A 97,078-nucleotide genomic window follows, 5' to 3' on the forward strand; every position below is an offset into this window, starting at 1 on the left:
GGCGAATGGAGCGTATGCGATCCGGGTTGCCTCCGGCATCGGAGCCTTCACCTGCGCGGAATGGGATGGCCTCGGCGGTACCGCACGCGGCGACACAGAAAACGGCTACAACCCTCTCGTTTCATTCGCTTTTCTGAGCGCACTTGAGGATTCGGGCTGCGCCGTGCGGCGAACCGGCTGGCAGGGCCATCATCTCAGGCTGGAGACAGCGCAGGGAAAGCTGCTCGGTGCCGTTCCCTGCTACCTGAAATCGCATAGCCAGGGCGAGTATGTTTTCGATCACGGCTGGTCGGACGCGTTCGAGCGCGCCGGCGGGCGTTACTACCCAAAACTGCAATGCGCCGTGCCGTTCACGCCGGTCACCGGTCCTCGCCTGCTGGTCAATAAGGGCGGGGACAGTCGCGCCGTGAAAGCCGGCTTGGCAGCGGGCCTGAAGGCGGTGACGGACAAGCTCGGCGTGTCTTCCGCGCACGTAACCTTCGCGCAGCAGAAGGATGTCGGGGCGCTGGAAGCGGCGGGCTTCCTGCACCGCACCGACCAGCAGTTCCACTTCTTCAATGAAGGTTATTCGACCTACGACGATTTTCTCGCCACCCTGGCATCGCGCAAGCGCAAGGCAATGAAGAAGGAGCGGCGCGAGGCGCTCGCTCACGGCATCTCGATCGACTGGCTGACCGGCAGGGATCTCACCGAAAGGATCTGGGACGACTTCTTTGCCTTCTACATGGATACCGGCAGCAGAAAATGGGGGCGGCCCTACCTCAGCCGTGAGTTTTTCTCGATGATCGGCGAGCGCATGGCCGACGACATCCTGCTGGTGATGGCCAAGCGCAATGGACGCTACATTGCCGGCGCTATCAATTTCATCGGTTCCGATGCGCTCTACGGCCGCAACTGGGGCTGCATCGAAGACCATCCGTTCCTGCATTTCGAGGTCTGCTATCACCAGGCGATCGACTTCGCGATCGACCGTAAGCTGAAAGTGGTCGAAGCGGGCGCGCAAGGCGAGCACAAGCTGGCGCGCGGCTATAGGCCGGTGACCATGCATTCGGCGCATTACATCGCGCATTCGGGCTTGCGCAACGCAGTCGCCGACTATCTCAGGCGCGAGCGGCGCGAAGTGGAGCGGATGGGCGACTATCTTGAAGAGCACACACCGTTCCGCAAGGATATGGCGGACGATTAGGGCGACGTGCGTCCAATTGGACGCACAAAGTAGGCTCTAACACTTTGAATCTCCGCATCGTACTTTCCGAAAATCAATTCCGATTTTCGGGTCGGTACGGTAGAGCAAGGCACAATCCGGAGCGCACGCCATGGCCGAAGCCACCTACGACAGCAGCAATATCTTCGCGAAAATCCTACGCGGTGAAATCCCGTCGCATCGCGTCTATGAAGATGACGCAGTTGTCGCCTTCATGGATGTGATGCCGCAAGGGCCGGGTCATACGCTGGTTGTGCCGAAGGCGCCGTCGCGCAACCTGCTCGATGCCGATCCGGCAGTGTTCGGCCCGCTCTTCGCAAATGTCCAGAAAGTTGCGCGGGCAGTAAAAAACGCTTTCGATGCCGATGGTGTCACAGTCATGCAGTTCAACGAGCCTGCTTCGGGCCAGACCGTCTTTCACCTCCATGTTCACATCATTCCACGCTTCGAGGGCATCCCCTTGAAGCCGCATAGCGGCCAGATGGAGAATCCAGAAGTGTTGGCTGAGAACGCCGGCAAGATACGAACGGCGCTGGGAAGCTGAAGCCGGGCGTCGCGCACCACGCCTTCGGCCACTCTTTATCCAATAAAAAAGCCCCGTTGCCGGGGCTTTTTAGCTTTCAGGTCATCACCCCTTGCGGGGCAGTTGCGGCACCAGGCTGCGCTTGCCGCCATCCTTGCCCTTAGGCTCCGCCTTCTGCGCGATCGCCTTTTTCGGGACGGGCTTCTTGATGGCAGCTTTCTTGGGTTTCGGCGTGTCGTCCGGTTCTTCCTTCTTCGGCTTGACCGGCGCCTCGTCGGCGAGTGACTCGAGCTTCAGGCCGGTCTCGCCGGTCTCCTTCTGCTCGACGGTGACACGCACCGTGCCGCCCTTCTTGAGCTTACCGAACAGCACCTCGTCGGCCAGTGGCTTCTTGATGTGCTCCTGGATGACCCGGCCGAGCGGCCGCGCACCCATTCGTTCGTCGTAGCCCTTCTCGGCCAGCCAGGCGATCGCCTCCTGCGACAGGTCGAAGGTAACGCCTCGCTCGGAAAGCTGGGCCTCAAGCTGCATGACAAACTTCTGCACCACCTGGTGGATGACCGGAATCGGCAGCGAGCCGAACGGGATGATCGCATCGAGACGGTTGCGGAACTCCGGCGTGAACAGCCGGTTGATCGCCTCGACATCGTCGCCTTCGCGCTTGGTCGAGCCGAAACCGATCGCCGCGCGCTGCGCATCCGAGGCGCCCGCGTTGGTGGTCATGATCAGGATGACATTGCGGAAGTCGATCTGCTTGCCGTTGTGGTCGGTCAGCTTGCCGTGGTCCATGACCTGCAACAGGATGTTGAACAGGTCCGGATGCGCCTTCTCGACCTCGTCCAGCAACAGCACGCAATGCGGATGCTGGTCGACGCCGTCGGTCAGCAGGCCGCCCTGGTCGAAGCCGACATAGCCGGGAGGCGCGCCGATCAGCCGCGAGACGGTGTGGCGTTCCATATATTCGGACATGTCGAAGCGGATCAGCTCGACACCGAGCGAGGCGGCGAGCTGCTTTGCCACTTCGGTCTTGCCGACGCCGGTCGGTCCCGAGAATAGATAGGAGCCGATCGGCTTCTCCGGTTCGCGCAAGCCTGCCCGCGCCAGCTTGATCGCCGAGGTCAACGCCGTGATCGCGGTGTCCTGACCGTAGACGACACGCTTCAGCTCGACGTCGAGACCGGCCAGCACCTTCTCGTCGTCGGCGGAAACCGTCTTCGGCGGAATGCGGGCGATGGTGGCGATCGTCGCTTCGATCTCCTTGATGCCGATGGTCTTCTTGCGCTTGGCCTCCGGCACCAGCATCTGCGAGGCGCCGGTCTCGTCGATCACGTCGATCGCCTTGTCCGGCAGCTTGCGGTCGTTGATGTAGCGCGCCGACAATTCGACCGAAGCCTTGATCGCCTCAGCCGTGTAGCGGACCTTGTGGAACTCCTCGAAATACGGCTTCAGACCCTTCATGATCTCGATGGCGTCTTCGATGGTCGGCTCGTTGACGTCGATCTTCTGGAAGCGCCGCACCAAAGCGCGGTCCTTCTCGAAGAACTGGCGGAACTCCTTGTAGGTGGTCGAGCCGATGCAGCGGATCGTTCCGGACGACAGCGCCGGCTTCAACAGGTTCGACGCATCCATGGCGCCGCCCGACGTCGCCCCTGCCCCGATCACCGTGTGGATCTCGTCGATGAACAGAACCGCGCCCGGATAATCCTCGAGTTCCTTGACGACCTGCTTCAGCCGCTCCTCGAAATCGCCGCGATAGCGGGTGCCGGCCAGCAATGTTCCCATGTCGAGCGCGAAGATGGTGGCGTTGTGCAGAACTTCAGGCACGTCGCCCTCGACGATGCGCTTCGCAAGGCCTTCGGCGATCGCCGTCTTGCCGACGCCGGGGTCGCCGACATAGAGCGGATTGTTCTTGGAGCGGCGGCACAGCACCTGGATGGTGCGGTTGATCTCGGACTCGCGGCCGATCAGCGGATCGATCTTGCCGGCCTTGGCCTTGTTGTTCAGATTGACGCAATAGGCGGTCAGCGCGTCCTGCTGCTGCTTTTTCTTGCCGCCGTCCTCTTGCGGCTCGGCTCCGCTCTGGCCGCCCTGCTCGTCGTCGGCGCCGCGCGGCGACCGCGTCTCGGATGCGCCGGGACGCTTGGCGATGCCATGCGAGATGTAGTTGACCGCGTCGTAGCGGGTCATCTGCTGTTCCTGCAGGAAATAGGCGGCATGGCTCTCGCGCTCGGCGAAGATGGCAACGAGCACGTTGGCGCCGGAGACTTCCTCGCGGCCGGACGACTGCACATGGATCACCGCGCGCTGGATGACGCGCTGGAAACCGGCCGTCGGCTTGGAATCCTCGTCATAGCCGGTAACGAGATTGTCGAGCTCGGTGTCGATATAGGTGAGAACCGTATGCTTCAACTCGTCGAGATCGACGTTGCAGGCCCGCATGACCGCGGCCGCCTCGGTGTCGTCGATAAGGGCGAGCAGCAAATGTTCAAGGGTTGCGTATTCGTGGTGCCGCTCATTGGCGAGCGTCAGCGCCTGGTGAAGCGCCTTTTCCAGGCCTTGGGAGAAAGCCGGCATGTTACCTCACTTCTTCTCCATCACGCATTGCAGCGGATGCTGATTCTGTCGGGCGAAATCCATGACCTGAGACACTTTGGTCTCGGCCACCTCGAATGTATAGACCCCGCACTCGCCCACTCCATGATTGTGAACATGGAGCATGATGCGGGTGGCGGCTTCACGGTCCTTCTGGAAAAAACGCTCCAGCACGTGAACCACGAATTCCATGGGCGTGTAGTCGTCGTTGAGAATGAGGACCCGATAAAGGCTAGGCTTCTTGATCTTGGTCTTGGTGCGCGTGATGACGGCCGTGCCGCGACCGGCCTCATTGCCGTCGCCGCCGTTTTGCATCCGCACTACATCTCTCGTGGCAGTCAAACCAATCGTCACGTAGCCCTGCCTTTTCGAATCCCCATATGAGTTCGACATGTAGGTCTTCGATGGACGATTTTAAGCCCTTCTGTTTAGCTGACAATATGGCTAGGTGGCCAAACTTGACCGATTTTTCGAAATCGTGAAGGCAGCAGAGCCCTCTTTTCAAATTGCCATGAAAAAACCCGGCCGCGCGTTCGCGACCGGGTCTGTAAAAAACCCGGCCGCGCGTTCGCGACCGGGTCTGTCTTGCAGGCCCGAGGGCCATCTTCACATTATAGCGAGATTATTTCGCTTTTGCGACCATTGATTCGAACGGCTTGTAGGCCTCTTTGGCGAGTTCGGCATAGAGATCGCCGATCTTGGTCGCTTCGGTGACGAAGGCTTCGTACGATTGCTTGGCAAAATCGGACTGGATCTCGATCGCCTTCTCCAGCGACTTGGCCGACAAAAGTTTCTCGGCTGCTGCGCTGCCGGCCTCGAAGCTTTTCTTGGTGTACTCGCCCGCCTCGGTGGCGATGGCCTGCGCACCCTTGGAAAGGGATGCGAAGCTCTTCAAGCCGGTGTCGGCAAACTCCTTGCCGTATTTGCTGAAATCTTCATAGGTCTGAGTCATTTCACGCTCCCTTGACAGTTGACGTTGAACAGTAGACGCGCCCTGTCCGGGGCCGCGTTGTGCAATGCAAGTTATATATTGTGCACTGCACAAAAAGTCAATGTTTCACCGAGAGCGGTTCCAGCCGACCGGCGCGGCATACAGGCCCAGCCACCGGCAATGGCTAAGATTCGAATAAAGAGAAGCTCAAGCCCGAGGAAAATGGTGAACACGGTGGTTACCATAAACGGATTGGTAACGCTGACCGCGATAGCTTGCTTGAAGTGAGGCAGGACCTTTGCCGCCTCCAGCAACAAAAAATTCAAAGGAACCATCGGTGCGTCAGGCGTTGTCGGGCATTCTCTCCAAATCCTCGTCCTCTTTGAAAACGATCATGATCCTCGCTTTGGCGATGACATTCGTCGTTGCCGACGCTGCTTCGTCGATGGCGGCGAGGTCAGCGGCCATCGTCATCGATGCCAAGACCGGCAAGGTGCTTTATTCTTCGAATGCCGATGGTCGGCGCTACCCGGCCTCGCTCACCAAGATGATGACGCTTTACCTGGCCTTCGAGGCCATGGCGAACGGCAAGGTCAGCAAGAACTCCCGGGTCGTCTTCTCGGCCAATGCTGCTGCTGAACCGCCAACGAAACTCGGCGTCAGACGGGGCGGCGCGATCACGGTCGAGACCGCGATCCTATCGATGGTGACCAAGTCGGCAAACGACTCGGCAACGGCGCTCGGCGAGCTTCTTGGTGGCAATGAAGCCAATTTCGCCCACATGATGACAGCCAAGGCGCGGGCGCTGGGCATGAAGGGGACCGTTTTCCGCAACGCCCACGGCTTGCCAAATCCCGGTCAATTCACGACCGCGCGCGACATGGCGGTGCTCGGCATCGCGCTGCGGGAGCATTTTCCGCAGTATTACGGCTATTTCTCGCAGCGTTCCTTTCTCTACGGCCGCAAGCGCATCAACGGCCATAACCGCCTGCTTGGGCGCATCAAGGGCGTCGACGGTATCAAGACCGGTTACACCCGCGCCTCCGGCTACAATCTCGTTTCCTCGGTCGACGACGGCGATCGCCGCATCGTCGCAGTGATCATAGGCGGGAAATCCGGCGGCAGCCGCGACAACCAGATGGCCGCATTGATCAACACCTACATGCCGAAGGCATCCTCGCGCGGCAGCGGCATGCTGATCGCCAAGGCCAGCGGCGGCAATCCCATCACCGCGCTGGCAAAAGTGTTCCTGCCCAAGCGCGATGCGCCGACGCCGGACAGCAGGCCGGACGACGATGCCCCGGACGGCGATGCCATTGCCTCGCTAGTTGAGGAAACCGAGCCCGCCGTTGAAGAAACCAGCCCCGTCGCCCAGACCAGGCCCGTCTCTCAGACCAAGAAGGTCAACACAGTGGCCGCGGCCACGGCGGACGATGTGGCGACGGCACGGGTCGCAGCTGCCTACGCCGAACCGGCGGCGGTCGATCCCGTCAACACCGCATCGGTGCCGTCCGGTTGGGCAGTCCAGGTCGCCTCTTCGCCAAAACAATCCGAAGCCCAGGCTCTCCTGGACGAGACGAGCAAGCAGGCGCCTTCGATCCTCGCCGATGCCACAGGTTTCACCGTCGCCTTCGAAAAGGACGGCGTCACCTACTACCGCGCCCGGTTCGGCTTTGGTTCGAAGACTGCCGCCTGGAAAGCCTGCAACGCCCTGAAGAAAAAGAAAATCGAGTGCTACGCCGTCCAGCAATAGACGGCGTCGAAAACATCTCCCGGAAAAATTCTGCGTCGAAGGAGACTAGTTGTGATCGGAGAGCAAGACGTCCTTGGCTTCATTGATCCGCGCCGCCAGAAAAGAAGTGCCGCCGATATCGGGGTGCAAGCGCTGCATCAGGCGGCGGTGCGCCTTGCGGACATCCGCCGCGGCGGCCCCCGCTTCAAGACCAAGGATCTTGTAGGCCTCCTCCTTAGTCATGGCGCCCGAACCTGGCGAAACACCCAGCCCGTCGCCACCATTCGCCTCAGCGTCTTTGCGCCAGATGGGAAATCTGCCGTCAAGATACGTCTCTAGCAACTGGCGGCTCTCCGGGTCGCCGGGGAGTTCGCGATAAAGCTGCTGCAATTCCGCAAGGCTCATCGTGCCAAGCATCTTGCCTTCATGGCGGCCGGCGAGCACGAGCCCCTCCAGACTGCCGGTATCGTGATCAAGCTCCATTTCGAGTGCCGCGGTGCGCACCGTCGAATGCTTGCCCGGCTCCAGTTTCGCCGTCGGCCGCTTCATCCGCATCGAGCCATACCAGGCGAGCGCCGTCGACAGGATCAAGCCGCCGATGCCTTCGCGTCCGACCAGAAGCACGGCGACGCCGATCAGCGCCAGCAGGACGGGGCCAAGCGTCCTCATCCCGCTTGCGAGTTTCGCGGGGTCGGCGCGGAGAAATACCGTGGCCACGCCGAGCAGCACCAAAAGCAACGCCACGAATGCGATAATCGCGCCCATTATTTCCTGCCGCCCCGCAGATGCTCGATCATCAGCCGGTCTTCCGGCCTCCCCCTGGCCTCCAGTGCCTTCAGCCCGCCGGTTGCAAACACGGCGACCGCCGAAAGCAGGCTGGCCAAGGTTGCGGCCGCCCGCCGATCAAATCGAAACCAAGCCCCTTTGGACAGCCGCGCAATTTCCTTGAATGCCTTTTCCGCCTCGGCATCGTGGCCCTCCTGAAAGACGAAGACAGGAACGCCGTGCAGGCCGAGGCTGCCGGCCTTTTCGGCCAGGTCGTCTATATTTTCTTCCATCGCATCGCCGATATAGACCAGCGCGTTGACCTTGGCCGCCGCCGTCTGTTTCAGCGCATGGGCGAGCACCTTGCCGATCTGGGTATGGCCGCTGCGGCATTCGATCCGCGTCATCAGCTGCTTCAGCGCGTCCGTATCGGTGACGAAAGCGGATGAGCGGCACTCGCCAAGACCACGAAAATAAACCAGTTGGACCTTGAGCGCCCCGGCCTTGCCGACGGCGTCGAACATCTCGCCCTGCAGCGCACAGGCGAGATCCCAGGTCGGCTGGCGGCTCATCGTCGCGTCGAGGGAAAGGATCAGCCTGCCTGAACCGGTCGCGGACGCAGCGAGCGTCCTCGCCTGACGGATAAAGGCGTCGATCTCGCCGGTGCTCGATTGGAACTCGACCGGCGCAGGATTGGCCTTTGCGGGCACGGGCTGCTTCTTGTCGCTCATGACATTCAAGATGTGGCGTTGTCGCACAGCTTGCAAGCCCAGCATGAGGCGACTGGAGGGCCAGCGGTCACGGCAGCTTTGAATTTTGGGGGGCCTTCCTAGAGAAGGCCGAGATCGGCAAGCTCGCGCCTGAGTTTCGGCGGCATCTCGACCAGTCCCGCTTTACCCTTGCCGAGATCGGCCGGTGCGTCCGACGGTTTCAGGTAGCGCCAGCCTTGAAAGGCGCGGCGCGGCTGCCATTCGGTGCGCACGACCGCGGGATCGAGCATCAGATGACAGCGGCCGATGCCGTCGTCATCGGTGAAAGGACGGATCTCCGTGATCAACTGGCGGCATTGCACATTGCCCTTGATCACCCAGTAGAGGGAACCGCCATCGGTAACCTCGGCGCCGCGCGTCGGCATCATGCGGGTGGTGTGGTAGTGCTCGACCGGTTCACCGGCGCGCCGCCGTTCGTCGAGGCGGAAGGCGATCCACCCTTCGAGGTCCTCGACGCTGTCGCAGCCGACACAGAGCTTTATGAGATTGAGAGACATGGATTAAGGTTTAGTCCGGCGTGCGAAGGCGTCAACGGTCGGGTCGACTTTCTCCACAGTGCCAGTGTTCGCAGTGCCGAGTCTGGGTCAGCATTCCACGATATTGACGGCCAGTCCGCCGAGGCTGGTTTCCTTGTATTTCTCGTTCATGTCGAGCCCGGTCTGGCGCATGGTCTCGATTGCGGCATCGAGCGGCACGAAATGAACGCCGTCGCCCTTGATGGCCAGCGAAGCAGCGGTCACCGCCTTGACGGCGCCGAGCGCGTTGCGCTCAATGCAAGGCACCTGCACCAGCCCACCGACCGGATCGCAGGTCATGCCGAGATGATGTTCAAGTGCGATCTCGGCGGCGTTCTCGACCTGCTCGGGCGTGCCGCCCATGACGGCGCACAGCCCCGCTGCCGCCATCGCCGAGGCCGAACCGACCTCGCCCTGGCAGCCGACCTCGGCGCCTGAGATCGAAGCGTTGGTCTTGATGATGCCGCCGATCGCCGCCGCGGTCAGCAGGAAATCGCGGATGCTTGGCTGGTCGGCCTCGGGATGGAAATGCAGCCAGTAGCGCAGCACCGCGGGCAGCGTGCCTGCAGCACCATTGGTCGGCGCGGTGACGACGCGCCCGCCGGCGGCGTTCTCCTCGTTCACCGCCATGGCATAGATCGACAGCCAGTCGTTGGCGAGCAGCGGATTGGGCCGGTTCTGCTGCCACTGCTCCTGCAGCTTGTCATGCAATCGCCGCGCGCGTCGGCGCACCTTCAACCCACCCGGCATGATGCCGTCCTGCGACAGGCCACGCTCGATGCAGCTCTTCATGGCGCTCCAGATGCCGTCGAGGCCGGCGTCGAGTTCCTCGCGCGGCATCTGCGTCTCTTCGTTGACGCGCTTCATGTCGGCGATGGAAAGACCGCTTTTTGCCGCCATCGACAGCATCTCGACGGCGTTCTTGAAGGGGTATGGAACCTTCTTGCCTTCCGTCGTCACCGAGCCCTTCACCTTCATCCGCTGCAGTTCTTCCTCGGAAACCACGAAGCCGCCGCCGATCGAATAATAGATGCGCTTGAGCAGCAGGCGATCGTCGGCATCATAGGCGGAGAAGGCCATGCCGTTGGCGTGGCCGGAAAGCGGCGTCTTGCGGTCCAGCACCAGGTCCGTTGCCGGGTCGAAGCGATAGGAGGGATGGCCGGGCGGCGAAATCCGCTTGTCGGCGGCAATACGGTCGACGATGCTGTCCGCTTGATCGGGGTCCACCGTCTGCGGCATCTGGCCGGCAAGGCCGAGCACGACGGCACGGTCGGAACCATGGCCGATGCCGGTATAGGCAAGCGAGCCGTGCAGGCTGGCAGCGAGGCGGTCGACCTTGGCGCCGGCCGGGCGTGGCCAGTCATCTCCCGCGACCTCGTCGAGAAAACGCCGCGCAGCCGTCATCGGCCCCATCGTGTGCGAACTCGATGGTCCAATGCCGATCTTGAACAGGTCGAAAACCGAAAGGAACACGCGCCGCTCTCTCCTATTGGAATTTACATATAGGAATTCCTGTGATGTTTCCGCTCTTTCGAAGATCGCGGCGCTGCACCTGCCGACCTTGTTTGCTCCGGCAGCGACATCGTTGCGTTCCGCCATCGAAGCGGGGCCACCGCTTGTGGTAAAAGGGTCGCATGGGCGATTCCTTTCATTTGTCGACGGCCGACCTCGTGGCGCTGGCCTTCTTCCTTTTCGTATGGGTGCTGCATACGCTCGCCTCCGACGGGAAGCTGGTCAGCCGCATGTCGCTGACGACAGCGATGAACGTCCAGCGCGAAGCCTGGATGCGGACCATGGCCGAACGCGAGATCCGCATCGTCGACACCGCCATTATGGCAGGTCTTCAACAGGGAACCGCCTTCTTCGCCTCCAGTTCGCTGATTGCGATCGGCGGCTGTTTTGCCCTGCTCGGCGCCTCCGATCAGGTTGTTTCGATGCTGAGCGATCTGCCCCTCGGCGCGACATCATCCCGCTCCGCCTTTCAGATGAAGGTGTTCGGATTGGTGCTGATCCTTGCCTATTCCTTTTTCAAGTTCGGCTGGGCCTACCGGCTGTTCAACTATTGCTCGATCCTGATCGGTGCGGTGCCGATCCGGCACGGCAAGGCTTCACGCAACCCGGTCAGCGAAACCGCGGTATGGCGGGCGGCGCGCATGAACATGCTGGCCGGAAAACATTTCAATTCCGGCATGCGCGGCGTCTTCTTCTCGATCGGCTATCTCGGCTGGTTCGTCGACCCAACGGTGTTCGTACTGTCGACGCTGCTGTTGCTGGCGGTTCTGGTGCGTCGCCAGTTCTTCTCGGCGGCGCGGCAAGCCGTGATCGGTCAGCCGCCCGAACCAACACCCGGTCCGGGGAAAAGCCGATCGATGCGGCCCGACAGCCAGTAGGCGACGAGCCCGATCCATTCGCGGACCGCCGTGCTGGCGGTTTGCAGCGAACCGAAGGGATCGTCGCGGAACATGCCGATGCCTTCCTTGCCGGAGGTGCGGTAATCGACCGGCCAAGGAACGGTGGCAAAGCCGGCCTTGTCGAACAGCGCCTTGGCGCGCGGCATGTGGAAGGCCGAGGTCACCAGCAGCCAGGTCTCGCCCGGTTTCGGGGTGACAAGTTGCCGGGTGAAGACGGCGTTCTCGTAGGTGTTGCGGGATTTTTTCTCGAGGATCAGCCGATCGGCCGTCACGCCAAGCGCGGCGAACAGACGCGGCGCCGTCTCTGCATCGCCCTCGCCTTCGCCGATCATTGCGATGGTGCCGCCTGAGATGACGACTGTCGCTGTCGGAAAATGCCGTGCCAGCACGGCCGCCGCGAGCATCCGATCGCCGCTTGCACTCAGTTCATAGCCGCCACGCACGAAATTGATGGCGCCCTCCATGCCGCCGCCGAGCACGACGATGCCATCGACCTTTTCCGGCAGCGGCGGGCGCGGAAACCGCTCTTCGAGCGGGTTGAGCATCAGCGCGCCGAGCGAGGTCCAGGTCGAGAGGGCGAGGATGAGAAAGGCCAGCCAGCTGCCGGTGGCAAACAGCTTTTTACGCCCGACCAAGGCAGCAAGCAACGCAACCAGCAGCAGGATGATCGCCAGATTCAACGGCTGGACGAGGAGCCAAAATACCTTGGAAAGATAGTAGAACATCCCTCACCCTCAGCTGGGAGACGACACTACCACCACTTTTCCGGCTGGAACGTACCCGCCGCCTGCTCGATCACATGGGCGGTCTGGAACAAAGTTTCCTCGTCGAAGGGCCGGCCGATGAGCTGCAGGCCGAGCGGCAGGCCCTTGGCGTCTAGCCCTGCGGGCACGGCGATGCCCGGCAGTCCAGCCATGTTCACCGTCACCGTGAAGATGTCATTGAGGTACATCTTGACCGGGTCGGCGGCCATGTCTTCGTCGGCGATGCCGAAGGCCGCCGATGGCGTTGCCGGTGTCAGGATGACATCAACGCCCGCCGCGAATGCATTTTCGAAATCCCGCTTGATGAGATTCCGCACTTTCTGCGCCTGCAGATAGTAGGCATCGTAGTAGCCGGCGGAGAGGACATAGGTGCCGATCATGATGCGGCGCTTGACCTCGCGGCCGAAGCCAGCGGCGCGGGTCTTTTCATACATGTCAACGATGTCCTTGCCCGGCACGCGCAGCCCGTAGCGGACGCCGTCATAGCGGGCGAGGTTTGATGAGGCTTCGGCGGGCGCGACGATGTAATAGGCGGGTAGCGCATATTTGGTATGCGGAAGCGAAATGTCGACGATCTCAGCACCGGCATCTTTCAGCCAGGCAATGCCTTTCTGCCACAGCGCCTCAATCTCCTCAGGCATGCCGTCGACGCGGTATTCCCTGGGGATCCCGACCTTCATGCCCTTGATCGGCTTGCCGATCGCCGCCTCGTAATCCGGCACCGGCCGGTCGACCGAGGTGGTGTCCTTCGGATCGACCGAGGCCATGGATTTCAAGAGAATCGCGGCGTCACGCACATCGCGGGCGATCGGTCCGGCCTGGTCGAGCGACGAAGCAAAGGCGACAATACCCCAGCGCGAGCAGCGGCCGTAGGTCGGCTTGATGCCGACGGTGCCGGTGAAGGCGGCGGGCTGGCGGATCGACCCGCCGGTGTCGGTGGCGGTGGCGCCGGCACACAGGAGCGCCGAAACGGCGGAGGCCGAGCCACCCGACGAGCCGCCCGGCACAAGCTGGGCATTGTCGAGCGTACGCGCAGTCCGGGTGCCGCCGGCCGAGACAAAACCGCCATCGCCCTGATGCGTGGTCGGCATCACCACCGTGTCGAGGCGCGAACGCCTCCACGGATTGACGACAGGGCCGTAGTAGGAGGTCTCGTTGGAGGAGCCCATGGCGAACTCGTCCATGTTGAGCTTGCCGAGCATGACGGCGCCGTCGGCCCACAAATTGGCGGTGACGGTCGATTCGTAGTGCGGCTTGAACCCGTCCAGCACATGGCTGCAGGCCTGGGTGTGAATGCCTTCGGTGCCGAACAGGTCCTTTATCCCGAGCGGAATGCCTTCGAGCGACCCGCCCTCGCCCTTCGCCAGCTTCGCGTCCGAGTCCTTGGCCATGTCGCGCGCCTTGTCATCGGTAACGACGACATAGGCGTTGAGCGCCGGATTGGCCCGCTCGATCGCCTGGAGATAGGCTTCGGTGATCTCGGTTGCGGTGATTTCCTTGGTGCGCAGCATGGCGCGGGCCTGCGAAATCGTCAGGTGGGTCAGGTCGCTCATCAAGCAAGGCTCTTTTCGTAAAACACCGACCACTCGGCATCAGGGTAGTCCAGCACCGGGCCGCAGCGCGAAAATCCGGCGCGTTCATAGACGGTCCACGCAGCCGGATGGCGGTCGCCGGTTTCCAGCACCAAACGCTTCAGCCCTTCATTGCGCGCCAACGCTTCGATCCGCTCGACGATCCTGGCGCCGATCTTCCGTCCACGATGCGAAGGCCGCGCGTACATGCGCTTGACCTCGCCGACGGCGCCATCGTGGCGCTTCAGCGCGCCGCAGCCGATGGCAAGGCCGGTGTCGCGAGCGATGAAGACGGTTGTGTCATTGTCGGCCATCTGTTCGACGGTCATGTGGAAGCAGTGCTCCGGCGGCGTCAGTTCCAGCAGCGTGTCGTTGAGTTCCTTAACCAGCCCGCGCACGTCGTCCTGCAGCGGCGTCTCGATGGCGATCTCGATTGCCATCGGCCCGCTACTCCACGACCTTCGGAACGAGGAAGAAATTCTCTTCGGTGGCCGGTGCGTTGGCGACGATGTCGGCCGCCTTGCTGCCGTCGGTGACGACGTCCGGGCGCTTCTTCATCTCCATCGGGATAACTGAAGTCATCGGCTCGACGCCGGAAACGTCGACCTCGTTCAATTGCTCGACAAAGCCCAGAATGGCGTTCAACTCGCCGGTCATGCGCTCGGCATCCTCCTCGCTCACCGCAATACGGGCGAGATGCGCGACGCGCTTCACAGTCTTGACATCAACGGACATATTTGTTTGTGCCTCGGGAAAACCAGTCCGCGCTATAGCGGCGCGGCGCGTGCCGCGCAACATACATCGTGCCGAGAACCGGCCCAGAAGGTCCAAGGCAGGGCCACGCCGTCGCAGAGGAAATAGCTGCCGGCTTTGCATCCTCTACAAGGTGATCGTCCCGCCGATCTGCGGCAACGCCACCTTCACGCCGGATCCCTGCAACCCCGCGACGAACTTGTCGGCGGTCTGGTCGATGATCGGGAACGTGCCGAAGTGACTGGGGATGACGGTCTCGAACTGAAAGAAGCGCCGGCAGGCAAGGGCTGCCACTGCGCCACCCATGGTGAAGCGGTCGCCGACCGGCACGATGCCGATCTTCGGCTCATGTAATTCGTTGATCAGCGCCATGTCGGAAAAGATGTCGGTGTCGCCCATGTGATAGAGTGTCTTGTCCTCCGGAAAATGCAGGACGAGACCGCCTGGATTGCCGAGATAAGTGTTCTGGCCATTGTCACCTGGGAATGACGATGAATGCAGCGCCTGGACGAAGGTGGTGGTGAAACCGCCGCAATCGACGGTGCCGCCGATATTGCCGGGATTGATCTTCTTGTCGCTGGCGCCCTTGCCGACCAGGTACATGCAGACCTCGAAATTGGCGACCAGCATGGCGCCGCTTTTCCCAAGCACTTCAAGCGCACCGCTGATGTGATCGCTATGGCCGTGGGTCAAAAGGACATGCGTCACCCCTTCCGCCGGCTCTTCCCAGCCGCCCTTCCATGACGGATTGCCGATCAGATAGGGATCGATGAGGACTTTCGCGTCGGTGGTTTCGATGCGAAATGCGGAATGTCCGTACCAGGTCAGTTTCATGAATGCCTTCCTCGATTTTTGCTTTGCCAAAGGATAGAACGCCGGCAGTGAAATTAAAGTCCCGCAGCGTCCTTTGCGGGCAGCAGTCGAAGGAAAGCCGTTGAGCATCATCACCATCGAAGAGCTGCCGGCGCGGCTCAGCGGCGGCAAGACGCTGGCCGGGCTCGACCTCGGCGACAAGACCATTGGCGTCGCGGTTTCCGACCGGGGCTTTGCCTTCGCCCACCCGCGTCCCGTCATCATGCGCAGGAAATTCTCGCTGGATGCAGCTGTGCTGCTCGGCTTGCTGCAGAAAGAGAACGTCGGGGCCGTGGTGCTCGGTCTGCCGGTCAACATGGACGGGTCGGAAGGCCCGCGCGCCCAGAAATCCCGCGCCTTCGCCCGCAACATGGCTGCTGTGACCGACCTGCCCTTCGTTTTGTGGGACGAGCGACTGTCGACGGTGGCGGCTGAGCGGACGTTGATCGAGATGGATTTTTCGCGCCGCAAACGCGCCGGCAAGATCGATTCCGCCGCGGCGGCCTTTATTCTGCAGGGCGTTCTCGACCGGCTTCAGGCGCTCGGCGTCGGTGCCTGGTCGAAATAGCGGTCGAGCATTATCCTGATCCAGCCACCGATCACCCGGCGGCGGCGGAACGCCCAAAACGCCATGAGCAGCAGACTGTCGAGGATGCAGGCCTTTGCCACCATGCCGGGAATGAGCGCCGGATCGATGCCAAGCATTTCCCCATAGAGCTGGAAGACGAGGTCATGCAATTGGCGGCTCAGCATGACGTAGCCGAAATTGATATCGTTGAGCGACAGGAAGAACCAGCCCCAGAACAGGGCGAGCGGGGCCGCCCATAGCGCGAACAAGGTGCGCATCAGCGGCGATCCCTCAAGTTTGTGTCCGGCCCGAAGCTTGCGTCCGGCCGGCCGGAAATGCGCGAGAGCGCCGAGTTGTGCGCCGCCGCCTTCGCCATCATATGCGCGGCGGCACGGACTTCACCGGTGCCCGGAACCGTTGCGGCAAGGGCCGACCGCCGCTCTGCGAGCATGGCGACATAGGAAGCCAGCAGTGCCGCCAGTTGCACCGCGATAGCCATGAATAGCCCGTTGATGCCTTGCGCGGCGCCGCCGACGACAATCAGCGACAGTACGCCGGAGGCGGAGATGAAGGCGACCCGCACGACGCTGTCGGTGGCGTCCGGATTTGTCGGGTCGCTAAACAGAGTCTCGACAAAAGCCCAGCAGAACAGCACCGCGACGACCAGCAGCGCTACGGCAAGCGGTGCCACGACGACGGCCTTTTCGAGGTCGACGAAGCCGGTGTTCTGGAGGAGGACGCCGAGCACGCCAAGCGCTGCCGCAACACCGCGATTCCCGTCGATGCAGATGAACGCCAGCAGGGCGAAAACGACCGCCCAGTGCAAGGCCAGAAAGGAGCTTAATATGTGCCGCATGGCGTTCCTGCTTCCGTAAACAGGACAGTGGGCTTTGCGGCCCGCCATCGCAATGGAAACCATTTGTTAAGGTTAACGGTCATCCACAGCGGCGCGACAGACGACGAGAAACCCTCCCATGTCTCTTCTCAGGTGACCGGCGGATAAAGCGTATCGATGATCATCCGCGCGTCATGGCGTGAATCGAGCATGCCATAAGTGTTGCGCCACTGGCCGGCGAGGCGCGTCTCGACGAAGGCGTCGGCGATCCGCCCTGCCCCCAGCCTGCGAAGCTCCGCCGCTGCCGCCGACAGCGCCAGTTGCTCGGTGAGCAGGCGGGCCGAGCCCTCGTCGGTTGCCGCGACCTGCATTGCCGCCTTGAGCACACCGACGGTGCCGCGTCCGCCGGCGCCGAGATCGCGATCGATGCCGGCCAGCACCTCCTCGAACAGGCCGGGTGCACGCCCCAGCACGCGCAGCACGTCGAGCGCCATGACATTGCCGGATCCCTCCCAGATCGCGTTGACCGGAGCTTCGCGATAGTAGCGGGCGAGCGGCGCCTCCTCGACATAGCCATTGCCGCCGAGGCATTCCATCGCCTCGTAGAGCAGCGGTGGTGCGATCTTGCAGACCCAGTATTTGACGACCGGCGTCATGGCGCGCGCGAAGGCCGCCTCGCCGCGGTCGCTGGCTGCCTCGTCGAAGGAGCGCGCCAGCCGGAACGACAGCGCGGTGGCCGCAGCGACGTCGAGCGCCATGTCGGCCAGCACGCGCTGCATCAGCGGCTGCTCGATCAGATTGGTTCCAAACACCTGGCGGTGACGGGTGTGGTGGACGGCCTCGGCCAGCCCGGCACGCATGATCGCCGACGAGGCGATCGCGCAGTCGAGCCGGGTCAGCGTCACCATGTCCATGATCGTCTTGACGCCCGCCCCTGGCTCGCCGACCATCTCGCCGATGGCGTTGACGAACTCCACCTCGGACGACGCGTTGGAGCGGTTGCCGAGCTTGTCCTTCAGCCGCTGGAAGCGGAAGCCGTTGCCCGACCCGTCGCCGAGAATGCGGGGGACGAGAAAGCACGAAAGCCCTTCCGGCGCCTGTCCAAGCACCAGGAACGCATCCGACATCGGCGCCGACATGAACCATTTGTGGCCGGTCAGCCGATAGAAGCTGCTGCCGGCGCGCTCGGCCCTGGTGACGTTGGCGCGGACGTCGGTGCCGCCCTGCTTCTCGGTCATGCCCATGCCCAGCGTCAGCCCGGCCTTTTCGACCGGCGGCTTTTGGCCCTGGTCGTATTTGCGTGTCGTCACACGCGGCGCCCATTCGCGAAAAAGCTTCGGGCTTGCCATCAGCGCTGCCAGCGATGCGCTGGTCATGGTGATGGGGCAGAGATGCCCGGTTTCGAGCTCGGCCGTCAGGTAGAAACGGGCGGCGCGCACCTGATGACGGCGGCCGATCTCGGCATCGCCATTTTCCCAGACCGACGAATGCAGCCCGTTCGCCACCGACCGGCGCATCAACGCGTGATAGGCTGGATGGAACTCGACCAGATCGATGCGCCGGCCCTGCCGGTCATGGGTCCTGAGCTTCGGCGTCTCGACATTGGCAAGGCGGGCCAGCTCCTGCGCCTCGTGCGTCAGCACGAAACGGCCGAGCCCGTCGAGATCCTTGCGCACCGGATCGGAAAAACGCTCGGCAAGCTGGATCAGCAACGGATCGCCCCGCCAGGCGTTGCCGCCTGCCAGCGGCGGCGGCTGGTTCGTCACGTCGTCGGTCACGCATTGTCCTTATCATCATCATCACAAGGCCACGAATCCGAAGCCATCGGCGGTTTATAGCCCAAGCCGCGCAACCCGCGCGACGAAAATACCGGGGAGAAAGGCCGCAATCCAAAGCTGGTGCTTGCAGCCAAAGGTCCTCCACCCTATAGCAGCGCCTTGAGATGACCGACGCTTCGTCCCTGCCACTCTATCCCCACCGCCATCTTCTGGGCATCCGCGATCTTTCCCCCGCCGACATCGAGCTTTTGCTGGACAGGGCGGACCGGGCGGTCGCGATCTCGCGGCAGTCGGAGAAGAAGACCTCGACGCTGCGCGGCCGCACCCAGATCAACCTCTTCTACGAAGCCTCGACCCGCACGCAGTCGTCGTTCGAGCTGGCCGGAAAACGGCTCGGTGCCGACGTCATGAACATGTCGGTGGCCAGTTCTTCGGTGAAGAAGGGCGAGACGCTGATCGACACGGCGATGACGCTGAACGCCATGCGGCCGGACATATTGATCATCCGCCACCAGTCGGCGGGTGCCGCCGCACTGCTGGCGCAAAAGGTCGGCTGCTCGGTGATCAATGCCGGTGACGGCGCCCATGAGCACCCGACGCAGGCGCTGCTCGACGCGCTGACCATCCGCCGCGCCAGGGGCCCGCTGTCGAAGCTGATCGTGGCGGTCTGCGGCGACATCCTGCATTCGCGCGTGGCGCGTTCCAACATCATGCTTCTCAATGCGCTCGGCGCCCAGGTCCGCGTCGTGGCGCCGTCGACGCTTCTGCCTGCCGGCATCGAGAAAATGGGCGTGATCGTCACCCGTTCGATGGCCGAAGGGCTCAAGGACGCGGATGTGGTGATGATGCTGCGGCTGCAGCGCGAGCGCATGGAAGGCGCTTTCGTGCCTTCGGTGCGCGAATATTTCCACTATTTCGGCCTCGATGCCGAGAAGCTGAAGGCGGCCAAGGACGGCGCTCTGGTCATGCATCCCGGCCCGATGAACCGCGGCGTCGAGATCGCCTCGGAAATCGCCGACGGTCCGCAGAGCGTCATCCAGGAACAGGTGGAGATGGGAGTTGCCGTGCGCATGGCGGTGATGGAAGCCCTGCTCGACCCCCGCCGCAATCGTGAGGACCGCAACCTCGAGGGCCGCGGCGCATGAACACAACGGTCTTCAGCCGGGCGCGCATCGTCGATCCGTCGCGCGGCATCGACGAGGTCGGCACGGTCATTGTCGAGGGCCGCAGGATCGTCGCTGCCGGCAAGGCGGCATTGAACCAGGGCGCTCCGCAAGATGCCGTCGTCATCGACTGCGCCGGCAAGGCTGTTATCCCCGGTCTGATCGATGCGCGCGTCTTCATCGGCGAACCGGGCGGTGAGCACCGCGAAACCATCGCTTCGGCCAGCGTGGCGGCGGCCGCCGGCGGCGTCACTTCCATCGTCATGATGCCCGACACCGACCCGGTGATCGACAATGTCGCGCTCGTCGAATTCGTGCTGCGCACCGCCAAGGACACGGCCATCGTCAACATCTTTCCGGCGGCTGCGATCACCAAGGGCCTCGAAGGCCGCGAGATGACCGAATTCGGGCTGCTGCGCGAGGCCGGCGCGGTCGCCTTCACCGACGGGCGGCACACCATATCAAGCGCACTGGTAATGCGCCGCGCGCTGACCTATGCGCGCGATTTCGGCGGCGTGATCGCTCATGAAACCCAAGACCCCGACCTCGCCTCGTCAGGCGTCATGAATGAAGGCCTCTATGCCAGCTGGCTCGGCCTTGCCGGCATTCCGCGCGAGGCCGAGTCCATTCCGCTGGAGCGCGACCTTGCGCTGGCGCGGCTGACCGGCGGCGCCTATCACGCGGCCAAGATCTCGACGGCCATGGCGGCAAACGCGGTAACGCGGGCGAAAGCCGACAGCGCGAATGTCACAGCAGGCGTCTCGATCCACAATCTGTCGCTCAATGAGAACGATGTCGGCGAATACCGCACCTTCTTCCGGCTGACACCGCCGCTGCGCGCCGAGGAAGACCGGATGGCGATGATCGAGGCGGTCAAGGACGGCACGATCGACCTCATCGTATCCTCGCACGACCCGCAGGACGTCGACACCAAGCGCCTGCCCTTCGCCGACGCCGCGGCCGGTGCCATCGGACTGGAAACGCTGCTGGGTGCGGCGCTGCGGCTCTATCACAATGACGACGTGACGCTGCTTAGATTGGTTGAGACATTGTCCACGGCGCCGGCAAGACTGTTCGGCCTGCCCGGTGGCACGCTGAAGCCGGGTGCGGTCGCCGATCTTGCGTTGGTCGATCTCGACGAGCCATGGATCGTCAGCGAAAGCGGCATCCGTTCGCGCTCGAAAAACACCTGTTTCGAAGGCGCGCGGCTGCAGGGCAAGGTCTTGCAAACGATGGTGGCGGGCCGCACAGTGTTTTCAGCCTAGGGGCATATCTGGGGGAACAATGGCTTACGGCATCGTCTTGGCGCTGGTGTTCGGTTATCTGCTCGGCTCGATCCCGTTCGGGCTCCTGATCACCCGCGCCGCCGGCCTTGGCGACGTCCGCAATATCGGCTCCGGCAATATCGGCGCCACCAATGTACTGCGCACCGGCAACAAGGGCCTGGCCGCCGCCACGCTGCTGCTCGACGCGCTGAAAGGCACGGCGGCTGTGCTGATCGCTGGTCGCTTTGCACCGGAACTCGGGCCTTGGGCCGGCCTCGGCGCTTTTTTCGGCCATCTCTTTCCGGTCTGGCTCGGCTTCAAAGGCGGCAAGGGTGTCGCCACCTATCTCGGCGTGCTGACCGCCCTTGCCTGGCAGGTGGCGCTGATCTTCGCCGTCGTCTGGCTGGCCGCTGCTTTCCTGTTCCGCTATTCCTCGCTGGCGGCGCTGACGGCTGCAGTCGTCGTGCCGATTGCACTCTATGTCCTTAGCACGCCTGAGATTGCCGGGCTGTTCGTGCTGATGAGCCTGATCGTCTTCATAAAACACCGGGCCAACATTGCGCGGCTGCTGGCCGGCACCGAGAGCAAGATCGGGGCCAGGGAGTGAGCCAGCGCGCCGCCGGGCCGCGACTCAGCGACCGGCAGCGGTTGAGCTGGCTTCGTTTGATCCGCACGCCGAATGTCGGCCCGGCCACCTTTCGCGATCTGATCAACCGCTTCGGTTCGGCCGAGACGGCGCTCGAGATGCTGCCCGAGCTGATGATTTCGGGCGGCGCTAGAAAGAGCGTCCGCATCCCGTCGATTGCCGAGGCAGAGGCGGAACTGGAGATGGCCCGGCGGGCCGGCGCCCGCTTCGTCGGCATCGGCGAGGCCGACTATCCGTCGTTGATGAAAAGCATGGACCATCCGCCTCCGCTGCTCGCGGTCAAGGGCGAAGGCGCCGTGTTCCGCTTGCCGGCAGTCGCCATCGTCGGCGCCCGCAATGCCTCGCTGGCCGGGATCAAGATGGCGCGATCGCTCGCCGCCGAACTCGGCCGCAACGGCTACGGCATCGTCTCCGGCCTGGCGCGCGGCATCGACACGGCAGCACATCAGGGCAGCCTTGCGACTGGCACGATCGGTGTGCTGGCCGGCGGCCTCGACCTGCCCTACCCGCCCGAGAATGCCGGACTGTGCAACGAGATTGCCGAGCGCGGCGGCGCCATCATTTCGGAAATGCCGTTCGGTTGGCAGCCGCGCGCCCAGGATTTTCCGCGCCGCAACCGCCTTGTCGCCGGTGCGGCATTGGGGCTGGTCGTGGTCGAGGCCGCGCAACGCTCCGGCTCGCTGATCAGTGCCAGGCTTGCCGGGGAGATGGGCCGGCTGGTATTCGCCGTCCCCGGCTCGCCGCTCGATCCGCGCGCCGCCGGCGCCAACGCCTTGCTCAAGGACGGCGCCACCTTGGTCACCGAGGCATCGGATATTAGCAATGCGATCGCCCCCTTAGTCGGAGTGCAGACACGAGAGGCGCCGCCGCTCGAAGAGCCGCCCGACTTTTCGGCAACGCCGCCGCCCGGCGAACACGACCGCACCCGCGTCATCGAAGCGCTCGGCCCGACGCCGGTGGCGGTCGACGAAATCATCCGCCACACCGGCCTGCATCCCGCCCAGGTTTTCATGGTGCTGTTGGAACTCGACCTCGCCGGCCGGCTGGAGCGCCACGCCGGCGGGAAGGTCTCGCTGGTGTGATCAGAGTTTTCCGGATGTCTCAGCACACGATTCTTGGGAGAACCTGCCCCGATGCTCGCCTCATCCGCCTGTTGCTGGTCGCGTTTGTCGTGGCAGTAATCCGCGGATAAGCCTAAGTAACTGAATTTTAACGTGAAACAATGGTGAGCGCGCAGGGATTCGAACCCTGGACCTACTGATTAAAAGTCAGTTGCTCTACCGGCTGAGCTACGCGCTCCCGCGGGCTCAGAATGCCGCCCTCGAAATTGCGCGGAACATAGGGAGAGTGCCTCGACCGGTCAACCGGAAAAAGTGGGCACGTAAGCCGGGCTTTTCGCGGTCTCATGGCGCCTCGCAAAACGTCTCGACAAGGTCGGAGTTGCTGTCTCGCACAAAAACCGAGACGCGTTACAAATCAGCAGCTTGCTATTTTTCGCGGAACAATTGCGCAACCTGCCCGTTTTTGTCGCTACAAGGGACGACGCTTTCAAGGAGAAGATCAGGAACAGGATCATGTCGGGCTTGCTGGCGACCGCGCTGCCAGCGTCATTCGTTGTAGCGGAGATCGTGCCCGTCAATGCCCAGCCCATCTACGTGCCGCTGGGTCAGAACGTCTCGTCGGATGTCCAGACTGTCGAACACAGGCGGTGGAGGCGTGGTTTCAACCGCGATTTCTCCCGTCGCGATTTCTCCCATCGCGATTTTTACCGTCGCGATTTCGCCCGTGACGATTTCAAGTATTGGCGCGGCCATCGCGGCTATCGCTATTATCGTCGCGGCTATCGCCGTCACGGCGACTACTGGTTCCCGCTGGCTGCCTTCGCCACTGGCGCGCTGATCACCGGCGCGATCATCAACAACCAGTACCGCCCCGTCTATCGAGGCGGTTCACACGTGGGGTGGTGCTACAGCCCCTACAGATCCTACCGGGCCTATGACAACACGTACCAGCCTTACTACGGCCCCCGCCGGCAGTGCATCTCGCCCTATTGATCAAGCCCGGGCAGAGTTGAGTAAGGGTTGTTGAAGAGCCCGCGCCGGCAACGGCGCAGGCTTTTCGGTGCGCGAACTTACAGCATGCTCAGCGTCCGGCGCACAGCATCGCGCCAACCCGCCAGCTTGGCGGAACGGACCGAAGCTCCCATATCCGGCTTGAATCTCCGTTCGAGCGCCCAGCTCTTGGCGAATTCCCTTGTCTTAGGCCAGACGCCCGCCTTCGAGCCGGCCAGCCAAGCCGCGCCGAGTGCCGTCGTCTCCAAAATGGTTGGACGGTCGACCGGCGCATCGAGGATGTCGGCAAGCCGCTGCATCGTCCAGTCCGACGCCACCATGCCGCCATCGACCCTGAGAACGGTCTTCGCTGAAGCGCCCTTCCAGTCCTTGCGCATGGCATCGAGCAGGTCGCGGGTCTGGAAAGCCACGGATTCCAATGCGGCGCGGGCAAATTCGGCCGGGCCCGAATTGCGGGTCAGCCCGAAGATGGCGCCGCGTGCGTCGGCGTCCCAGTGCGGCGCGCCAAGCCCGACGAAAGCCGGCACCAGATAGACTTCTTGAGTCGGATCGGCGCTCGCCGCCAGCACGCCGCTCTGCTCGGCCTTGCCGATCACCTTGATGCCGTCGCGCAGCCACTGCACGGCAGCACCCGCGATGAAGATCGACCCTTCCAGCGCATAAGTGGTCTTGCCGTTCAGCCTGTATGCAATGGTGGTCAACAACCGGTTCTTCGAGCGCACCAGATCACTGCCGGTGTTGAGCAGCGCGAAGCAGCCGGTGCCATAGGTGGACTTCATCATGCCCGGCTCGAAACAGGCCTGGCCGATAGCCGCCGCGTGCTGATCGCCAGCCACACCGAGGATTTTTATCTCCGAGCCAAAGAGACTTTTCTCCGTGATTCCATAATCGTCGGCGCAATCCTTCACCTGCGGCAGCATTTTTCCCGGTATGTTCAGGATCGCCAAAAGCTCGTCGTCCCAGGTATTCTTTTCGATGTTGTAGACGAGTGTGCGCGAGGCGTTGGTGGCGTCTGTGGCGTGAACCTTGCCGCCGGTCAGCCGCCAGATCAAAAAGCTGTCGATTGTGCCGGCCAGCAATTCGCCCTTTTCGGCGCGCTTCCTGGCGCCTTTCACCTTGTCCAGCATCCAGGCGATCTTGGTGCCGGAGAAGTAGGGATCGAGCAGCAGGCCGGTCTTTCTGGTAAACTTCTTCTCCAGCCCCTGCTTCTTCAATTTCTGGCACAGCGGTGCAGTGCGGCGGTCCTGCCAGACAATCGCGTTGTGGATCGGTTTGCCGGTCGCCCGGTCCCAGATGACGACGGTCTCGCGCTGATTGGTGATGCCGATTGCCGAGATGTCGGCGGCCTTTCGCCTGGCAGCAGCCAAGGCTGCCTTGCAGGTCGAAACGACCGTGTCCCAGATTTCCTCTGGATCGTGCTCGACCCAGCCGGAGGCCGGATAGTGCTGGGCAAACTCCTTTTGTCCGCTGCCCACGAGTTTCATGGACCCGTCGAACACGATGGCGCGGCTGGACGTGGTGCCCTGGTCGATCGACAAGATGTATCCGGTCATGCTGTCTACCCTCAGTTACAACGAAGGGAGACGGCTCGCGCCGCCTCCCTGTGGTCTCTTTCCGCTTTGGCGGTTCGGCAAGCCTACTGGGTGGTCCAGCGCTTGATCAGTTCCTCATAGACGATGGTCTCGCCTTTCGGCTTCTCGTTCTCGAGTTTGGCCTTAGGACCGTTCGGCTTGCCCAACCATTCGGCCGGATCTTTCGGCTCGTTGAGTCGCGGACCACAGCCGCCATAGACCTTAGCGGACTCGTCGGCGGCCTGCATGCGGGCCATCGTGATGTCCATTTCCTCAGCGAGGCGATCCATCGCCTGTTGCGGAGTGAACGCCCCGGAGTTCACGTCGCCGATCTGCTGCCACCAGATCTGGGCGAGCTTCGGGTAGTCGGGCACGTTGATGCCGGTCGGCGACCAGGCGACCCGGTCTGGAGAGCGGTAGAACTCCACCCAGCCGCCGAGTTTGGGCGCACGGTCGGTAAACGACTGATGCCGAATGTCGGAATCGCGGATCAGAGTGAGCCCGACATGGGACTTCTTCAAAGACACGGTCTTCGACACGACGAACTGCGCATAAAGCCAGGCGGCCTTGGCACGATCGGCCGGGGTCGATTTCAGGATCGTCCAAGAGCCCACGTCCTGATAGCCGATCTTCTGCCCTTCCTTCCAGTACGGGCCGTGCGGCGACGGGGCCATGCGCCACAACAAATTGCCCTGATCATCGACCGTGTTGTTGCCTTCCGACTTGGGCTTCACCATGTCGGCGAGGAAAGCCGTGTACCAGAAGATCTGCTGGGCCACGTTGCCTTGGCTCAGCGCGGGCAGCGACTGGTAGAAATCGTAGCTCGCTGCTCCGGGAGGCGCAAAGTTGCGCAGCCACTCGTCCCACTTTGCGATGGCATAGACCGACGCCGGACCATTCGCCTCGCCACCGCGCGAAACGCTCGCGCCGACCGGATTGCAGGTGCCCGCCTCCATGCGAATGCCCCATTCGTCGATCGGGATGCCATTCGGCTCGCCGGGGCTGCCGGTGCCGGCCATGGACAGCCACGCGTCAGTCATGCGCCAACCGAGATCGGGTGCGCGCTTGCCGTAGTCCATGTGTCCGAAGACCTGCACGCCGTCGATTTCCTTCACGTCCTTGGAGAAGAATTCGGCGATATCTTCGTAGGCGGACCAGTTCACCGGGACGCCGAGATCGTAGCCATACTTGGCCTTGAACTTTTCCTTGAGTTCCGGCTTGTCGAACCAGTCCTTGCGGAACCAGTAGAGGTTGGCGAACTGCTGGTCCGGGAGCTGGTAGAGCTTGCCGTCCGGGCCGGTCGTGAACTTGATGCCAATGAAGTCTTCGAGATCGAGCGTCGGAAGGGTGACATCCTTGCCTTCGCCGGCCATGAAATCGGTGAGATTCACGGCAAGCTGCAGCCGCGAATGGGTGCCGATCAGGTCGCTGTCGTTGACATAAGCGTCATAGAGGTTGCGGTTGGTCTGCATCTGGGTCTGCACGGCCTGGACGACTTCGCCCTCGCCGAGGATCTGGTGGTTGACCTTGATGCCGGTGATCGCCTCGAACGCCTTGGTGAGCACGGTCGATTCATAAGTGTGTGTCGGGATACCTTCCGACAGCACGTTGACTTCCATGCCGGCGAAGGGTTTCGCAGCATCGACAAACCATTGCATTTCGGCTTCCTGAGCCGAGCGATCGAGGGTCGAAAGGCCATTGATTTCCGTGTCAAGGAATGTCTTGGCTTCGTCCATGCCTGCGTAGGCCTGACTGGCCCCGAGCAGCAGGACTAGTGCCGTTGTCGATGTTAGTAGGTGACGTCGCATGAGGTTCCTCCCATTTCGGTTTCAAGTGCGATCGGAGCGGTCGTTGTGCGGCCGCTCCAACAGTTTCTCCCCCTAGACGAATCGAAAAACGCCGATGGCGTAGACGATCGAGAGGGCGAGTGCCCACCACAGGTTGGGTCCGACAAGACCCAGCCAAGCGAGATGGATGTAGGCGCTGCCTAGCAGCGAAATGAACAGTCGGTCGCCACGCGTAGTATCGAGGCCGAGAATGCCATGGCGCGGCGCTCCGCCAGGACTGGCCCACTCCCACGCGGTCATCCCGACCAGAAGAAGCAGGATCACGCCGAAGAAGGTGGCGGTCTGCCAAGTCCAGGCCATCCATGACAGATCCATCGTCTTTACTCCTTCCCTGCGCCGCCGCTAGACGCGGCCGAGCGCAAACCCCTTGGCGATATAGTTCCGGACGAACCAGATGACGATCGCGCCCGGAACGATGGTGAGCACGCCGGCGGCCGCCAGCAATCCGAGTTCGTAGCCCGATGTGCTCGCCGTCCGGGTCATCACGGCGGCGATCGGCTTCGCGGCGACAGACGTCAGCGTCTTGGCGAGCAACAGCTCGACCCAAGAGAACATGAAGCAGAAGAACGCCGTGACACCGATGCCGGAAGCGATCAGCGGCATGAATATCTTCACGAAGAACCGCGACCAGGAATAGCCGTCTATGAAGGCCGTCTCGTCGATCTCTTTCGGCACGCCGGACATGAAGCCTTCGAGAATCCACACTGCGAGCGGTATGTTGAACAGGCAGTGCGCCAGCGCAACGGCCCATGGCGTGTCGAAGAGATTGATGGCCGAGTAGAGCTGGTAAAACGGCAGCGCGAAAACCGCCGGCGGCGCCATGCGGTTGGTCAGCAGCCAGAAGAACAGGTGCTTGTCCCCAAGGAAGCGGTAGCGCGAGAAGGCATAGGCAGCGGGCAGCGCCACGCTGACCGAAATCGCAGTGTTGATAAATACATAGCTGATGGAGCTGATGTAGCCATTGTACCAAACGGGGTTGGTGAGGATCTCGACATAGCTCGCCACCGTGAAACTGCGTGGCCACAATGAGAAGCCGCCGAGGATTTCGTTCGTAGTCTTGAACGACATGTTGAGCAGCCAGTAGATCGGCAGCATCAGGAAGATGATGTAGACCGTCGGCACGAGCCAAAGGAAGCGCGCCTCCCGGCCGCGTCCGCTCATTACGCTCGCCGACCGGAGACCCGCCGCATTCGACGCCGGTGGCGGCGTTGTCTGCTCTCGCATCAAAACGTCGCTCCTTTTATCCCCAAGGCCTTCCTTCACCGATGTCATCTCAGCCCTCCGCTTCGGATTGGGTCATCAGGGTGTAGAAGAGCCACGACACCAGCAGCGTCATCAGGAAGTAGATGATGCTCATGGCCGCCGCGATTCCGAGGTTGAATTCGCCGAGCGCTGCCTTGACAAGATCGATCGACAGGAAGGTCGTGGCATTGCCCGGTCCTCCGCCTGTCAGTACGAACGGTTCAGTGTAGACCATGAAGGAATCCATGAACCGCAGCAGCATGGCAATGGTCAGCACGCGCTTCATCTTGGGCAGTTGGATAAAGCGGAACACCGACCAGCGTGATGCACCGTCAATCTTTGCAGCCTGATAGTAGGCGTCGGGTATCGAGACGAGGCCTGCATAGGCAAGCAGCACCACTAGCGAGGTCCAATGCCATACGTCCATCAGGACGACGGTGAACCACGCCGACAGCGGCTGGCTGGTGAAATTGTAGCTGATGCCCATCGCGTTGATAACATAGCCGAGCAGCCCGATGTCCGGCAGCGCAAAGATGTTCCACATGGCGCCGACGACGTTCCATGGGATCAGCAACGGCAGCGACATCAACACCAGGCAGACCGCGACCCATGGGCCGGAACGCGGCATGGCAAGCGCCACCGCCACGCCTAGCGGCACCTCGATCAGCAGGATTAACCCGGTGAAGGCGAACTGGCGCAGGAGCGATGCGTGGAAGCGCGGCGAATTAAGGACTTCCTGGAACCACTTAACGCCTTCAAAGAAGAACAGGTTGTTTCCGAACGTCTCCTGAACTGAATAGTTGACCACCGTCATCAGCGGGATGATTGCGTTGAACGCCACCAGCACCAGCACCGGCAGCACCATGAACCAAGCCTTGTTGTTCCAGGTCTTATCCATGCTCAGCCTCCCATCTCGACGCGCCAGGAATCGGCATAGATATTGATTCCTGCCGGGTCGAAAGCGATCTTCGGATCGGCGGGAATGTCCTCGTCCTCGCCGACGATCGCCGCGATGTCGCGGCCTTCGAAACTGGCGCGCACCACCTTGTGGCGGCCGATATCCTCGACCTTCCGGATTGAAACCGGCATGCCGCTGGCGCCAAGCCTGACATATTCGGGGCGGATGCCGAGTTCGATCGCGCCTGTGATTCCAGCCTTGGGCGCGCCCGGCAATTCGATCGTCTGGCTGCCGAGCCGCGCGTTCCTGCCTTCGACCGCGACCGGCATGACGTTCATGCCCGGCGAGCCGATGAAATAGCCGACGAATGTATGCTTGGGCCGCTCGAACAGTTCGGCTGGAGAGCCGATCTGCACGATCTCGCCCTCATACATGACGACGACGTTTTCGGCGAAGGTGAGCGCTTCGGTCTGGTCGTGCGTGACATAGACCATGGTGAAACCGAAGCGCCTGTGCAGCTGTTTCAGTTGCGAGCGCAGCACCCACTTCATATGCGGGTCGATGACGGTCAGCGGCTCGTCGAACAGGATCGCGTTGACATCGGAGCGCACCAGCCCGCGCCCGAGCGAGATCTTCTGCTTCTGGTCGGCGGTCAGCCCCCTCGCCTTTCTCATAGCCATATCGGCCAACCCCGTCATTTCCAGCGTTTCGCGCACCTTGCGGTCGACGTCGGGTTCCGGAACGCCGCGGTTGCGCAGCGGGAAGGCCAGATTGTCGTAGACGGTCATGGTGTCGTAGATGACCGGGAACTGGAACACCTGCGCGATATTGCGCTCCTGCGTCGACAGATTGGTCACGTCCTTGCCGTCGAACAGAAGCTCGCCATGCGACGGATACAACAGGCCGGAAATAATGTTGAGCAGCGTGGTCTTGCCGCAGCCCGACGGCCCCAGCAGCGCATAGGCGCCGCCGTCCTCGAAGGCGTGATGCACCTCCTTCAGCGCATAGTCCTTGTCCGACTTCGGATGCGGCCCGTAGGCGTGGCGGATATGGTTGCAGTCGATGCGCGCCATGTGCCCTCCTCCCTCAAGCCGCCAGCATCTGTGGCGGCGCGGCCGAGCGGCCGTTCGCGTCGAAAACCATGATGTGCCGCGGATCGATGAACACCTCGATGGTCTGGTCCGGCTCGAACACCAGGATGCCGTGCTCCAGCATCACCCAGCGGACATCGGCGAAGTCGAGATGCACAAAGCTTTCAGAACCGGTGATCTCGGTCACCGAGACCTTGGCTTTCACCGGAACCGCCGACGGGCTCGGCCGGGCAAGAGAGAGATGGTGGGGCTGGAAGCCGATCGTGTAACTCGTATCGGCAATACCGGCGAGTTCAGCCGGCACCGGGAGGTTCACCCCACCATCAAGAAGGAAGCTCGAACCGCTCTTCTTCAGCACGATCGTGTTGAGCGGCGGATCGGCGAATGTCTTGGCCGTGACGAGGTCGTTCGGCCTGCGGAAGACGTCGATCGTCGGGCCGAACTGGGTGATGCGGCCTTCGGAAAGCGTCGCCGTGTTGCCGCCGAGCAGCAAGGCTTCATGCGGCTCCGTCGTGGCGTAGACAAAGATGGTGCCGGTCGCCGCGAAGATTTTCGGCAATTCCGCACGCAGCTCCTCGCGTAGCTTGTAGTCGAGATTGGCGAGCGGCTCGTCGAGCAGCACCAGGCTGGCGTTCTTGACGATGGCGCGCGCCAGCGCGGTGCGCTGCTGCTGGCCGCCGGAGAGGCTGAGCGGTGTGCGGTCGAGGAAGGGCGTCAGCTTGAGAAGGGCTGCGGCATCGCGCACCTCCTTGTCGATCTTTGCCCGCTCGGTCCCGGCCACCCTCAGCGGCGAGGCGATGTTCTCGTAAACGGTCATCGCCGGATAGTTGATGAACTGCTGGTAGACCATGGCGACGGTGCGCTTCTGCACCGGGATGCCGGTGACATCCTTGCCATCGAACCAGACCGAACCGGATGTCGGCACATCAAGGCCGGCCATCAGCCGCATCAGGCTGGTCTTGCCGGAAAGCGTCGGTCCGAGAAGGACGTTGAGCGAGCCGTGCTGGAGCGTCAGCGACACGTCGCGTATATGCTCCGTCGCGCCGATCGTCTTCGTCACGTTTCTCAGTTCCAGCATGATGCCTCCTCCCAGGCTTTCTGCATCACTATTCGGCAGCCGCGACATGGCGCCGGCTTATCCCGCGCATGAATTCGTCGAGCGCTGCCGCCTGCTCGCGGCTCAGATGCAGGCCGCGCTTGGTCCTGCGCCACAATACATCTTCGGCCGTCATCGCCCATTCATTTTGAACGAGGTAGCGCACCTCGGCCTCGTAGAGATCGGCGCCAAAGTTGCGGCCAAGGTCGGCATTCGACCTGGCGAGGCCCAGCAGCATCCTTGCGCGAGTCCCGTAAAGCCGGGTCAGGCGGCGCGCCAGACGCGCATCGAGGAACGGATAGGCCGTCTTCAGTTTCGCCACTTCGGCGTCGAAGCCGCTGGCCGGGAAATCGCCGCCCGGCAGCGACGCGTTTGCCGTCCACGGTTTGCCGCGCTTGCCGAGAAAACCCTCGATTTTCTCGAGCATCGATTCCGATAGCCGGCGATAGGTGGTGATCTTGCCGCCGAAGGTGTTGATGATCGGCGCCGTGCCATCGCCGCCGTCGGTCTTCAGAACATAATCTCGGGTCGCTTCCTGCGCCTTCGAGGCGCCGTCGTCATAAAGCGGGCGCACGGCGGAATAGGTCCAGACGATGTCCGAACGTTTGACCGGTTGCGCGAAATATTCGCTCGCCGCAGCACAGAGATAATCGATCTCGGCGTCGCTGATCTTCACGTCGTGCGGGTCGCCAGAATAGTCCTGGTCGGTGGTGCCGATCAGCGTGAACTCTTCCTCGTAGGGGATAGCAAAGATGATGCGGCCATCCTTGTTCTGGAAGAAATAGGCGCGCGGATCGTCGAACTTCTTGCCGATGACGATATGGCTGCCCTGTACCAGCCGGACATTGTGCACATCGTGCAAGCCGACCGTAGCGGACAGCACGTGGTCGACCCATGGACCGGCGGCGTTGACCAAAAGCCGCGCCTTGACCTCATCGGTGTCCCCGGTCTGCATGTTTTCCAGCCTGACCGCCCAAAGCTCGCCTTCACGGCGTGCGCTGATGACTTTCGTGCGGGTTCGGATCGTTGCGCCGCGATCGGCGGCGTCCCGGGCGTTCAACGCCACCAGCCGCGCATCGTTGACCCAGCCGTCGGAATATTCGAAGGCCTTTCGAAACAACGGCTTCAGCGGCTTGCCGGCCGGGTCCTTTGCCATGTCCAGCGTCTTGGTCGCCGGCAGCAATTTGCGCCCGCCGATGTGGTCGTAAAGGAAAAGGCCGAGCCTGATCAGCCAGGCCGGGCGCAGGCCCTTGGAGTAGGGCAGCACGAAGCGCATCGGCCAGATGATGTGCGGCGCGTTTTTCCAGAGAACCTCGCGTTCCATCAACGCTTCGCGCACCAGGCGGAACTCGTAGAACTCAAGATAGCGCAAGCCGCCATGGATCAGCTTGGTCGAGCCGGAGGAAGTGCCGCTGGCCAGATCGTTCATTTCGGCAAGGAAGACCGAGAAGCCGCGCCCAACCGCATCGCGGGCGATGCCGCAGCCGTTGATACCGCCACCGATGACGAAGATGTCATGGATCGGGGGTGCGCTCACAATAGTCCTCCCGGATTTCGCATTGCAGCATTTTTAGGTTTTTACGAAACCGTGATGGGATTATTTCGAAATGAGAACGAATGTCAAACGAAATATAAACGGCGACAATTGCCGCAACGGCACCCACTAGGAGAGCGAAGTTTCGATCAGTTGAACCTCTGCCTCCTGGCAGATCTTGCGCACCGACGGGATGTCGCAGCGGTCGGTGATGAAGGTGTTGACCTGCGACAGATGGCCGATGCGGACCGGCGCTGTCCGTTCGAACTTGGTCTGGTCGGAAACGAGGATGACATGCCGGGCATTGGCGATGATCGCCTGCGCCACCTTCACTTCACGAAAATCGAAATCGAGCAGCGCGCCGTCATGGTCGATCGCCGAGGCGCCGATCACCGCGTAGTCGACCTTGAACTGCCTGATGAAATCAACCGCCGCCTCGCCGACCACGCCACCGTCTGAGCCGCGCACGACGCCGCCGGCGATCACCACTTCGATCGAAGGATATATGCGCATCCTGTTGGCAACATTGATGTTATTGGTGATGACCATCAGGCCGCTGTGATCAAGGAGCGCCTTGCTGACCGACTCCGTCGTGGTGCCAATATTGATGAACAGCGAGGCATTGTCCGGGATCAGCCTGGCTGCTGCGCGGCCGATCGCCTCCTTCTCATCGGCGGCGATCTTGCGCCGTGCCTCATATTCCATGTTCTCGATGCCGGATGGGAACAGCGCCCCGCCATGAACGCGCGATAGCAGCCGCTGGTCGCACAAATCGTTAAGGTCCTTGCGAATGGTCTGCGGCGTCACGTTGAAATGCGTCGCCAGGTCGTCGACCAGCACGCGGCCATTGTCCTTGGCCATCTGGACGATTTCGGAATGACGCGGCGACAGATACATTGGGGACCTCCCGTTTTCGTTTTTCTTGTCTATAGCGGAAAACGAAAGTGATGAAAAGGTATGAGCCGGCTAACGAAATTACATGCGTCCAAAGACAAACCTCGACGCCACTTTGCCGACCAATTTCAGGCCAGCCCGCGGGCGATTTCGGTGATGACCTCGAAAGCGGTGTCGACATCCGCCGCCGTCGTCTCGAACTGACCGACCTGAAAGCGGATCGCGATCTGCCCGTCCGCCCGTGTCTGCGTCAGGTAGATGCGGCCATCGTCGTTGATCGCATTGACCAGTCGCAGATTGTGTTCGTCCGAATCGATGCCGGCCGCCGCCAGATGCCGGAACGAAAACAGCGACAGCATCGGTTCCGTGACGATCTCGAAATCCGGTTCCCTGGCCAGCCGGGCGGCAAGACCTTCGCTCCAGGCGACATGGCTGCGGATCATGGTCCGCAGATTTTCCAGCCCGTGTGCGCGCAGCAGGAACCACAGTTTCAGTGCGCGAAAGCGCCGCCCGAGCGGCACCGACCATTCGGAATAGTTGATGATGCCGTCGCGTCCATGCGTCTTCAGGTAATCCGGCTTGATGGCGAGCGTCCGCACCAGGTCTTCCGGTCGGCGGATGAACTGCATCGAGCAGTCGAACTGCGCGCCCAGCCATTTGTGTGGGTTGAAGACGATGGAATCCGCCTCCTCCACGCCCGCCCAGAAATGCCGGTATTCCGGACATATCATCGCCGATCCGGCCCAGGCGGCATCGACATGCAGATAGATCCCGTACCGCTTTGCCACTGCGGCGACGCCGGCGATGTCATCGGTGCCGCCGGTGCTGGTGCCGCCGACACAAGCGATGATGCCGGCCGGCAGCATGCCGGCATCCCGGTCGGCGACGATCGCCGCTTCGAGGGCTGTGACATCCATGGCGCGCAGGCGGCCGGCAACCGGAATGCGCACGAGATTGTCCTCGCCGATGCCCGATACCCAGATTGCCCGGTCGATGGAAGTATGGACCTGGTCGGAAGAATAGACGCGCAATATCGGCTGGCCTTGCAGGCCCTTCTTGTTGCCCTGCCAGTTCAGCGCGCGCTCGCGCATGGTCAGCACGGCGGCAAGCGTCGCCGACGATGCCGAATCCTGCATGACGCCGGAAAACCCTTCCGGCAGGCCAAGCGCCTGACGCATCCAGTCGACGACGCGCGTCTCGAGTTCGGTCGCTGCCGGCGAGGTCTGCCAGAGCATGCATTGCGCGGCCATCACCGAGACCAGATATTCGGCCACCACGGAAGCTGGTGCGGCATTGGCCGGGAAGTAGGCGAAGAAGCGCGGATGCTGCCAATGCGTCATGCCCGGCAGGATTTTTTGCTCGAAGTCGGCGAAGATTGCTGCATCGTTTCGCCTTTTTCCGGCGGCGAGACATCGATGCTTCTAGAGATTTCGCCCGGTTCGACAAGCGGCCGCACCGGCCTTTCGCGAAGTGTGCTTCTGTAGTCGGCACCCCATTCGGCCGCGTACAGCGACCATTCCCGGAATTCGTTGCTATTCATTTTCCTCTCCGTCGCATCGAGCCCAGCAATCAAAGAGCACGAAAAACGGAGGCTTTCATTCGGGAAAATCGGGCAGGCTCGCAAAAGCAGCCTTCAGTGCATTCGACCAGCCGTCCGAGATGGTGCGGTAGTATTGATCGTCCTGGGCTATCCGCTTCTTCAGGCTGACCTTGAAGGCGTCCTTTTCATAGAATAGCAGGTCGAGCGGCAGACCCACCGACAGGTTCGATTTCAGCGTCGAGTCGAACGACACCAGCAGCAGTTTCACCGTCTCGGCGAAACTCATCGTCTTTTCATAGGCGCGGATGATGATCGGCTTGCCGTATTTGGTCTCGCCGATCTGGAAAAACGGCGTGTCGTCGGTGGATTCGATGAAATTGCCTTCCGGATAGATCATGAACAGCCGCGGCGCGCTGCCCTTGATCTGGCCGCCGAGGATAAAGGAGGCATTGAAATAGGAATCGGCCTTCTCGCCCGCCGGCGACGAACTGGCGATGACTTCCTTGACGGTGTCGCCGACCATCCGTACCGTCTGGTACATGGAAGGCGTTTCGAGCAGCGTGGCGTGGCGATCGGCCACCGCCTTGGTGCGTTCGTCGAGCAAACTGACGACGGCCTGCGTCGTCGCCAGATTGCCGGCCGACATCAGCACGATGACGCGCTCGCCCGGCTCCTCCCAGACATGCATCTTCTTGAAGGTCGAGATTGAATCCATGCCGGCATTGGTACGCGTGTCAGACATGAACACGAGCCCACGATCGATCTTCAGGCCGACGCAATAGGTCATCGAATCTCTTTGGCGGCAATCTTGCCGTGGATTACTGCTCCACGGTGACGATGACCGCAAGCTGTTCTTCCGCTTGTCCCAGCCGAATTCCTGATACGGGCGTGGCGTCGCGGTAATCACGGCCGGTCGCCACCTTTACATAGCGTTCGTCGGGCGAAATGCCGTTGGCGACGTCGAACGCGACCCAGCCAAGGCCCGCAACATGCGCCTCGGCCCAGGCATGGCTAGCCGCCTGCTCGACCGCCGCATCCATCATCAAATAACCGCTGACGTAGCGGGCCGGAAAGCCAATGGCGCGTGCGGCGGCGGCAAAGATGTGGCTGTGGTCCTGGCAGACGCCGGTCTTGAGCGCCAGCGCGTCCTCGGCCGGCGTCGCCGCATTGGTGGTGCCCGGCGTATAGGCGACGCGCTCGCCGATCACCGCCATCAGCCGGTGCAATCTTTCGATATCGGTCCCCTCGCCGACCGAGGCCGCGAGTTCGCGAATGCCGCTGCCGACCGTGGTCAACGGGGTTTCATGGCCAAACAGCCAGAGCGGCGCGAAACCCTGATGTGGGCCGGAGACGCCAGCGGTGTCGCGCGTCACCACCTCGCCTGATGCCTCGACGGTGATGAAATCGCGCTCGCCTTCGACGCTCAACAGCCGCGTGTCGTTGCCGAAATGGTCGGTGAAGCGAACTTCCTCGCGCGCCCCTTCGATCGTCAGCGCCCAGGACAAAACGGTCTGCGTCGGCCCGCTGACCGGAAGCAGCCGCAACCGCTGCAACAGATAGTGCACCGGCGCATCGTAGCGGTATTCGGTCCGGTGGGTGATCCTCAGCCGCATTGCTCTCGTCCCCTGAGCATGATCTTTTCCGGAAACAGGCTTTTACTTTCCGGGATCATGCTCAATAGAACCTGTAGTCCTGGGCGATCTCGTCGCCGAGCCTGGTGTTGTCGCGAATGAAATTGGCCAGGAATTCATGCAGGCCTGCGTCGAATATGTCCTTGATCGAGCCGGCCGTCAGCATGGCCTGGGTCTTGCCCGCTGTCGCATGACAGGCATGGCGCTCGCCATAATCGTCGCCCAGGAATCTGAGGTGCTCCGTCAGGAAACGATAGCAGAATGTCAGCGAGCGCGGCATGCGAACGTTGAGGATTAGATAGTCGGCGATGTTGCTCGGCTTGTAGTCGGCCTCGTAGACCCAGCGATAGGAGCGGTGCGCCGACACCGAACGCAGGATCGATTCCCACTGGTAATTGTCGAGCGTCGAGCCGACCCACGAGATCGACGGCAACAGCACGTAATATTTCACGTCCAGGATGCGCGCCGTGTTGTCGGCGCGTTCGACATAGGTGCCGAGCTGCGAGAAATCGAAGATCTCGTTGCGCAGCATGGTGCCGTAGAACGAACCGCGGATCAGCGCCGTTTCGCGCTTGATCGCGTCGAGCACGCTGGGCAGGTCGCGTTCGTCGATCGGCTTGGCCAGCATGCGCTTCAGCGACATCCAGGCCTCGTTGATGCTTTCCCAGGTTTCGCGCGTCAGCGCGGTGCGCACCATGCGGGCGTTGTTGCGAGCCGTCTCGATCGACACCATCGTGCTCGACGGGTTCGATGTGTCGCGCAGCAGGAAATCCGCGACATTGGCGGCGGTATAGTCGGAATATTTCTGCGTGAAGGCAGCGTCCGAACCGGCACTGAGAAGCACCGAATTCCACTCTTCGGAGGCGTTCTGGGTACGAGTCAGCGCCATGCGCAGCCCGGCATCGACCAGCCGCGCCATGTTTTCCGCGCGCTCGATGTAGCGGTTCATCCAGTAGAGCCCGTTGGCGGTGCGGCCGAGAAGCATGGAAAGCGGCCCTTCGGGGCTAGTGAGTAGTGAGTGGTGAGTAGTGAATAGTGAATGTTTGGATTTCGACGGAATATGACATTGTGCTTTCCTCTGCTGCCGACTACTGAATACTTACTACTGACTACTGACTACTGACTACTGACTACTGACTACTCACTATTCACTATTCACTATTCACTATTCACTAATCATCCAGCACCCATGTATCCTTGGTGCCGCCGCCCTGGGACGAATTGACCACCAGCGAGCCCTCCTTCAGCGCCACGCGCGTCAGCCCGCCCGGCACGATCTGGATGCGGTCGGAAACCAGCACGTAGGGCCTGAGATCGACATGGCGCGGCGCCAGCCCCTTGTCGGTCAGGATCGGACAGGTCGACAGCGCCAGCGTCGGCTGGGCGATGTAGTTCGACGGTTTTGCCGCGAGTTTTTTGGAAAAGTCCTCGCATTCCTTCTTGGTCGCCGCCGGCCCGACCAGCATGCCGTAGCCGCCGGAGCCGTGCACCTCCTTCACCACCAACTCGTCGATATGTTCGAGCACGTATTTCAGGCTGTCCGGCTCCGAGCAGCGCCAAGTCGGGATGTTGCCGAGGATTGCCTTGCGGCCGGTGTAGAATTCGACGATCTCGGGCATGTAGGAATAGATCGCCTTGTCGTCGGCGATGCCGGTTCCCGGCGCATTGGCGATGGTGATGTTGCCGGCGCGGTAGACATCCATGATGCCCGGCACTCCAAGTGCTGAGTCCGGACGGAAGGTCAACGGATCGAGGAAAGAATCGTCCACCCTTCGATAAAGCACGTCGATCTGCTTGTAGCCTTCGGTCGTGCGCATCGCGACGTGGCCATCGACGACGCGCAGATCCTGCCCCTCGACAAGCTGCACACCCATCTGGTCGGCAAGGAAGGCATGTTCGAAATAGGCGGAGTTGAAGCTGCCCGGCGTCAGCACGGCAATGGTCGGCGCGCCCTTGGTGCTTTGCGGCCGCACCGCCGCCAGCGACTGGCGCAAGAGCTGCGGATAGTTTTCCACCGGCCGCACCTTGATCTGCTGGAACAGCTCTGGGAAGAGCTGCATCATCGTCTCGCGGTTCTCCAGCATGTAGGAGACGCCGGACGGCGTGCGCGCATTGTCCTCCAGCACATAGAACTCGTTCTCGCTGATGCGAACGATATCGACGCCGATGATATGGGTGTAGACGCCGGCCGGCGGCCGTACCCCGATCATCTCCGGCAGGAACGCCTCGTTCTTGGCGATCAATTCCTTGGGGACGCGCCCGGCGCGCAAGATCTCCTGGCGGTGGTAGATATCGTCGAGAAACGCGTTCAGCGCCTGGACGCGCTGCTCGATGCCCTGCGTCAGCCGTCGCCATTCATTGCCGGAAATGATGCGCGGGACGATATCGAAGGGAATAAGGCGTTCGGAGGCTTCCTGCTCGCCATAGACGGCAAAGGTGATACCGGTCTTGCGAAAGACGCGTTCGGCGTCCTGCATCTTCTCGCTAAGCCTGGCCGGATCCTGCTCCTTCAGCCAGCGGTCGTAAGCCGAATACGGTTTTCTCAATCCGGAGATTTCCGGAAGCATTTCGTCGAACGCTGCCAATCGCATACTCCCCTGTGAGGCCATTTCACTGGCGTCACGCGAGAAAATCAAGCGCAATCGGTGATTTGGAGGATGCTGGCGATCAGTATGTCGCGACCTGCCTAAAATTAGGGCATCGCCGATATGGCTGGGTCAGGCTTTGCCTCGTGCCCGGGCAGGCGGCCGGCGCCGCTCAGAGACTGTTTCGAAATTCGCTCTGGCGAGTCATATGGTGGTGGTTTCGAGAACCGGCGCGCAGCGGACATTAGAGCGCTGCGCGTCCAATTGGACGCGCAAGGACGCTCTAACACTTTGCATTTGCGCATGATCCCTTTCCGGAAACCGAAATCGGTTTCCGGGGTCATGCGCTGGTCCGTGAGCACCGGAAGCGCAGAAAACGCCATCAGATGGCCGCCAGAGTAGAGTTTCCAAACGGTCTCTCAGAACGCGCGGAAGGTGACGACTGTAAACGTGTCCTTGATACCTGGAAGAATCTGCACCTTCTCGTTGACGAAATGGCCGATGTCTTCCTCGTCGTCGACATAGAATTTGGCGAGCAGATCGTAGTCGCCGGCTGTCGAGTAGATTTCCGAGGCGATCTCGGCATCGGCCAACGCGCCGGCAACGTCATAGGACTTGCCCAGATCGCACTTTATCTGCACGAAAAATGCCTTCATTGCCCGGTCCTGCTCAAGCTTGCATGCATATCGGCCCTTGTGGCAGACTGCCGCCCGGCTTTCAAGCATCAGGACGGCGCTCAGGCGGAACCCGGCTTAAGTGCAGCCAATCGCCGAAATGTTCGCGCCCGCTGATCGTCGGGCCGGACGGCAAGGATTACCCGACGGCAGTTCCCGCATCACTGGCTGCAACCTGCGCGCGGCACTTCGCTGAGCACCTGAGCGCTCGATCACATCGCCGGGATATCGCCCCTAGCCCAGCCCTCGGAAATTTCCGCCGCCCGCGCCTCGAAGGCGCCGGCGTCGATGGCGGCACGAATGTCCTGCATCAGCCTCTGGTAGTAGGAAAGGTTGTTCCAGGTCAGAAGCATCGCCCCCAGCGCCTCTTGCGAGCGGACCAGATGATGCAGATAGGCGCGTGAATAATCTCTGGCGGCCGGGCAGTCGCTTTCCTCGTCGAGCGGACGCGGATCCTCGGCATGGCGGGCGTTGCGCAGATTGACCTTGCCGCGCCTTGTATAGGCGAGGCCATGGCGGCCGGCGCGCGTCGGCATCACGCAATCGAACATGTCGATGCCGCGCGCCACCGATTTCAATATGTCGTCGGGCGTGCCGACACCCATCAGATAACGCGGCCTGTCGGCGGGCAGTTCCGGGCAGGTGATGTCGAGCATTTCGAGCATCACCGCTTGCGGCTCGCCGACCGCCAGCCCGCCGATCGCATAGCCCTTGAGGTCCATCGCTTTCAGCGCCTGCGCCGAGCGCAGCCGCAGGGCCGGTATGTCGCCGCCCTGGACGATGCCAAACATCGCCTTGCCCGGCTGGTCGCCGAACGCCGTCTTGCAACGCTCGGCCCAGCGCAGCGACAGGTCCATGGCCCGCTCGATCTCCTTCTCCATGGCCGGCAGCGCGGTGCATTCGTCGAGCTGCATCTGGATGTCGGAATCGAGCAGCCCTTGGATCTCGATCGAGCGCTCGGGCGACATCTCATGGGCGGCGCCGTCGATATGCGAGCGGAAGGTGACGCCGTTTTCGGTCAGTTTCCTAAGCTTCGACAGCGACATCACCTGGAAGCCGCCGCTGTCGGTCAGGATCGGATGCGGCCAGCGGGCGAATTCATGCAGGCCGCCAAGCCGCGCCACACGTTCGGCGCCGGGCCGCAGCATCAGATGATAGGTGTTGCCCAGGATGATGTCCGAGCCGACACCGCGCACCTGGTCCATATACATGGTCTTGACCGTGCCGCCGGTGCCGACCGGCATGAAGGCCGGCGTGCGGACTTCTCCGCGCGGCATGGTGATGGAGCCGCGCCGCGCTTTGCCGTCGGTCGCCAGCACCTCGAAGGTGAACGCCTTAGTCATTGAATTCCTTGTTCTATACCGGGAGCGCGTCCATCGTTGTCCTCTTTGAACAGAAGGCTTGCGTCTCCGTAGGAGTAGAACCTGTAGCGGGTCTCGATGGCATGCGCATAGGCCGCACGCATCGTTTCCAGACCGCAAAACGCCGAAACCAGCATGAACAGCGTCGAACGCGGCAGATGGAAATTGGTCATCAGCATGTCGGCGGCCTTGAATCGGTAACCGGGTGTGATGAAGATGTCGGTCGGACCCGACCATCCGGCCAATGTGCCGTCCTCCCGCGTGGCGCTCTCCAGCAGGCGCAGCGGCGTCGTGCCGACGGCGATGATGCGCCCGTCGCGCGCCTTCGCCGCGTTGAGCGCCGCGGCGGTTTCCGGGCTGACAGAACCGATCTCGGCATGCATCTTGTGGTCGGCGGTGTCGTCGACTTTCACCGGCAGGAACGTGCCGGCGCCGACATGCAGGGTGACGAAGCGCCGCTCGACGCCCTTGGCATCGAGAGCGGCGAAAAGCTCGGGCGTGAAATGCAGGCCGGCAGTGGGTGCCGCCACAGCCCCCTCCTCCCTGGCATAGATGGTCTGGTAGTCCTTGCGGTCGCGTTCGTCGTCGTCGCGCTTCGAAGCGATGTAAGGCGGCAGCGGAATGTGGCCGACGGCGTGCAGCGCCTCATCGAGAAACGGACCTGAGAGGTCAAAACCGAGCAAAGCCTCGCCGGCCTCGCCCTTCGCGATCACCGTGGCATCAAGCTGGCCGAGAAAGCAGGAATTGGCGTCATGGCCGAAATGGATGCGGTCGCCGACGGCGATGCGCTTGCCCGGCCGCATGAAAGCCAGCCAGCGGTCGGGAGCCACCCGCATGTGCAGCGTGGCTTCGACCTGCGCCGCTGCTTCGCCGCGCCGCCTGATGCCTTTCAGCTGCGCCGGGATGACCTTGGTATCGTTGAAGACCAGCACGTCACCGGACTCGAGCAGGGACGGCAGCTCGCGCACCGTCCGGTCCTCAAGTCCCTCACCCGGTCTGACAACCAGCATTTTGGCGCTGTCGCGCGGTTCTGCCGGTCGAAGCGCGATGCGCTCCTCCGGCAGATCAAAGTCGAATAGATCGACGCGCAAGAAAACCCCGCCTCAAAATTCCGGGCAGGTCACCGCCCAGGCGCCAACACCGGCGATGCTCAGCGTGCCGCCCATTGCGGAATTGGACTGTTCCGTGGCCTTGACCAGTCGCAATTTGGCGACGATCGAGCTGATGCCCTCATCGGTGAGATCGATCGCCATCTGCTGGTCGTCCTCGAATGCCTGTCCGACGATGACTTTCGTCGAACCCGGCTGACCGTCGGTGGTCCAGTTCCTGCCGCCGGCATCAAGCCATACGCGCGCAACCGCGATGACGGCAGTGTGCCCCATCAGGACGTCGATCGATGCCGCGTCGCCCTCAGCGCTGCAAACAATCGATTCTGTCGCCAGCGCCGGAGTAGCCGCCGCGACAAGCATCAGAGTGATCGCCGCGACAGCTCGGTAGGTCATTTTACGTCGGCCGCCACCTTCAGCGACACGATCTTGTCAGGATCCGGCACCGGCTCGCCGCGCTTGATCTTGTCGACATTGTCCATGCCTTCGATGACCTGGCCCCAGACCGTGTATTGGCGGTTGAGGAAGGCGGCATCGTCGAAGCAGATGAAGAACTGCGAGTTGGCCGAGTTCGGGTTCTGCGAGCGTGCCATCGAGCAGGTGCCGCGGCCGTGATTGGCGTTGGAGAACTCCGCCTTCAGGTCGGGCTTGTCGGAGCCGCCCGTGCCGGCGCGCGACGGTGCGAAAGAGGGCTTGCTGGAATTTCCGAATTTTACGTCCCCGGTCTGCGCCATGAAGCCGTCGATAACGCGGTGGAACACCACGCCGTCATAAGCGCCTTCGCGCGCCAGTTCCTTGATACGGCCGACATGGCCAGGTGCCAGATCGGGAAACAGTTCGATGACGACCTTGCCCTTGGTCGTTTCCATGATGAGCGCGTTCTCGCGGTCCTTGATCTCGGCCATGTCAGAATATCCTTTGAAACAAAATGGGTTTACTTGCCGTCGGCGGCTATGCGCACCTTGATCATGCGATCGGGACCGGTGACGACCCCGTTCTGCGCCTCGTCGCCTTTCTTTATCTGGTCCACCAACTCCATGCCTTTCTCGACATTACCGACGATGGTGTACTGGCCATCGAGCGGCGGCGCCGGCGCGAACATGATGAAGAACTGCGAATTGGCGGAATCCGGGTCCTGCGAGCGGGCCATGCCGACCACGCCGCGCTCGTAGCGCTCGGACGTCGAGAATTCGGCCGGCAGGTCGGGAAGATCGGAACCGCCGGTACCGACAGCATCGGCGTTGAAGCCGTTCTTCATGTTGCCGAACTTCACGTCGCCGGTCTGCGCCATGAAGCCGTCGATGACGCGGTGGAAAGCGACGTTGTCGTAAGCGCCCTGACGCACCAGCTTCTTGATCTGCTCGACGTGCTTCGGCGCGAGATCGGGCCTGAGCGCGATGGTCACGTCGCCGCCCTTCAGAGTGATGATCATGGTGTTTTCCGGATCGGCGGCGAACGCCGAAACAGACGCAGCCAGAAGACCGAAAACAACGACAAAGCAGGTGGCGAGCCTTTTGAGCTGCATGGATATTTCTCCGAAAACCTTTGTTTCATGCATGTCGTTGTCCCAAAACCGGGTTCCACGTTGGGGCGACACGCATTATTTCGCAAATTTGGCGGTAAGTGCGCCGGCCACAGCCGTCGGAACGAAGGGGCGAATGTCGCCTCCCATCGAGGCTATCTGACGGACAAGTGTGGCGGTAATGGTTCGCACCGAAGGGCTGGCGGGCAGAAAAACCGTCTGCAGTTCCGGCGCCATGGTCTCGTTCATGCCGGCCATCTGCATCTCGTAGTCGAGATCGGTGCCGTCGCGCAGGCCGCGGATCATGATCGAGGCGCCCTGCTTCCTGGCTGCGTCGATGACCAGCCCGTCGAAAGCGACAACCTTGATGCGCGCGCCGTCGCGGCCGAATTCGGCCTTCGTCGCTGCTTCGATGAGGCCGACCCGTTCTTCGAAGGAAAACAGCGGCTTCTTGCCGGGATGAGTGCCTATCGCCGCATAGACGGTGTCCGCCACGGCCAGCGACGCCTTCAGCACGTCGAGATGGCCGTTGGTCGGCGGGTCGAAGGAGCCGGCATAAAGGGCGATGCGTTCTGTCATGGCAGGGTGCTTCTAGCGAGCCTCTCTCGCAAAGGCAATCCGATCAGCGAGCCGCCAATGCATGTCGCCGCAAAAGCATGCCCTCGGGCCTGACCCGGGGCCTGACCCGAGGGGGTGCGCGGCGGCTTTGGGACAACGACATGCACCCAGAAAGGGACTCGAAGCGCATCGGCTGAGCCACGTTAATCGCGATGCGCTTTGAGTGAACCTTTTGGCCGAGATGAACGACCAATGAATGGGCCGATCACGAAGGCTTCACGCAGCGTTCACTAGGTTGCAGCTTCAGAAGATGAAACCAAAACCCCATTTAATCGTTGCTAGGTGCAGGAGAACACGCACATGCTAATCTACATGCTCGCCGCCGCAATGACCGTCGCCATGCTGATAGCCACTGTATTCGGGCTGCATCAGGAAGCAGGGCGTGTCCGCGCCAAGGTCAATACCAAACGGTTCGAAGGCTTCGGTATCCGCAAGCCTTATCGCCACTTCTGAACCGGCCGCTTTTTGTTGACGGCGCCGGACCTTGTTGACGGCGCCGGACCCACGGGCCGGCACACCCCAATCAAGGCTTAGTCGGCGTTGTTCTCCGGGCCAGCGCCTTCAGTACCGATATCCAGAGTTGCGTCGCCGTCGACGCTCTCTTCGGCTTCCTCGTCTGATTGCGGTTCCGTTATCCGCTCCACCGAAACGACCTTCTCGCCGTCAGCCGTGTTGAAGATGGTCACGCCCTTGGTGGCGCGGCTGGCGAAACGAATGCCGTTGACCGGCACGCGGATGACGGTGCCGCCGTCCGAGACAAGCATGATCTGATCGTCGTTGCCTACCGGGAAAGTCGCCACCAGGCGGCCGATCTCAGCCACTTTCGACACATCGGTGGCGCGGATGCCCTTGCCGCCGCGCCCTGTGAGGCGGAAATCATAGGAAGACGAACGCTTGCCGTAGCCATATTCCGTCACCGTCAGCACGAACTGCTCGTGTTCCTTGAGGAATTCGTAGCGCTCGTCGGAAAGCTCCGTCTCCTCGCCGACCTCCTCATTGGTGAGCTGGATATCTTCGTCCTCGCCCGCCGCAATGCCGGCGGCGAGCCGCCTTTCGGCCGCCACCCGCTTGAGATAGGCGGCGCGCTCGGCCGGCGGCGCCTCGACATGTTCGATCACCGCCATCGAGATCACCCGGTCGGTGGCAGCCATGGCGATGCCGCGCACGCCGACCGAGTTGCGGCTCTGGAAGACGCGCACGTCGCTGACCGAGAAGCGGATGCACTGGCCGGAGCTTGCGGTCAGAAGCACGTCGTCATTATCGGTGCAGGTCTCGACGCCGAGAATCTCGTCGCCTTCCTCTTCCAGCTTCATGGCGATCTTGCCGTTGCGGTTGACCTGGACGAAGTCCGACAGCTTGTTGCGGCGCACCGTGCCGCGCGTCGTGGCGAACATCACGTCGAGCTCGCCCCAGCTGGTCTCGTCCTCGGGCAGCGGCATGATGGTGGTGATGCGTTCGCCCTGCTCCAGCGGCAGCATGTTGATCAGCGCCTTGCCGCGCGACTGCGGATTGCCGATCGGCAGGCGCCAGACCTTTTCCTTGTAGACGATGCCACGCGAGGAGAAGAACAGCACCGGCGTGTGGGTGTTGGCGACGAACAGCCGGGTGACGAAATCCTCTTCCTTGGTCGACATGCCGGAGCGGCCCTTGCCGCCGCGGCGCTGTGCCCGGTAGAGCGACAGCGGCACACGCTTGATGTAGCCGGAATGGCTGACCGTCACGACCATGTCCTCGCGCTGGATCAGGTCCTCGTCTTCCATATCAGCCCCGCCCTCTGAGAGTTCGGTGCGGCGCGGCGTGCCGAACTCGTCGCGCACGGCGGCAAGCTCGTCCTTGACGATCTGCTGAATGCGGGCTCGGGACGACAGGATGTCCAGGTAATCCTTGATCTCGTCGCCTATCGTGTTCAACTCGTCGGCGATTTCGTCGCGGCCGAGCGCGGTCAGCCGCTGCAGGCGCAGTTCGAGGATGGCGCGGGCCTGTTCCTCGGACAGATTGTAGGTGCCGTCCTCATTGATGCGGTGGCGCGGATCGTCGATCAGCAGGATCAGCGATTCGACGTCGCCCGAGGGCCAGCGCCGCTCCATCAACTGCTCGCGCGCCGTTTGCGGGTCCGGGGCGCTGCGGATCAGCTTGATGACCTCGTCGATATTGGCAACGGCAATGGCAAGGCCAACCAGCACATGGGCGCGGTCGCGCGCCTTGCGCAGCAGGAATTTCGTGCGCCGGCTGATCACGTCCTCGCGGAAGGCGACGAACGCCTTCAGCATGTCGGTCAGCGTCAGCAATTCCGGCTTGCCGCCGTTCAGCGCCACCATATTGGCGCCGAACGACGTCTGCAGCGGCGTAAACCGGTAGAGCTGGTTGAGGATGACGTCGGCGACCGCATCGCGCTTCAGTTCGATGACGACGCGGTAGCCCTGGCGGTCGCTCTCGTCGCGAATGTCGGAAATGCCCTCGATGCGCTTGTCGCGCACAAGCTCGGCCATCTTCTCGATCATCGACGACTTGTTCACCTGGTAGGGAACCTCGGTGATGACGATCGATTCACGGTCGTTGCCACGCGCCTCGACGTTGACGCGCCCGCGCATGACGATGGAACCGCGGCCGGTCGAATAGGCGCTGTAGATGCCGGAGCGGCCGAGCACGATGCCGCCGGTCGGGAAATCCGGCCCCGGAATGATCTCCATCAGCGCCGGCAGATCGATCGCCGGATTGTCGATGAGGGCGATGGCGCCGTTGCAGACCTCGCCCAGATTGTGCGGCGGGATGTTGGTGGCCATGCCGACGGCGATACCGCCGGAGCCGTTGACCAACAGATTTGGAAAGCGCGCCGGCAGGACTTTCGGTTCACTGCCGGACGCATCATAAGTGTCCTGGAAATCGACGGTGTCCTTGTCGATGTCTTCCAGCAACTCATGCGCGACCTTGGTCAGGCGCGATTCGGTGTAACGCATCGCCGCCGGCGGATCACCGTCGATCGAGCCGAAATTGCCCTGCCCGTCGATCAGCGGCACGCGCAGCGACCAATCCTGCGCCATGCGCACCAAGGCGTCGTAGATCGAGGCGTCGCCATGCGGATGGTATTTGCCCATCACGTCGGCGACCGGGCGCGCCGACTTCACATATTTGCGATTCCAGTGGTAGCCGCTCTCATGCGCGGCATAGAGGATGCGGCGATGCACCGGCTTCAGCCCGTCTCGCACGTCGGGCAGCGCACGGCTGACGATCACGCTCATGGCGTAATCGAGGTAGGAGCGCTGCATCTCCTCGATGATGGATATCGGCTCGATGCCGGTCGGGCCGCCGTCGGCCCCGCGCGGTGTCTTCTGGTCGGTCAAATCAGGTCACAATCTAATCGGGAATCACTCGGTGCTTATATAGGAAGCCGGGTCGAAACTCCAATGTCCGCGGCAGTTTTCCAGTGGCGATTTTTGTGGTGATTTCAAAAGGATATCACTGATTGCGACGATATGGCCGAGGCGCTTTTTCGTGGCTGTCGCGGCAAAGCTCATTGTCAGGCCAATTTTGCTTCACAAAGCCGTAACGGCAGATGCGTTCAGCGCTTTATCGCCTCGCCGCTGGAGCCGATAGGCGCCGGGCGCCACCCCCATCACGCGCCGGAAACGACGGTTGAAGGTCGACAAATCGTTGAACCCGGCCTCGAAGGCGATCGTCGAGATTGGCTCGTCCGACATGCGCAGCCGCACCGCTGCCCTGTGCAGCCGGGTTTTCAGCAGGAACTGGTAGGGCGCCATGCCCGCGACGTGTCGGAAGGTGCGCAGGAAATGGTAGGGGCTAGTCGCCGTCTCGCTTGCAAGCTCGGCAAGCGAGACCGGCCGGTCGGCATCCAGCTCAATGCGCCGCACCGCCTCCGCGACACGTTTCTGGTCACGGCGGCTCGGCACCCGGGCAGCAGGCGTGACGCCGGAGGCAACGGCTGCGCCGGCAATGCGCAAAGCGAGTTCCTCGAACGCCTCGATGTCGGCCATCTCGCGTGCGGCTTCCGCCTCGGCCAGCAGCGGTGCCAGCGCCGGTAACGGCGGCAGCCGCGGCGTCTCGAAGGCCAGCTTCTTCGTGCCCGGCGTGTCGGCGACGATCTGTTCCATATAGGCCGGGCTGAAATGATAGGAGAGGCAGCGGTCGCCGGCGCCATGCTCGTGCCCACACTCGTAGCAAGTGCCAGGGTTGCCGAGCAGAAGCGCGCCCGGCGTCAGCATCGCCGTGCCCTGGCGTGCGCGGTAGCGGAATGTGCCATTGGTCACCACGGCGACGCAGAAGTTGCGATGCTCTTCCTCGAACGGGCGATCAGCGACGCCGGCAGTGCAGACCACGTCCGACACCTGCCAGCCTTTTCCGGACGCCAGTGTATGCACGCTCGTCGTCATGGCCGAAACATAGCAATTTTTCCCAAGCGCAAGAAGCCTAGCGCGGCGTATTCATCCCATTCTCCTGACAAGATGGGGCTCCTGACAAGAAGAGACCACAACCATGTTCAATTCATCCTCCTTTGCCGAAGCCTTGCATAGCGACGGGCCAGCCGCGAACCTTGCCGAGAAACTGGATCTTTACGGCCGCTTCGTCGGCGCCTGGACATTCGACGCCACGCGTCATCTCGAAGACGGCCAGGTGCTGACCGGGCGCGGCGAGGTGCATTTCGGCTGGGTGCTCGAAGGCCGCGCGATCCAGGACGTATGGATCCTGCCCGCGCGGAACACTGGCGCACAGAGTTCCCTCGGCAAATGGACTTTCTATGGCACGACACTGCGCGTCTATGACCCCGGCGTCGACGCCTGGCACATCTTCTGGAGCGATCCGCGCACCCAGTATTACAGCCGCCAGCTCGGCCACGCCGAGGGCGACACCATCGTCCAGCAAGGCGCTGACGGCACCGGCGCCTCGGTACGCTGGAGCTTTTCCCGCATCACCGAAAATTCGTTCCGCTGGCTGGGCGAACGCTCGCAGGACGACGGCGCGACGTGGCGGCTCGAAGTCGAGTTCCTGGCGCGGCGCGTCGCCAGCACCTGACCTGCACGGTTTCCCCTGACGCCGCTTTGCTCTACCAATGCAGGGTCTCGGGCACGGCCCGGCGGGGAGGGTCAGAGATGCCGAGCTTCGACAGCCTGTTCAACGCCTTCGTCACCATTCTCGTGACCATCGACCCGCCTGGGCTGGCGCCGCTCTTCCTCGCTGTGACGCGCGGCATGAACCGCGAGGAGCGCAACCAGGTCTCCGTGCGCGCCTCGATCATCGCGTTCCTGGTGATGGCGCTGTTCGCAATCGCCGGCGCATCGATCCTGTCGGTGTTCGGCATCACGCTGCCGGCGTTCCGCGTCGCCGGCGGGTTCCTGCTGTTCTTCATCGCCTTCGAAATGGTGTTCGAGCGCCGGCAGGACCGCAAGGAGAAGATCGGCGATGTCGCCATCACCAAGGACATGATTCACAACATCGCCGCCTTTCCGCTGGCGATCCCGCTGATCGCCGGTCCGGGCGCGATCTCGGCGACCGTCCTGCTGTCCGGCGCTTTTCCAGGTTTTGGCGCGCAGGCAGCCCTTGTCGGCATCATCGCGATCTGCCTTGTGATCACTTACCTGGTATTCGTGCTGGCCGAGCGCATCGACCGTATCCTCGGCCAGACCGGCCGCTCGATCCTGACACGGCTGCTGGGCGTCATCCTGGCGGCACTCGCCGTGCAGTTCGTCGCCGACGGCGTCAAGGCGTTAATGGCGGCTCCCTGAACCGACGAACAACAACGCGTTTAGTTTAGGGTTGTATCAGTCGATGAACGATGACCGGCTAGCCCGTTTCATTGACTGCCCATGCCCTTTGCCCAATCGCCCCTTAGGATCAGAATGGCTCCGGCGAAGACCTTGGACGCTCCCGCGGAGGGCTGACGACCAAAATCCACGCCGTGGTCGACGCGAATGGCCTACCGCTCCACGTCTCAATCACCGGCGGTCAGCAGCACGATAGCCTGGTCGCACGCGCTCTGCTTGAAAGCTTACCGCGCGGCGGGATGGTTCTCGCCGACAAGGCTTACGACGCGACCGAGATACGAACATTTCGTGAGTTCACGTGGAGGCTGGGCGAACATCCCGCCCCGTCGGCACCGGCGTGGTCCAATCTGCTTCAGCCCGTACCTATCGCCACCGAAACCAGGGCGAACTGTTCTTCAACCGGATGAGAAACACGCCGCTAACTTCCTCGTCTTCGTTAAGCTCGCGGCCATCCGGCTCTGGCGTCGGGTTTATGAGTCCACGACCCGAAGCCGGGGCATAGGCCGGCCATTCTCGGATTCAACCGGCCCGCCCTGCAGGTCAAACCAATTGCCGCCAAGAGCCGGCCGTGCGGTTTCGGTCCAACCTGGAAAACCTTGTTTGCGTTCGAGATACCCCAATCGCGCGAGTAGCTGTGCAATGGCTGGTGCTTGTTTCACAAGGACGACAGGCAGTGACCGGGCGGTGCTGGATGAATTAGCTAGTACCTGTATATGCTCAAGGTCGACTCTGGCCTCCAGGGCGTCAATGATAGGTTCCATCTGAGAACGCCAATGTTCGCTTTCCCACACGAGGTCGAGATAGGTTCGTAGGACATAGTTCAATGACGAAAACGAATATTCCGAATAGGTTGCGGCGATGTTGGTGCTGCGCCGAATATCATGACGAAGCCTGAAGAATGCTGGAAAACTACGATCATCGTATCCAGAGTGCCATTGCCCCTTCACCAGCCTCACCGGTTCGGCGACTCCCAGCGTCCAGAGCAATCCGGACGCTTGCTCGTAAACCGATATGAGGCTGTGACTGAAAACACGTCCCGCGCGGTACAGTTCCTTCACTTCCGTACTCTTAGCTTCGACGTAATTCCCTTTTTCATCTTGCGGGCCATGCCGTATCGTCCGCAAAATTATTTCGGCGACCAACAGTCGATAGAGCGATTTTTTACTTTTTCTCTCCGCTGAACGTCCGAATACAAACTTCGCCAGACTGGTCAGCGACATTAAACATAAACTCCGGACTGCAAAAATGACGACGCCACGGGAAAGTCTAAATATTCAGCCCTTATTATTCGGTTACTTCGCCGCTGTATCCACAACCTCGAAATCATGCGTGACGGTGGCGGTCTTGGCCATCATCGCGGTCGCTGAGCAGTATTTTTCGATCGAAAGATCGATCGCCCGTTTCACCTTGTCGGGCGAGAGCGCGCGGCCCTTGATGATGAAATGCATATGGATGCGGGTGAACACCCTGGGTTCCTTCTCCGCCCGGTCGGCGTCGAGTTCGACCACGCAGTCTTCGACCGCCTCGCGCCCCTTTTCGAGGATGTGGACCACATCATAGGCCGAGCAGCCGCCAGTGCCGAGCAGCACCAGCTCCATCGGGCTCGGCCCCGGCGTCTTGCCTTCCGGTCCGAACGCAGTCCCCAGTACCACCTTGTGACCGCTGCCGGACTCGCCGACGAAAGTGCGCTCCTCGACCCATTTGACCCGTGCTTTCATCTGATACGTCCTTTCACCGCGCACTACTCAAACGCACAACGTCCCGAAAATCCAAGACAGATTTTCGGGACGCCAATGCGTGGCCTCAAATAGTGGCGTTGTCAGCTCGCGCAGAGCCGCTCGCTCCGAGCGATCAGAACGGAATTTCGTCGTCTAGTTCGCGCGACGAACCGCCGCCACCCTTGTTGCCGCCACCGACGCCACGATTGAAACTCTCGCCCGGGCCGGACTGGCCGAAATCGGAACCGCGGCTGCTGCCGCCACCGGCATAGCTGCCGACCTGACCGCCCTCGCCCTGCCCGCGTGCGTCGAGCATCTGCAGCTCGCCACGGAATTTCTGCAGCACGATTTCGGTCGTGTAGCGGTCATTGCCGGTCTGGTCCTGCCATTTGCGCGTCTGCAACTGGCCCTCGACATAAACCTTCGCACCCTTCTTCAGATACTGCTCGGCGACCTTGGCGAGCTGCTCGTTGAAGATGACGACATTGTGCCACTCGGTCTTCTCCTTGCGCTCGCCGGAAGTCTTGTCGCGCCAGCTTTCCGAAGTGGCGACGCGGATATTGACGACCGGCTCACCCGAATTCAAACGGCGGATTTCCGGATCCGCCCCGAGATTGCCCACCAGAATGACCTTGTTGACGCTACCCGCCATGATACTTCTCCGCGCTCATCCGAAACAAAATTTCTGTCGCTCACCTTATAGACTGCGGACAATCCCTGCCTGCCGTGGCTGGCTTTTCCCACAAGGTTTTTGTTCTCTTTTCGTTCCTAGGCTCATTAATCTCTACTGTCAAGGAATGTCAGCAACAAGTAGTATCTTGGGCCTGGAAATTCCACGATATCTGGCCGCCGGGATCGAAGGTTGAACACAATGAAGAGAGTTGTACATGAGGACCAGCCGCAAGAAGAGTGGCGAGCGGGAGTACAAACCCGCATGCACGTCTCGGCCCGCAACGGCGCAACTCAACTTTGCATATTTGAACAATGGGTCGAGCCCGCGGTTGGCGCCCCGGCACATTGGCACCCGGTCGAGGAAGTGCTTACTGTGATCGCTGGCAAGGCTGAAATGTGGATCGATGAGGAGAGTATCGTCTTGACTCCCGGGCAGTCCCTTGTTGTTCCCGCGCACAGGAAACATGGCTTCCGAAACGCCGGCTCCGAAACGCTTCATATCCATGCCGTGCTCGCGTCACCAATTTTCGAGGCGACGTTCGACGGGTCCCCCGAGATGGTGAGACGCTGGCTTCTAACGAGCCTGTAAAAAGCGCCTGCCTAAAACACCGCCAGCCTAAAACACCGCTTGCCAAACCAATAAGTGTCGACTTATGCTTCTGCCATGATCGAAGCAGAGATTTTTCGAGCGCTTTCCGACCCGACGCGCCGCGCCGTCTACGAACGGCTCGCCGCCGGCGAGATGACCGTATCGGAACTGCGCAGCGGCATGACCGTGTCGCAACCGGCCGTCTCGCAGCATCTCGCAGTGCTGCGCGGCGCCGGCCTGGTGGCCGAGCGGCGAGTCGGCCGCAACGCTTATTATCGCGCCGATCCGCAAGGGCTCGACCCGCTGCTCGGTTGGATCGAGCGCTACCGCGCGTTCTGGCCCGAGCGTATCGAAAGACTCAAGGCGGTTTTGAAGGATATGGACCAATGACGGCAAAACAGCATTCAGACATGGCGGCAGATTCGATCGAGTTTGAGTGCGAGCTTCCAGAGCCGCCGGAAAAAGTGTGGCGGGCGCTGACGGTGCCGGACCTGCTTGCAGCCTGGATGATGCCGAACGACATCAAGCCGGAGATCGGCGGCCGCTTTGCCTTTGCTAAGGCTGATAGTCAGATCGAGTGCGAAATCCTCGACGCCGAGCCCGAACGCCTGCTGCGTTATTCCTGGCGGGAGCGGCCGGCGCCTGGCAACACAGCGGATCCGCTCACCAGCCCGCTGGACAACCCAATGGATAGCATTGTCACCTTCACGCTCGACCGCACCCTGTCGGGCGGCACGCATCTGCGCATCGTCCACGATGGATTTGCGCGGGTAGCTACGCCTGCGGTTGCAGGCGCCGGTTGCCGGGTTTCGCTCAACGCACACAGCCCCAGACAGATCATAGCCGCAAACACGCCTCGCCTCTCCCTGCGCGCGGCCTGAACGACACAACGGAGAAAAGCGATGAGCGGTTTTGCCAACCTGGTGCCGATGGTGATCGAGCAGTCGAGCCGCGGCGAACGCGCCTTCGACATTTTTTCGCGGCTGCTGCGCGAGCGCATCGTCTTCATCAACGGTCCGATCGATGACAATGTGTCGGCGCTGGTCTGTGCCCAGCTTCTGTCGCTGGAATCCGACAATCCCGACAAGGAGATTTCGCTCTACATCAACTCGCCGGGCGGCGTGGTGACCAGCGGTTTCGCCATCTACGACACGATGCAGTATATACGCAGTCCGGTATCGACCGTCTGCATGGGCTTTGCCGCCTCGATGGCCTCTTTCCTGCTGATGGCGGGCACGCCGGGCCGGCGCATCGCGCTGCCCAACACCAGCATCCTGCTGCACCAGCCGTCAGGCGGTTTCCAGGGCCAGGCCTCCGACATCCAGCGCCACGCCGAAGGCATCCTCAGGACTAAGCGGCGCATGACCGAGCTTTACGCGCACCACTGCGGTCGCACCTTCGAAGAGGTCGAACGCACGCTCGACCGCGACCATTTCATGACCGCCGAGGAGGCAAAGACCTGGGGGCTTGTCGACCATGTTTTTGACACGCGCAAACAGGCGGCGTGAAAGGGGTGGCCGAACGCCATGAGCGATAACAGCCAAGCCGTTCGGCAAGTTTGATCGCCACCGGTCTGGCTTCGGCCAGTGTGCGGCGATACAGTCCGCCGATGTCTAGGATTTCACGCACTTGCTTGAACCGACTGATCATCGGCATCGCCGTCGCGGCCATGACCTCCGGCGCAGCGCTCGCCGAAGACAATTCAACGCCGCCCCACGAAGGCACGCTGCCAGGCGTGGCCGGCGACTATCGCGTCGCCAGGCCGGCTCCCGAACCCGACGACGCCGTGCCCAGCAACGGCCAGTTCAAGATCGGCGATACCGATGTCAGGATTTCCGGCAGCATAACCTTCGATGTCGGCGCCGGCACGATCAATGCCCCCCGGCGGTAGGACAGGTCCATCGGCCTTCATCGTTGCCACAAATCTCAAGGCACTCGTGCGCTGCGGCCATCTGAAATGAACAGCCCCGCCGCTGCTTCCGCAAACGGTCGGGGCTTTTTTTGGATCTAAAATCCAAACTTGCCGGGAGTACACTGCCGGCCTTTGATTTCGGATGCTTCGCGGCGTTCAGCCGACGATCCGACTAGTAGTCTCTGATTTTAATGGGGATCGGCAGATCACGGTTTGTCGGGCGGCGCAAACGCCTGGCCCTGGCACTTATGCCTGCCGCGGCTCCAGCGACACGTGGAGCCTCAAGGGACTGTCCGGTGGAGTCATTCCTCTGCTCTCCTTTTCTGTCCATTGCGACCGGTGTCGTCCGAAGCACATATCGCAAAAGCCCGCGGCGTCTCGCAGGCCACCTTGGGTGGCGCGGCCATCAAAAGACGGCCGGCTTCGGTTGACGTTTGGAGTCTGACTCTCAGAGGCTGAGACGTCAACCGTTGGATAGCCGATTACAAAAAATGTGATCGCTTGTGTGGCGAATCCGAAATTTGCATCCGTTTTGAGCAGCCCGGCGTCGGCCGTGGATTACCTGGGCGCTTTTGTCAGGAGCGTGTTCGGCCTTTGTTCTTTCCGCTTGCTCGCCCGCGCGAAAGACGGTTAAAGGCTCTGGTCGAGAGTTGTGGCGTCTCTCGAAAAGGTGACGAAATTACCTACATAGGGGATGGTCGGGACAACCCGCCATCCCATGAGATTCCAGATCTGAGGCGGCGACCGGCGATGGCCGACCATAAATATCTTTCCATTCGCGGGGCGCGCGAACACAATCTGAAGAATGTCGATCTCGACTTGCCGCGTGACAGCCTGATCGTCATGACCGGCCTGTCGGGGTCCGGCAAGTCGTCGCTCGCCTTCGACACCATCTATGCCGAAGGCCAGCGCCGCTATGTCGAGAGCCTGTCGGCCTATGCGCGGCAATTCCTCGAAATGATGCAGAAGCCTGACGTCGACCAGATCGACGGCCTGTCGCCGGCCATCTCAATCGAGCAGAAGACCACTTCGAAGAACCCACGCTCGACGGTCGGGACCGTCACCGAGATCTACGACTATATGCGGCTGCTGTTCGCGCGCGTCGGCATCCCTTATTCGCCGGCCACCGGCCTGCCGATCGAGAGCCAGACGGTGTCGCAGATGGTCGACCGCGTGTTGGCGGTCGAGGAAGGCACTCGTCTGTTCATCCTGGCGCCGATGGTGCGAGGGCGCAAAGGCGAATACCGCAAGGAACTGCTGGAACTGCAGAAAAAGGGTTTTCAGCGCGTGAAGGTCGATGGTGTCTTTTACGAAATCGCCGACGTGCCGGCGCTGGACAAGAAATACAAGCATGATCTCGACGTCGTCGTCGACCGCATCGTGGTGCGCGGCGATCTGGCGACGCGGCTTGCCGATTCCATCGAGACCGCGCTGAAGCTCGCCGACGGGCTGGCGGTGGCCGAATTCGCCGACCGGCCGCTCGACGCCAGCCAGACCGGCGAGGATTCGGTCAACAAGTCGAAGAACGAGACGCACGAACGTATTCTGTTCTCGGAAAAGTTCGCCTGCCCGGTGTCCGGCTTCACCATTCCTGAGATCGAGCCGCGGCTGTTCTCCTTCAACAACCCGTTCGGCGCCTGCCCGACCTGCGACGGCCTCGGCAGCCAGCGCGCCATCGACGCCAGTCTGATCGTGCCCGACGACAATTTGTCCCTGCGTGCGGGCGCCGTCAGCCCATGGGCGAAATCGACCTCCCCCTATTACGTGCAGACGCTGGAGGCGCTGGGCAAGGCCTATGGCTTCAAGCTCGGCGACAAGTTCCGGGACCTGACCGAAGAGGCAAAGCAAGCCATCCTGCATGGCACCGGCGAGCGCGAGGTCACTTTCCAGTATGATGACGGCCTGCGCTCCTACAAGACGACGAAAACCTTCGAGGGGGTCATTCCCAATCTCGAGCGGCGCTGGAAGGAAACCGAATCGGCCTGGATGCGCGAGGAGATCGAGCGCTTCATGTCGGCCACGCCTTGCCCGGCCTGCCGCGGCTACCGGCTGAAGCCGGAAGCGCTTGCGGTGAAGATCGCCGGCAAGCATATCGGCGAGGTCACCGAGCTGTCGATCCGCAAGGCCGACCAATGGTTCACCGCCCTGCCCGCTTCGCTCAGCGACAAGCAGAACGAGATCGCGGTGCGCGTGCTCAAGGAGATCCGTGAGCGGCTGCGCTTCCTGAACGATGTCGGGCTCGACTACCTGACGCTGTCGCGCAATTCCGGCACGCTGTCGGGCGGCGAGAGCCAGCGCATTCGCCTGGCCTCGCAGATCGGCTCCGGCCTCACCGGCGTGCTCTATGTGCTGGACGAGCCGTCGATCGGCCTGCATCAGCGCGACAACGCGCGCCTGCTCGACACGCTGAAGCATCTGCGCGACATCGGCAACACGGTGATCGTCGTCGAGCATGACGAGGACGCCATCCTGCATGCCGACTATGTCGTTGATATCGGCCCGGCCGCCGGCATCCATGGCGGCCACATCATCGCGCAGGGAACGCCGCAGCAGATCATGGCGAGCCCCGCCTCGATCACCGGCAAATATCTGTCAGGCGAGCTCGAAGTGGCGACGCCGGCCGTGCGGCGCGAGGCCAAGAAGAACCGGCGCCTGAAGATCGTCGGCGCGCGTGGCAACAATCTGAAGAACGTTACCGCCGAAATCCCGCTCGGCACCTTCACCGCCGTCACCGGCGTCTCCGGCGGCGGCAAGTCGACCTTCCTGATCGAGACGTTGTTCAAAGCAGCGTCGCGCCGCATCATGGGCTCGCGCGAGCATCCGGCCGATCATGACCGCATCGAGGGCCTCGAATTTCTCGACAAGGTCATCGATATCGACCAGTCGCCGATCGGACGGACGCCGCGTTCCAATCCCGCCACCTATACCGGCGCCTTTACGCCGATCCGCGACTGGTTCGCCGGCTTGCCGGAATCCAAGGCGCGCGGCTATCAGCCGGGCCGCTTCTCGTTCAACGTCAAGGGCGGCCGCTGCGAGGCCTGCCAGGGCGACGGTGTCATCAAGATCGAGATGCACTTCCTGCCCGACGTCTATGTCACCTGCGACGTCTGCCATGGCAAGCGCTACAACCGCGAAACGCTCGACGTCCTGTTCAAGGGCAAGTCGATTGCCGACGTGCTCGACATGACGGTCGAGGAGGGCGTCGATTTCTTCGCCGCCGTGCCCGGCGTGCGCGACAAGCTGGAGACGCTGAAACAGGTCGGCCTCGGCTACATCCATGTCGGCCAGCAGGCGACGACGCTGTCGGGCGGCGAGGCGCAGCGCATCAAGCTCGCCAAGGAACTGTCGCGCAAGGCGACCGGCAAGACGCTCTACATCCTCGACGAGCCGACCACCGGCCTGCATTTCCACGACGTCGCCAAGCTCTTGGAAGTGCTGCACGAGCTGGTCGACCAGGGCAACACGGTGGTCGTCATCGAGCACAATCTCGAGGTCATAAAAACCGCCGACTGGGTGCTCGACCTCGGTCCCGAGGGTGGCGACGGCGGCGGCGAGCTGGTGGCGTCAGGCACGCCGGAGGACATCGTCCGCGAGAAGCGCAGCTACACCGGCCAGTTCCTGCGCGAATTGCTGGAGCGGCGGCCCGGAGGCAAGCGCGAAGCGGCGGAGTGAGTGAGGACTGGCTGGCGTTTGGAAGAACCTTCAAATGAAGATCAGAAGAGCGCTTGCTGAGGATCTCGCCACAATCGTCCGGCTGACCGAAGCCGCCTATGCGCCCTACACGGCCTTGCTGGGCGCGCCGCCGATCCCGGTCACCGAGGACTATGCGCCGCGGATCGAACGCGGCGAGGTCCGGCTGCTGGAAAGCAGCGGCGAGCCGGCCGGACTGATTGTCCTCGAGCGGCACCCAAACCACACGATGATCTTCTCCGTCGCCGTCGGCCCTGCTTTCCAGGGCAAGGGTTTCGGCATCGCACTGCTCAAGTGGGCGGACGAACAGACGCGCCTGTGGCATTTGCCCGAGGTGCGGCTCTACACCAACGCCAGGATGGAACGAAACATCGCGCTCTACAAAGCCTATGGCTTTCACGAAACGGGTCGTCGGCCCAATCCATACCGGCCAGGATCGACGGTCGTCGACATGGCTAAAGCCACCCAGACAACGGCCATCGCCTGATCCTTTTCAGCAAACGGGAGGACGACAGTGACTCAATCAGGAACAATTCGCGCCGGCATGGGCGGCTGGACCTTCGAGCCATGGGACGCGTCGTTCTATCCGGACAAGCTGTCCAAGGCGAAACAGCTGCACTACGCTACCCGGCAGGTGGCGAGCATCGAGGTCAACGGCACCTATTATTCGAGTTTCAAGGAGCCGACCTTCGTCAAATGGGCTAACGAGGCGCCGGACGGTTTTGTCTATTCGCTGAAAGGCAACCGCTTCGTCACCAACCGCCGCGTGCTCGGCGAGGCCGGTGAATCGATGATGCGCTTCCTGGGGTCGGGCGTCGCCGCACTCGGCGACAAGCTCGGGCCGATCCTGTGGCAGTTCGCGCCGACCAAAAAGTTCGATCCGGACGATTTCGAGGCCTTCCTCAAGCTTTTGCCTGAAAAGCAGGACGGCGTTGCGCTGCGCCATGCGGTGGAGGTGCGCAACGACAGCTTCGTCGTGCCGGAATTCGCTGCCCTGGCGCGCAAATACAAGGTGGCGATCGTCTACGCCGACCACGCCAAATATCCTGGGATCGCCGACATCACCGGCGATTTCATCTATGTCCGGTTGCAGACCGGCAGCGATGATAATCCCGACTGCTACACGCCAAAGGCGCTCGACGAATGGGCGGCACGGGCAAAAACCTGGGCGGAAGGCAAGGCGCCGGCCGACCTGCCGCGCACCGATCCGCCAACCGACGCACCGGTCAAACCGCGCGATGTGTTCGTCTACTTCATCACCGAGGGCAAGGTCCGCGCGCCGTTCGGCGCCATGGCGCTGATGAAGCGCGTCACCGGCTGACAACGTCGAATCATGGCATCTTCACAGCCGTCGTAACCTTATCGATACCTCCTTGCTGCATGAATTCGCGGAGCTGGGGCAGCCGCGGGTTAGGGCATGTCGCTCGACTACCACTCACTTCTGCTGGCTGTCGGTTTTTCCGCCGCCTGCCTGAGCCTGACGTTGTTCGGCATCTGGCTAACCGCGCGAACTGAAAAGTTTCTCCTGACATGGTCGATCAGCGCGTTGTTGGTCGTCGGCGACGTATTCATATACGAGGACTATATCGAGACGCCCGGACGCATCCTCGGTATCGCGACCTTCGCCTTGCTCCTGGTTGGGTTCTCGACCATGCTGGGCGCCGCCTACCAGTTCAGGTCAGGCCAGTCGCCGATCCCGCTGACGGTGCTCGGCAGCTGCATCTCGCTTGCCCTGGCGCTGCCGCCGATGGCGCTCGGATATGACGGGCTCGGCTTCATATTCGAAAATTTCCTTGCCGCCCTGATTCTGTTTTCAACGGCCTATCAGTACTGGGTCGGGCGCGCTGAAACTCCTGTCCCGATCATCGGCCTTACCGTGCTCTACTCGGCCACCGGCATTTCCTTTGTGCTGTGCGCCATGGCTCTTGCATGGGATGGGAAGCTTGTCCTCGGACATGCGCCCAGCAACTGGGCCGAGGATCTGAGCCTCGTCGTCGTCATCGCCAGCATGACCGGCATCGGCGCCCTTTCGCTGGCACTCAACCAGGGCCGTCTGGCCCGATATCACCGTCTGAACGCGCTGACCGATCCGCTGACCGGCCTGCTCAATCGCCGCGCGCTGTTCGATCTCAATGGCGGCGCCCCGATCGGGGCTTTCACGGCGGTGGTCATGTTCGACCTCGACGGCTTCAAGGTCATCAACGACGAGTTCGGGCACGCCACGGGCGATCAGGTGTTGAGAGTGTTCGCCGAGGACCTGGTCGAGAACCTTCGCCCGACCGATGTCGCCGCGCGCATGGGCGGAGAGGAATTCGCGCTGGTTCTGAAGCGCACCCTGCCCGAAGCGGTGGAGTTCACCGCCGAGCGTATACGCACCTCCTTCGCCGCGCGTGTCATCGAGACCGAAACCCGTCCCCTGACATGTACGGTCAGCGCCGGATACGCTTTCGGCAGCAAGGACGGCATGAGCTTTGACAAGGTGCTCAGCGCCGCCGACAAGGCGCTCTATGCCGCCAAGCGTGGCGGTCGCAACCGCGTCGCGGCCTCGACCTTCCGACGCGCAAGTTAGCCGCGTGGCGGTATAGCGCATCCGCCCCTTCCGTCAGCCCTCACGCCGCCATCACGACCTCGTTGTAGGTATCGAGATCGACGTAGAAGACCTTGGTGATCTCTGCGATCAGCTCGTCGTGGTCGTATCCTTGCGATTTCAGAACATTGATAGCGGTCATGATGTCGACGCGCTCGGTGAGCCGTCGTTTCTGGTAGTCCTCGACGTAACGTTCCATCGGCGTCCCTGGCCCAAGTGCCCCAAATGCATCGAACAAAAATCGGATCGCAGGAAGGGGTTGCTTGCACAGAACGTGCCGGCTGAGCCCACGCCTCACCTTGATCCGTCAACGAGACTGATACGGAAAGCGGCCGACTCAACAAGGCCAAGTAAAGCCTAGCATGCAATCCTCGGCGCGCCAGAGGCGTTCAGGAAAGACTGAGCGGCTTTCGTGATTTCGTCATCCTTGGGCGCAGTGACGCGAAGCGGAGCGAAGACCCAACGCCGTAACTTCAGAGCATCGCCACAGTGCAGAATCCAGGGTGGGGGGAGAACGGCTTCTATTCTTGACCGCTGCACTCTTCGGCGGATGTCACGGCATGGATCCTGGGCTCTGCGCCGCGTCGCTTCGCTCCTTGCTTCGCCGCAGGATGACGAGGGGAGAGATGGTTCGGCTAATCTCGAGGGTCTGCGATCAAACGGTCAGGAACTTGCGAACATCCGCCCGGTCGAGATCCTCGGCCGGGCCGGTGTGGACGATCTGCCCGCGGTCCATGATGTTGACCTCGTCTGCCAGTTCCCGGCAGAAATCGAGATACTGTTCGACCAGCAGCACGGCTATGCCGGCCTGGTCGCGCAGATAGCGGATGGCGCGGCCGATATCTTTGATGATCGACGGCTGGATGCCCTCGGTCGGCTCGTCGAGCACCAGCAGTTTCGGCCGCATCACCAGTGCCCTGCCGATGGCAAGCTGCTGCTGCTGGCCGCCGGAAAGGTCACCGCCCCGGCGGCCGAGCATCTGCTTCAGCACCGGGAACAATTCGAAGACATGGCCGGGAATGTTGCGGTCGGCGCGCCTCAATGGCGCAAAGCCCGATTCGAGGTTTTCCCGCACCGTGAGCAGCGGGAAGATCTCCCTGCCCTGCGGCACGAATGCGATGCCCGACCGGGCGCGATCATACGCCGCGCTCCGGTCGAGCGCCTTCCCCTCGAAGGCAACGCTTCCGCTCGTCAGCCGGTGGTGGCCGACGATCGATCTCATCAAACTGGTTTTGCCGACGCCGTTGCGGCCGAGCACGCAGGTGATCTTGCCCGCGCCGGCCTTCAGCGAGACGCCACGCAGCGCCTGGGCGGCGCCGTAGTGCAGCGTGGCGTTGGAGACTTCGAGCATGGTCAGCGCCTTCCCCAACGCCTGAAGAACGAAAGGTCGAAATGATGGAACGGAACGCGCCAGACCATGATTATCTCCCCAGATAGACTTCAACGACACGCTCGTCGGCCGAAACGAAATCGAGCGAGCCTTCGGACAGGACCGAACCTTCGTGCAGGCAGGTGACCTTGACGCCGAGCTCGCGCACGAAATGCATGTCGTGCTCGACGACGATGACTGAGTGGTCGCGCGCAATATCCTTGAGCAGCCGCGCGGTCTCCTCGGTCTCGGCGTCGGTCATGCCGGCGACAGGTTCGTCGACCAGCAGCAGCTTCGGATCCTGCGCCAGCAGCATGCCGATCTCGAGCCATTGCTTCTGTCCGTGGCTGAGATTGGCGGCGAGTTCATCGCGCTTGTCGCCCAGCCGGGTGATGCCGAGGATGTCGTCGATCTGCCGCGCCTCCGCGGCCGAGCGGCGATGGAGTAGCGCCGGGAAGATTGAGCGTGGGCCCTTCAGCGCCAGCACCAGGTTCTCCTCGATCGTGTGGCTTTCGAAGACGGTCGGCTTCTGGAATTTCCTGCCGATGCCCATCATGGCGATTTCGGCCTCGTCATGTTTGGTCAGGTCGACCTGGCCGTCGAAGTAGACCTCGCCCGCGTCGGGACGCGTCTTGCCGGTGACGATGTCCATCATCGTGGTCTTGCCGGCGCCGTTGGGACCGATGATTGCCCGCATCTCGCCCTTGTCGAGCACCAGCGACAGATTGTTGATGGCGCGAAAGCCGTCGAAGGAAACCGAGACGCCGTCGAGATAGAGGATGGTGTTGCTCTTCGACATCGCTCACTCCGCCGGCTGCGGTTCGGGGCCGGACGCGGACCAGTCGCCGGGCGTCCTCGCGGCACTGCGAACGATCTTCGGCGGCGCCGGGGCATCCTGATCGGTGCCGGCTTCCTCGGCAATCGAGGCCGCACGCAGCGCCTTGGCATTGCCGCGCCAGGAATCCCACATGCCGACAATGCCCTTGGGCAGGAACAGCGTGACGGCGACGAACAGTCCGCCCAGCGCAAACAGCCAGAACTCGGGCAGCACGCCGGTGAACCAGGATTTGCCGGCATTGACCACAAGCGCGCCGATGATCGGCCCGACGATGGTGCCGCGCCCGCCTACGGCCACCCACACCACGACCTCGATCGAATTGGACGGCTCGAACTCGCCTGGATTGATGATGCCGACCTGCGGCACGTAGAGCGCGCCGGCAATGCCGGCCATGACAGCCGACACGGTGAAGGCGAACAGTTTGACGTTCTCCGCGCGCCAGCCGAGAAAGCGGGTGCGGCTCTCAGCGTCGCGCACCGCCATCAGCAGCTTGCCGTATTTGGAACCGACGATTGCCCAGGTGACGAAGACGGCGAGCGCCAGCGTGGCGGCGCTGGCCGCGAACAATGCCGAGCGTGTCGCATCCGCCTGCACGTTGTAGCCGAGAATATCCTTGAAATCGGTCAGGCCGTTGTTGCCGCCGAAACCCATGTCGTTGCGGAAAAACGCAAGCAGCAGCGCATAGGTCATCGCCTGGGTGATGATCGACAGGTAGACGCCGGTGACGCGGCTGCGGAAGGCGAACCAGCCGAAGACGAAGGCGAGCAGGCCGGGCACCGCAAGCACCATGATCGCGGCAAACCAGAACTGGTCGAAACCGTACCAGAACCACGGCAATTCCCCGTAGTTCAGGAACACCATGAAGTCCGGCAGCAGCGGATTGCCGTAGACGCCGCGCGAACCGATCTGGCGCATCAGATACATGCCCATCGCATAGCCGCCGAGCGCGAAGAAGGCGCCGTGGCCGAGCGAAAGGATGCCGCAATAGCCCCAGACGAGATCGAGCGCCAAAGCGAGCAGCGCGTAGCAGAAATACTTGCCGGTGAGCGCGACGACATAGGACGGCACGTAGAACGCACTCGTCGGCGAGACCGCAAGATTGAGCAGCGGCACGATGAAGGCGACCGCCAAAAGGATGAAGATCGTGATCGCGATGCGGCGATCGGCGCCGGCGGCGAAGAAGCGTCCCGTGATCATGCTTCCACCGACCTGCCCTTCAGCGCGAAAAGGCCGCGCGGGCGCTTCTGGATGAACAGGATGATGATGACCAGCACGACAATCTTGCCGAGGACTGCCCCGGCATAGGGTTCAAGGAATTTGTTGACGATGCCGAGCGAGAAGGCGCCGACCAGCGTGCCCCAGAGATTGCCGACGCCGCCGAAGACGACGACCATGAAGCTGTCGATGATGTAGCCGCGGCCGAGATTGGGCGAGACATTGTCGATCTGGCTGAGCGCGACACCGGCGATGCCTGCAATGCCGGACCCCAATGCAAAGGTCAGCGCGTCGACCCATGGTGTCCTGATGCCCATCGAAGCGGCCATGCGGCGGTTGGCGGTGACGGCGCGCATCTGCAGACCCCAGGGCGTGCGCTTCATCACATAAAGCAGCACCGCGAACACGCCGAGCGCGAATACCAGTATCCAGAGCCGGTTCCAGGTCACGGCGAGCTGGCCGATATCGAACGAACCCGACATCCATGACGGGTTGCCGACCTCCTGGTTCGTCGGCCCGAAGATGGTGCGCACGGCCTGCTGCAGGATCAGCGAGACGCCCCATGTCGCCAGCAGCGTCTCCAGCGGCCGGCCGTAAAGGAAACGGATCACGCCCCGCTCGATGACAAGGCCGACGAGCGCCGCGACCGAGAAGGCGAGCGGCAGTGCGATGACCAGCGACCAGTCGAACAGGCCGGGAAAGGAGTTTCGGATCACTTCCTGCACGACAAAGGTCGTGTAGGCGCCGAGCATGACCATTTCGCCATGCGCCATGTTGATGACCCCCATGACGCCGAAGGTGATGGCGAGACCGATCGCCGCCAGCAGCAGCACCGATCCGAGCGAGATGCCGTACCAGATGTTCTGGCCCGCATCCCACAGCGCCAGCGTCGAATTGATGTTGGCGATCGCCGCCGTCGCCGCGTCCTTGACCGCGCCTTCGGAATTGGCCTCGACGGCGGTGAGCAGGGACAGTGCGTTGCGATCGCCGCGCGCGCCGATCAGGGCGATCGCCGCGAGTTTGTCGGCTTCCGGCCTGTCCGACACCAGAACCGATGCGGCGCGGGCCTGTTCGAGCAGCGCTTTGACGCTTGCCACGCTCTCGCTGGTGATTGCGGCATCGAGTGGCTCGATGTTTGTGGCATCGGGCGTCTTGAACATGGTGTCGGCGGCAGCAAAGCGCGCAGCCGGATCTTTCGCGCCGAGCGTCAGTGTGCCCAGAGCATCGCGGATGGCGCGGCGCAGCGTATTGTTGACCTTGATCTTGGTGATCTCGCCCTTGGCCGCCTCGCCGGACTTTTCCCCGCTCAGCGGGTCGAGCAGCGCAACGCTGCCGCCGCCTTCCTTGCCGATGAAAACCAGCGAATCGGCCTTGCGAACGTAAAGATCGCCCTCCGCAAGCGCGCCAAGCGGACGTTCGACGGCAGTGTCACCGGTGGCCGCGAGCTCGCGCACGACAGCTTCGGTGGCCGAAAAATTCGAGGCAGTGGCAAATTTGGCAATGATGGCGCGCAGATCCGCTTCGGCAGCGTTCGACGGCGACAGCATCCCCAGGAGGAGGAGCAGCAGCGTCAGGCCGATCGCGCGGGTGAAGATCATCGATTTCTGGCGACTCTTGAAAGGTTGAACTTCGCGTCCGGGCGGGCTGGAGGAGAGGAGGAGCCGCCCGGACGCGTCGCGGTCTAGGTCGTGGAGAAATCCACGACCGTCAGACCCGGGAGGATCAGTTGGTTCCCTTGCCGCCACACTTGCCGGTTGCAACATTGAAGTTGCCGCAGGACAGAGGCGCGCGCCAATCGGAGATCAGGTCCTTCGAATCAGCCAGATAGTCAGACCACTCGTCACCCATCACCAGGCCAGGCGTCTGCGAGACGGTCTCGAACTGGCCGTCGGCCTGGATTTCGCCGATCAGCACAGGCTTGGTGATGTGATGGTTCGGCATCATGGTCGAATAACCACCGGTCAGGTTCGGCACCGAGACGCCGATCACGGCGTCGATGACCTTGTCAGGATCGGTGGTGCCGGCCTTCTCAACCGCCTTCACCCACATGTTGAAGCCGACATAGTGGGCTTCCATCGGGTCGTTGGTGGTGCGCTTGTCGTTCTTGATGAACTTGTGCCAGTCGGCAATGAACTTCGCGTTCTCGGGCGTATCGATGCTCTGGAAATAGTTCCAGGCGGCGAGATGGCCGACGAGTGGCGCGGTGTCGAGACCGGCAAGCTCTTCCTCGCCGACCGAGAAGGCCATGACCGGGATGTCCTCGGCCTTGATGCCCTGATTGCCGAGTTCCTTGTAGAACGGCACGTTGGCGTCGCCATTGACGGTCGAGACGACGGCGGTCTTCTTGCCGGCCGAGCCGAACTTCTTGATCGCCGAGACCTCGGTCTGCCAATCGGAGAAGCCGAACGGCGTGTAGTTGACCAAGATGTCTTCGGCGGCGACGCCCTTGGCTTTCAGATAGGCTTCGAGGATCTTGTTGGTGGTGCGCGGATAAACGTAGTCGGTGCCTTCAAGCACCCAGCGTTTCACCGAACCGCCGTCCTCGCTCATCAGATAGTCGACGGCCGGAATTGCCTGCTGGTTCGGCGCCGCACCGGTGTAGAACACGTTGCGCTCGCTCTCCTCGCCCTCATACTGGACGGGGTAGAACAGGATGTTGTCGAGCTCGCTGAACACCGGCAGCACCGACTTGCGCGACACCGAGGTCCAGCAACCGAACACCGCCGCGACCTTGTCCTTGGAGATCAGCTCGCGCGCCTTTTCGGCGAACAGCGGCCAGTTCGAAGCCGGATCGACGACGACCGCTTCGAGTTTCTTGCCGAGCAGGCCGCCCTTTGCATTCTGCTCTTCGATGAGCATCAGCATGGCGTCCTTCAGCGTCGTCTCCGAAATCGCCATGGTACCCGACAGCGAGTGAAGAATACCCACCTTGATCGTGTCGTCAGCCGCCCTGGCCGGGACGCTCATCAGCAGGCCGGCCGTAACCGCGCCTGCCGAAAGCATTTTTGTTATTGTCGAGAAACTGCCCCTCATATTTCAAACTCCCTAACTGGTTGATCGCATCGCAAACAGACCATGCAACGGCTGTGCCAACCGCGGGAGCAAAATTAAGTGGGCTTGGATTTCCCAGCCCTATCAGCCGGTTAATATATTAGCCGCCAAAGATAAGCGCCGCCGCCGGTGCTCTGCCTGGAAAAAACTCCCCCGCTCTCGCCTAATTTTTGATCACTCGCGAATTAATGCGCCAATTTTGAGCAGAACCAAATCAAAGACGGCGAACCGTTGCACCGCAGCAGGAAAATGGGGCAAGTTCGATCTTCAAAAGAGCGACGTCATGGCCTCCAGGATTTCTTGTATTTTCAGCACCATGCTTCTGGTTGCGGCCACCGGCGGCGCACGCGCCGACTTCACCGACGGCAAATTGCCGGACGGCACCTATCACTGCGAAGTCTATCTGCTTGGCATGTTCCTCAGCCTTGGCGACATCACCATCAAGGGGAATGTCTATAGCGGCCCGGTGACCTTCGGAACCGCCCGGCAGGGCTACAACTATCAGATGGATGCAAACGGCGAGATCACCTGGTTGGGCCCGTTGGGCGGCTATACGACCGGCGGCAACTCGATCTCGCTCACGCAAGCCACCCTGGACGGTCAAACCAGCCCGTCCTTCGACATCATCATGAAGCAGCCTGACGGCGCCTTCACCGCCTCGACCTGCACAAAGCGTTGAACAGCCGACAGGAAGAGGCGCGAAACCTTGCGAGGTTCCGCGCCAGCAGGCAAGTCGGGAGGGTATGGCTAAATGCTCTTGGCCGACATCTGTTCGGCAATATAGTCAGCCTGACGGATCGCCAGCGACACGATCGTCAATGTCGGATTTTCAGCGCCGCCGGTGGTGAACTGGCTGCCATCCGACACGAACAGGTTCTTGATGTCGTGCGCCTGGCCATGCTTGTTGACGACGCCGTCGGTCGCCTTCTCGCTCATCCGGTTGGTGCCGAGATTATGGGTCGACGGATAGGGTGGCGTCGGGAAGGTCCGCGTCGCCCCGACCGCCGCGTAGAGCGCCGAGCCCTGCTTGTAGGCGTGGTTGCGCATCGCCGTGTCGTTGGCATGGTCGTCGAAATGGACGTCCGCCACCGGCATGCCGTGCTCGTCCTTGATATCGGCATGCAGCGTGATGCGGTTTTCCTCGCGCGGCATGTCCTCGCCGACGATCCACATGCCGGCCATATGGTCGTAGTGGTCGAGCGCCGTGGTGAAGGAACGCCCCCAGCCGCCGGGATTAAGGAAGGCGGCCATGAACGGCAGGCCGAGCGACAGCGTCTCTAACTCGTAGCCGCCGACGAAGCCGCGCGAGGAATCGTTGCGGGCTTCGTCGCGGATGATACCGGCCATGGTGGTGCCGCGATACATATGCACCGGCTTGTCGAAGATGCCGTAGACCGAGCCCGTGGTGTGGCGCATGTAATTCTTGCCGACCTGCCCCGACGAATTGGCAAGGCCGTCGGGAAACTGGCTCGATGCCGAATTGAGCAGCAGCCGCGGGCTCTCGATCGAATTTCCCGCGACGGCGACGATGCGGGCCTTCTGTTCCTGAAGTTTGCCGTCCTTGTCGGCATAAACGACGCCGGTCACCTTGCCGCTGGGATCGTGGTTGATCTTGATCGCCATGGCGTTTGGCCTGACCTCGAGATGGCCGGTCGCCTCGCCCTTGGGAATTTCGCTGTAGAGCGTCGACCATTTGGCGCCCCATTTGCAGCCTTGGAAGCAGAAGCCGGTCTGCTGGCAGGCATTGCGGTCGTCGCGTGGCTCGGAATTGATTGCCATCCGGCCGGTGTGGCACTCCTTGTAGCCGAGCTTGTCGGCGCCGGCCTTCATCACCTTGAAGTTGTTGTTGCCAGGAAGGCCCGGGATGTTGTTGGTGAGCGTCACGCCTAGTCTGTCTTCGGCCTTTGCGTAGTAGGGCTCCAGCTCGGCAAGCGTGATCGGCCAATCGAGCAGGTTCGCGCCTTCCAGTTTTCCGTAGGTCGAAAGCGTTCTGAATTCATGCTCCTGAAAGCGCAGCGAGGCGCCCGCCCAGTGCGTGGTCGAGCCGCCGACCGCCTTGACGATCCAAGCCGGCAGATTGGGGAAATCCTTCGCCACCCGCCAGTCTCCCGAGGTCGTGCGCTTGTCCGTCCAGGCGAGCTGGGCGAATGAATCCCACTCGTCGTTGATGAAATCCTCATATTCGTGGCGGGCGCCCGCTTCCAGGATGACGACATCGATGCCCTTCTGGGCGAGTTCGTTGCCGAGCGTGCCGCCGCCGGCGCCCGAGCCGATGATGACGACCACGCCATCGTTCTTGAGATCAAATGGTGCTGCCATGGATTCCTCCCGTGATGTCTGTTGTGTACGGTTTGGGACGATGGGGCTCAGAGCCACTCGATGTCGTCGAACCCGCGCGCCATGTAGCCGCCCTTGGAGTAGGACTCGCCCTCGTAGCCGAAGATCGGCCAGACCTCCTTCTGGTTGTAGAGGCCGACGACAAGCCCGCCGCGGACTGCCTGGAAGAACGGCGTGTCCTCGATCTCTCTCAGCACCGTAATGCGCTGCTCCTCCCAGCCGAGACCGGTGTAGCCGCCCTTGCCCGACTTCACGTCGAGATCGGCAATTCCCTTTTCGATCAGATCTTTGTGGATGGGGTCTTTCCCGGCCTGCTCATCATGGGCCTTGACGGCGATTGCGTAATATTTGTCAGGCACTTGATCGTGCGGGTAGATGTCGCGCGCCATGTGAATCAGGGTCGCCATGGTTTCGGGCTTGAGCGCGGATGTTTCGAGACCCCAGGCATGTTCCGGGCTGATGACGGCACTGCCTGAAATGACCAGCAACGCGCCGACACCGCCGCGCTTCAGAAGCTCGCGGCGCGATAGGCCGGGCTTCTTTTCATGGGCCGGCTTGCTCTCATAAATCGTGACCATTTGTTCCTCCCTTGCTTGCTATCTGCACCCGAAGGTGCCCTGGCTGGCGCCGCGCTGGCCGGCGCGGCCGTAATGTCTCCTATTTGAACCGGCCCTGACGCTGCAGGACCTCGATCTTGTAGCCGTCGGGATCCTCGATGAAGAAGAAGCGCGCGAGCAGCGCTCCGTCGCGGTTGAACTCGACGATCTTCTTCAGGCTCAGGCCAAGCGCGCCGAGCCGGTCATGTTCGCTGTCCAGATCGGCGACCGAAACCGCGAGATGGCCGTAGCCGTCGCCGAGCGCGTAAGGCTCCTGGCGGCCCTTGTTGACGGTGAGCTCGACCTCGAACTCCGCCTCGGCATTGCTCAGATAGACGAGCGTGAAGGTTTCGAAATCGAGCCGTTCAGCGACGTCCAGCCCAAAGGCTTTCCGGTAGAAGTCGATGGACCGGGCCTCGTCCAGAACCCGGATCATGGTGTGGATCGTCTTCGCCAAATGACACTCCGTCGCAGCAGCGCCTTATGCGCGTCGGCGTGATTATGCGCGGGTTGCGGCAGAGGTGGTGGCAGCCGATTACCACGCGCTAATCTAACGACGGGGTGGCAAACCGCTAATGCATGTCGCGCAAAAGTGCGCAGCGGTTTTGCGATAACGACATGCATAAGAACGAGGCCTAAAAGCGCGTCGCATGAATCCATTCAAACGCGACGCGCTTTTAAGGACGAAAGTCCGATTGCTGTTTTCCGCTTTCCAGCTGAAGATAATTTGCCACGATAGGCACTGCTCAAAGGCGCGAATCGCTGCAGATTGCGCCTAAAATCAACAAGAATGGCCAAGACCAATAAGAACGGGAGGTAACGATGTGCAGAGTTTTTGCCGGGCAGGATCCGGAGGGCTACCGGCAGATCAATCGATCGATCCGCATCGACGGGCACTCGACGAGCATCCAACTCGAGGCGACGTTCTGGGCATTGCTCGACGAGATCGCCGACAGCCAGGGTCTGACGACCCCGAAATTCATCTCGAAGCTCTATGACGAGGCTATCGAGATCAATGGCCAGATTCCGAACTTCGCCTCGATGCTGCGCACGACCTGTGCTCTCTATCTGCGTGGCCATCGGCCGGGCATCGAGGAACACACGGCCCCGAAGCGGCAAGCAGCTTAACTTTCGATCGCAACATCGAGTGCCAGGCGAGTCATATCGGTGAAAAGCGCCTGGCGTTCGGAATAGTCGGTTTGCTCGCCGGTCACCACATTGTCGACGACAGTCAGCATCGACAGGGCCCGGGCGCCGAAATGCGCGGCAATGCGATAGAGCGCACTGGTCTCCATATCCACGGCCAGCGCGCCCTGTGCCTGTGCTTCGGCGAAGCGATCGCGCCCCTGGGGATGATAGAATATATCGCTGCAGATGGTCAGCCCGGCCTGATGTTCGATGCCGATTTCGGCAGCCCGCGTCAATGCCTGGGCATAAAGCGCCGGATCGGGGCCGGCATCAGCACCGTAGAGCCCAAAGACTTGGCCGCTCTCTGCACTTTCACCCCGCACCGACTGCGAGATCACTAGGCTGCGCAGTTTAACCGCCGCCGTCAGGGCGCCACAGGTGCCGGTGCGGATCAGTGTCCTCACGCCATGGAAGTCCAGCAATTCATGCGCGTAGATCAGGAATGACGAGACGCCGATGCCGGTGGACTGGATGCTGACGGGCTTACCGCGAAACAGGCCGGTAAAACCGAGGGCCTCCCTTCGACGGTTGACGCAGCGCGGCGCCTCCAGAAAGGTTTCCGCCATCCATTCGGCACGCTGCGGATCGCCCGGCAACAGCACTGTTGCGGCATAATCACCCTTGCCTGCCTCGTTGTGCGGCGTCACGGTATGCTCCCCCAAAACCCGCCGCCCGTTTCGCCATAATCATGGCAGTCTCACGCCATTTCGCAAGTGCGAGAATTAGTATGCCCTAAGATTCCAGCACATCCTTGACGATTGTGGCCAGTTGCTTGAGCGAAAACGGCTTCGGCAGGAAACCGAAATGCGCGTCTGCCGGCAGGTTCTTGGCGAACGCATCCTCGGCGTAACCGGAAACGAAGACGAATTTGATGTCGGGTTGCCGCTTGCGCAGTTCGCCAAGCAGGGTCGGCCCATCCATCTCAGGCATCACCACGTCGGAAACGACAATGTCGACCTTGCCGCCGAGCGCCTCGAAGACTTCCAGCGCCTCGACGCCCGAGGACGCTTCGTGGACGGTGTAGCCGCGCGACGTCAGCGCCCGCATGCCGCCCATGCGCACGGCATCCTCGTCCTCGACGAGCAGCACCGTGGCCGAGCCCGACAGATCCTTGGCTGCGTCGGCGATCTTTGCCGGTGCGACCGGTGCCTCGCCGGGCTCGCCTGCCTTTCTCGCCTCAGCAATGTAGCGCGGCAGGAAAATGCGGAACACCGATCCCTTGCCGACCTCGGAATCGCAGAAGATGAAGCCGCCTGTCTGCTTGATGATGCCGTAGACCATGGACAGGCCGAGGCCGGTGCCCTTGCCGACCTCCTTGGTGGTGAAGAAGGGTTCGAAAATCTTCTTGAGGACTTCGGGGGCGATGCCGCTGCCGGTGTCTTCGACTTCGACCACCACGTAATCGGCCGGCGCAAGTTCGCGGTAGGGTAGGCTTTTGCTCTCTTCTGTCGTCACGTTCCGGGTGCGCACGGTGAGGTCGCCGCCAGCCGGCATCGCATCGCGCGCATTGACCGCCAGATTGACCACCACCTGCTCGAACTGCCCGATGTCGACCTTCACCGGCCACAGATCGCGGCCATGATCGACCTTCAGCTTGATGTCGCTTCCGACCAGGCGGGCCAGCAGCATCCGCAGGTCGGCAAGCACGTCGGTCAGGTTGAGCACCTCCGGCCGCAGCGTCTGCTTGCGCGAGAAGGCCAGAAGCTGCCTCACCAGCGAAGCCGCCCGGTTGGCGTTCTGCTTGATGTTCATGATGTCGGGGAAGGACGGGTCCGACGGGCGGTGGTTGGTCAACAAAAGGTCCGACGCCATGATGATGGCGGTCAGGACGTTGTTGAAGTCGTGTGCGATGCCGCCGGCAAGCTGGCCGACCGCCTGCATCTTCTGGCTTTGCGCCATCTGGCCCTCGAGCGCCTTCTGCTCGGTGGTCTCGACGGCATAGACGATAGCCGATTCTTCGGCGCCCTCGCCGGTGCCGTCGGCAACCGCGTTGACGTAAAAGCGCATGTGCCGTTCTTCATTGCCGGGCAGCAGCGTATCGATCGGTTCGATGTCGGCCTGCCTTTGTCGCGCTTTTTCGAACGCCGCGGCAAAGGCGGGCCGGTCGCGCTCATGGATCACCGTGTCCAGCCGCACGCGCCGATCGACCGCGTCCCCGTCGACGACGGAGGAAAACAGCGACAGGAAAGGCGCGTTGGTGCGCAAGATGCGCCCGCTGTTGTCGACCGCCGCTATTGCCATCGGCGTCGAATTGAAGAAGCGGGTGAAGCGGATCTCCGAGGCGCGAAGATCGGCGGAAGCGTCCTCACCTTGCGTCCGGTTGAGCACGATGGTGCGCGTCGGACCGTTGACACCCTCGCGGCTGGCTGAGACCCTATGCATGAAACGCACGGGCAGCGCCTCGCCTTTCACCGTCGTCAGATCGAGATCGATGACCGCATTGCGCGTGGTGCCAGGATCGGCCTTGACTGAGCGGACCAGCGCCATGCCGTCGCCGGCGACGATCTCCGGAAGCGTAACGGCACCAGGCGTGAAGCTCGTCAGGTCGATGCCCAGCCACTCCGCCAGCGTGGCGTTGATATAGGTGACGCGGCCTTCCTGGTCGGCCGAAAAGAAGCCGGCCGGCGCATGGTCGAGATGGTCGATGGCCTCCTGCAGATCGAGGAAGAACCGCTCCTGCTCGGCCCGTTCCTCCGAGATATCGGCGAGTTGCCAGGCGAGCAAGGGCAGCCGCTGGCCCGGGACGCTGAAGGCGCGGGCGCGGGCACGGTACCAGCGCGCGCCCGGCTCGGCGCCGGGTCGAATGGATTGCGCAAGCCGAAACTCTCCGTCGCCGGGCTGGCCGTCGCGCAGGCCGGAGGCGAGCCGGTATATGGTCACCGAGGCCTCGGGAACGTCGGACAGCAAACTTTCGACCGTCTTGAGATCCGCCGCGGACGCGGCGCCCGTCATGTCGGCATAGGCCCGATTGGCGTAGACGACACGACCCTTGGTGTCCGTGACCAGAAGACCTTGCGACATCGAATCGACAAACGCTTTCGATAGCTCGTCACTCGTCGAGCGCGGTGTGATCTGCACGAAGCCGATGGCGGTGGCGAACAGGAAGCCGACGCCGATCATCGCCAGCACACCAAGCATTCCGAGCAGGAATGGATCGCCAAGACGTTCGCGGAAAAGGCCGAAGACGATCGCAGCGCCGGTCAGGACGACGATGAAGACGATGAGCCGGGTGACCGCACCCGGTCGCGTGTTCTGGTCGACGATCGGTACCGGATAGAAATCGCCGCGCGCTTCCTTGGCCATATGCCCCCTGCTCGTGAAATCCGGTACTTGCCCCTGCCCGGTTGAATCACATTCTCAGGGTCCGGAAAAGGCCTTGGCGGCAAATGTCCGCTAAAAATGACGCCCGTTCTGCGCCTGGTGTGGTGAAACCGAAATTCGCATCACCTTGGTGCAACGCGGAGCGAATTTCGGATTCATCACATCAGCAACTTGCTGAAAATCCAGTGTGGTGGATTTGAAGTGGGAACGCTGACGCACTCAATTCGCAGGTACTTCAAATCCACCAGATTGGCGTTTCAAGCTGTTCAAGAAGCGCGAAAGGCAACTTGCAGGGGCGTGCCGCAACAGTCTAGTGTCACTTTTCTTCGAAAGCCGATACGGGGGCACTAATGCAAGGGCTGGATAGCGTTTTGGGTCCTTATGCCGCGGAAATCCTGTGGACGCTGGTCGCGCTTGTCCTTCTGGCCATTATTCTCCTCATCATCAAGCTGGTCCGCAATCTGACCTTTGGAACATTCGTTGCCGGTGGCAGGAACCGCAAGACGCGCCTGGCCGTCATGGACGCCACCGCTGTCGACAGTCACCGCCGGTTGGTGCTGGTGCGCCGCGACGACATCGAGCACCTGCTGTTGATCGGAGGCCCAACCGATGTCGTCGTCGAACGCGACATCCGGCTGTCGGCGCTGCGCCGTCCTGCACTGACCGGAGATAGCGGCGGCCATCAGCCGGCACCGCGGCCGCGCGCGCCTCAACCGGCTCCTGCGCCAATGACGCAAGCACCGCCTCCGCAGCCGGTAAGCGCGGCCCCGGCGCCTGTCCGGCCCCATCAGACGGCGCCAGCGCCGAAGCCAGCAGCGCAAAGTCATCAATCGGCGACCGTCACGCCGCTGCCCGCCTACGGATCGGCGAACGCCACTGCCTTTCGACAGGCGCCATCGCCGGCAAGACAGGATTCCCCGCCAAAGCAGGATTCTATTGACGATACGCTGATGAGGGAGCTCGAGGTCTCGTTTGATGACCCGCACCCCACCAAGCCGGAGAGCAAGCCGGCGGCAAAGGCACCGTCGTCTCTCGATGACGAGATGACGAAGCTTCTCGGCGAGCTTTCCAGCCAGAAAAGATAACCGGCCAGAAACCGGGGCAGCGAACAGCTAACAAAAAATGTCCGGAGACCGGCCATGACAAAATTCGCTATCGGCTGCTTTTTAGGCGCTCCGCCTGTGCTTCAGTCGTCGCGGTAGACCTTCTCGCGGCGCTCGTGGCGCTCCTGCGCCTCGATCGACAAGGTCGCGATCGGACGCGCATCGAGCCGCTTCAGCGCGATGGGCTCGCCGGTTTCCTCACAATAGCCGTAAGTGCCTTCATCAATGCGCTGAAGCGCGGAATCAATTTTTGAAATGAGTTTTCGCTGGCGATCGCGGGCGCGAAGTTCGATGGCGCGGTCAGTTTCCGAAGAGGCGCGATCAGCGAGATCGGGATGGTTGGCGTTTTCCTGCTGCAGGATTTCGAGAGTTTCGCGCGCTTCGCGCAGTATGTCGTTCTTCCAGGTGACGAGCTTCAGGCGAAAGTAGGATTTCTGCCGTTCGTTCATGAACGGCTCGTCTTCGGAGGGTACGTAATCGGCAGTAACGATGTCGTTCATTCGACTCACCCAAACAGCCCCAATTTTGGCGCCTATATATTCGCGGACCGAATGCTGCACAAGCGTAATCGACGACAGTTTCACGCAATTGTTAATGTCGGGCAAAACGGTATTGGCCGCATCATTCGCATGAAGGGCACGACCGAATTCGCGTATGATTTGTTGGGTTTGAAAGGTGCCGGCCATTGTGCATAAGGCCGTTCTCATGGCTAATCCTGCAGCGCCTTTTGACGAGTTTCGGTGTTTGGCACAAGCGAGGGCCGGTGAGCAAGCTCTACCTGTTGAGGCATGCCAAGGCCGGATGGGCCCTGCCCGGCATGCGCGATTTCGACCGTCCGCTCGACGCATCCGGCCTCGCCGACGCCGAAACCATGGGTGCGGCCATGCGGGCCCGCAGCTACATTCCGGACCTCACCCTTTGCTCCAACGCAAAGCGAGCGCGCCAGACGCTGGAAGGCCTGGCCGGCCACACCGATACAGGCCGGGTCCTGTTCTTGGACACGCTCTATAGCGAGGACGCCGCCAGTTATCTCTCGATCATCCGCGGCAATGGCGGGCCAGGCTCGCTGCTCGTCATCGGCCACAACCCGATGACGGAAGATCTTACTATCGCGCTTTCGGGCGATGGCGACGAGGCTGCGAGGGGAATTCTGAACCACGGCTTCCCGGCCTCCGGCCTTGCGGTCGTCCGTTTTCCAGGCAGTCTTGCCAATGCCGCGCAAGGCACCGGCTATCTCGAAGCCTTCGTGACGCCGGCCGATCTCTGACGCCATTTCAACCTAGCGTGGTGGATTTGAAGTTCCTGCCACTTCAATGGCATCAGCGTTCAGGATCTTCAAATCCAAAAGCATACTACAGCGCCGCGCGTCCTCCTGGACGCGCAAAGGACGCTGTAGAACTCAATTTTGCGCATGATCTTTTCCGAACCTATGGTTCGGGTTCATGCGCGAATTCAATGATTTGCTGGTGTGGCTTAGAATCCGAAATTCGCTCACTGCGCTGCTCCAAGGTACTGCGAATTTCGGATTCGCCACACTAGGCGGCAGCGTCTATATCGGGTCGTACCGAAGCCCCGAGAGACGCATTTTGGCATCATCGCTGACCACTTTCACCGACGAGGCGAAGATTGCCCTGGATACGCTGTCGGGGCGTGCTACCGGGCTTTTTTCGCCATCGCTGCGGCTGGGTGTCACTGGCCTTTCCCGCGCAGGCAAGACAGTGTTCATCTCAGCCTTTGTCCACAATCTGATCCATGGCGGGCGCTTGCCGCTGTTCGCGGCGCAGAAATCGGGACGCATCGCCCGTGCCTTCCTCGAAGAGCAACCGGATGACGCCGTACCGCGATTCCAGTACGAGGATCACGTAGCGGCCCTGGTCAACGACCGCCTGTGGCCGGATTCGACACGTGCCATTTCCGAGCTGAGGCTCACCATCGAATATGAATCGGCCCCCGGCTGGAGCCGCATGTTTTCATCGGGCAGATTGTCGGTCGATATCGTCGACTATCCCGGCGAATGGCTGCTCGACCTGCCGCTGCTCGGCAAATCCTACGCTGATTTCTCACGCGAAGCCTTCGAGATGGCCGTGCTGCCGGTGCGCGTCGACCTTTCACAGGAATGGCGCGCGCTCTCGGCAACGGTCGATCCGAATGCGGACGCCGACGAGATGACGGCGCGCCGCCTCGCCGACAGCTTCGCCGCTTATCTCAAGGCATGCAAGCTCGACGAGCGGGCGCTTTCAACCCTGCCACCCGGCCGTTTCCTGATGCCCGGCGATCTTGAGGGCTCGCCGGCACTGACCTTCGCGCCCTTGCCGGGCCTGAGTGAGCGGCGGGCGCGTTCCGGGTCGCTTCAGGCGATGATGGAGCGGCGCTACGAGGCCTACAAGACATATGTCGTAAAGCCGTTCTTCCGGGAGCACATCACGCGCCTCGACCGTCAGATCGTGGTGATAGACGCCCTGCAGGCCTTGAACGCGGGCCCCGGCGCCATGGCCGATCTCGAACGTGCTGTGACCGAAATCCTCGCATGTTTCCGCCCCGGCCGCGGCAATTTCCTGACCGACTTTTTTTCAAGGCGCATCGACCGCATATTGGTAGCGGCGACGAAGGCGGACCATCTGCACCACGAAAGCCACGACCGGCTGCAGGCGATCGTGCGGCGGCTCGCCGACCGTGCCGTGGCGCGGGCGAATTTCACCGGCGCCGATGTCGACGTAGTTGCCCTGGCGGCGGTGCGCGCGACCCGGGAAGGCACGGTCAAGCAAGGCCGTGAGACGTTGCCGGTCATCATTGGCACACCGTTGAAAGGTGAAAAGATCAACGGCGAAACATTTGATGGAAGAACCGAAACAGCCATATTTCCCGGTGACTTACCAGAGAAAATTGACACGGTGTTCGAAGTCTCTGGGCCAGACAATCGGCAGAGCCCAGACCATCGGCAAAGTCCAGACCGTCGACAAAGTAATGATGACCCGGCAATCCGCTTCGTGCGCTTTCGCCCGCCAAAGCTCGAAAGCACGGCTGAAGGCGTCACGCTGTCGCTGCCGCATATCAGGCTCGACCGCGCCCTGCAGTTCCTGATCGGAGATCGTCTGGCATGACCGCGCCCCGCAAGCCGGCGGCTTTTCGCATCGAGCCGGAAGCCGCGCCAAAAGAACGGGCAGCCTTGCGGCAGCCCGACGCTCCATCGGCCAGAAGGCCACGCGCCGCGAAGGCCGATCTTGCCGTCGTCACTCCGGCGGAAATCGACGTTTTCGACGAGCCAGATATTATCGCCGCCGAACCGCCGCCGGCGACCGCGCCGCGTAAGCGTTCGATATCAGGTGGCTTGTTGTTCGGCGCATTGGGCGTTCTGGTTTCGCTGGCCCTCGGCCTTTGGACCGATCAGCTGATTCGCGATCTGTTCGCACGTGCCGAATGGCTGGGCTGGCTTGCCGCCGGGATGGCCGTGATCGCGGTGCTGGCGCTTCTGGTCATCCTCGTCCGCGAATTCCTGGCGATCGCCCGCCTCGCCGAGGTCGAAAAGCTACAGAAGCGGGCACTCGACGCCATTGCCCGCGACGATCCGAAGGCCGCTCGCGCCGTGGTCGACGAACTCTCGGCCTTTGTCGCGGCCAAACCCGAAACCGCGGCCGGCAGACGTGCGTTGGCAGACTTGCGCGACGAGATCATCGACGGTGGCAATCTGGTGCGCCTGGCCGAGACCGAAATCCTCGGCCCCCTCGATGCGCGCGCCAAGGTGATGATCCTCGAAGCGGCAAAGCGTGTGTCGCTGGTGACGGCGGTCAGCCCTCGCGCTCTGGTCGACGTCGCCTATGTCGTGTTCGAAGCGGGCCGGCTGATTCGCCGGCTGTCGGAACTTTATGGCGGCCGGCCGGGCACGCTGGGGTTCTTCCGGCTGGCGCGCAGCGTTCTCGCTCATCTGGCGGTGACCGGCTCGATTGCCGTCGGCGACAGTTTCGTTCAGCAGATCGTCGGCCATGGCCTCGCTGCTCGGCTCTCGGCCAAGCTTGGCGAAGGTGTCGTCAACGGCATGATGACGGCGCGCATCGGCATTGCTGCCATGGAGACCGCAAGGCCCCTGCCCTTCAGCGCCACGAGACGCCCCGGCATGGGTGATTTCCTGTCCGCGCTGACATCGTTTGCAACGAAAAAGCACAAGGAAACATCGGCTTCCGACAATTGACAACTATCTCCAGCGCCGCACGTCTAGTGGGCGCGAAAAGGACGCTGAAGCACTTTGATCCGCGCATGATCCCAGCGCAAATCGCTTCCGATTTTCGGAGCCATGCGCTAGCGGTGACGAAGCATTAACCAATCTTGTTCATGGTCGGACGGGTTCCAAACAGTCTCTTTGTTGCCGGGTGTCGTCGATGAAAAGCGTGATCTTGTCTAGCGTCCTGCCAATGGCGGTCGCGGTTTCAACAACTGCCGGCATGGCCGAAAAGACCCTTGCAGCAGAACGGGACAAGAAGTTCTTTCAATCGGTGGAAGGCGAATGGGTCGGCCCGGGGGAAATCGTCGCCGGCAAATACAAGGGCACGAAATTCACCTGCAATTTCACCGGTTCGACACCAGACGGCAAGATCGGCATGTCGCTCGACGGCGGCTGCCGGGTCGGCATGTTCACCCAGCAGATGTCGGCGACGATCCAGCACAAAGGCCGCGAGGGCTACAAGGGCAGCTTCATGGGCGGTGCTGCCGGTTCCGGCCTCGACATTATCGGCGGCAACGTGGTCAGCGCCAACAAGGTCGTCTTCACCATCAACCGCAACCAGTTGCGCGGCGTCATGCAGGCTCTTGTCCCCAACGACAATTCGATGACGGTGACGGTTGCGGTGCGCGTCGACCAGCAATTAGTGCCGGTCATTGGCATGAAGCTGAAGCGCGTCGATACGGTCGAAGTCGGCTCCATAGCGCCGAACTGAGCGACCTTTTGCACGTCCGATAGGCGGCGCTCTACTCTAGTTGCAAAAAAGCGGCAGCCACCGCCACCGCTTTCTCCAAAACTCCGATCGATGCTCAGCCCTTGATGGCGGTGATCAACTCGTCATAGGCCTTGCAGGCCTCGTCCGCCGTCGTCGTGCCCTGATACTTGGTTATGACCGCCTGGACCTTGGCGGTGAGGTCGGCTGCCTTGGCCGGATCCTTGGTAACGGCCTCCTGAACGGCTGCAGTCATGTCCTGAGCTTTCTTGGACAGCATTTCGGTCGTGCAGTCCGGCGCCTTCGAGCAGGCCGATCCGGCGAGTGCCGCGATGCCAACGGCAACAAGCAAAAAAATCTACATGTCAGTCGTCTCCCTCAAAAAAGGCGGCCGACTTGATCGTCGTCCGCCCTTCACGGCCAAAGCCGCGCGTCCTTAGCGCCCGATTGCAGCGGGTGCATAAAGCTGTGGAGCGCGCCTGCAACGCTGCTGCACCAGTTTCCGGATTCGGACTGTTCGATTTCAGCCGAAGCCCCTATCTTGGCCGCTCGATGCCGCAGCACGTGCGGCGGCCCCTAGAGAGAACGGAACGGCAGGCATGGCGGCAGAAGCAGCGGGCAGCGATCTAATCCACGTGGTGGCGCTGCTCGCCGCAGGTGTTGTCGCCGTACCGATCTTCAAGCGCGTGGGGCTTGGCTCCATTCTCGGCTATCTGGCGGCCGGCGTGGTCATCGGCCCGTTCGGCATCGGCATCTTTTCCGAATCGGAAGCGATTCTTCACGTCGCCGAGCTCGGCGTCGTCATGTTCCTGTTCATCATCGGGCTGGAGATGCAACCGTCGCGGCTGTGGGGACTCAGGCGAGAGATCTTTGGCCTTGGGGCATTGCAGGTCGGCGTGTGCGCGCTGTTGCTGACCGGCGTCGGACTGGCGGGAGGTTTTCCGGTCTCGCAATCCTTCGTCGCCGGCGCCGGCTTCGTGCTGACCTCGACGGCGATCGTCATGCAGCTTCTGGAGGAGCGCGGTGAGATCGCCGCGCCCAAAGGCCAGCGCATTGTCTCCATCCTGCTGCTCGAGGACCTGGCGATCGTGCCGCTGCTGGCCCTGATCGCCTTCCTAGCGCCGGGCGGCGCCGATATGAGCTTGACGCAGCGGCTGATGGAGGTGGGCATCGGCCTTGCCGCCATCGTCGGGCTGGTGCTGGCCGGGCGCTATCTGCTCAATCCGTTCTTTCGCATCCTGGCGGACGCCCGCGCCCGCGAAGTGATGACCGCAGCCGCCCTTCTGGTGGTTCTGGGGTCGGCGCTTGCCATGCAGCTCAGCGGCCTGTCGATGGCGATGGGCGCTTTCCTGGCCGGCGTGCTGTTGTCGGAATCCACCTTCCGCCATCAGCTCGAGGCCGATGTCGAACCGTTCCGCGGTGTGCTGCTCGGGCTGTTCTTCCTCGCTGTCGGCATGTCGCTCGACCTGCATGTGGTCATCGAGAACTGGCGGATTGTCGTCATCTACGTCGTCGCCTACATGGTGATAAAGGCGATCGGCATCTATCTCGTCGCCCGCATCCTCAAGACCGGTCACCGGGAAGCGCTCGAGCGTGCCGTCTTCATGGCGCAAGGCGGCGAATTCGCCTTCGTTCTCTATTCCGCAGCCGCGGCGGTCGGCATCATCGACAGCCAGGCTAACGCGACCCTGACGGCGATCGTCATCATCTCCATGGTGCTGACACCGCTGGCCATTCTGGCATTGCGGTATCTGACGCCGCGCGACGAGCAGTCGCTCGAAGGCGTCGACATCGCCGATGGCCTTACCGGCAGCGTGCTGATCATCGGCTTCGGCCGCTTCGGCCAGATCGCCAGCCAGCCGCTGCTGTTGCGCGGGATCGATGTGTCGATCATCGACAATGAGGTCGAGATGATCCAGGCGGCGGCCGATTTCGGTTTCAAGGTCTATTATGGCGACGGCACGCGGCTGGACATTCTGCGTGCCGCAGGCGCTGGCCGCGCGCGCGCCGTGTTGATCTGCGTCGACAAACCCGATGTCGCGGTCCGCATCGCAAAGCTCATCAAGGCGGAGTTTCCCCTGCTGACCGTGCTGGCACGCGCTTTCGACCGCGGAACCGCACTCCAGTTGATACGTGCCGACGTCGATTTCCAGATTCGCGAAACCTTCGAATCAGCGCTTGTCTTCGGCGGCTCCACGCTGGAAGCGCTGGGCGTCGACCCGGAGGAAGTCGCCGACGTGATCGAGGACGTCCGCCACCGCGATGCCGCCCGCTTCGAGCTGCAGCTCGCCGAAGGCGTTCGCGCCGGAGCGCGCTTCCTCAAGGGCAATATCGGCACGCCGATTCCGACACCGCTCAGCCAGCCACGCCACGCCGGTCAGGCGCTCAATGAAGAAACCGCCGGCGTTCTGCATAAATCCGAGCCTGCGGATTTAACACCTGGAGCAAACAGATGATCGAACTGGACGAGCGCGCGCTCTCCGTCACCAAATTCTGGCGTGACGTTGGGGAAGACGCACGGTTCGAGAAGAATGACGCCTTCGACGCGGAGTTCCGCAATCGGTTTCTCGACCTGCACTACGCTGCCGCGCGGCGTGAATGCGACGACTGGTCGGAGCATGCCGAAGGCTCACTGGCGCTGATGATCCTGCTCGACCAGTTCCCGCGAAACTGCTTTCGCGGCACCGGCCATATGTATGCGACCGACCCGCTGGCAAGGCATTTTGCCGAGAAGGCGATCGCCGCCGGCCAGGATCTGGCGCTCGACGAAGAGCTGCGCGTCTTCCTCTATCTGCCTTATGAGCATTCGGAGCATCTCGCCGACCAGCTCAAATCAGTGGACCTCACTACCGCCAAAGCCCAATCTTATCTGAAATATGCGGTCGAGCACCTGGAGATCATTCAGCGCTTCGGCCGCTTTCCGCATCGAAACAGGATGCTTGGCCGCGAGACGACGCCGGAGGAACAGGTGTTCCTCGACGGCGGCGGATTTTCCGGCTGAGCTCAGTGCATCGGAGCGAAAGGTGCGAAGCGGCTTTCGGTTAAATCCAATGCGTAAACAAAGAGATAGAGCAGCGCAGCGGTTCCATTTGAAAACACGCCGTTTAGGTCAGCCACCAATCCCGGCCGGACGGCAATTGCTCGATGCCGGCGCTGTCGAGAGCGGCAAGCCGCTCCGCCACGCTTCTGCCGTCGACGGTGAGGTCAGGCGCGATCTCGGCCAGCGGCGCCAGAACGAAAGCGCGCTCCAGCATGCGCGGATGTGGCACTTCCAGCCCGGTTTCGTGGATAATCCGATCGCCGAACACCAGAATGTCGATGTCGATCAGGCGTGGACCCCAGCGCTCCTCGCGCACCCGCTTCAGCCTGCGCTCTACATCGAGGCAGAGATCGAGCAAAGCATGTGGTGCGAGCACAGTCGAAATTTCGGCAGCCGCATTGAGAAAATCCGGCTGGTCGAGCTTGCCCCAGGGCGGCGTGCGGTAAAGCGAGGAGACGACAACGACGCGCGCGTTCTCGTCGGCGTCCAGCATGCGCAGCGCCGCGCCCATCGACCTTGCCGGGTCGCCGAGATTGCCGCCAAGGCTGAGGTAGACAGTATTATTCGGGCCAGACAACGGTCACCTCGACATGATCGAGCACACCGGGCACCGGAGCGTTCGGCTTGCGCACGGTAATCTCGGCCTTTTTGATCTGGGGAAACCGGGCCGTCAGCGCCCGGGCCACCTCCAGCGCCAGCGCTTCTATCAGAAAACGCCTCTCCCCGGTTATGATCTTTTCGATCACCCCGAAGGCGACACCATAGTGGACGGTATCCTCGATGGAATCGTCGACCAGCGCGCGGCCGGGTTCGACGGTGAGCGCGGCGTCGACATAGAAGCGCTGGCCGAGCGTCTCCTCCTCATCCAGCACGCCGTGCCGGGCGAAGAAAGCGCAGTTCTTCATGCGTATGACATACATCGCTCAGCGTCCCGCTCGATTAGAGCGAGGTGCGTCCAGTTGGACGCACAAACTACGCTCTAACGCTTAAATCGACGCATCCTGCCGGAAATCGATTTTGATTTTCGAGCCTATGCGGTGGTTTCACGCGCCAGCATAGCATCGGCAAGCGCCAGCGCATCCACATTGATTGCGACATCGTGGACGCGAAAAAGCTGCGCGCCCTTGAGCCTCAGTATGACGCTCGTCGCCGCCGTTCCGGCACCCCTGGCCGAGGCGTCGCGGCCGGTGACGGCGCCGATGAAGCGCTTTCGCGACGTACCCGCCATCAGTGGAAAGCCCAAGGCATCGAGTTCGGAAAACCGTGCCATCAGGTCGAGATTTTCCTCCGCTGTTTCCTTGGCGAAGCCAAAGCCCGGATCGAGCACGATTTGGTCGTCGACAACGCCGCTTCGCCGGGCGATTTCCAGTGACTTGCTGAGGAAGGAAAACTGATCCTCGATCACGTCGGGCAGTTTTTGCCTGTCACGTCCGGTGTGCATGATGACCAGCCCGGCGCCGGTCTCGGCAGCGACCCGCGCGACGCCCGGTTCGCGCTGCAGGCCCCAGACATCGTTGACGATATGGGCGCCGGCAGCGACGGCAAGCCGGGCAGTGTCCTCGCGATAGGTGTCGACCGAAATCAGCGCCTTGCCAAGCCTGGCGAGCGCCTCGATGACAGGCAGCACGCGGGCCTGCTCTTCCTCGACGGCTACCGGAGATGCGCCGGGACGTGTCGATTCTCCACCGACGTCAATGACGGAGGCGCCCTCTTCCACCATCCGGCGGGCCTGGGCCATCGCCTGTTCGGGCGCAACGAACAGTCCCCCGTCGGAAAAACTGTCCGGCGTGACATTGAGGATACCGACGATCACCGCCTTGCCGCCAAGGTCGAGATGACGCCCATGCGCCAGTTGCCATCGCCGTGTCGTCATTGTCCATCAATCATGTGTGATCCGCCAAAGATCAATTCCGTTGCGCCGGCAGCGGCCGTAGCGCATGGTAGGCAAAGAGGCAACATGATGAAACGATCACTGCTTTGCGCCCTGATGCTCGCTTTTTCTGCCTTGCCGGCGGGCACGGCGAGTTTGGTAAAGACATATAGCTACTTCAGCATCGGCGGCAGAACGCTCGATGATATCGGATCCCAGCTTACGAAACTTGGACCTCAGGTGAAAAGCACCGGGATGCGGCATCCAGGCGCCACGCAGATGGCGTTCACCACCCGCGTCAGCTATGCGGAAAAATCGAATTCCTGCGCGATTGCTGACGCCGACGTCACTCTCAAGGTCAAGGTGATCCTTCCCGAGTGGCGCCGCTCGCGCAAGGCTGATGCGGGCGTAAGGCTGTTTTGGGATACATTGTCCGCCGACATCAAGCGCCATGAGGACCGCCATGTCGAGATCGCCAAGAACCATGCCCGCGACCTCGAGGATGCGCTGAAGGCGACCTATCCGCAGAAGACTTGCCAGGAGGCCAAGGCCAAGGCCGCGGAAGTCGCCGCCGCTATTCTTGCCAAGCACGACCAGGCCCAGATGCAATTCGATCGCGTCGAGACAATCAATTTCGAAAGCCGTATCCTGCGGCTGCTGCGCTATCGCATGGAGCGCATCGAGAACGGCCGGCTGCCGGGTTAGCTCAGGCCAGATGATAAGATCGATTCTCGTGGAGTAAGAGTGGGCGTCAGCCGGCGACGCCGAGCTTCTTCTGTAAGCTGGTCGACGACGTCGTATACTGGAATACGATGCGCTCGCCGGGGCTGACGATGCGCTTGGCTGCCTGCGCCATCAGGGCGACCTCATGGAAGCCCGACAGGATCAGCTTCAGCTTGCCGGGGTACCAGTTGATGTCGCCGACGGCGAAGATGCCCGGTACCGACGTCTGGAATTTCTCGGTGTCGACCGGGATCATGTTCTCATGAAGATTGAGCCCCCACTCGGCGATCGGTCCGAGCTTCATGGTCAGGCCGAAGAACGGCAGCATCCGCGTGCACGGCACCTCGATATCGCCGCTGGGGCCTTTGATGGTCGCGGAGGAAAGCTGGCCGTCGGCGCCGGACAATCCCGTCACCTGCCCGACCTGGAAATCCAGTTCCTTCATCTCCTGCATGGCGTACATCTTGTTGACGCTGTCGGGCGCCGCGCGAAACTCCGGCCGGCGGTGGACCAGCGTCACGCTCTTGGCCACAGGCTGCAGGTTCAGCGTCCAGTCGAGCGCCGAATCGCCGCCACCGACGATGATGAGGTCGTGGCCGCGAAATTCCTCCATCCGGCGAACCGAGTAGAAGACGCTCTTGCCCTCATAAAGCTCGATGCCCGGGATCGGCGGCCGCTTCGGCTGGAACGAGCCGCCGCCGGCGGCGATAACCACAACTTTGGCTTCAAACACCTCGTTCTCGTCGGTGATCACGCGAAAGCTGCCGTCCTCGAGCTTTTCGAGGCTTGAGACCATGCGGTTGAAGGTGAAGTCGGGCTTGAACGGCGCGATCTGCTCAAGCAGTCTGTCGACTAGGCCCTGCGCCGAAATCGATTGCCAGCCGGGAATGTCGTAGATCGGCTTTTCCGGATAGAGTTCGGCGCATTGCCCGCCGGGCCGATCGAGTATGTCGATCAGATGGCATTTCATGTCGAAGAGGCCGAGTTCGAACACGGCGAACAGGCCGACAGGCCCCGTCCCGACAATCAATACGTCCGTCTTGGTGATATCGGTCATGAATGCGCCTTCGATGCGCACGACCGCAAAAATCGAAATCGATTTTTGCTGGGGATCATGCGCCAAATCACGGTGCTACAGCGTCCTTTGCGCGTCCGAGAGAACGCGCGGCGCTGTAGAGAACGGCGCGACACTGCATGACCATTGGCCCGCTGCCAAGCCGGAGCCGGAAAAATCGGCTATATCTAGCGCTTCAGCCTTCACGCTTCAGCCTTGGCGGGCGGGCACGCGCACAACCAGCCCGTCGAGAGCGTCGCGCACCTTGATCTGACAGGAAAGCCGTGAGTTCGGCTGGACGTCGTAGGCGAAGTCCAGCATGTCCTCCTCCATCGCTTCCGGCTCGCCGACTTCCGCCGTCCATGCCTCGTCGACATAGACGTGGCAGGTCGCGCAGGCGCAGGCGCCACCACATTCGGCCTCGATCCCCGGCACAGCGTTGCGGATCGCGTTCTCCATGACGGTCGAGCCGTTTTCGGCATCCACGTCAAAATGTGTGCCGTCATGGGCGATGAAGGTCAGCTTGGTCATTTGTCACCTGAAGGGAGTCCCAGCCGAGATAATCACTCCGGCAGACAAGTCAACTGCCGCGCGAAAGCGGCGCTCTATGCCGTTTTTTTCGGAAATCGGTTTAACGGCTGATGGCGGCGACGAAATCGCGGACTTCTTCGATCAGGGCGCCAAGCCGCTTGAGGGTATTGATATCTTCAGGTTGAAGTTCGATCGCGCTGGCGCAATCGGCAATAGCGAAGGCGCCGACGCCGCGCGCCGAACCTTTCAGCCCGTGCGCCAGAAGCAGTCTTTGCCTCACATCGGCGTCGACGATCCTGTCGCGAACCGACAGCGCCTGCTGTACGAACAGCGCCAGCACCTCCTGCTCGAGGCTGCGGTCGCCCATCGTCTGGCGCGCCAGGTGCGCCAGGTCCACCGGCCGCGACCCGGCCGTTCCCGACACGTCGCCGCCGGGCATCGAGAAGGCAATGCCGTTTTCGCCACGCATGAATCTGCAACTCCGTTCTTCCAGCCGCAAAAAATAGGCCCATCCTGTGGACGACGGGTTAATGATTGGCCCGGAAAAATGTTGCGATAACGGCGCCGGAATCACAGTTCTGTTAACCTTATATTTAAAGTTTTACGTATCGCGCCGAATGCATGTTTTCTTTACCCCGGTGTGTCATTACGATACGACAGGTCCATTTTCAGCCTCTTGCGTGGGACACGACAAGCAGAATCAATAAGTCCCGCGGCAGCTTGTACAGGGTAGCGAAGGCATGGCGAAGAAAACATCGACGACAAGAACGCTCGACAACGACGTAGCCAGGGAACTCGAAAAAGCACTTGATATCGATCTGAGCGGCGATGCCGGCGGCGACCTCGACATCGCAGCGTCGATGGAAGATCTGGAAGCGCAGATATCGCAGGCTGCCGACGAGTTGGCCCGCGAAGGCCGTAACCAGAATGCCGAACCTGTCGCCGACCAGAGCCAGAATGCCGAGCCTATCGCCGACCAGGGACAGAATGCCGAGCCCGCCAACTGGAGCCTACAGACGGAGCCTGCCAACCAGGACCAGAAAGCAAAGCCCGCGGCAATGGCCAAGCCGGCTGAACTGCGCTCTTTGGAAACGCGCAATGGCCAGCCGGCCGGTTTCACGCCAGCCAATGACCCGCGTCAAAAAGACTACAAAACGCTGCTGCACACCCTCAATCGGCGTGCCTCGAACACGATCTACTGGATCGTGGCGCTCGTTTCGCTTGCCTGGATCGCGGGCGCCGGTGCATTGGCCAACCTGCTGTTTGGACCAGGCATCTGGCAAATCCGCACGCCCGGCCAGTTCTTCGCCCGTCCCGAACTGATCGGCCTGGCGATCGCTGCGATCCTGCCCGTCCTCCTGTTCTGGGCGTTTGCAGCCATGATCCGCCGCGCGCAGGAAATGCGCATCGCGGCTCAGTCGATGACGGAAGTGGCCTTCCGCCTGACCGAGCCGGAAAATATTGCCCAGGATCGCGTCATGATGATCGGGCAAGCCGTCCGCCGCGAGGTGGCGGCCATGGGTGAAGGCATCGAGCGCACGCTTGCGCGTGCCGTCGAGCTCGAAACCCTGGTCCACAGCGAGGTGAACCAGATCGAACGCTCCTACTCGGAGAATGAATCGCGCATCCGCTCGCTTGTCGACGGGCTGGGCAGCGAGCGCGAAGCGGTGGTCACTCACGCCGAACGCGTGCGCGCCTCGATCACCGGCGCGCATGAGACGCTGAAGGACGAAATCGGGGCTGCCAGCGACATCATTCGCGACAGCATTCTCAACGCCTCGACCAACCTGTCGATGACCATCACCAATTCCGGCGACACGCTGATCGACAGGATCAACCAAAGCTCGTTGTCGATCTTCGATTCGGTGGAAGGCCGGCTCGAGTCGATCACGGACCGGCTGTCGACCTCCGGCGAAGCCTTCGCCAGTCTTCTCGATACACGCATCGCCAAGCTGACGGACACGACCGACGGCCTCACCCGGTCGCTGACCGATCTGCTCGACGATCGGACCTCCGGCATGGTATCGCTGCTCGGCGGCGCCGCGCGCACGCTCAACTCCGAATTTGAAGCCAGCCTTGACGGCATCGAGCGGACGCTGGCCGAACGCGGCCAAGCGCTGATCAGTGAATTCCAGACCCGCGCCGAAGCGCTCGACACCGGCACCCAGAAGCTCAACGCCGCACTCGAGGCCCGCGCACGCCAGATCAACGAGACGCTGGTCGAGCGCGCGCGCGAAATCGCCCATACCTTCCAGGAGAGTAAGGAGACGCTGTCGGCGATGATCGATCAGGGCAAGACCCAGATCGGCGCCGACATGGCCGATATTGTCTCGTCGACTTCGTCCATGCTCGAAGCACGCGCAGGCGATTTCGCCGGGCGCATGGAAGCGGCCCGTCATGTGGTGTCGCGCTCCTTCGACGCCGACATCCAGCGGCTTGCCGATGCCCGCGTCGGCATCGAAGAAGCCGTCGAGAACCACAGCCGCAAGCTTTCCGAAAGCCGCGAACGCATGGCGGCGGCAATGCAGGCCGATCTTGCGAAATTCGCCGAAAGCCGCGCCGGCATCGACGCGGCCGTCACCGACCAGGTGCAGAAGCTTGCCGAAGGCCGCAACCTGATCTCGCGCGCCCTCGAAGAGGATCTGCGCAAGGTCAACGAGTCAAGCGCCGCCATCGATGCTTCGCTCGGCAGCCATCTCGAAAGGCTCGAAGAGGGCCGCAACAGGCTTTCACAAGCATTGAACGAAGACTCCGGAAAACTTGTACAAGCCCGTACGATCATTGACGAAATGGTTGCCGGCCATGTTGGCAAGCTCGCCGAAGGCCGCAGCATTCTTTCACGCGCCCTCGAGGCCGATCTCGGCAAGCTGGCCGACAGTCGCGCCAGCATCGACGGACTGGTCGCCGGTCAGGTCGAGAAGATCGCCGAAGGTCGCGCCATACTCGCCAAGGCGTTGGAAACCGACATTGTCGGCATCAAGGATCTTATCGAGGGCCATTCCGCCAAACTGGCGGAAGACCGCAGCCTGCTTTCGCGCTCGCTTGAAGGCGACCTGTCCGACATCCGAGGCTTGATCGAGAACCATTCGGGCAGGCTCGCCGACGATCGCAGCCTGCTTTCGCAGACGCTCGAGGCAGACCTCGCCAAATTGGCGGAAAGCCGATCGAGCATCGACGGGCTGGTCGCCGGTCAGGTCGAGAAACTGGCCGAAGGCCGCGATATCCTCAAGCGCGCGCTGGAATCCGATCTCAACACGATCAAGGACGTCATATCAGGCCAGTCCGAAAAGCTGGCGGAAGATCGTGGTCAGCTCTCCAAGGCGTTGGAAACCGACCTGCAGAGCGTGAATGGCCTTATCTCCGATCACATGAACAGGCTCGCCGAGGACCGTTCAATCCTGTCGAAGGCGCTCGAAGACGACCTCGCCAAACTGGCCGAAAGCCGGTCGAGCATCGATGGTCTGGTTACCGGCCAGGTCGAGAAGCTGGCAGAGGGCCGCGACATCCTCAAGCGCGCGCTGGAATCCGATCTCAATACGATCAATGACGTCATAGCAGGCCAGTCCGAAAAGCTGGCGGAAGACCGCTCGACCCTGTCCAAGGCGCTTGAGGACGACCTCGCCAAGCTGGCGGAAAGCCGGTCGAGCATCGATGGTCTGGTTACCGGCCAGGTCGAGAAGCTGGCCGAAGGCCGCGACATCCTCAGACGTGCGCTGGAAGCAGACCTCAATACCATCAAGAGTGTCGTCGCCGACCAGTCCCAGCAGCTGACTGACAATCGCGCACAGTTTGCGCAGGCGCTGGAAGCCGATCTCGGCAGCGTCAACGGTCTTGTAAACACCCATGCCGAGAAGCTCATCCAGGACCGCTCGATCCTGTCCAAGGCGCTTGAAGACGACCTCGCCAAGCTGGCGGAAAGCCGGTCGAGCATCGACGGGCTGGTTGCCGGCCAGGTCGAGAAGCTGGCCGAAGGCCGCGACATCCTCAGACGTGCGCTGGAAGCAGACCTCCACACCATCAAGAGTGTCGTCGCCGACCAGTCCCAGCAGCTGACCGACAATCGCGCACAGTTTGCGCAGGCGCTGGAAGCCGATCTCGGCAGCGTCAACGGTCTTGTAAACAGCCATGCCGAGAAGCTCATCCAGGACCGCTCGATCCTGTCCAAGGCGCTTGAAGACGACCTCGCCAAACTGGCGGAAAGCCGGTCGAGCATCGACGGGCTGGTTGCCGGCCAAGTCGAGAAACTGGCCGAGGGCCGCGACATCCTCAGACGTGCGCTGGAAGCAGACCTGCAGAAAATTGCGACGAGCCGCAGCGAGGTGGACGACATCATCGCCGGGCATGTCGGCAAACTGGGCGAAGGCCGCGACGCGCTGACCCGTGCGCTGGAGGACGATCTCTCCAAGCTCGCCGATACGCGCAAGGAAGTCGACCGTTCCCTGTCCGGCCATATCGACCAGATCGCCGCCAGAAGCACCGATATCTCGGACGCCATTGCCGCAGACGTCGAAAAGATCGAGCAGGCGTTCAGCCGCCAGACCGGCATCATTGAGGAGCGCGCCGCAACCATGGAGCGCGCGCTGTCGACCGGTGTCGACAACGTCCGCAGCGTGCTCGAAAAGAGCGCCGTCTTCGTTGCGGGAGCGCTGCGTGAAAAGGTCATGGAAGTCACCAGCGCGCTGCATGAGCAGGCAGGCGCGGCGTTCAGCGACGCCGATCGCAAGATCGCCGAACGTGCCGAGCAGACCTCGGCCGCCTTGCTCGCCAGGGCGGAGGATATCGCCCGCACCTTCGAGGAGGCGGACCGCCGCCTCGCCGCACGTGCCGAAGACACGTCGAGCACGCTCATTGCCCGCGCCGAGGATACATCCAGCGCAATCATGGCCCGTGTCGACGACACATCGAACTCCTTGCTGACGCGCGCCCAGGAAACAGCCGACCAGCTGGCCGCTCGCGCCAGCGAGATCGCCGGTACATTCGATGCGGCGGACCAGAAGCTGGTTGCCCGCGCGGTCGAAACGGCGCAGTCGCTGGCGGCACGCGCCGGCGACATCCTGCGCAATTTCGAAGGCGCCGACGAACGGCTCGGCGTGCGCATCGGCGAATCGGCCGAAGCGCTAGCAGCGCGGGCATCGGACCTTGGCCGCATTTTCGATGCCGCCGACCAGCAGCTGATCTCGCGCATCGCCGAAGGTTCGGAGGCGCTGGCGGCCCGAGCATCCGAGATCGGCCGTATCTTCGACGAGGCGGATCACCGTCTGGTTTCCCGCATCACCGACAGCACGTCGACGATCGGAGAACATGCCGACAGCATCGTCGGGGCGTTTGCCAGCACCGAGCAGCGGGTTGCCGAACGTGCGAGGCAGACCGGTCAGGAACTGGCCGTCCACGCCCGTGAAATCGAGCAGGCGCTCGCCGGCGCCGACGAGCGCCTGGCATCCAGCGCGGCGGCTGCGGCGGCTCGCGTCGAGGAGCAGGTTGCCGGCGTCGAAAACCGTCTCGTCTACACCACCGAAACGATAGGCCAGAAGCTCAACGAGCAGGTTTCGACCGCTGAGGCGCAACTTATTTCGCGTGCCAACTCGATCGCCGAAACCTTCACTGCGGTCGGCCAGCATATCGGCCAGAGCACCAACGACGCGGCGAAGACCATCGGCACTAACACCCGCGAGCTCAACACCATGCTTGCGGCACGTTCGGCCGAGATCTCGAAAATCCTCGACGAAACGGCACGGCCGCTGGTCGAGCGCTTCGCCCTGGGCGGCTCGGAACTGCAAAAGAGCATGGAAGAGGTGACCGAACGCGCCACCGAGAAGCTGCGCAGTGAAAACGCCACCCTCGTCAATGCGCTCGCCAGCCGCACGGCCGAAACATTGTCGGCCGTCGAAGGCGCGCGCTCGACGCTCGCCGACAGTGTCGCCGATCTCATCGGCCGCATGAGCACCTCGAGCTCGCAGCTCGGTCAGTTGATCGAGCAGGCGGCGGCCAATCTCGGCCAAGTCGACGAACGCCTGACCGGCAGCACGCAAAGCTTTGCGGCGACGACGGAAAAAGCCGCGCAGACCTTCGCCAGTTCGGCACGCCTGGTCGATTCGAACACGACACGGCTTACCGAGCTGTCATCCGCGACCTTGCGCGAGGTTGCCTCGATCGCCACCAAGTTCGACGAGCACAGCCGATTGCTGTCCAGTGCTTCGGATCTGTTGAGCTCGGCCCAGAGCAACCTCGAACACACGCTGGAAAGGCAATCGTCGCTGGAGGACCTCGCCGTCGGCCTGGTCAAGAAGTCGGAGGATCTCGAAAAGGTCATGCGCTCGTTCGAGGATCTGGTCGGCCAGACGTTGCAGAACGCCGAAGGCAAGACGCTGGAGTCGGCGGACAAGATCCGTACCGCCATCTCCGACGTCGTCGATTCGGCAACGAAGCGCTTCGCCGACGCGACCGAGGAGATGCGGCGCACCGCCGGCTCGATCAAGAGCGAGCTCGACCTCACCCGCGCCGAGCTCAAGAAGGGCGTCATCGAGATGCCGGAAGAGGCAAAGGAATCGACCACGGCCATCCGCCGCGCCGTTTCCGAGCAGATCAACGCGCTGAAGGAACTTTCGGATATCGTTGCGAAATCGGGCCGCAACACCGACTCCTCGGAGCCGCGCAACCTGCGTCCTGCGCCGCAAGCGCCTGCCGCGCGCGCCGCTGAGCCGCAGGGCCGTCCTCCAGGCCCGCAACCGGAGCCTCTTGGCCCGCAGGCGCCATCGGGTGACACCGCACTGCGCGGCACGCTCGACCTGGAACGCCCGGCTGAGACGGCGCCGCGCCAGCGCGACCCCAATGGCCGTACGCCGCAGGGCGGCTGGGTGCGCGATCTCTTGACCGGGGCATCGCGCGAAGAGGGCGCCAAGCCCGCGGCACCTTCGGAAGCGCCACGCTCGGCCCCTGCCCAGCGCTCGCCGCTTCATGTCGTGGAGTCGCTCAACTCGCTTTCCGTCGACATCGCCCGCGCCATCGATCACGACGCCTCGATCGAGCTGTGGGACCGCTACCGGCGCGGCGAGCGCGACGTGTTCACGCGGCGTCTCTACACATTGAAGGGTCAGCAGACTTTCGACGAGATCCGTCGCAAATATCAGATGGAGGCGGAGTTCCGCGCCGCCGTCGACCGTTACTGCGACGATTTCGAAAAACTGCTCAAGGACGTGTCGCGCAACGACCGCGACAACATGATGGCGCAGACCTACCTGACGTCGGACACCGGCAAGGTCTATACGATGCTTGCACACGCCAGCGGCCGCCTGCATTGATCAGGCGATAGGGACCGAAAAGGCGGGAAAATTTCCCGCCTTTTTCATGCCGTCCCGCGTCCTCGGGGATGATGCTCTATTGATTGATCTCCGGTTCGACGAGCCTTGCCAGGTTTCGCAGCGACTCCTGCCAACCGAGATAACAAGCCTCAGCTGGAATGGCGTCCGGAACACCTGCCTGCGTGATATCCAGTTCCGTGCCGACTGATACTTTCTTCAATATCACCGTCACCTGCATCTCACCGGACAAGTTAGGATCGTCGAACTTGTCCGTATAGCGCAGGCGTTCGCCCGGAACGAGCTCGACATATTCGCCGCCAAACGAATGGCTTTTGTCCGTTGTGAAGTTGCGGAACGACATTTTGAATGTGCCGCCGACTTTGGGTTCCAGATGATAAACCGTGCAGGTAAAGCCGTTGGGCGGTAGCCATTTCGCGAGCGCGTCCGCCTCAACGAATGCGCGATAGACTTTTTCTGGGCTGGTTGCCAGAACGCGGTGCAGGCGTACGGTACTGGGCATATCATTTATCCTTGTGATGTCGTTCCATGCCCAAGGACGAACCGGTCTTGACCAATCCGACACAAGTTCTGAGGTTTTTGGAACCGGGGCCGCAGACCTTCATGTAGGGCTCTCTGCGACCGCTTTCGACCCTTCTCTGCCCTTCCACCGAGTTCAGCTTGAACTGTCCCAGTCACGCAGCCGCAACTTTGTCGGCAACAAAGAGGTAACGATTGAGGCTGAAGAAGAACTTCC

At 62.0% G+C, this 97,078-nt stretch carries 94 protein-coding genes, 1 tRNA gene and 2 pseudogenes (1 of these 97 cut by a window edge); 34 read left to right on the forward strand and 63 right to left on the reverse strand.

Annotated features, from left to right (window positions below):
* A protein-coding gene (locus AC0L3I_RS09930) for a GNAT family N-acetyltransferase (protein ID WP_473487017.1) crosses the window boundary here: on the forward strand, positions 1–1,186 show its 3' portion. 32 nt of this gene lie to the left of the window's left edge; 1,186 of the gene's 1,218 nt are visible here — the last part of the coding sequence; its start codon lies beyond the left edge, outside the window; it ends in the stop codon at positions 1,184–1,186.
* 130 nt (positions 1,187–1,316) lie between these two features.
* A complete protein-coding gene (locus AC0L3I_RS09935; protein WP_473526776.1) occupies positions 1,317–1,748 on the forward strand; it encodes an HIT family protein in 432 nt (143 codons plus the stop codon).
* An 84-nt stretch (positions 1,749–1,832) separates the two neighbouring features.
* On the opposite strand, the gene clpA is transcribed toward AC0L3I_RS09935, so the two are convergent.
* The 4 genes from clpA to AC0L3I_RS09955 form a co-directional block, all read right to left on the reverse strand.
* Entirely contained in the window at positions 1,833–4,301 is a 2,469-nt protein-coding gene (gene clpA, locus AC0L3I_RS09940; protein WP_473487019.1) for an ATP-dependent Clp protease ATP-binding subunit ClpA, read from the reverse strand.
* A gap of 6 nt (positions 4,302–4,307) precedes the next feature.
* A complete protein-coding gene (gene clpS / locus AC0L3I_RS09945) occupies positions 4,308–4,634 on the reverse strand; it encodes an ATP-dependent Clp protease adapter ClpS (RefSeq protein ID WP_473487098.1) in 327 nt (108 codons plus the stop codon).
* Between the two features lie 307 nt (positions 4,635–4,941).
* Positions 4,942–5,271: a phasin family protein gene (locus AC0L3I_RS09950; RefSeq protein ID WP_123145836.1), complete on the reverse strand. Its 330-nt coding sequence runs from the start codon at positions 5,269–5,271 to the stop codon at positions 4,942–4,944.
* 71 nt (positions 5,272–5,342) lie between these two features.
* Positions 5,343–5,585 carry a hypothetical protein gene (locus AC0L3I_RS09955; protein ID WP_473487020.1) on the reverse strand — a complete coding sequence of 81 codons (243 nt, stop codon included), beginning with the start codon at positions 5,583–5,585 and terminating at the stop codon, positions 5,343–5,345.
* 2 nt (positions 5,586–5,587) lie between these two features.
* Between AC0L3I_RS09955 and AC0L3I_RS09960 the strand changes: the two genes are divergently transcribed.
* A complete protein-coding gene (locus AC0L3I_RS09960) occupies positions 5,588–7,003 on the forward strand; it encodes a D-alanyl-D-alanine carboxypeptidase (protein WP_473487021.1) in 1,416 nt (471 codons plus the stop codon).
* Positions 7,004–7,048: 45 nt separating this feature from the next.
* On the opposite strand, the gene AC0L3I_RS09965 is transcribed toward AC0L3I_RS09960, so the two are convergent.
* The 4 genes from AC0L3I_RS09965 to AC0L3I_RS09980 form a co-directional block, all read right to left on the reverse strand.
* Positions 7,049–7,747: a DnaJ domain-containing protein gene (locus AC0L3I_RS09965; RefSeq protein ID WP_473487022.1), complete on the reverse strand. Its 699-nt coding sequence runs from the start codon at positions 7,745–7,747 to the stop codon at positions 7,049–7,051.
* Positions 7,747–8,478: a vWA domain-containing protein gene (locus AC0L3I_RS09970; RefSeq protein WP_473487023.1), complete on the reverse strand. Its 732-nt coding sequence runs from the start codon at positions 8,476–8,478 to the stop codon at positions 7,747–7,749. Before AC0L3I_RS09970 ends, AC0L3I_RS09965 begins: the two co-directional genes overlap by 1 nt.
* Before the next feature lie 98 nt (positions 8,479–8,576).
* Positions 8,577–9,014: a DUF1489 family protein gene (locus AC0L3I_RS09975; protein ID WP_473487024.1), complete on the reverse strand. Its 438-nt coding sequence runs from the start codon at positions 9,012–9,014 to the stop codon at positions 8,577–8,579.
* A gap of 87 nt (positions 9,015–9,101) precedes the next feature.
* The gene (locus AC0L3I_RS09980; protein ID WP_473487025.1) at positions 9,102–10,505 is read right to left on the reverse strand and encodes an L-serine ammonia-lyase; all 1,404 of its coding nucleotides are present in this window, start codon (positions 10,503–10,505) and stop codon (positions 9,102–9,104) included.
* Between the two features lie 161 nt (positions 10,506–10,666).
* On the opposite strand from AC0L3I_RS09980, the gene AC0L3I_RS09985 reads away from it, so the two are divergent.
* Complete coding sequence (locus AC0L3I_RS09985) at positions 10,667–11,422, forward strand: DUF599 domain-containing protein (RefSeq protein ID WP_473487026.1); 756 nt, start codon at positions 10,667–10,669, stop codon at positions 11,420–11,422.
* Here the strand turns inward: AC0L3I_RS09985 and AC0L3I_RS09990 are convergent.
* The 5 genes from AC0L3I_RS09990 to AC0L3I_RS10010 all read right to left on the reverse strand — a co-directional run bounded on the left by AC0L3I_RS09990 (position 11,359) and on the right by AC0L3I_RS10010 (position 15,365).
* Entirely contained in the window at positions 11,359–12,168 is an 810-nt protein-coding gene (locus AC0L3I_RS09990; protein WP_473487027.1) for a YdcF family protein, read from the reverse strand. The genes AC0L3I_RS09985 and AC0L3I_RS09990 overlap by 64 nt on opposite strands.
* A 26-nt stretch (positions 12,169–12,194) precedes the next feature.
* Entirely contained in the window at positions 12,195–13,760 is a 1,566-nt protein-coding gene (locus AC0L3I_RS09995; protein ID WP_473487028.1) for an amidase, read from the reverse strand.
* On the reverse strand, positions 13,760–14,218 hold the full coding sequence (locus AC0L3I_RS10000) for a GNAT family N-acetyltransferase (protein WP_473487029.1): 459 nt from the start codon (positions 14,216–14,218) through the stop codon (positions 13,760–13,762). The genes AC0L3I_RS09995 and AC0L3I_RS10000 overlap by 1 nt, the downstream gene beginning before the upstream one ends.
* 7 nt (positions 14,219–14,225) lie before the next feature.
* On the reverse strand, positions 14,226–14,513 hold the full coding sequence (gene gatC / locus AC0L3I_RS10005; protein WP_473487030.1) for an Asp-tRNA(Asn)/Glu-tRNA(Gln) amidotransferase subunit GatC: 288 nt from the start codon (positions 14,511–14,513) through the stop codon (positions 14,226–14,228).
* Between the two features lie 144 nt (positions 14,514–14,657).
* Positions 14,658–15,365: a metal-dependent hydrolase gene (locus AC0L3I_RS10010; RefSeq protein WP_473526777.1), complete on the reverse strand. Its 708-nt coding sequence runs from the start codon at positions 15,363–15,365 to the stop codon at positions 14,658–14,660.
* Positions 15,366–15,465: 100 nt separating this feature from the next.
* Between AC0L3I_RS10010 and ruvX the strand changes: the two genes are divergently transcribed.
* Complete coding sequence (gene ruvX, locus AC0L3I_RS10015) at positions 15,466–15,951, forward strand: Holliday junction resolvase RuvX (protein WP_123145825.1); 486 nt, start codon at positions 15,466–15,468, stop codon at positions 15,949–15,951.
* On the opposite strand, the gene AC0L3I_RS10020 is transcribed toward ruvX, so the two are convergent.
* From AC0L3I_RS10020 to AC0L3I_RS10030, 3 genes are all read right to left on the reverse strand, one after another.
* Positions 15,918–16,229: a DUF6105 family protein gene (locus AC0L3I_RS10020; protein ID WP_123145824.1), complete on the reverse strand. Its 312-nt coding sequence runs from the start codon at positions 16,227–16,229 to the stop codon at positions 15,918–15,920. The two genes, ruvX and AC0L3I_RS10020, sit on opposite strands and share 34 nt — an antisense overlap.
* Entirely contained in the window at positions 16,229–16,807 is a 579-nt protein-coding gene (locus tag AC0L3I_RS10025) for a hypothetical protein (protein ID WP_473526778.1), read from the reverse strand. Before AC0L3I_RS10025 ends, AC0L3I_RS10020 begins: the two co-directional genes overlap by 1 nt.
* Positions 16,808–16,935: 128 nt before the next feature.
* Complete coding sequence (locus AC0L3I_RS10030) at positions 16,936–18,564, reverse strand: DNA alkylation response protein (RefSeq protein WP_292185425.1); 1,629 nt, start codon at positions 18,562–18,564, stop codon at positions 16,936–16,938.
* Between the two features lie 164 nt (positions 18,565–18,728).
* Here AC0L3I_RS10030 and AC0L3I_RS10035 point away from each other — a divergent pair, with 164 nt between their 5' ends.
* From AC0L3I_RS10035 to dprA, 4 genes are read left to right on the forward strand one after another with little or no spacing between them, the layout of a single operon-like run.
* Positions 18,729–19,709 carry an aspartate carbamoyltransferase catalytic subunit gene (locus tag AC0L3I_RS10035; protein ID WP_123145822.1) on the forward strand — a complete coding sequence of 327 codons (981 nt, stop codon included), beginning with the start codon at positions 18,729–18,731 and terminating at the stop codon, positions 19,707–19,709.
* The gene (locus AC0L3I_RS10040; RefSeq protein ID WP_473526779.1) at positions 19,706–20,992 is read left to right on the forward strand and encodes a dihydroorotase; all 1,287 of its coding nucleotides are present in this window, start codon (positions 19,706–19,708) and stop codon (positions 20,990–20,992) included. The genes AC0L3I_RS10035 and AC0L3I_RS10040 overlap by 4 nt, the downstream gene beginning before the upstream one ends.
* 19 nt (positions 20,993–21,011) lie before the next feature.
* Positions 21,012–21,599 carry a glycerol-3-phosphate 1-O-acyltransferase PlsY gene (gene plsY / locus AC0L3I_RS10045; protein ID WP_473526780.1) on the forward strand — a complete coding sequence of 196 codons (588 nt, stop codon included), beginning with the start codon at positions 21,012–21,014 and terminating at the stop codon, positions 21,597–21,599.
* Positions 21,596–22,720: a DNA-processing protein DprA gene (gene dprA, locus AC0L3I_RS10050; protein ID WP_473526781.1), complete on the forward strand. Its 1,125-nt coding sequence runs from the start codon at positions 21,596–21,598 to the stop codon at positions 22,718–22,720. Before plsY ends, dprA begins: the two co-directional genes overlap by 4 nt.
* Positions 22,721–22,861: 141 nt before the next feature.
* On the opposite strand, the gene AC0L3I_RS10055 is transcribed toward dprA, so the two are convergent.
* Positions 22,862–22,937: transfer RNA gene (locus tag AC0L3I_RS10055), tRNA-Lys, on the reverse strand.
* 275 nt (positions 22,938–23,212) lie between these two features.
* Between AC0L3I_RS10055 and AC0L3I_RS10060 the strand changes: the two genes are divergently transcribed.
* Complete coding sequence (locus AC0L3I_RS10060; protein WP_473526782.1) at positions 23,213–23,692, forward strand: BA14K family protein; 480 nt, start codon at positions 23,213–23,215, stop codon at positions 23,690–23,692.
* A 77-nt stretch (positions 23,693–23,769) separates the two neighbouring features.
* On the opposite strand, the gene glpK is transcribed toward AC0L3I_RS10060, so the two are convergent.
* From glpK to coaD, 21 genes and pseudogenes are all read right to left on the reverse strand, one after another.
* On the reverse strand, positions 23,770–25,263 hold the full coding sequence (gene glpK, locus AC0L3I_RS10065) for a glycerol kinase GlpK (protein WP_473526783.1): 1,494 nt from the start codon (positions 25,261–25,263) through the stop codon (positions 23,770–23,772).
* Between the two features lie 83 nt (positions 25,264–25,346).
* Positions 25,347–27,089 (reverse strand): ABC transporter substrate-binding protein, encoded by a 1,743-nt coding sequence (locus tag AC0L3I_RS10070; RefSeq protein ID WP_254025941.1) that lies wholly within the window; start codon positions 27,087–27,089, stop codon positions 25,347–25,349.
* 72 nt (positions 27,090–27,161) lie between these two features.
* Complete coding sequence (locus AC0L3I_RS10075) at positions 27,162–27,443, reverse strand: DUF2160 domain-containing protein (RefSeq protein WP_473487039.1); 282 nt, start codon at positions 27,441–27,443, stop codon at positions 27,162–27,164.
* A 27-nt stretch (positions 27,444–27,470) separates the two neighbouring features.
* Entirely contained in the window at positions 27,471–28,289 is an 819-nt protein-coding gene (locus AC0L3I_RS10080; protein ID WP_473526784.1) for a carbohydrate ABC transporter permease, read from the reverse strand.
* A 112-nt stretch (positions 28,290–28,401) separates the two neighbouring features.
* Positions 28,402–29,268: a carbohydrate ABC transporter permease gene (locus AC0L3I_RS10085; protein ID WP_065007669.1), complete on the reverse strand. Its 867-nt coding sequence runs from the start codon at positions 29,266–29,268 to the stop codon at positions 28,402–28,404.
* Positions 29,269–29,270: 2 nt separating this feature from the next.
* On the reverse strand, positions 29,271–30,341 hold the full coding sequence (locus AC0L3I_RS10090; RefSeq protein WP_473526785.1) for an ABC transporter ATP-binding protein: 1,071 nt from the start codon (positions 30,339–30,341) through the stop codon (positions 29,271–29,273).
* Between the two features lie 13 nt (positions 30,342–30,354).
* Positions 30,355–31,437: an ABC transporter ATP-binding protein gene (locus AC0L3I_RS10095; RefSeq protein WP_473526786.1), complete on the reverse strand. Its 1,083-nt coding sequence runs from the start codon at positions 31,435–31,437 to the stop codon at positions 30,355–30,357.
* 28 nt (positions 31,438–31,465) lie between these two features.
* Positions 31,466–32,992, reverse strand: a complete 1,527-nt coding sequence (glpD, locus tag AC0L3I_RS10100; protein ID WP_473526787.1) for a glycerol-3-phosphate dehydrogenase — start codon at positions 32,990–32,992, stop codon at positions 31,466–31,468.
* A 126-nt stretch (positions 32,993–33,118) separates the two neighbouring features.
* Entirely contained in the window at positions 33,119–33,886 is a 768-nt protein-coding gene (locus tag AC0L3I_RS10105) for a DeoR/GlpR family DNA-binding transcription regulator (protein WP_473487044.1), read from the reverse strand.
* Between the two features lie 125 nt (positions 33,887–34,011).
* A pseudogene (locus tag AC0L3I_RS10110) lies at positions 34,012–35,423 on the reverse strand (pyridoxal phosphate-dependent decarboxylase family protein).
* A gap of 55 nt (positions 35,424–35,478) precedes the next feature.
* Complete coding sequence (locus tag AC0L3I_RS10115) at positions 35,479–36,210, reverse strand: proteasome-type protease (protein WP_095492829.1); 732 nt, start codon at positions 36,208–36,210, stop codon at positions 35,479–35,481.
* A gap of 31 nt (positions 36,211–36,241) precedes the next feature.
* On the reverse strand, positions 36,242–37,036 hold the full coding sequence (locus AC0L3I_RS10120) for a transglutaminase family protein (protein WP_473526788.1): 795 nt from the start codon (positions 37,034–37,036) through the stop codon (positions 36,242–36,244).
* A 61-nt stretch (positions 37,037–37,097) separates the two neighbouring features.
* Entirely contained in the window at positions 37,098–38,039 is a 942-nt protein-coding gene (locus AC0L3I_RS10125; RefSeq protein WP_473487047.1) for an alpha-E domain-containing protein, read from the reverse strand.
* Between the two features lie 187 nt (positions 38,040–38,226).
* Positions 38,227–39,639, reverse strand: a complete 1,413-nt coding sequence (locus tag AC0L3I_RS10130; protein ID WP_473526789.1) for a circularly permuted type 2 ATP-grasp protein — start codon at positions 39,637–39,639, stop codon at positions 38,227–38,229.
* A gap of 419 nt (positions 39,640–40,058) precedes the next feature.
* Complete coding sequence (locus tag AC0L3I_RS10135) at positions 40,059–40,295, reverse strand: Lrp/AsnC ligand binding domain-containing protein (RefSeq protein ID WP_095492825.1); 237 nt, start codon at positions 40,293–40,295, stop codon at positions 40,059–40,061.
* A 230-nt stretch (positions 40,296–40,525) separates the two neighbouring features.
* Positions 40,526–41,656: a tRNA guanosine(34) transglycosylase Tgt gene (tgt, locus tag AC0L3I_RS10140; protein ID WP_473526790.1), complete on the reverse strand. Its 1,131-nt coding sequence runs from the start codon at positions 41,654–41,656 to the stop codon at positions 40,526–40,528.
* Entirely contained in the window at positions 41,653–42,765 is a 1,113-nt protein-coding gene (gene queA / locus AC0L3I_RS10145) for a tRNA preQ1(34) S-adenosylmethionine ribosyltransferase-isomerase QueA (protein WP_473526791.1), read from the reverse strand. The genes tgt and queA overlap by 4 nt, the downstream gene beginning before the upstream one ends.
* A gap of 12 nt (positions 42,766–42,777) precedes the next feature.
* Positions 42,778–43,176 (reverse strand): hypothetical protein, encoded by a 399-nt coding sequence (locus AC0L3I_RS10150; protein ID WP_473526792.1) that lies wholly within the window; start codon positions 43,174–43,176, stop codon positions 42,778–42,780.
* Positions 43,173–43,685 carry a peptidylprolyl isomerase gene (locus AC0L3I_RS10155; RefSeq protein ID WP_023801171.1) on the reverse strand — a complete coding sequence of 171 codons (513 nt, stop codon included), beginning with the start codon at positions 43,683–43,685 and terminating at the stop codon, positions 43,173–43,175. Before AC0L3I_RS10155 ends, AC0L3I_RS10150 begins: the two co-directional genes overlap by 4 nt.
* A 29-nt stretch (positions 43,686–43,714) precedes the next feature.
* A complete protein-coding gene (locus AC0L3I_RS10160) occupies positions 43,715–44,305 on the reverse strand; it encodes a peptidylprolyl isomerase (protein ID WP_473526793.1) in 591 nt (196 codons plus the stop codon).
* 75 nt (positions 44,306–44,380) lie between these two features.
* Positions 44,381–44,881 carry a pantetheine-phosphate adenylyltransferase gene (coaD, locus tag AC0L3I_RS10165; RefSeq protein WP_473526794.1) on the reverse strand — a complete coding sequence of 167 codons (501 nt, stop codon included), beginning with the start codon at positions 44,879–44,881 and terminating at the stop codon, positions 44,381–44,383.
* Positions 44,882–45,220: 339 nt separating this feature from the next.
* Here coaD and AC0L3I_RS10170 point away from each other — a divergent pair, with 339 nt between their 5' ends.
* The gene (locus AC0L3I_RS10170; protein WP_473526795.1) at positions 45,221–45,373 is read left to right on the forward strand and encodes a hypothetical protein; all 153 of its coding nucleotides are present in this window, start codon (positions 45,221–45,223) and stop codon (positions 45,371–45,373) included.
* A 77-nt stretch (positions 45,374–45,450) separates the two neighbouring features.
* Here the strand turns inward: AC0L3I_RS10170 and gyrA are convergent, their stop codons facing one another.
* The gene (gene gyrA, locus AC0L3I_RS10175; protein WP_473487055.1) at positions 45,451–48,261 is read right to left on the reverse strand and encodes a DNA gyrase subunit A; all 2,811 of its coding nucleotides are present in this window, start codon (positions 48,259–48,261) and stop codon (positions 45,451–45,453) included.
* A gap of 192 nt (positions 48,262–48,453) precedes the next feature.
* Positions 48,454–49,308, reverse strand: coding sequence for an AraC family transcriptional regulator (locus AC0L3I_RS10180; RefSeq protein WP_473487056.1), 855 nt, complete (start codon positions 49,306–49,308; stop codon positions 48,454–48,456).
* A gap of 103 nt (positions 49,309–49,411) precedes the next feature.
* Here AC0L3I_RS10180 and AC0L3I_RS10185 point away from each other — a divergent pair, with 103 nt between their 5' ends.
* The 3 genes and pseudogenes from AC0L3I_RS10185 to AC0L3I_RS10195 form a co-directional block, all read left to right on the forward strand.
* Complete coding sequence (locus AC0L3I_RS10185; RefSeq protein WP_473487057.1) at positions 49,412–49,948, forward strand: hypothetical protein; 537 nt, start codon at positions 49,412–49,414, stop codon at positions 49,946–49,948.
* Between the two features lie 77 nt (positions 49,949–50,025).
* Positions 50,026–50,658, forward strand: coding sequence for a MarC family protein (locus AC0L3I_RS10190; RefSeq protein WP_473487058.1), 633 nt, complete (start codon positions 50,026–50,028; stop codon positions 50,656–50,658).
* A 146-nt stretch (positions 50,659–50,804) separates the two neighbouring features.
* Positions 50,805–51,104: pseudogene (locus AC0L3I_RS10195) on the forward strand (transposase); the annotation flags it as partial.
* Between the two features lie 63 nt (positions 51,105–51,167).
* Here the strand turns inward: AC0L3I_RS10195 and AC0L3I_RS10200 are convergent.
* From AC0L3I_RS10200 to AC0L3I_RS10210, 3 genes are all read right to left on the reverse strand, one after another.
* Positions 51,168–51,917: a hypothetical protein gene (locus AC0L3I_RS10200; RefSeq protein WP_473526796.1), complete on the reverse strand. Its 750-nt coding sequence runs from the start codon at positions 51,915–51,917 to the stop codon at positions 51,168–51,170.
* Between the two features lie 72 nt (positions 51,918–51,989).
* A complete protein-coding gene (locus AC0L3I_RS10205; protein WP_473487060.1) occupies positions 51,990–52,415 on the reverse strand; it encodes an OsmC family protein in 426 nt (141 codons plus the stop codon).
* Between the two features lie 133 nt (positions 52,416–52,548).
* Entirely contained in the window at positions 52,549–53,067 is a 519-nt protein-coding gene (locus tag AC0L3I_RS10210; protein ID WP_473487061.1) for a single-stranded DNA-binding protein, read from the reverse strand.
* A 219-nt stretch (positions 53,068–53,286) separates the two neighbouring features.
* Here AC0L3I_RS10210 and AC0L3I_RS10215 point away from each other — a divergent pair, with 219 nt between their 5' ends.
* The 9 genes from AC0L3I_RS10215 (at position 53,287) to AC0L3I_RS10255 (ending at position 61,847) form a co-directional block, all read left to right on the forward strand.
* Complete coding sequence (locus AC0L3I_RS10215; RefSeq protein WP_473526797.1) at positions 53,287–53,676, forward strand: cupin domain-containing protein; 390 nt, start codon at positions 53,287–53,289, stop codon at positions 53,674–53,676.
* 75 nt (positions 53,677–53,751) lie between these two features.
* The gene (locus AC0L3I_RS10220) at positions 53,752–54,066 is read left to right on the forward strand and encodes an ArsR/SmtB family transcription factor (RefSeq protein ID WP_473526798.1); all 315 of its coding nucleotides are present in this window, start codon (positions 53,752–53,754) and stop codon (positions 54,064–54,066) included.
* Entirely contained in the window at positions 54,063–54,557 is a 495-nt protein-coding gene (locus AC0L3I_RS10225) for an SRPBCC family protein (protein ID WP_473526799.1), read from the forward strand. Before AC0L3I_RS10220 ends, AC0L3I_RS10225 begins: the two co-directional genes overlap by 4 nt.
* A 21-nt stretch (positions 54,558–54,578) precedes the next feature.
* A complete protein-coding gene (locus AC0L3I_RS10230) occupies positions 54,579–55,184 on the forward strand; it encodes an ATP-dependent Clp protease proteolytic subunit (RefSeq protein WP_473487065.1) in 606 nt (201 codons plus the stop codon).
* 125 nt (positions 55,185–55,309) lie between these two features.
* Positions 55,310–55,567, forward strand: coding sequence for a hypothetical protein (locus AC0L3I_RS10235; RefSeq protein ID WP_473487066.1), 258 nt, complete (start codon positions 55,310–55,312; stop codon positions 55,565–55,567).
* Positions 55,568–56,338: 771 nt separating this feature from the next.
* Positions 56,339–59,260, forward strand: a complete 2,922-nt coding sequence (gene uvrA, locus AC0L3I_RS10240) for an excinuclease ABC subunit UvrA (RefSeq protein WP_473487067.1) — start codon at positions 56,339–56,341, stop codon at positions 59,258–59,260.
* Positions 59,261–59,294: 34 nt separating this feature from the next.
* Entirely contained in the window at positions 59,295–59,765 is a 471-nt protein-coding gene (locus tag AC0L3I_RS10245; protein ID WP_473526800.1) for a GNAT family N-acetyltransferase, read from the forward strand.
* A gap of 27 nt (positions 59,766–59,792) precedes the next feature.
* On the forward strand, positions 59,793–60,599 hold the full coding sequence (locus AC0L3I_RS10250) for a DUF72 domain-containing protein (protein WP_473526801.1): 807 nt from the start codon (positions 59,793–59,795) through the stop codon (positions 60,597–60,599).
* Between the two features lie 96 nt (positions 60,600–60,695).
* Entirely contained in the window at positions 60,696–61,847 is a 1,152-nt protein-coding gene (locus AC0L3I_RS10255) for a GGDEF domain-containing protein (protein ID WP_473487070.1), read from the forward strand.
* A gap of 40 nt (positions 61,848–61,887) precedes the next feature.
* Here the strand turns inward: AC0L3I_RS10255 and AC0L3I_RS10260 are convergent, their stop codons facing one another.
* The 6 genes from AC0L3I_RS10260 to urtA form a co-directional block, all read right to left on the reverse strand.
* Positions 61,888–62,064: a hypothetical protein gene (locus AC0L3I_RS10260; RefSeq protein ID WP_473487071.1), complete on the reverse strand. Its 177-nt coding sequence runs from the start codon at positions 62,062–62,064 to the stop codon at positions 61,888–61,890.
* A 456-nt stretch (positions 62,065–62,520) separates the two neighbouring features.
* Positions 62,521–63,216 carry an urea ABC transporter ATP-binding subunit UrtE gene (urtE, locus tag AC0L3I_RS10265; RefSeq protein WP_473487072.1) on the reverse strand — a complete coding sequence of 232 codons (696 nt, stop codon included), beginning with the start codon at positions 63,214–63,216 and terminating at the stop codon, positions 62,521–62,523.
* Positions 63,217–63,286: 70 nt separating this feature from the next.
* On the reverse strand, positions 63,287–64,033 hold the full coding sequence (gene urtD, locus AC0L3I_RS10270) for an urea ABC transporter ATP-binding protein UrtD (protein WP_473487073.1): 747 nt from the start codon (positions 64,031–64,033) through the stop codon (positions 63,287–63,289).
* Positions 64,034–64,036: 3 nt separating this feature from the next.
* Positions 64,037–65,269 (reverse strand): urea ABC transporter permease subunit UrtC, encoded by a 1,233-nt coding sequence (gene urtC, locus AC0L3I_RS10275; protein WP_473487074.1) that lies wholly within the window; start codon positions 65,267–65,269, stop codon positions 64,037–64,039.
* The gene (gene urtB, locus AC0L3I_RS10280; RefSeq protein ID WP_473487075.1) at positions 65,266–66,885 is read right to left on the reverse strand and encodes an urea ABC transporter permease subunit UrtB; all 1,620 of its coding nucleotides are present in this window, start codon (positions 66,883–66,885) and stop codon (positions 65,266–65,268) included. Before urtB ends, urtC begins: the two co-directional genes overlap by 4 nt.
* Before the next feature lie 124 nt (positions 66,886–67,009).
* A complete protein-coding gene (gene urtA / locus AC0L3I_RS10285; RefSeq protein WP_473487076.1) occupies positions 67,010–68,320 on the reverse strand; it encodes an urea ABC transporter substrate-binding protein in 1,311 nt (436 codons plus the stop codon).
* A gap of 301 nt (positions 68,321–68,621) precedes the next feature.
* On the opposite strand from urtA, the gene AC0L3I_RS10290 reads away from it, so the two are divergent.
* Positions 68,622–69,017, forward strand: coding sequence for a hypothetical protein (locus tag AC0L3I_RS10290; protein ID WP_123145941.1), 396 nt, complete (start codon positions 68,622–68,624; stop codon positions 69,015–69,017).
* A gap of 68 nt (positions 69,018–69,085) precedes the next feature.
* Here AC0L3I_RS10290 and AC0L3I_RS10295 read toward each other — a convergent pair whose 3' ends face one another.
* The 3 genes from AC0L3I_RS10295 to AC0L3I_RS10305 form a co-directional block, all read right to left on the reverse strand.
* The gene (locus AC0L3I_RS10295) at positions 69,086–70,657 is read right to left on the reverse strand and encodes a GMC family oxidoreductase (protein ID WP_473487077.1); all 1,572 of its coding nucleotides are present in this window, start codon (positions 70,655–70,657) and stop codon (positions 69,086–69,088) included.
* 47 nt (positions 70,658–70,704) lie between these two features.
* Positions 70,705–71,253 (reverse strand): gluconate 2-dehydrogenase subunit 3 family protein, encoded by a 549-nt coding sequence (locus AC0L3I_RS10300; protein WP_473526802.1) that lies wholly within the window; start codon positions 71,251–71,253, stop codon positions 70,705–70,707.
* Between the two features lie 79 nt (positions 71,254–71,332).
* The gene (locus AC0L3I_RS10305) at positions 71,333–71,728 is read right to left on the reverse strand and encodes a VOC family protein (RefSeq protein WP_473487079.1); all 396 of its coding nucleotides are present in this window, start codon (positions 71,726–71,728) and stop codon (positions 71,333–71,335) included.
* A 365-nt stretch (positions 71,729–72,093) separates the two neighbouring features.
* On the opposite strand from AC0L3I_RS10305, the gene AC0L3I_RS10310 reads away from it, so the two are divergent.
* Positions 72,094–72,399 carry a ribbon-helix-helix domain-containing protein gene (locus AC0L3I_RS10310; protein WP_077384009.1) on the forward strand — a complete coding sequence of 102 codons (306 nt, stop codon included), beginning with the start codon at positions 72,094–72,096 and terminating at the stop codon, positions 72,397–72,399.
* Here the strand turns inward: AC0L3I_RS10310 and AC0L3I_RS10315 are convergent.
* Positions 72,396–73,106, reverse strand: coding sequence for a purine-nucleoside phosphorylase (locus tag AC0L3I_RS10315; RefSeq protein WP_473487080.1), 711 nt, complete (start codon positions 73,104–73,106; stop codon positions 72,396–72,398). The genes AC0L3I_RS10310 and AC0L3I_RS10315 overlap by 4 nt on opposite strands.
* An 85-nt stretch (positions 73,107–73,191) precedes the next feature.
* A complete protein-coding gene (cckA, locus tag AC0L3I_RS10320; RefSeq protein ID WP_123145782.1) occupies positions 73,192–75,762 on the reverse strand; it encodes a cell cycle histidine kinase CckA in 2,571 nt (856 codons plus the stop codon).
* 368 nt (positions 75,763–76,130) lie between these two features.
* On the opposite strand from cckA, the gene AC0L3I_RS10325 reads away from it, so the two are divergent.
* Positions 76,131–76,865 (forward strand): hypothetical protein, encoded by a 735-nt coding sequence (locus AC0L3I_RS10325; protein ID WP_473487082.1) that lies wholly within the window; start codon positions 76,131–76,133, stop codon positions 76,863–76,865.
* 101 nt (positions 76,866–76,966) lie between these two features.
* Here AC0L3I_RS10325 and dksA read toward each other — a convergent pair whose 3' ends face one another.
* On the reverse strand, positions 76,967–77,383 hold the full coding sequence (gene dksA / locus AC0L3I_RS10330; protein ID WP_006202025.1) for an RNA polymerase-binding protein DksA: 417 nt from the start codon (positions 77,381–77,383) through the stop codon (positions 76,967–76,969).
* A 263-nt stretch (positions 77,384–77,646) separates the two neighbouring features.
* On the opposite strand from dksA, the gene AC0L3I_RS10335 reads away from it, so the two are divergent.
* The 4 genes from AC0L3I_RS10335 (at position 77,647) to AC0L3I_RS10350 (ending at position 81,811) form a co-directional block, all read left to right on the forward strand.
* Complete coding sequence (locus AC0L3I_RS10335; RefSeq protein ID WP_123145940.1) at positions 77,647–78,150, forward strand: SixA phosphatase family protein; 504 nt, start codon at positions 77,647–77,649, stop codon at positions 78,148–78,150.
* A 319-nt stretch (positions 78,151–78,469) separates the two neighbouring features.
* Positions 78,470–79,984, forward strand: a complete 1,515-nt coding sequence (locus tag AC0L3I_RS10340) for a YcjX family GTP-binding protein (protein WP_473526803.1) — start codon at positions 78,470–78,472, stop codon at positions 79,982–79,984.
* Positions 79,981–81,069, forward strand: coding sequence for a YcjF family protein (locus AC0L3I_RS10345; RefSeq protein WP_473487084.1), 1,089 nt, complete (start codon positions 79,981–79,983; stop codon positions 81,067–81,069). Before AC0L3I_RS10340 ends, AC0L3I_RS10345 begins: the two co-directional genes overlap by 4 nt.
* Before the next feature lie 187 nt (positions 81,070–81,256).
* Positions 81,257–81,811 (forward strand): hypothetical protein, encoded by a 555-nt coding sequence (locus tag AC0L3I_RS10350; protein ID WP_473526804.1) that lies wholly within the window; start codon positions 81,257–81,259, stop codon positions 81,809–81,811.
* A 94-nt stretch (positions 81,812–81,905) separates the two neighbouring features.
* Here the strand turns inward: AC0L3I_RS10350 and AC0L3I_RS10355 are convergent, their stop codons facing one another.
* Positions 81,906–82,160: a hypothetical protein gene (locus AC0L3I_RS10355; RefSeq protein WP_473526805.1), complete on the reverse strand. Its 255-nt coding sequence runs from the start codon at positions 82,158–82,160 to the stop codon at positions 81,906–81,908.
* Positions 82,161–82,407: 247 nt separating this feature from the next.
* Between AC0L3I_RS10355 and AC0L3I_RS10360 the strand changes: the two genes are divergently transcribed.
* Both AC0L3I_RS10360 and AC0L3I_RS10365 read left to right on the forward strand, forming a co-directional pair.
* Positions 82,408–84,264, forward strand: coding sequence for a monovalent cation:proton antiporter-2 (CPA2) family protein (locus AC0L3I_RS10360; protein WP_473487088.1), 1,857 nt, complete (start codon positions 82,408–82,410; stop codon positions 84,262–84,264).
* Positions 84,261–84,809, forward strand: a complete 549-nt coding sequence (locus AC0L3I_RS10365; RefSeq protein ID WP_473526806.1) for a DUF924 family protein — start codon at positions 84,261–84,263, stop codon at positions 84,807–84,809. Before AC0L3I_RS10360 ends, AC0L3I_RS10365 begins: the two co-directional genes overlap by 4 nt.
* A gap of 103 nt (positions 84,810–84,912) precedes the next feature.
* Here the strand turns inward: AC0L3I_RS10365 and folK are convergent, their stop codons facing one another.
* The 3 genes from folK to folP form a co-directional block, all read right to left on the reverse strand.
* Complete coding sequence (gene folK / locus AC0L3I_RS10370; RefSeq protein ID WP_473487090.1) at positions 84,913–85,425, reverse strand: 2-amino-4-hydroxy-6-hydroxymethyldihydropteridine diphosphokinase; 513 nt, start codon at positions 85,423–85,425, stop codon at positions 84,913–84,915.
* Positions 85,409–85,768, reverse strand: coding sequence for a dihydroneopterin aldolase (folB, locus tag AC0L3I_RS10375; RefSeq protein WP_123145775.1), 360 nt, complete (start codon positions 85,766–85,768; stop codon positions 85,409–85,411). Before folB ends, folK begins: the two co-directional genes overlap by 17 nt.
* Positions 85,769–85,878: 110 nt before the next feature.
* On the reverse strand, positions 85,879–86,721 hold the full coding sequence (gene folP / locus AC0L3I_RS10380) for a dihydropteroate synthase (protein ID WP_473526807.1): 843 nt from the start codon (positions 86,719–86,721) through the stop codon (positions 85,879–85,881).
* Between the two features lie 84 nt (positions 86,722–86,805).
* Here folP and AC0L3I_RS10385 point away from each other — a divergent pair, with 84 nt between their 5' ends.
* Positions 86,806–87,423, forward strand: coding sequence for a DUF922 domain-containing Zn-dependent protease (locus AC0L3I_RS10385; RefSeq protein WP_123145937.1), 618 nt, complete (start codon positions 86,806–86,808; stop codon positions 87,421–87,423).
* Positions 87,424–87,469: 46 nt separating this feature from the next.
* Here the strand turns inward: AC0L3I_RS10385 and AC0L3I_RS10390 are convergent, their stop codons facing one another.
* The 3 genes from AC0L3I_RS10390 to AC0L3I_RS10400 all read right to left on the reverse strand — a co-directional run bounded on the left by AC0L3I_RS10390 (position 87,470) and on the right by AC0L3I_RS10400 (position 89,495).
* Positions 87,470–88,498, reverse strand: coding sequence for an NAD(P)/FAD-dependent oxidoreductase (locus tag AC0L3I_RS10390; protein ID WP_473487092.1), 1,029 nt, complete (start codon positions 88,496–88,498; stop codon positions 87,470–87,472).
* Between the two features lie 207 nt (positions 88,499–88,705).
* Entirely contained in the window at positions 88,706–89,026 is a 321-nt protein-coding gene (locus tag AC0L3I_RS10395) for a 2Fe-2S iron-sulfur cluster-binding protein (RefSeq protein ID WP_006334837.1), read from the reverse strand.
* Between the two features lie 100 nt (positions 89,027–89,126).
* Positions 89,127–89,495, reverse strand: a complete 369-nt coding sequence (locus AC0L3I_RS10400; protein ID WP_473487093.1) for an Hpt domain-containing protein — start codon at positions 89,493–89,495, stop codon at positions 89,127–89,129.
* 271 nt (positions 89,496–89,766) lie between these two features.
* Between AC0L3I_RS10400 and AC0L3I_RS10405 the strand changes: the two genes are divergently transcribed.
* A complete protein-coding gene (locus AC0L3I_RS10405; RefSeq protein ID WP_473526808.1) occupies positions 89,767–96,324 on the forward strand; it encodes a kinesin in 6,558 nt (2,185 codons plus the stop codon).
* A gap of 76 nt (positions 96,325–96,400) precedes the next feature.
* Here AC0L3I_RS10405 and AC0L3I_RS10410 read toward each other — a convergent pair whose 3' ends face one another.
* Positions 96,401–96,844 carry an SRPBCC family protein gene (locus AC0L3I_RS10410; protein ID WP_473487095.1) on the reverse strand — a complete coding sequence of 148 codons (444 nt, stop codon included), beginning with the start codon at positions 96,842–96,844 and terminating at the stop codon, positions 96,401–96,403.
* Positions 96,845–97,078: the final 234 nt, after the last annotated feature.

The sequence above is a fragment of the Mesorhizobium sp. WSM4840 genome, assembly GCF_055811755.1.

What these genes read in the sequence shown, in the direction of transcription:
- AC0L3I_RS09935 (WP_473526776.1), top strand. Translation starts at nt 1,317, where the DNA reads ATGGCCGAAGCCACCTACGACAGCAGCAATATCTTCGCGAAAATCCTA.
- clpA (WP_473487019.1), bottom strand. Translation starts at nt 4,301, where the DNA reads ATGCCGGCTTTCTCCCAAGGCCTGGAAAAGGCGCTTCACCAGGCGCTG.
- clpS (WP_473487098.1), bottom strand. Translation starts at nt 4,634, where the DNA reads ATGCAAAACGGCGGCGACGGCAATGAGGCCGGTCGCGGCACGGCCGTC.
- AC0L3I_RS09950 (WP_123145836.1), bottom strand. Translation starts at nt 5,271, where the DNA reads ATGACTCAGACCTATGAAGATTTCAGCAAATACGGCAAGGAGTTTGCC.
- AC0L3I_RS09955 (WP_473487020.1), bottom strand. Translation starts at nt 5,585, where the DNA reads ATGGTTCCTTTGAATTTTTTGTTGCTGGAGGCGGCAAAGGTCCTGCCT.
- AC0L3I_RS09965 (WP_473487022.1), bottom strand. Translation starts at nt 7,747, where the DNA reads ATGGGCGCGATTATCGCATTCGTGGCGTTGCTTTTGGTGCTGCTCGGC.
- AC0L3I_RS09970 (WP_473487023.1), bottom strand. Translation starts at nt 8,478, where the DNA reads ATGAGCGACAAGAAGCAGCCCGTGCCCGCAAAGGCCAATCCTGCGCCG.
- AC0L3I_RS09975 (WP_473487024.1), bottom strand. Translation starts at nt 9,014, where the DNA reads ATGTCTCTCAATCTCATAAAGCTCTGTGTCGGCTGCGACAGCGTCGAG.
- AC0L3I_RS09985 (WP_473487026.1), top strand. Translation starts at nt 10,667, where the DNA reads ATGGGCGATTCCTTTCATTTGTCGACGGCCGACCTCGTGGCGCTGGCC.
- AC0L3I_RS09990 (WP_473487027.1), bottom strand. Translation starts at nt 12,168, where the DNA reads ATGTTCTACTATCTTTCCAAGGTATTTTGGCTCCTCGTCCAGCCGTTG.
- AC0L3I_RS09995 (WP_473487028.1), bottom strand. Translation starts at nt 13,760, where the DNA reads ATGAGCGACCTGACCCACCTGACGATTTCGCAGGCCCGCGCCATGCTG.
- AC0L3I_RS10000 (WP_473487029.1), bottom strand. Translation starts at nt 14,218, where the DNA reads ATGGCAATCGAGATCGCCATCGAGACGCCGCTGCAGGACGACGTGCGC.
- gatC (WP_473487030.1), bottom strand. Translation starts at nt 14,513, where the DNA reads ATGTCCGTTGATGTCAAGACTGTGAAGCGCGTCGCGCATCTCGCCCGT.
- AC0L3I_RS10010 (WP_473526777.1), bottom strand. Translation starts at nt 15,365, where the DNA reads ATGAAACTGACCTGGTACGGACATTCCGCATTTCGCATCGAAACCACC.
- AC0L3I_RS10020 (WP_123145824.1), bottom strand. Translation starts at nt 16,229, where the DNA reads ATGCGCACCTTGTTCGCGCTATGGGCGGCCCCGCTCGCCCTGTTCTGG.
- AC0L3I_RS10025 (WP_473526778.1), bottom strand. Translation starts at nt 16,807, where the DNA reads ATGCGGCACATATTAAGCTCCTTTCTGGCCTTGCACTGGGCGGTCGTT.
- AC0L3I_RS10035 (WP_123145822.1), top strand. Translation starts at nt 18,729, where the DNA reads ATGACCGACGCTTCGTCCCTGCCACTCTATCCCCACCGCCATCTTCTG.
- AC0L3I_RS10040 (WP_473526779.1), top strand. Translation starts at nt 19,706, where the DNA reads ATGAACACAACGGTCTTCAGCCGGGCGCGCATCGTCGATCCGTCGCGC.
- plsY (WP_473526780.1), top strand. Translation starts at nt 21,012, where the DNA reads ATGGCTTACGGCATCGTCTTGGCGCTGGTGTTCGGTTATCTGCTCGGC.
- AC0L3I_RS10060 (WP_473526782.1), top strand. Translation starts at nt 23,213, where the DNA reads ATGTCGGGCTTGCTGGCGACCGCGCTGCCAGCGTCATTCGTTGTAGCG.
- glpK (WP_473526783.1), bottom strand. Translation starts at nt 25,263, where the DNA reads ATGACCGGATACATCTTGTCGATCGACCAGGGCACCACGTCCAGCCGC.
- AC0L3I_RS10070 (WP_254025941.1), bottom strand. Translation starts at nt 27,089, where the DNA reads ATGCGACGTCACCTACTAACATCGACAACGGCACTAGTCCTGCTGCTC.
- AC0L3I_RS10075 (WP_473487039.1), bottom strand. Translation starts at nt 27,443, where the DNA reads ATGGATCTGTCATGGATGGCCTGGACTTGGCAGACCGCCACCTTCTTC.
- AC0L3I_RS10080 (WP_473526784.1), bottom strand. Translation starts at nt 28,289, where the DNA reads ATGAGCGGACGCGGCCGGGAGGCGCGCTTCCTTTGGCTCGTGCCGACG.
- AC0L3I_RS10085 (WP_065007669.1), bottom strand. Translation starts at nt 29,268, where the DNA reads ATGGATAAGACCTGGAACAACAAGGCTTGGTTCATGGTGCTGCCGGTG.
- AC0L3I_RS10090 (WP_473526785.1), bottom strand. Translation starts at nt 30,341, where the DNA reads ATGGCGCGCATCGACTGCAACCATATCCGCCACGCCTACGGGCCGCAT.
- AC0L3I_RS10095 (WP_473526786.1), bottom strand. Translation starts at nt 31,437, where the DNA reads ATGCTGGAACTGAGAAACGTGACGAAGACGATCGGCGCGACGGAGCAT.
- AC0L3I_RS10105 (WP_473487044.1), bottom strand. Translation starts at nt 33,886, where the DNA reads ATGTATCTGTCGCCGCGTCATTCCGAAATCGTCCAGATGGCCAAGGAC.
- AC0L3I_RS10115 (WP_095492829.1), bottom strand. Translation starts at nt 36,210, where the DNA reads ATGACCTATTGCGTCGGCCTGAAGATCGATCGTGGGCTCGTGTTCATG.
- AC0L3I_RS10120 (WP_473526788.1), bottom strand. Translation starts at nt 37,036, where the DNA reads ATGCGGCTGAGGATCACCCACCGGACCGAATACCGCTACGATGCGCCG.
- AC0L3I_RS10125 (WP_473487047.1), bottom strand. Translation starts at nt 38,039, where the DNA reads ATGCTTCTCGGCCGCACCGCCAACGGGCTCTACTGGATGAACCGCTAC.
- AC0L3I_RS10135 (WP_095492825.1), bottom strand. Translation starts at nt 40,295, where the DNA reads ATGAAGGCATTTTTCGTGCAGATAAAGTGCGATCTGGGCAAGTCCTAT.
- tgt (WP_473526790.1), bottom strand. Translation starts at nt 41,656, where the DNA reads ATGACTAAGGCGTTCACCTTCGAGGTGCTGGCGACCGACGGCAAAGCG.
- AC0L3I_RS10150 (WP_473526792.1), bottom strand. Translation starts at nt 43,176, where the DNA reads ATGACCTACCGAGCTGTCGCGGCGATCACTCTGATGCTTGTCGCGGCG.
- AC0L3I_RS10155 (WP_023801171.1), bottom strand. Translation starts at nt 43,685, where the DNA reads ATGGCCGAGATCAAGGACCGCGAGAACGCGCTCATCATGGAAACGACC.
- AC0L3I_RS10160 (WP_473526793.1), bottom strand. Translation starts at nt 44,305, where the DNA reads ATGCAGCTCAAAAGGCTCGCCACCTGCTTTGTCGTTGTTTTCGGTCTT.
- coaD (WP_473526794.1), bottom strand. Translation starts at nt 44,881, where the DNA reads ATGACAGAACGCATCGCCCTTTATGCCGGCTCCTTCGACCCGCCGACC.
- AC0L3I_RS10170 (WP_473526795.1), top strand. Translation starts at nt 45,221, where the DNA reads ATGCTAATCTACATGCTCGCCGCCGCAATGACCGTCGCCATGCTGATA.
- AC0L3I_RS10180 (WP_473487056.1), bottom strand. Translation starts at nt 49,308, where the DNA reads ATGACGACGAGCGTGCATACACTGGCGTCCGGAAAAGGCTGGCAGGTG.
- AC0L3I_RS10185 (WP_473487057.1), top strand. Translation starts at nt 49,412, where the DNA reads ATGTTCAATTCATCCTCCTTTGCCGAAGCCTTGCATAGCGACGGGCCA.
- AC0L3I_RS10190 (WP_473487058.1), top strand. Translation starts at nt 50,026, where the DNA reads ATGCCGAGCTTCGACAGCCTGTTCAACGCCTTCGTCACCATTCTCGTG.
- AC0L3I_RS10200 (WP_473526796.1), bottom strand. Translation starts at nt 51,917, where the DNA reads ATGTCGCTGACCAGTCTGGCGAAGTTTGTATTCGGACGTTCAGCGGAG.
- AC0L3I_RS10205 (WP_473487060.1), bottom strand. Translation starts at nt 52,415, where the DNA reads ATGAAAGCACGGGTCAAATGGGTCGAGGAGCGCACTTTCGTCGGCGAG.
- AC0L3I_RS10210 (WP_473487061.1), bottom strand. Translation starts at nt 53,067, where the DNA reads ATGGCGGGTAGCGTCAACAAGGTCATTCTGGTGGGCAATCTCGGGGCG.
- AC0L3I_RS10215 (WP_473526797.1), top strand. Translation starts at nt 53,287, where the DNA reads ATGAAGAGAGTTGTACATGAGGACCAGCCGCAAGAAGAGTGGCGAGCG.
- AC0L3I_RS10220 (WP_473526798.1), top strand. Translation starts at nt 53,752, where the DNA reads ATGATCGAAGCAGAGATTTTTCGAGCGCTTTCCGACCCGACGCGCCGC.
- AC0L3I_RS10225 (WP_473526799.1), top strand. Translation starts at nt 54,063, where the DNA reads ATGACGGCAAAACAGCATTCAGACATGGCGGCAGATTCGATCGAGTTT.
- AC0L3I_RS10230 (WP_473487065.1), top strand. Translation starts at nt 54,579, where the DNA reads ATGAGCGGTTTTGCCAACCTGGTGCCGATGGTGATCGAGCAGTCGAGC.
- uvrA (WP_473487067.1), top strand. Translation starts at nt 56,339, where the DNA reads ATGGCCGACCATAAATATCTTTCCATTCGCGGGGCGCGCGAACACAAT.
- AC0L3I_RS10245 (WP_473526800.1), top strand. Translation starts at nt 59,295, where the DNA reads ATGAAGATCAGAAGAGCGCTTGCTGAGGATCTCGCCACAATCGTCCGG.
- AC0L3I_RS10255 (WP_473487070.1), top strand. Translation starts at nt 60,696, where the DNA reads ATGTCGCTCGACTACCACTCACTTCTGCTGGCTGTCGGTTTTTCCGCC.
- AC0L3I_RS10260 (WP_473487071.1), bottom strand. Translation starts at nt 62,064, where the DNA reads ATGGAACGTTACGTCGAGGACTACCAGAAACGACGGCTCACCGAGCGC.
- urtE (WP_473487072.1), bottom strand. Translation starts at nt 63,216, where the DNA reads ATGCTCGAAGTCTCCAACGCCACGCTGCACTACGGCGCCGCCCAGGCG.
- urtD (WP_473487073.1), bottom strand. Translation starts at nt 64,033, where the DNA reads ATGTCGAAGAGCAACACCATCCTCTATCTCGACGGCGTCTCGGTTTCC.
- urtC (WP_473487074.1), bottom strand. Translation starts at nt 65,269, where the DNA reads ATGATCACGGGACGCTTCTTCGCCGCCGGCGCCGATCGCCGCATCGCG.
- urtB (WP_473487075.1), bottom strand. Translation starts at nt 66,885, where the DNA reads ATGATCTTCACCCGCGCGATCGGCCTGACGCTGCTGCTCCTCCTCCTG.
- urtA (WP_473487076.1), bottom strand. Translation starts at nt 68,320, where the DNA reads ATGAGGGGCAGTTTCTCGACAATAACAAAAATGCTTTCGGCAGGCGCG.
- AC0L3I_RS10290 (WP_123145941.1), top strand. Translation starts at nt 68,622, where the DNA reads ATGGCCTCCAGGATTTCTTGTATTTTCAGCACCATGCTTCTGGTTGCG.
- AC0L3I_RS10295 (WP_473487077.1), bottom strand. Translation starts at nt 70,657, where the DNA reads ATGGCAGCACCATTTGATCTCAAGAACGATGGCGTGGTCGTCATCATC.
- AC0L3I_RS10300 (WP_473526802.1), bottom strand. Translation starts at nt 71,253, where the DNA reads ATGGTCACGATTTATGAGAGCAAGCCGGCCCATGAAAAGAAGCCCGGC.
- AC0L3I_RS10310 (WP_077384009.1), top strand. Translation starts at nt 72,094, where the DNA reads ATGTGCAGAGTTTTTGCCGGGCAGGATCCGGAGGGCTACCGGCAGATC.
- cckA (WP_123145782.1), bottom strand. Translation starts at nt 75,762, where the DNA reads ATGGCCAAGGAAGCGCGCGGCGATTTCTATCCGGTACCGATCGTCGAC.
- AC0L3I_RS10325 (WP_473487082.1), top strand. Translation starts at nt 76,131, where the DNA reads ATGCAAGGGCTGGATAGCGTTTTGGGTCCTTATGCCGCGGAAATCCTG.
- dksA (WP_006202025.1), bottom strand. Translation starts at nt 77,383, where the DNA reads ATGAACGACATCGTTACTGCCGATTACGTACCCTCCGAAGACGAGCCG.
- AC0L3I_RS10345 (WP_473487084.1), top strand. Translation starts at nt 79,981, where the DNA reads ATGACCGCGCCCCGCAAGCCGGCGGCTTTTCGCATCGAGCCGGAAGCC.
- AC0L3I_RS10350 (WP_473526804.1), top strand. Translation starts at nt 81,257, where the DNA reads ATGAAAAGCGTGATCTTGTCTAGCGTCCTGCCAATGGCGGTCGCGGTT.
- AC0L3I_RS10360 (WP_473487088.1), top strand. Translation starts at nt 82,408, where the DNA reads ATGGCGGCAGAAGCAGCGGGCAGCGATCTAATCCACGTGGTGGCGCTG.
- AC0L3I_RS10365 (WP_473526806.1), top strand. Translation starts at nt 84,261, where the DNA reads ATGATCGAACTGGACGAGCGCGCGCTCTCCGTCACCAAATTCTGGCGT.
- folB (WP_123145775.1), bottom strand. Translation starts at nt 85,768, where the DNA reads ATGTATGTCATACGCATGAAGAACTGCGCTTTCTTCGCCCGGCACGGC.
- folP (WP_473526807.1), bottom strand. Translation starts at nt 86,721, where the DNA reads ATGACGACACGGCGATGGCAACTGGCGCATGGGCGTCATCTCGACCTT.
- AC0L3I_RS10385 (WP_123145937.1), top strand. Translation starts at nt 86,806, where the DNA reads ATGATGAAACGATCACTGCTTTGCGCCCTGATGCTCGCTTTTTCTGCC.
- AC0L3I_RS10390 (WP_473487092.1), bottom strand. Translation starts at nt 88,498, where the DNA reads ATGACCGATATCACCAAGACGGACGTATTGATTGTCGGGACGGGGCCT.
- AC0L3I_RS10395 (WP_006334837.1), bottom strand. Translation starts at nt 89,026, where the DNA reads ATGACCAAGCTGACCTTCATCGCCCATGACGGCACACATTTTGACGTG.
- AC0L3I_RS10400 (WP_473487093.1), bottom strand. Translation starts at nt 89,495, where the DNA reads ATGCGTGGCGAAAACGGCATTGCCTTCTCGATGCCCGGCGGCGACGTG.
- AC0L3I_RS10405 (WP_473526808.1), top strand. Translation starts at nt 89,767, where the DNA reads ATGGCGAAGAAAACATCGACGACAAGAACGCTCGACAACGACGTAGCC.
- AC0L3I_RS10410 (WP_473487095.1), bottom strand. Translation starts at nt 96,844, where the DNA reads ATGCCCAGTACCGTACGCCTGCACCGCGTTCTGGCAACCAGCCCAGAA.